This window comes from Cohaesibacter intestini (assembly GCF_003324485.1).
Classification (GTDB): Bacteria; Pseudomonadota; Alphaproteobacteria; order Rhizobiales; family Cohaesibacteraceae; genus Cohaesibacter; species Cohaesibacter intestini.
This window is the reverse complement of record NZ_QODK01000002.1, coordinates 1,031,967-1,119,155: the sequence shown is the minus strand read 5'-3', so window position 1 is coordinate 1,119,155 and position 87,189 is coordinate 1,031,967. Positions and strand designations below refer to the sequence as shown.

At 56.2% G+C, this 87,189-nt stretch carries 91 protein-coding genes and 1 tRNA gene (1 of these 92 cut by a window edge); 44 read left to right on the top strand and 48 right to left on the bottom strand.

The features are described from left to right. Window positions 1-117: 117 nt before the first annotated feature. The 8 genes from DSD30_RS10765 to DSD30_RS10730 all read left to right on the top strand — a co-directional run bounded on the left by DSD30_RS10765 (window position 118) and on the right by DSD30_RS10730 (window position 7,255). Window positions 118-369 carry a DUF4376 domain-containing protein gene (locus DSD30_RS10765; RefSeq protein ID WP_157967652.1) on the top strand — a complete coding sequence of 84 codons (252 nt, stop codon included), beginning with the start codon at window positions 118-120 and terminating at the stop codon, window positions 367-369. Between the two features lie 131 nt (window positions 370-500). Further along, on the top strand, window positions 501-1,775 hold the full coding sequence (locus tag DSD30_RS10760) for a phage tail sheath protein (RefSeq protein ID WP_114009603.1): 1,275 nt from the start codon (window positions 501-503) through the stop codon (window positions 1,773-1,775). Between the two features lie 12 nt (window positions 1,776-1,787). Beyond that, window positions 1,788-2,306, top strand: coding sequence for a phage major tail tube protein (locus DSD30_RS10755; RefSeq protein WP_114009602.1), 519 nt, complete (start codon window positions 1,788-1,790; stop codon window positions 2,304-2,306). Window positions 2,307-2,414: 108 nt separating this feature from the next. Further along, window positions 2,415-2,654, top strand: coding sequence for a phage tail assembly protein (locus tag DSD30_RS10750; RefSeq protein ID WP_114009601.1), 240 nt, complete (start codon window positions 2,415-2,417; stop codon window positions 2,652-2,654). Window positions 2,655-2,851: 197 nt separating this feature from the next. Then, window positions 2,852-5,476 (top strand): phage tail tape measure protein, encoded by a 2,625-nt coding sequence (locus DSD30_RS10745; protein WP_114009600.1) that lies wholly within the window; start codon window positions 2,852-2,854, stop codon window positions 5,474-5,476. Next, window positions 5,476-5,916: a phage tail protein gene (locus DSD30_RS10740; protein ID WP_114009599.1), complete on the top strand. Its 441-nt coding sequence runs from the start codon at window positions 5,476-5,478 to the stop codon at window positions 5,914-5,916. Before DSD30_RS10745 ends, DSD30_RS10740 begins: the two co-directional genes overlap by 1 nt. Further along, on the top strand, window positions 5,916-6,143 hold the full coding sequence (locus tag DSD30_RS10735) for a tail protein X (protein WP_114009598.1): 228 nt from the start codon (window positions 5,916-5,918) through the stop codon (window positions 6,141-6,143). The genes DSD30_RS10740 and DSD30_RS10735 overlap by 1 nt, the downstream gene beginning before the upstream one ends. Beyond that, window positions 6,143-7,255: a phage late control D family protein gene (locus DSD30_RS10730; protein WP_114009597.1), complete on the top strand. Its 1,113-nt coding sequence runs from the start codon at window positions 6,143-6,145 to the stop codon at window positions 7,253-7,255. Before DSD30_RS10735 ends, DSD30_RS10730 begins: the two co-directional genes overlap by 1 nt. 196 nt (window positions 7,256-7,451) lie before the next feature. On the opposite strand, the gene DSD30_RS21530 is transcribed toward DSD30_RS10730, so the two are convergent. After that, window positions 7,452-7,622 carry a hypothetical protein gene (locus DSD30_RS21530; protein WP_157967651.1) on the bottom strand — a complete coding sequence of 57 codons (171 nt, stop codon included), beginning with the start codon at window positions 7,620-7,622 and terminating at the stop codon, window positions 7,452-7,454. A gap of 226 nt (window positions 7,623-7,848) precedes the next feature. Between DSD30_RS21530 and DSD30_RS10725 the strand changes: the two genes are divergently transcribed. Genes DSD30_RS10725 through DSD30_RS10710 form a run of 4 tightly spaced genes read left to right on the top strand, consistent with a single transcriptional unit; the run spans window position 7,849 to window position 9,422 of the window. Next, a complete protein-coding gene (locus DSD30_RS10725) occupies window positions 7,849-8,556 on the top strand; it encodes an NlpC/P60 family protein (protein ID WP_157967650.1) in 708 nt (235 codons plus the stop codon). Continuing rightward, window positions 8,553-8,873 carry a hypothetical protein gene (locus tag DSD30_RS10720; RefSeq protein WP_114009595.1) on the top strand — a complete coding sequence of 107 codons (321 nt, stop codon included), beginning with the start codon at window positions 8,553-8,555 and terminating at the stop codon, window positions 8,871-8,873. The genes DSD30_RS10725 and DSD30_RS10720 overlap by 4 nt, the downstream gene beginning before the upstream one ends. Window positions 8,874-8,875: 2 nt before the next feature. Beyond that, window positions 8,876-9,220, top strand: coding sequence for a hypothetical protein (locus DSD30_RS10715; RefSeq protein ID WP_114009594.1), 345 nt, complete (start codon window positions 8,876-8,878; stop codon window positions 9,218-9,220). Next, window positions 9,168-9,422, top strand: coding sequence for an Rz1-like lysis system protein LysC (locus DSD30_RS10710; protein WP_157967649.1), 255 nt, complete (start codon window positions 9,168-9,170; stop codon window positions 9,420-9,422). Before DSD30_RS10715 ends, DSD30_RS10710 begins: the two co-directional genes overlap by 53 nt. 98 nt (window positions 9,423-9,520) lie before the next feature. Here DSD30_RS10710 and DSD30_RS21525 read toward each other — a convergent pair whose 3' ends face one another. The 3 genes from DSD30_RS21525 to DSD30_RS10695 form a co-directional block, all read right to left on the bottom strand. After that, a complete protein-coding gene (locus DSD30_RS21525) occupies window positions 9,521-9,715 on the bottom strand; it encodes a hypothetical protein (RefSeq protein WP_157967648.1) in 195 nt (64 codons plus the stop codon). Between the two features lie 143 nt (window positions 9,716-9,858). Beyond that, a complete protein-coding gene (locus DSD30_RS10700) occupies window positions 9,859-10,137 on the bottom strand; it encodes a hypothetical protein (protein WP_114009591.1) in 279 nt (92 codons plus the stop codon). A gap of 546 nt (window positions 10,138-10,683) precedes the next feature. Continuing rightward, window positions 10,684-10,760 (bottom strand) — tRNA-Met (locus tag DSD30_RS10695). Between the two features lie 253 nt (window positions 10,761-11,013). On the opposite strand from DSD30_RS10695, the gene DSD30_RS10690 reads away from it, so the two are divergent. The 3 genes from DSD30_RS10690 to DSD30_RS10680 all read left to right on the top strand — a co-directional run bounded on the left by DSD30_RS10690 (window position 11,014) and on the right by DSD30_RS10680 (window position 13,346). Then, window positions 11,014-11,607, top strand: coding sequence for a TetR/AcrR family transcriptional regulator (locus DSD30_RS10690; RefSeq protein WP_114009590.1), 594 nt, complete (start codon window positions 11,014-11,016; stop codon window positions 11,605-11,607). 127 nt (window positions 11,608-11,734) lie between these two features. After that, window positions 11,735-12,526, top strand: a complete 792-nt coding sequence (locus DSD30_RS10685; RefSeq protein ID WP_114009589.1) for an alpha/beta fold hydrolase — start codon at window positions 11,735-11,737, stop codon at window positions 12,524-12,526. A gap of 232 nt (window positions 12,527-12,758) precedes the next feature. Further along, complete coding sequence (locus DSD30_RS10680; RefSeq protein WP_114009588.1) at window positions 12,759-13,346, top strand: hypothetical protein; 588 nt, start codon at window positions 12,759-12,761, stop codon at window positions 13,344-13,346. A gap of 90 nt (window positions 13,347-13,436) precedes the next feature. Here DSD30_RS10680 and DSD30_RS10675 read toward each other — a convergent pair whose 3' ends face one another. Beyond that, entirely contained in the window at window positions 13,437-14,357 is a 921-nt protein-coding gene (locus DSD30_RS10675) for a metallophosphoesterase family protein (protein WP_114009587.1), read from the bottom strand. Between the two features lie 730 nt (window positions 14,358-15,087). Here DSD30_RS10675 and DSD30_RS10670 point away from each other — a divergent pair. The 6 genes from DSD30_RS10670 (at window position 15,088) to DSD30_RS10645 (ending at window position 19,341) form a co-directional block, all read left to right on the top strand. Next, entirely contained in the window at window positions 15,088-15,453 is a 366-nt protein-coding gene (locus DSD30_RS10670; protein ID WP_245418425.1) for an NUDIX domain-containing protein, read from the top strand. A 312-nt stretch (window positions 15,454-15,765) separates the two neighbouring features. Further along, window positions 15,766-16,269, top strand: coding sequence for a GNAT family N-acetyltransferase (locus DSD30_RS10665; protein ID WP_114009585.1), 504 nt, complete (start codon window positions 15,766-15,768; stop codon window positions 16,267-16,269). A gap of 270 nt (window positions 16,270-16,539) precedes the next feature. After that, on the top strand, window positions 16,540-17,208 hold the full coding sequence (locus DSD30_RS10660) for a DUF1285 domain-containing protein (protein WP_198662894.1): 669 nt from the start codon (window positions 16,540-16,542) through the stop codon (window positions 17,206-17,208). Further along, window positions 17,205-17,834 (top strand): CoA pyrophosphatase, encoded by a 630-nt coding sequence (locus tag DSD30_RS10655; RefSeq protein ID WP_114009584.1) that lies wholly within the window; start codon window positions 17,205-17,207, stop codon window positions 17,832-17,834. Before DSD30_RS10660 ends, DSD30_RS10655 begins: the two co-directional genes overlap by 4 nt. Further along, complete coding sequence (locus DSD30_RS10650; protein ID WP_114009583.1) at window positions 17,831-18,097, top strand: DUF6111 family protein; 267 nt, start codon at window positions 17,831-17,833, stop codon at window positions 18,095-18,097. The genes DSD30_RS10655 and DSD30_RS10650 overlap by 4 nt, the downstream gene beginning before the upstream one ends. Then, window positions 18,094-19,341, top strand: a complete 1,248-nt coding sequence (locus tag DSD30_RS10645; protein ID WP_114009582.1) for a CCA tRNA nucleotidyltransferase — start codon at window positions 18,094-18,096, stop codon at window positions 19,339-19,341. The genes DSD30_RS10650 and DSD30_RS10645 overlap by 4 nt, the downstream gene beginning before the upstream one ends. A gap of 121 nt (window positions 19,342-19,462) precedes the next feature. On the opposite strand, the gene hemF is transcribed toward DSD30_RS10645, so the two are convergent. Continuing rightward, on the bottom strand, window positions 19,463-20,380 hold the full coding sequence (gene hemF, locus DSD30_RS10640; protein ID WP_114009581.1) for an oxygen-dependent coproporphyrinogen oxidase: 918 nt from the start codon (window positions 20,378-20,380) through the stop codon (window positions 19,463-19,465). Further along, a complete protein-coding gene (locus DSD30_RS10635) occupies window positions 20,377-20,844 on the bottom strand; it encodes a tRNA (cytidine(34)-2'-O)-methyltransferase (RefSeq protein WP_114009580.1) in 468 nt (155 codons plus the stop codon). The genes hemF and DSD30_RS10635 overlap by 4 nt, the downstream gene beginning before the upstream one ends. A 374-nt stretch (window positions 20,845-21,218) precedes the next feature. Between DSD30_RS10635 and DSD30_RS10625 the strand changes: the two genes are divergently transcribed. The 7 genes from DSD30_RS10625 to DSD30_RS10595 all read left to right on the top strand — a co-directional run bounded on the left by DSD30_RS10625 (window position 21,219) and on the right by DSD30_RS10595 (window position 28,293). After that, window positions 21,219-23,042: an ABC transporter ATP-binding protein gene (locus DSD30_RS10625; protein WP_114009578.1), complete on the top strand. Its 1,824-nt coding sequence runs from the start codon at window positions 21,219-21,221 to the stop codon at window positions 23,040-23,042. Window positions 23,043-23,471: 429 nt separating this feature from the next. Continuing rightward, window positions 23,472-23,996 carry a ubiquinol-cytochrome c reductase iron-sulfur subunit gene (gene petA, locus DSD30_RS10620; RefSeq protein ID WP_114009577.1) on the top strand — a complete coding sequence of 175 codons (525 nt, stop codon included), beginning with the start codon at window positions 23,472-23,474 and terminating at the stop codon, window positions 23,994-23,996. Between the two features lie 30 nt (window positions 23,997-24,026). Then, window positions 24,027-25,280, top strand: coding sequence for a cytochrome b (locus DSD30_RS10615; protein WP_114009576.1), 1,254 nt, complete (start codon window positions 24,027-24,029; stop codon window positions 25,278-25,280). 22 nt (window positions 25,281-25,302) lie between these two features. Beyond that, on the top strand, window positions 25,303-26,184 hold the full coding sequence (locus DSD30_RS10610) for a cytochrome c1 (protein WP_114009721.1): 882 nt from the start codon (window positions 25,303-25,305) through the stop codon (window positions 26,182-26,184). Window positions 26,185-26,355: 171 nt separating this feature from the next. Then, a complete protein-coding gene (locus DSD30_RS10605) occupies window positions 26,356-27,231 on the top strand; it encodes an S-methyl-5'-thioadenosine phosphorylase (protein ID WP_114009575.1) in 876 nt (291 codons plus the stop codon). A gap of 15 nt (window positions 27,232-27,246) precedes the next feature. Beyond that, window positions 27,247-27,792 carry an adenine phosphoribosyltransferase gene (locus tag DSD30_RS10600; protein WP_114009574.1) on the top strand — a complete coding sequence of 182 codons (546 nt, stop codon included), beginning with the start codon at window positions 27,247-27,249 and terminating at the stop codon, window positions 27,790-27,792. Window positions 27,793-28,101: 309 nt separating this feature from the next. Next, window positions 28,102-28,293: a YgaP family membrane protein gene (locus tag DSD30_RS10595; RefSeq protein WP_114009573.1), complete on the top strand. Its 192-nt coding sequence runs from the start codon at window positions 28,102-28,104 to the stop codon at window positions 28,291-28,293. A 111-nt stretch (window positions 28,294-28,404) separates the two neighbouring features. Here the strand turns inward: DSD30_RS10595 and DSD30_RS10590 are convergent, their stop codons facing one another. Beyond that, window positions 28,405-29,313, bottom strand: coding sequence for a LysR family transcriptional regulator (locus DSD30_RS10590; protein ID WP_114009572.1), 909 nt, complete (start codon window positions 29,311-29,313; stop codon window positions 28,405-28,407). Between the two features lie 154 nt (window positions 29,314-29,467). Here DSD30_RS10590 and DSD30_RS10585 point away from each other — a divergent pair, with 154 nt between their 5' ends. Next, window positions 29,468-30,007, top strand: coding sequence for a cytochrome b (locus DSD30_RS10585; RefSeq protein ID WP_114009720.1), 540 nt, complete (start codon window positions 29,468-29,470; stop codon window positions 30,005-30,007). 61 nt (window positions 30,008-30,068) lie between these two features. Further along, complete coding sequence (locus DSD30_RS10580) at window positions 30,069-30,647, top strand: YceI family protein (protein WP_114009571.1); 579 nt, start codon at window positions 30,069-30,071, stop codon at window positions 30,645-30,647. 76 nt (window positions 30,648-30,723) lie between these two features. Here the strand turns inward: DSD30_RS10580 and ychF are convergent, their stop codons facing one another. From ychF to DSD30_RS10560, 4 genes are all read right to left on the bottom strand, one after another. Then, complete coding sequence (gene ychF, locus DSD30_RS10575) at window positions 30,724-31,824, bottom strand: redox-regulated ATPase YchF (protein ID WP_114009570.1); 1,101 nt, start codon at window positions 31,822-31,824, stop codon at window positions 30,724-30,726. Window position 31,825: 1 nt separating this feature from the next. Then, window positions 31,826-32,581 (bottom strand): aminoacyl-tRNA hydrolase, encoded by a 756-nt coding sequence (gene pth, locus DSD30_RS10570; protein ID WP_114009569.1) that lies wholly within the window; start codon window positions 32,579-32,581, stop codon window positions 31,826-31,828. Between the two features lie 51 nt (window positions 32,582-32,632). Next, window positions 32,633-33,247 carry a 50S ribosomal protein L25/general stress protein Ctc gene (locus DSD30_RS10565; protein WP_114009568.1) on the bottom strand — a complete coding sequence of 205 codons (615 nt, stop codon included), beginning with the start codon at window positions 33,245-33,247 and terminating at the stop codon, window positions 32,633-32,635. 201 nt (window positions 33,248-33,448) lie between these two features. Then, window positions 33,449-34,108 carry a MarC family protein gene (locus DSD30_RS10560; RefSeq protein WP_198662893.1) on the bottom strand — a complete coding sequence of 220 codons (660 nt, stop codon included), beginning with the start codon at window positions 34,106-34,108 and terminating at the stop codon, window positions 33,449-33,451. A 156-nt stretch (window positions 34,109-34,264) separates the two neighbouring features. Between DSD30_RS10560 and DSD30_RS10555 the strand changes: the two genes are divergently transcribed. Continuing rightward, the gene (locus DSD30_RS10555) at window positions 34,265-34,903 is read left to right on the top strand and encodes a LysE family translocator (RefSeq protein ID WP_114009566.1); all 639 of its coding nucleotides are present in this window, start codon (window positions 34,265-34,267) and stop codon (window positions 34,901-34,903) included. A 205-nt stretch (window positions 34,904-35,108) separates the two neighbouring features. On the opposite strand, the gene DSD30_RS10550 is transcribed toward DSD30_RS10555, so the two are convergent. The 6 genes from DSD30_RS10550 to lgt all read right to left on the bottom strand — a co-directional run bounded on the left by DSD30_RS10550 (window position 35,109) and on the right by lgt (window position 41,488). After that, window positions 35,109-36,041, bottom strand: coding sequence for a ribose-phosphate pyrophosphokinase (locus tag DSD30_RS10550; protein WP_114009565.1), 933 nt, complete (start codon window positions 36,039-36,041; stop codon window positions 35,109-35,111). A 379-nt stretch (window positions 36,042-36,420) separates the two neighbouring features. Further along, window positions 36,421-37,059, bottom strand: coding sequence for a hypothetical protein (locus DSD30_RS10545; protein ID WP_114009564.1), 639 nt, complete (start codon window positions 37,057-37,059; stop codon window positions 36,421-36,423). Between the two features lie 351 nt (window positions 37,060-37,410). Then, a complete protein-coding gene (locus DSD30_RS10540) occupies window positions 37,411-38,568 on the bottom strand; it encodes a M24 family metallopeptidase (protein WP_114009719.1) in 1,158 nt (385 codons plus the stop codon). 155 nt (window positions 38,569-38,723) lie between these two features. Then, window positions 38,724-39,494: a peptidoglycan editing factor PgeF gene (gene pgeF, locus DSD30_RS10535; RefSeq protein ID WP_114009563.1), complete on the bottom strand. Its 771-nt coding sequence runs from the start codon at window positions 39,492-39,494 to the stop codon at window positions 38,724-38,726. Between the two features lie 84 nt (window positions 39,495-39,578). After that, window positions 39,579-40,682, bottom strand: a complete 1,104-nt coding sequence (locus DSD30_RS10530; RefSeq protein ID WP_114009562.1) for a class I SAM-dependent methyltransferase — start codon at window positions 40,680-40,682, stop codon at window positions 39,579-39,581. 8 nt (window positions 40,683-40,690) lie between these two features. After that, the gene (gene lgt, locus DSD30_RS10525; RefSeq protein ID WP_114009718.1) at window positions 40,691-41,488 is read right to left on the bottom strand and encodes a prolipoprotein diacylglyceryl transferase; all 798 of its coding nucleotides are present in this window, start codon (window positions 41,486-41,488) and stop codon (window positions 40,691-40,693) included. A gap of 219 nt (window positions 41,489-41,707) precedes the next feature. On the opposite strand from lgt, the gene DSD30_RS10520 reads away from it, so the two are divergent. From DSD30_RS10520 to DSD30_RS10505, 4 genes are all read left to right on the top strand, one after another. Beyond that, window positions 41,708-41,989, top strand: coding sequence for an accessory factor UbiK family protein (locus tag DSD30_RS10520; RefSeq protein ID WP_114009561.1), 282 nt, complete (start codon window positions 41,708-41,710; stop codon window positions 41,987-41,989). Window positions 41,990-42,175: 186 nt separating this feature from the next. Continuing rightward, entirely contained in the window at window positions 42,176-42,997 is an 822-nt protein-coding gene (gene proC / locus DSD30_RS10515) for a pyrroline-5-carboxylate reductase (protein WP_114009560.1), read from the top strand. A 176-nt stretch (window positions 42,998-43,173) separates the two neighbouring features. After that, the gene (locus tag DSD30_RS10510; RefSeq protein ID WP_114009559.1) at window positions 43,174-43,905 is read left to right on the top strand and encodes a hypothetical protein; all 732 of its coding nucleotides are present in this window, start codon (window positions 43,174-43,176) and stop codon (window positions 43,903-43,905) included. A gap of 57 nt (window positions 43,906-43,962) precedes the next feature. After that, on the top strand, window positions 43,963-44,313 hold the full coding sequence (locus DSD30_RS10505; RefSeq protein ID WP_114009558.1) for a tRNA-binding protein: 351 nt from the start codon (window positions 43,963-43,965) through the stop codon (window positions 44,311-44,313). Between the two features lie 19 nt (window positions 44,314-44,332). On the opposite strand, the gene DSD30_RS10500 is transcribed toward DSD30_RS10505, so the two are convergent. The 3 genes from DSD30_RS10500 to DSD30_RS10490 form a co-directional block, all read right to left on the bottom strand. Then, window positions 44,333-45,718, bottom strand: a complete 1,386-nt coding sequence (locus DSD30_RS10500; protein WP_425359459.1) for an ATP-binding protein — start codon at window positions 45,716-45,718, stop codon at window positions 44,333-44,335. A gap of 130 nt (window positions 45,719-45,848) precedes the next feature. Continuing rightward, window positions 45,849-46,550: a response regulator gene (locus tag DSD30_RS10495; protein ID WP_114009557.1), complete on the bottom strand. Its 702-nt coding sequence runs from the start codon at window positions 46,548-46,550 to the stop codon at window positions 45,849-45,851. Between the two features lie 11 nt (window positions 46,551-46,561). Continuing rightward, window positions 46,562-47,077, bottom strand: coding sequence for a MarR family winged helix-turn-helix transcriptional regulator (locus DSD30_RS10490; RefSeq protein ID WP_245418423.1), 516 nt, complete (start codon window positions 47,075-47,077; stop codon window positions 46,562-46,564). Between the two features lie 410 nt (window positions 47,078-47,487). Here DSD30_RS10490 and DSD30_RS10485 point away from each other — a divergent pair, with 410 nt between their 5' ends. After that, complete coding sequence (locus DSD30_RS10485; RefSeq protein ID WP_114009555.1) at window positions 47,488-48,378, top strand: branched-chain amino acid aminotransferase; 891 nt, start codon at window positions 47,488-47,490, stop codon at window positions 48,376-48,378. Window positions 48,379-48,462: 84 nt separating this feature from the next. Here the strand turns inward: DSD30_RS10485 and DSD30_RS10480 are convergent, their stop codons facing one another. The 10 genes from DSD30_RS10480 to DSD30_RS10435 form a co-directional block, all read right to left on the bottom strand. Beyond that, on the bottom strand, window positions 48,463-48,924 hold the full coding sequence (locus DSD30_RS10480) for a molybdenum cofactor biosynthesis protein MoaE (RefSeq protein ID WP_114009554.1): 462 nt from the start codon (window positions 48,922-48,924) through the stop codon (window positions 48,463-48,465). A gap of 9 nt (window positions 48,925-48,933) precedes the next feature. Beyond that, window positions 48,934-49,185, bottom strand: coding sequence for a molybdopterin converting factor subunit 1 (gene moaD, locus DSD30_RS10475; protein WP_114009553.1), 252 nt, complete (start codon window positions 49,183-49,185; stop codon window positions 48,934-48,936). A gap of 77 nt (window positions 49,186-49,262) precedes the next feature. Beyond that, window positions 49,263-49,838: a CDP-diacylglycerol--glycerol-3-phosphate 3-phosphatidyltransferase gene (gene pgsA, locus DSD30_RS10470; RefSeq protein ID WP_114009716.1), complete on the bottom strand. Its 576-nt coding sequence runs from the start codon at window positions 49,836-49,838 to the stop codon at window positions 49,263-49,265. Between the two features lie 207 nt (window positions 49,839-50,045). Continuing rightward, the gene (uvrC, locus tag DSD30_RS10465; RefSeq protein WP_114009552.1) at window positions 50,046-52,010 is read right to left on the bottom strand and encodes an excinuclease ABC subunit UvrC; all 1,965 of its coding nucleotides are present in this window, start codon (window positions 52,008-52,010) and stop codon (window positions 50,046-50,048) included. Window positions 52,011-52,103: 93 nt separating this feature from the next. Beyond that, window positions 52,104-53,087 carry a calcium/sodium antiporter gene (locus DSD30_RS10460; protein WP_114009551.1) on the bottom strand — a complete coding sequence of 328 codons (984 nt, stop codon included), beginning with the start codon at window positions 53,085-53,087 and terminating at the stop codon, window positions 52,104-52,106. A gap of 244 nt (window positions 53,088-53,331) precedes the next feature. Next, complete coding sequence (locus DSD30_RS10455; RefSeq protein ID WP_114009550.1) at window positions 53,332-53,736, bottom strand: hypothetical protein; 405 nt, start codon at window positions 53,734-53,736, stop codon at window positions 53,332-53,334. A gap of 178 nt (window positions 53,737-53,914) precedes the next feature. Next, window positions 53,915-54,577: a ribonuclease T2 family protein gene (locus tag DSD30_RS10450; protein WP_157967646.1), complete on the bottom strand. Its 663-nt coding sequence runs from the start codon at window positions 54,575-54,577 to the stop codon at window positions 53,915-53,917. An 81-nt stretch (window positions 54,578-54,658) separates the two neighbouring features. Further along, window positions 54,659-55,516: a 23S rRNA (adenine(2030)-N(6))-methyltransferase RlmJ gene (locus tag DSD30_RS10445; RefSeq protein WP_114009548.1), complete on the bottom strand. Its 858-nt coding sequence runs from the start codon at window positions 55,514-55,516 to the stop codon at window positions 54,659-54,661. A 102-nt stretch (window positions 55,517-55,618) separates the two neighbouring features. After that, window positions 55,619-56,338, bottom strand: a complete 720-nt coding sequence (locus tag DSD30_RS10440; RefSeq protein ID WP_114009547.1) for a hypothetical protein — start codon at window positions 56,336-56,338, stop codon at window positions 55,619-55,621. Window positions 56,339-56,452: 114 nt separating this feature from the next. Further along, a complete protein-coding gene (locus DSD30_RS10435; RefSeq protein WP_138147241.1) occupies window positions 56,453-56,644 on the bottom strand; it encodes a hypothetical protein in 192 nt (63 codons plus the stop codon). A 39-nt stretch (window positions 56,645-56,683) separates the two neighbouring features. On the opposite strand from DSD30_RS10435, the gene DSD30_RS10430 reads away from it, so the two are divergent. Both DSD30_RS10430 and DSD30_RS10425 read left to right on the top strand, forming a co-directional pair. Then, window positions 56,684-57,319: an MBL fold metallo-hydrolase gene (locus DSD30_RS10430; RefSeq protein ID WP_114009545.1), complete on the top strand. Its 636-nt coding sequence runs from the start codon at window positions 56,684-56,686 to the stop codon at window positions 57,317-57,319. A gap of 24 nt (window positions 57,320-57,343) precedes the next feature. Next, the gene (locus tag DSD30_RS10425; protein ID WP_114009544.1) at window positions 57,344-57,595 is read left to right on the top strand and encodes a DUF2164 domain-containing protein; all 252 of its coding nucleotides are present in this window, start codon (window positions 57,344-57,346) and stop codon (window positions 57,593-57,595) included. A gap of 18 nt (window positions 57,596-57,613) precedes the next feature. Here the strand turns inward: DSD30_RS10425 and DSD30_RS10420 are convergent, their stop codons facing one another. The 3 genes from DSD30_RS10420 to DSD30_RS10410 form a co-directional block, all read right to left on the bottom strand. Further along, window positions 57,614-58,081 (bottom strand): septal ring lytic transglycosylase RlpA family protein, encoded by a 468-nt coding sequence (locus DSD30_RS10420; RefSeq protein ID WP_114009543.1) that lies wholly within the window; start codon window positions 58,079-58,081, stop codon window positions 57,614-57,616. Window positions 58,082-58,351: 270 nt separating this feature from the next. Continuing rightward, window positions 58,352-58,741, bottom strand: a complete 390-nt coding sequence (locus DSD30_RS10415) for a thioredoxin family protein (protein ID WP_114009542.1) — start codon at window positions 58,739-58,741, stop codon at window positions 58,352-58,354. Between the two features lie 71 nt (window positions 58,742-58,812). Continuing rightward, window positions 58,813-59,526, bottom strand: coding sequence for a cytochrome c biogenesis CcdA family protein (locus tag DSD30_RS10410; protein ID WP_114009541.1), 714 nt, complete (start codon window positions 59,524-59,526; stop codon window positions 58,813-58,815). Window positions 59,527-59,684: 158 nt separating this feature from the next. Here DSD30_RS10410 and DSD30_RS10405 point away from each other — a divergent pair, with 158 nt between their 5' ends. After that, complete coding sequence (locus DSD30_RS10405) at window positions 59,685-60,137, top strand: hypothetical protein (RefSeq protein ID WP_157967645.1); 453 nt, start codon at window positions 59,685-59,687, stop codon at window positions 60,135-60,137. Window positions 60,138-60,211: 74 nt separating this feature from the next. On the opposite strand, the gene uvrB is transcribed toward DSD30_RS10405, so the two are convergent. The 5 genes from uvrB to DSD30_RS10380 all read right to left on the bottom strand — a co-directional run bounded on the left by uvrB (window position 60,212) and on the right by DSD30_RS10380 (window position 68,426). Next, window positions 60,212-62,779 carry an excinuclease ABC subunit UvrB gene (gene uvrB / locus DSD30_RS10400; RefSeq protein WP_425359458.1) on the bottom strand — a complete coding sequence of 856 codons (2,568 nt, stop codon included), beginning with the start codon at window positions 62,777-62,779 and terminating at the stop codon, window positions 60,212-60,214. Between the two features lie 196 nt (window positions 62,780-62,975). Further along, window positions 62,976-63,890, bottom strand: coding sequence for a DMT family transporter (locus DSD30_RS10395; RefSeq protein ID WP_114009538.1), 915 nt, complete (start codon window positions 63,888-63,890; stop codon window positions 62,976-62,978). Between the two features lie 156 nt (window positions 63,891-64,046). Beyond that, window positions 64,047-65,282, bottom strand: a complete 1,236-nt coding sequence (locus tag DSD30_RS10390; RefSeq protein ID WP_245418422.1) for a PQQ-dependent sugar dehydrogenase — start codon at window positions 65,280-65,282, stop codon at window positions 64,047-64,049. A gap of 67 nt (window positions 65,283-65,349) precedes the next feature. Continuing rightward, window positions 65,350-65,961 carry a class GN sortase gene (locus DSD30_RS10385; protein ID WP_157967644.1) on the bottom strand — a complete coding sequence of 204 codons (612 nt, stop codon included), beginning with the start codon at window positions 65,959-65,961 and terminating at the stop codon, window positions 65,350-65,352. Next, the gene (locus tag DSD30_RS10380; protein ID WP_157967643.1) at window positions 65,958-68,426 is read right to left on the bottom strand and encodes a marine proteobacterial sortase target protein; all 2,469 of its coding nucleotides are present in this window, start codon (window positions 68,424-68,426) and stop codon (window positions 65,958-65,960) included. Before DSD30_RS10380 ends, DSD30_RS10385 begins: the two co-directional genes overlap by 4 nt. A 302-nt stretch (window positions 68,427-68,728) precedes the next feature. Between DSD30_RS10380 and DSD30_RS10375 the strand changes: the two genes are divergently transcribed. Continuing rightward, complete coding sequence (locus DSD30_RS10375; protein ID WP_114009535.1) at window positions 68,729-68,932, top strand: YgaP family membrane protein; 204 nt, start codon at window positions 68,729-68,731, stop codon at window positions 68,930-68,932. An 85-nt stretch (window positions 68,933-69,017) separates the two neighbouring features. Here DSD30_RS10375 and DSD30_RS10370 read toward each other — a convergent pair whose 3' ends face one another. Together DSD30_RS10370 and DSD30_RS10365 are read right to left on the bottom strand one after the other, a co-directional pair. Next, window positions 69,018-69,758, bottom strand: coding sequence for a cytochrome b/b6 domain-containing protein (locus tag DSD30_RS10370; protein ID WP_114009534.1), 741 nt, complete (start codon window positions 69,756-69,758; stop codon window positions 69,018-69,020). Window positions 69,759-69,770: 12 nt separating this feature from the next. Next, on the bottom strand, window positions 69,771-71,492 hold the full coding sequence (locus DSD30_RS10365) for a tetrathionate reductase family octaheme c-type cytochrome (RefSeq protein ID WP_198662892.1): 1,722 nt from the start codon (window positions 71,490-71,492) through the stop codon (window positions 69,771-69,773). 512 nt (window positions 71,493-72,004) lie between these two features. Between DSD30_RS10365 and DSD30_RS10360 the strand changes: the two genes are divergently transcribed. Further along, window positions 72,005-73,207, top strand: a complete 1,203-nt coding sequence (locus DSD30_RS10360; protein WP_114009532.1) for a pyridoxal phosphate-dependent aminotransferase — start codon at window positions 72,005-72,007, stop codon at window positions 73,205-73,207. 378 nt (window positions 73,208-73,585) lie between these two features. After that, window positions 73,586-75,643, top strand: a complete 2,058-nt coding sequence (locus tag DSD30_RS10355) for an elongation factor G (RefSeq protein ID WP_114009714.1) — start codon at window positions 73,586-73,588, stop codon at window positions 75,641-75,643. Between the two features lie 81 nt (window positions 75,644-75,724). Here the strand turns inward: DSD30_RS10355 and DSD30_RS10350 are convergent, their stop codons facing one another. Then, window positions 75,725-77,110, bottom strand: a complete 1,386-nt coding sequence (locus tag DSD30_RS10350; protein WP_245418421.1) for an HD-GYP domain-containing protein — start codon at window positions 77,108-77,110, stop codon at window positions 75,725-75,727. Between the two features lie 208 nt (window positions 77,111-77,318). Between DSD30_RS10350 and msrP the strand changes: the two genes are divergently transcribed. Then, a complete protein-coding gene (gene msrP, locus DSD30_RS10345; protein WP_114009531.1) occupies window positions 77,319-78,329 on the top strand; it encodes a protein-methionine-sulfoxide reductase catalytic subunit MsrP in 1,011 nt (336 codons plus the stop codon). 497 nt (window positions 78,330-78,826) lie between these two features. Here msrP and DSD30_RS10340 read toward each other — a convergent pair whose 3' ends face one another. The 3 genes from DSD30_RS10340 to DSD30_RS10330 all read right to left on the bottom strand — a co-directional run bounded on the left by DSD30_RS10340 (window position 78,827) and on the right by DSD30_RS10330 (window position 81,867). Next, entirely contained in the window at window positions 78,827-79,717 is an 891-nt protein-coding gene (locus tag DSD30_RS10340) for a LysR family transcriptional regulator (protein ID WP_114009530.1), read from the bottom strand. A 190-nt stretch (window positions 79,718-79,907) separates the two neighbouring features. Continuing rightward, complete coding sequence (gene trxB / locus DSD30_RS10335; RefSeq protein ID WP_138147255.1) at window positions 79,908-80,852, bottom strand: thioredoxin-disulfide reductase; 945 nt, start codon at window positions 80,850-80,852, stop codon at window positions 79,908-79,910. A 55-nt stretch (window positions 80,853-80,907) separates the two neighbouring features. After that, the gene (locus DSD30_RS10330; RefSeq protein ID WP_114009528.1) at window positions 80,908-81,867 is read right to left on the bottom strand and encodes a mitochondrial fission ELM1 family protein; all 960 of its coding nucleotides are present in this window, start codon (window positions 81,865-81,867) and stop codon (window positions 80,908-80,910) included. A 200-nt stretch (window positions 81,868-82,067) separates the two neighbouring features. Between DSD30_RS10330 and DSD30_RS10325 the strand changes: the two genes are divergently transcribed. Beyond that, complete coding sequence (locus DSD30_RS10325; protein ID WP_114009527.1) at window positions 82,068-82,544, top strand: Lrp/AsnC family transcriptional regulator; 477 nt, start codon at window positions 82,068-82,070, stop codon at window positions 82,542-82,544. 131 nt (window positions 82,545-82,675) lie between these two features. Here the strand turns inward: DSD30_RS10325 and greA are convergent, their stop codons facing one another. From greA to DSD30_RS21875, 3 genes are all read right to left on the bottom strand, one after another. Next, window positions 82,676-83,149 carry a transcription elongation factor GreA gene (gene greA, locus DSD30_RS10320; RefSeq protein ID WP_114009526.1) on the bottom strand — a complete coding sequence of 158 codons (474 nt, stop codon included), beginning with the start codon at window positions 83,147-83,149 and terminating at the stop codon, window positions 82,676-82,678. A 133-nt stretch (window positions 83,150-83,282) separates the two neighbouring features. Then, on the bottom strand, window positions 83,283-86,591 hold the full coding sequence (carB, locus tag DSD30_RS10315) for a carbamoyl-phosphate synthase large subunit (protein ID WP_114009525.1): 3,309 nt from the start codon (window positions 86,589-86,591) through the stop codon (window positions 83,283-83,285). Window positions 86,592-87,020: 429 nt separating this feature from the next. Beyond that, window positions 87,021-87,189: the final stretch of a helix-turn-helix domain-containing protein gene (locus DSD30_RS21875; RefSeq protein ID WP_245418420.1), read on the bottom strand. It continues 254 nt past the right edge of the window; the window shows 169 of its 423 coding nt (coding positions 255-423); its start codon lies beyond the right edge, outside the window; its stop codon occupies window positions 87,021-87,023.

Sequence of the window (87,189 nt, the reverse complement as noted above, 5' to 3'; positions counted from 1 at the left end):
TGAACCCGTAATTGTCACCTCCAACCCATTCCAAAAATAAAGGCATTCTTCGCGCACTTCATGCGCAACGATGAACTGCGGCCAAAATCACAGGCAGAAAATGGGGCAACCTCATGAATGAGATGGGCTAACTTGCTTGGCCTCGTGACGCTGGCTCAAATGCGTGCACAGGCCAACGACACCACCCCGACGACATTCCGCGACCGGGCCAATGTTGACCACTCTTTGACCCCGGACGAAGTGATCGAGCTTTGGACGCGGGGCGTTGCCTATTTTGAGCTTGTGATGCAGGCCGCTTGGGCCTTGAAAGACCTTGATCCGATCCCTACTGATTTTGCAGATGACGTGCATTGGCCAAATGCCAGCTAGCCCAATTCGAAGCCCTATGGCGCGAGGCTGAAAGTCGCCTCGTCTGAGCCTCACCAAACGCAAACCTCTCACCACCCGCCTGACGCGCGTCAGAGCGGGTTTTTTCTTGTCTCTCTGAATGGAGAAAATCAATGTCAGATGTTGCTGTCGGTCTGTCGGGCCGTTGGAACCTGTCCAATCAGGCCCGACCGATCAAACAGGCTGATTTCGGTGTGCCGAGCGTGACCGGTATTTGCCAGAATTTGCCAGCAGGCACCGAGCAAAACCGGTGCTATACGGTCGCCACCAAAGACCCCGATTTGGTCGCTCGCTTTGGTGAGGGCGATCTGGTCGATCAGATCCGCGCCATCGGTCGCGGCCTGCCAAGCGGCAAACAGGCGCTCAATGTGACGGTGGTCCCGGTCAAGGATAGCACCGAGACCGACCCGACCGCTAAACGGGATGCCAATATCGCGGCCTTGCGCGGCTTGGATGATCAGAAAACCGGGGTCTATGCTCTCAAGCATGCGGTCGCACAAGGGGCGCTCATGCCGCGCCTCAATACGATTGCGGGCGGGTATGATGCATTCATCCAAGACAATACCGCAAACCCCATTGTCACGGCGCTGACGGCGGTCAATGCCTCGACCTTTGGTCATGCCTTTATCAATGGGCCAAACAGCACCGAGGTCGAGGCTAAGGCGGTGCGCTCGCTCTATTCTGATGCCAGTCTCACGATGATTGAGACCGGCGTGCAGATCGCCGATGAGAGCAACAATCTGGAGACGGTCGGGGCGTCTGGCTTTGTTGCCGGTTTGCAAGCGGCTGTTGATGCCGAGCATGATGGCGTGCCGTCTCATGTGGCGGGCAATCGGGCTTTGCGCATTGCCGCGCCGGGCCGTGAGATGACCTTTGATTGGATGGATCCATCGACGGAAGGTCAGCGGCTCCTCAATGCGCAATGTGACATTATCGTGCGCGGTCGCGTCGGTGATGACTTTGCGGCGGGCGAGGGCGGTATGATCCTTGTGACCTGTCACACTTTGTCCAGCGATCCGCTGGAGATGTATTACAACGTTGTGAGGATGCAAAATTACATCCTGCTGACGCTGTTGCGCTCCTACAAGGTGTTCCTGCTCAAATACAATATGAACCCCAAGCGGGCGATCAAGGCGGTCATCAAACAGACCAACAATTGGCTGGTGGGGATGGCTCAGCGGGAAATCATCTATTCCGCTCCTAAAGTCCTGTTCGTGCCAGATGCTGAAACACCAAGTGATTGGCGCAAAGGCAAGCTGACCTTTACGGGCCGGGCCGAGCCGCGTGCGCCTCTCACCCGGATTGATCTGACCATGGAGCGCGACGATGCCGGCATTGAGCTGGAGATCGCCGAGCTCGAAACTTTTGCCAAAAACTTGAGCCTGTAAGGAGCTGAAACCATGGCGCAAAAATTCAAGGTAATGAAGCGGGTTTCTGCAACTTGCTCCGAGCTGCCTGATCAGGTCTTTGCCGAGCTGATTGAGGAGTTGGGCTTCCCTGCTTTGGTGGATGGCTATGAAGATTTTGATGGGGCTGGAGCATCCGGCCCGACCATTGAGATCAGCACCGGCCAAATGGAAAAACTGACCATGACCCTCAAAATGCTGGGCAACCATTCGGATCTTTATGCGGTGTTCCGTAAAAAGGCCGTCTGGACCTTCACCGGCGTTGTTGAGGATGAGGTGACCGGCGAGAAAGTGCCGCATGAGGTCACTGCGACCTGTCGCCTTGGCGGGATCACGCCTGAGGCCAAAAATCGCACCGGCCTGCACAAGCATGACTATGAGCTCAAGAGCATCATGGCGGCGGATATTGTCGAGGATGGCAAAGAGCTGTTTGGCTGGGCGTGGGGCGAAAGTCCGCGCTTTGCCGGTGTCAATATCGAGGCCGAGGATGATGCGATCCTTGGGCTTGTCTAAGGCTCTTATTTCTTCCCTCTCCTGAGGCGGGCCGTTGGTCCGCCTTTTCTCATCCACTCTCATCCACTCTCATCCACTCTCATCCACTCTCATCCAAAGGAAAGACCAATGACCGAGAGCAAAAAGAAACTCACCTTTTCCGACCTCACGTTTAAGGATCCGACCGGTGGCGATATTATTGATTTTTATGCTGAGCTTGACGAAAAAGAGCCGGTCCTCGTGAGCTATTGCAAGGCGGCGGCGCTCATGGCCGGTGTGACCCTTGATGATATTCGCACAATGGATCCGGAATCTTTCTGGTCGGCTGCGGCGCGCGGTAAAGCTGCTTTTTTTCCCGATCTGATCTAGTTGCCGACTTTACCAAAGCCAATCCGATCAAGGTGGATCTTTATCGGGTCTGCTTTGAGATCGCGTCTGCGACCGGCTGGTCGCTGTCTGAGCTGATGGCCCTGCCTCTTGGTGAGCTGGGCTTTCTTCATTCCCTAATCCCTGACAGGTCGTCAGCCGAGTGATCGGCTGACGGCTTTTCTTTTTGGAGGCTTGCCATGTCAACGCGGGAAATTGAAACAAAACTCACGGTGCGGGGCGTTGATAAGCTGACCGGGCCGCTTGGCAAGATGTCGGGTGCTGCGGGCAAATTTGGTGCCAAGGCAAAGCGTGAATTGGGTCAGCTCCAAAAGCTGCGCGGGCCGGTCAAGCTGATCGAAGATTTTCGCAAGGCCGAAAGCCAGCTCGGCAAGTCGGCAACCAAAATGCGGACTGCGCAACAGCGGGCGAAAGAGCTTGGTCAGGCCTTTAAGAATGCTACTCGACCAACTGCAAAAATGCGGGTTGAACTGGAGCGGGCGCAAAGTGCTGCGAGAAAGGCCTCCTCAGAATTCAAGGCCAACCGTGCGGCATTAAGAGGCAACCGTGAGGCTCTCAAAACCGCCGGGATTAGCGTCAAGAATTTGACAGACAAGGAGCGTGAACTCGCCTCTGCGGTCGGTAAGGTCAATTCCCGTCTCGATGCCAACTATTCAAAATTCAAAAAGGTTACGGCTCAACAGAAAAAATGGGCCGAGGCAAAGCGCAAGCTTGATGAGAGCCTGAACCGGGCGACCGGTCTGACGGCAACGGGTTATACCGGGATCCATACAGGTCGCCGGGTCTTGGCCGGTGTTAAAAACCCGATTGATGAGGCCAAGAATTTTGAGCAAGAAATGGTCGCGGTTGGTGCCGTGACCCGCACGATCCGCGACAAGGAAAAATTCGGCCTCCTGCGAGATCAGGCGCTCCGGCTGGGGGAAACGACAAGTTTCACTAATGTCAATGCAGCCAGTGCTCAGCGTTTTCTTGGCATGGCTGGCATGTCGGTGTCTGACATTCTGAGCTCGATGCCCTCGGTCCTCAACTTGTCCAAAGCGGGCCGCACCGATCTCGCTGGAACGGCTGATATTGCCTCCAATATTATGTCGGGTTACGGCATGACCGGCAAGGATATGGGGCGGATTTCTGATGTGCTGGTCGGCACCTTCACCCGGTCCAACGTCAATGTAAAACAGATTGGCGAAACGCTCAAATATGTCGGACCAAAAGCCAAGGCGGCAGGCATGTCGCTGGAATATGTCGCGGCTGCGACTGGCAAGCTTGGTGATGCCGGGATCCAAGGCTCGATGGCAGGCACGGCGCTGCGGGCTGTGATCTCGCGTCTTGCCGGGCCTCCGAAGATGGCACAAAAGGCGCTGGCGCGTCTCAAGGTCGAGACCAAGGACCTCAACGGCAATCTGAGGCCGTTTGAGGATATTCTCGACGACATTGCCGATAAGATGAAAGACCTTGGCAGTGCCGAGCAAATCGAGCTGACCAAGAAGATTGCAGGCGAGGAGGGCTCTAGTGCTTTCACGGTCCTGCTTGAGCAAAGAGCGCAAATCAAAAAGCTCCGCGATGAGCTCAGGGCGGCAAAGGGCGAGGCCAAAGAGATCTCTGAGGCCATGTCTGACAATGCTGTCGGTGATGAGCAGATTTTGGGCTCGGCATGGTCAGCGCTCAAAACGGAAATTGGCACGCAATTGTTGCCTGACTATCGGGAGCTTTTGCAAACCACCACCGAGTTGATCAATGCCGGTCGGGAATGGGCCAAGGCCAACCCGGAATTGACCAAGACCATTGCCCTGTTGGCCGGATCCGTTGGCACCTTATTGGTGGTCGGCGGTGGCGCTGCCTTTGCTTTGGCCGGGGTTGTTGGATCTGTTGCCTTGCTCAAGGCAACTTTCCGGGCGGGCAGTCTCGTGCGGGCCTTTGGCACCTTTGGCAGTGCGCTCGATGATTATTCCGCCAAGGCGGATCGGGCGGCTAAGAAAACCCGCTCGCTCGGCTCGGCCTCTCGCAAGCTGATGGGCAAGGCCGCAATGGGTGGGGTGCTTGGGGCGCTGGCCCTGATGGATGATCCCGGCATTAAAAAGGTCGAGGATGTCACGGCTGAGGATCGCAAGCGGATTGATGCAAAGCATGCGTCTCAAGAGCAATGGGCGCGTGACCTGCCGATCATCGGTGACCTCTATAAATGGGGGCAAAGCGCGCGGTCTAGTCTGGGCTTGGGTCAATCGCCCGGCGCGGGCTTGCCGATCCGGGATGATCTGGCCTCCAAGCAGCAACGCCTGCAGGCGGTCAATGCGCAAATTTCGTCAGGTGGCGGCTCGGCGAGCCTTGAGGCTGAGCGATCGCAATTGTCTGGTGAGATTGATGGCCTGACCGCGCGGATCCGTCAGGCCGAGATTGACAAGGTCTTGCAGGCTCAAGCCATGGGCGTGCGCTCTGCGCCTCTTGCTCAGGCCTTGGCGGAAAAGGCGGCTCAGATCCGGTCTGTCAATGTGTCAGGCGGGGCCGTGTCCAAGCCGGTCGATGGTCAAAGGGCCTTGGGTGGTCCGGGTTATGCCGGGGCCTCCTACGAGGTCAATGAGGATGGCACCGAGATCGCCACCTTTGCCAAAAATGGCCGCGTCCTATCTCGCAAGGATAGCATGGCGGCGGTGGCTGGCCGTGGGGGTGGTGAAGTCTTTGCCCCTCAGATCACAATCAGCGGCGGCGGGATGGACCCGGCGGCGATTGCTCAGGCGGTGCGGGCCGAGATCGAACGGCTTTGGCGTGACCAAAAGATGAGCAGCTTTCACAATTCGGAATTTGCGTGATGTCTGATCTATTTGTCATTGATGGGGTGGTGATCAAGGGGCAGGTCTTTGGCGGCTTGAGGGCCTCCCAATCGACCACCGCGCGGGTCGCTCGCAAGGGCGTCTTGGGCGGTCGCCAGACCCATGAGAAAATTGGCAAGGGTGACAAGAAATTCACCCTTGAGGGCAAGATCGCGCCTTTCGAGCTTGGTGGCTTTCCTGAGGTCACCGGGCTTGAGGAGGCGTGTGATAATGCGGTGCCGGTCTTTGTGGCGCGTGGGGATGGGTCGGTGATGGGCTGGTACACAATCGCCTCGTGTGAGATGTCTGACCGGCATTTGAGCGGTCGGGGGATCGGGCGGGTGATTGATGTCAGCCTTGAGCTGGAATTGACGCTCAAACCGGATCGGGCCGCTGCCATGACCCGGCTCAAAAACCTGATGGAAAGGCTCGGCTTGTGATGTCTGATTATGATGTGATCAAGGTCAGGGCGACCGGCCTGAAACTGTCCGGCCTGCTCTGGTCTCACTATCGGCGGCGGATCGTTGGTGCGGTCGAGGCGGTCTTGGTGTCAAATCCTGGCTTGTCCGCTTTTGTCGAGCTGCCGCTCGGCGCTGAGATCAAGGTGCCGGTCGCCTCCAGCTTCGCGGCGGCTGAGCAGATCACTGCAGTGAGGATTTTTGACTGATGGGTGCAAGTTATTATGCAGTGTCAATCGCTGGTCAATTGCGTTTGTCCAGTGAGGACGATCCGGCGCGGGTGATCAGCCTGACAATCAATGACCCTGATGAGGCGGCGGCGACTGCCTCGCTGACGCTCGATGACAAGGATGGGGCGATTTATCTGCCACAAAAGAATGACCCGGTGTCGATCATCTTGGGCCGTTCGAAACATGGCGCTCAAGAAACATTCCGGGGCAAGGTGAGCAATGTCACCTCAAGCGGGGGCAGTGGTGGCCGCACGCTTGCGGTCTCGGCTGATGCGGCGGATCTGACCGGCAAGGCCAAGCAACCCCTGCAAAAGAGCTGGCAAAATAAGACGGTGAAAGAGATCCTCACCGATGCGGCAAAAGAGGCCGGTCTCCAGCCGCCTCGCATTGATGAGGCAATCGGCAAGATCATGCGGGTCAGCGAGGTGGCGGATGGCGAGAGCTATCTGGAATTTGCCAAGCGGATCGCGCGTGAGGTCGGCGGCAAGTCGAGCCTGTTTGATGACCTGCCGGTGATGATCGAGGCCAATGGTGGCAAGTCGGCGAGTGGGCGCTCGCTTGTGCCGGTCGATATCGTTTGGTCCGATCAATCGCCAAACCTGACCGGCTGGTCGATCTCGCCCAAGCAAAGCAGGCCTGCGCATTCGGCTTTTGCTTCGCGCTATTTCGATTTTGAAAAGGGCGAGGTGATCGAGGTCGAGGCCGAGGGCGAGAAAGAGGCTAAGGCCAAGGCCCGCTCCAGCGCCTCGCTCAAGGCCACGAAAGAGGAGGCCGAGGCTGCAGCCAAGTCGGACAAAGAAGGCGCTGAGCGGGCCGCTGGGAGCGGCACAATCACCTGTGACGGCAATCCCTCGCTCTTTGCCGGTGGCCTGATCAATCTGAAAGGCGCGCGGGCGGGGGTGGATGGCCAATATCGGGTCAAGAGCTGCACCCATACGCTCAACGCCTCAGGCTATCTTTGCAACCTGTCCATAGAGCTGCCAAAGGGCGGGGCCGGGAAAGATACACGTAAGAAACAGACCTCACCCCAGTCGAGCGCGACCCAATCCAGTCAGCTGAGCGGATACGGCGTGACCTTTGGCGGGGTATGAACGAAAACCCCGCACCGGGTGGGAAGGTTTCGGAAAACTGATTAAGAAAGAAGTCTAGTGACGTTTCAGGTTGTGTTTCTTATGATTGCCTTTTGTTCTTCTTATGGTCTTGCATCTGCACTGGTATGCACAGCTTTATAACAACCAGTGATCGGCAATCAGGCACCAAGTTGACCAACTTCAGCCAAACTCAAAATCAATGAAATGTGTGGTCTTTGTGGCTCTGGACACAGCGCTCCAGTGCCTCGACGCGTGCATCTGTTAGCAAGGCGCGCAGGTGATCGGTGTCGGCCTCATTTTCGGTGAGCAAGATGGCTCGGTTTATGAGTGAGACGATTTTGGGCCATGGGGCGGGATTGTCGGACATTCTTTTCTCTTCATCACACTGAGACAGATTGGATCATAAAGGGGATCCAATGATTCCGCTTGTATTAAATCAGGGCAATGGGGTGTGTTTTGATCACCTCGTGCGCTTGTGGATCGATGCCGTAGCGGATCCAAGATTTGGCTGCTGAGTGGCCACAATAAACACCTCACCAAAGTGACTTGAGATAGCTGCCCTTGAGGCGGCTTTTTTTATGAGGACAATGAAAATGAGAAACCTCTCAACTGAGCAGCTCCGGCGCGTGCAAGCACGGCTCAAGGCATTGGGTTTTGATCCGGGGCCTATTGATGGCGTGCCGGGGCCGATGACCTCGGCGGCGATCATCGCCTTTAAAAAGTCGGTCAATCTCAACCCGCGTGATAAGGTCGGGCCGATCACTCTGCGGATGCTGTTTGAGGTCAAGACCAAGGCCAAAGGGGTGGTGCTGGACATTCCGCCTCTCGCTCGCCCGCTCATCCAGCGCCTTGGCTGGCATGAGGGGCGCAATACGTTCGATCTCATGAATTGGTTTCGCTCTTTTGGCAAAGTGCTGGGCAATCCTAAACAATTGCCTTGGTGCGGCGAGGGGGCGGAAAATGCCGCGTTGGAAATGTTTCCATCTGTGCCGGTGCCGTCCAATCCGTTCTTTGCGCAAGACTGGCGCTTTTATGGCGTTGATGCCGGCGGACCGCTGGTCGGCTCTTTTGGGATCATCCGTTGGAGCAAAGATGCTGGTCATATTGGGGTCGTAGCCAACTATGACCGTAAGACCGGCATGGTCACGCTGCTGGGCTGCAATCAGAAAAATCAGATCCGCTATGACAGTTTCCACATTCGTCATTTCATTGCGTTTCGCGTGCCGCCTTCCGAGGCTGGCAAGATCTATGCGCCTTTTGCAGGGACGAGGCCATCCTCTGGATATGGGGCAACACGATGAGCGAGACAGTGCCAAAAACAAAGGGCTATTTGTTGGCCGATCCGGCCTATGCTCATGCATGGCGGGTGCGGCGGCTTTGGCGCCCTCTCTTTGCCTTGGTCTTCATTGCCTTCTTTGCGGCCTTGGCGCTGACGGTGCTGCTATTGCTGGCCGTGGGTCAGGCTCAGCTCGGTGATGCGTCCAGCCTGCTGATTGCCATGGTTGGCACCGGCGGCGTGGTCACCGGGGCTCATACGGTTGGCCGGTCGTGGGAAAAGCGTCACGGCGCTGACGGTTTCTTTCCATCGGATCCGGGGCGAATGGAGGCGGGTGATTGATCATGTTGCTTAAGCTTTTAACAGATCGGCGCTTGTGGTTTGCCGGGGCTGCCCTCCTAGTCGTGGGCGGTGCCTATGGCAAGGGGCGGCTGGACCAATCCCGCATTGCCGAGATCAAGGCTCAGCAAGTGCAGCTCGATCTCAAGGATAACAAGATCGAAAGCCTGACCCAATCCATCAAAAGTAATGCCGAGGCCTTGGAAAGTGCTGTTATTCGCGCGCAAGACCGTGAGGCCGAACAATCAAACCTTGAGCAGAAGGTAAAAGACTATGAGGCGCAATTGGGTCAAGCTGATGCTTGCATCCTCACTGATGATGACGTTAGCCGGTTGCAAATCATCCGGTGAGCTGGTGGCTGCGGCTCAATTGCCGCCCATGCCTGCCGATCTGCAACGTCAGTGCGCGGATCCGGGCGTCCAGACCGGTCGAGATGCGCGGGCGGTGATCGCCCGCCATCGTCAATCCTTGGCAGAGTGCCGCAATCGTCACCGCGACACAGTGCAATTCTATAAGCAGGTGCGTGGTGTGCGTGTGAGGGCTGGCCAATGATCTCTCAGTCGGAAACCAAAGTAGCTGCCGCATTGGGGGTCAATGGAATGGCATATTATTGGGATCAATATTTCAATCCCATTTTGCAGGGTGTCCTGCTAATCTTCACTATCGTTGCCATGTTCATGCTGATCCTGAATAGATGGGAAGATTGGCGGATTAAGCGCAATCAGCTCCGAGAGGCTGAGGCCGCTGCCAAATAAAACAAAAGCCCGCCGGTTAATCCCGGCGGGCTTTTTTTGTTCTTTGCTAACATTCGTGCCTGCCGCAACAAAGGTCGGTTCAGAGCCCAAGGTGTACCATCCCAAGGCTTGTGGTTTTCCCGCAGCCACTAAGATGAGATTAAAAAAATTTCTTCAATGCAGTTGTCGAACGGGATTGAAAAAGGCCGCATCGCTGCGACCAGTGTTGGCTCTACTCGTTTTCCCTCGACCTATTACTTGGTGCCTACCAAATCTGTGAACGCTGCTTTTCCGCTGCCGCTGCCTTTGACCAATTTGGGAGATTTGTTGAGTTTAAAACCGTTCTTGACTTTTGCCGCGGCCCCTATGTGGCACCCAGGAGAACCGTCCATGTGAACACCAGGAGTTCCACCTCTTGATCGGCAGTCCTTCTTGTATGCCTCCCATTCTGAATGGGACATCGCGCTTGCTGCTGTTACTGCAAACGGGACAATAAACGAAGCGATGAGAAGGGAGCGGTGAATGGTTTTCATAATCAAATCCTATTTCTTTAATGTCACAACCAATCGTATGACGCAGCGTAGCAAAGATCGGTTCAAAAGATACGTGATTTTTCTTACAAAGCCTCCCTTGATCGTTTAAAAGCCAGAATGGCCTCTCAAGATAGGAGCCTATGCTTGTTTCATTTCGAGCGGACTGTCACTGCAGATGAGCTGATCACGCAACCAAGCTAATTTTTCAAAGCCCGCTTTGTCCGCACTCATGCCAATCGTACGTGCAGATTTGGGTGGCACCTTGTGCAGCGTTATACGTTCCGCAATAAACGTGTTTTATGGGGTTAAAGCTGTTCTGCAAACACGTGCAATGCAGATTCAGAGAAACCTAGAGCGGTCTCCCTAAGGGAGAAGGTTGCGCAAAGAGAAGTGTCAGTCAGAGCGAAGTGGAAAATCGCGGCGAAATGCCTAAACTGGGAGGGCGAATGAAGAACAAAAATGTAAAACTTTTCAAAGAAAAGTGTAAAACCAAAAGTACTAGGAGTTTTTGAAATTAAGTATCTATTTGATTTGTTTGGGAAATTTTGGTAGCGGAGGAGGGACTTGAACCCCCGACACGCGGATTATGATTCCGCTGCTCTAACCAACTGAGCTACTCCGCCAAACCAACAAAAAGCCTCATTGGATGAGACGTGAGCGGGTTATAGGCATCGTGTTTGGAGCTGTCAAGCTGGCATTGGCACAAGTGGACAGAAATTGCGAATTTGTGCATAACGGCGCAGGAAGCGTCGTGATGTCGCCTCCATAAGTGAATGTGAAGGGCCTGCATTTTGCCGGTCCGGCTGGCACGATGACGGGGCAGGCATATTGGTCCCTGATCCGCGAAAGCTGACCCAGAGAAACAGAAGATATCCCATGGCTCGCATCCCAGGCTCCAATGGCGAAAAGACTCTCAAGGCGATCTATGAGGCGGCAACCGACCTGATTTATCAGAATGGCTATGAGGCAGTGTCCCTGCGACAGCTGGCAAGTGCGGTGGGCATTCAGGCTGGGTCTCTGTATAACCATATCGCCTCGAAGCAGGACCTGCTTTACAAGCTGACATCGACCATCATGGTGGAACTGAACGGTGCGCTTGATGAAGAGTTGCGCGGCATCGAAGATCCGGTTGAGCAGCTCAAGACCTATGTTCGTTTTCACATCACCTATTATGCTGCACGCAAGAAGCAGGTCTTTATCGGCAATTTCGAACTGCGCAGCCTTCAGGGCGAAAATTATCGTAAGATTGTTGTTCTGCGCGACCAGTATGAAAAGAAGCTGGTGGACATTCTCGAGCGCGGTGCAGAAGAAGGTTGCTGGGCTGCCGCCGACATGCGGATGACCGCCAAAGCGCTTATTCCGATGCTGACCGGGGTTTGTGTCTGGTATGACCCGCGTGGCGGCTATTCGATTGCAGATCTGGTCGAGAAATACTCCTCTCTGATCTTCCATGGAATCAGCAACAGCTGATCTTCGGGCCTGAATCCGGAGCCAATTTGCTCTGCGGTCTACGCGACTATCGCAGGGCTGGCCTCGCTGGTCCGGTTGTGCAGGAATGCGTCCTACTTTCAGACCAAGCACAGCCGGAGACCTATCCATGTCCAATGCCAAGCTCAATCATACCATCATGGGACCGGATCAGGAGGGTTATGAGGGGGCTGTGGTGGTGTTCCTGCATGGCTTTGCCGGAGATCTGAATGGGTGGGCCAACTTGCAGATCGGGTTGTCATCCTCTGTCCGCAGCATCGCGTTTGATCTGCCCGGTCACGGCAAATCTCTTGATTATCCTGATCCGTGCAATGCCGTTGTGGCTGCCAAGGCCGTAATGGCCGATATGAAGGCGTTGGGGCTGTCCAGAGTGCATCTTGTGGGTCACTCAATGGGGGGCGCTGTTGCGGCGCTGATCGCGCTCCGAGAGCCTTCTTTGGTGGCGTCCCTGACATTGATTGCGCCGGGGGGCTTTGGCTATGAGATCAACCAATCCCTGTTGCGCAATTATGCCAAGGCAGCCGATGTCGATACCATCCATATGCTGCTTGAGCAGTTTTTCGGCTGGGAGTTTGAGGTGCCTCGGGCCCTGGCCGAACATGAGGCCAGACATCGGACCTGTGCAGGGGCGCTCGAGGCCTTGCAGGCGACCGCAGAGGCGATCATCGATGGCAAGGTGCAGAAGGTGCTGCCGCTTGAGGAACTGGGCAAGCTGTCCATGCCAATCAAGGTGATTTGGGGGACGCAGGATCGTGTTTTGCCAACCCGTCACAGTCATAAGCTGCCGCCGATGATTGCTGTGCATGTTTTTGATCGGGTCGGTCACATGCCGCATCTGGAAGTGGGGCGTGGCGTGTTGGCATTGATCCGGCAAAATATTACAGCCGGGCGCACTGCCTGAAGCGGACTGGGGTGTTTTAACGGGGCGCGCCTTTTGCGGGTGAATCCATGTTGCGCACATGTCTTCATATTTGATTAACCTTCCTTAACCGCTTATAGTGTCTTACGAAAAAATGCCCATTGGCAAGGGGCCTGCGATTCTAGCAAATGGGGCCCTGTTGGCCGCAAGGGAATCACTCCCGGTCAGATGATCAATCGGCGCGCATGAACGCATTTGTGAGATGGTACGAGACATGGATGAGCAGCAAAAATCTGAACCGGTTCGCAGTCTTGGTCGCGCCATTCGCGATGTGAGGATTGCCGATGTTGAGCAGAATAGCGTCATTGTCGAGCTGGGCGATACAGAGCGGGCGCGGCTTGAACTGCTGGGCGAGGCGCTGGTTGATGTCGAAAAGGAATTGCCCGACGACATGGATATGCTGACCTTCCAGATTGTTCCGGGCCGCAAGCCCCGCTTCTGGGTGGATATCACTTCCTTTGTCGAGATGGCACGCGACAAGCGGACTTATCGCTTCTTGAAAGATACGCGGCTTGGCCGGGTCGTTCTGTCGGAGAGCACCGATGTGGAAGACACTGCTGATGCAGTGACCCATTATCTGGCAGAGCGGATCATCGAGCGCGAAAAAGCGATGGAATCCGACTATCTGTTGGAGAAACTGGGCAAGAGTGCCGTCGATGAAACAGCGGTCGAGGGCGCCAAGCGCGCCAAGACTGCCAAGGAAGGCAGTGGCTTTGGCGGCGTGTGGTGGTTCCTGCTGGGCATTTTGGCCGGGGCCATCGGCCTTGTGCTCTATGCCTGGTTTCTGCCTACCAATTTCTGATCGGGGGTTGCCTGATCTTGCCAATTGAATGCAAAGAGCCGCCTTACGAACTGTAAGGCGGCTCTTTGCATTTGGTGCTGGTACCGTTCGTTACGCGTCGGAAAAGGGCAGTATCTGGCTGTTGATTTCGATGACGGGCGGTACGGTCGCGGAAGGCTCTCCTTGCGGGTAGCCACGCTCGATGAGCCGGCAGGACCACTGACCGGGTTCTCCTGAAATTTCGAACAGATTGTAGCGGGCTGGTGGCTTGTGACTGCCAAGGCCCTGTGAGGCGCTGGGGACACAAACGACCGGTACGGCAGCGTCAGGACCGGGCAGGACATTTTTGGTTGCCAGATGGGTGTGCCCATGGAGCACGAGCTCGGCTCCGTGTGACTTGATCACGGCGCGAAAACGCGAGGCGCCAATCAGACGCTTGTGCCAGTGGGTGGCGTTGCGACAGGGGGGATGATGGATCATCACCACCCGGAAAAGCCCGTTTGCCTTGCAATGGTCAAGGATCTGTCCCAGCTGTCTGGCCTGTTTGGAGCGGAAATAGCCGGTTGCCATCAGAGGCAGGGTGGCCCGAGCGGAATTGACGCCAATCAGGGCCACATTGTTGCGGACCCGCAGATAAGGGAAGGCGTGCTCTTCGGATACCGGTTCGTCGCCCGTCAGATAGTGGGTCCAGGATTTTTCCGCGATCCGGCGCGCATAGGGAACATAGGCATCATGGTTGCCCTGCACGATGGAGACGTCATGCGGTGTTCCCAGCGTCTCGAGCCAATCGCGGGCATTGTCGATCTCGTTGGGCAGGGCCAGATTGACCAGATCGCCTGTGACCGCCAGATGATCAGGTGCCTGTGCCTGCAGGTCATCGATCAGGCCATCGAGAATGGCAGTGGTCAGCACGCCCTTGCGATTGCGCCGCCAATTGACATAGCCAAAGATGCGCTTGTTGGCCAGTTGGCGCAGGGTTGGGCTTGGCAAGGGGCCGAGATGCGGATCGGAAATATGGGCGAGACGAAACATAGAGCTTGAGCCTGTCAGTCGAAGGGGCAGGCTTGGTCTGGCCGCTTTGGTCCGTCGAAGCCGTATGATGTCATTCAAGTGCTTGGGCCATCGCGCTTGCTTGGGCCATCGCTCTGGCACTTGCGACAGCGATTAGTCTCTTTTTGCAGTCAGGTCCAGCCGCTTTCTTGCAAATTCCGGTTCGGTTTGGGTAAAAATGGGCCAAAATAACAAAGCGGCGAGACTTCATCGAAGTCTCGCCGCTTTGTTCAGAGTGTCTTATCTGTCTGCTGGCCACCATTCGGAGCCTGGCAGTTGATGATTAGACCAGTGGGTTGATCAGGGTGTTGACAACCTTGCGGTCAGTCATGTCGACTGCCGGACGCCAATGATAAGCAGGCGCCTTTTTGGACTTTTTCAGAAACTTCATCATGATCAGGCTCCTGTTGATCAATTTTTGTGCATCGTGTGCTGAAATTTACAGCAAAACTCTTAATTGCGCGCTGATATGCCTCAAACAGGCGGCTTTCAGTAGCGATAATTGTGCATAACAGCTTTGCATTCCGTGAATAGGCTAAGGAAAATGAACGTTCTCAATATGTTATCAAAAGCGAAAATTTCTCTCCATTTGCCAAAATGGTTGATAAGTTTATTTGTCCTCTTCCAGTCGGGGTTTCGAGGGGTTTCGCTTGGTGTGCGGGTGGTCATTTTGGATGCAGAAGGTGCTGTCTATTTGGTCAGGCACAGTTATATGAAGGGGTGGTACCTCCCCGGCGGTGGTGTTGAGCGGGGGGAAACCGCGCTGGAAGCGGCAAAAAGGGAGGTCGCCGAGGAAGCGGGCATTCAGGTGACCGGAATGCCTGAGTTGCACGGGGTGTTTCTTTATGATGGCTATGCAGTGCCTGATCACATTTGCTGTTTTATCGTGCGGGATGGGCAGTGGATCCCAATGGACGGTGCCAGTTCCAATGGCGCGTCTGGAGATGGGGAGATTGTCGAAGGTGCGTTTTTCGCGCCTGAAGCCTTGCCAGACGGGGCCACGGCCGCAACACGCGCGCGCATCAAGGAAATTGTCGGAGATGGGCCGGTCGATGACCGGTGGCTGCGGCGGGCTTGAAGTTGTTTGATCAAATGCTGTTTTGCTGTTAATTTCGGCATATTGTGCGGCAAAATTTGTCTTTATATCATAAAATATCATGTAGACAGGATTTCGATGCCATGCTAGGGGAGGCAGACAAACAGAATTGGACCACTGAAATGATGCGACGACGATGACAAATGCAAGGCACCGTTCCTCATGCAGGCCACAGGCCGTATGAGCGGTGTTGAATGATCTCGTCAAGGGGGATAACAGGAAAGCTGTTTCACCTTCAAAGCTTCACTAGAGTGTGTGATTGCCCATCCTGGGCAATGGAAATGGAACTCCGACATGTGCCGGTCTGACTTTAATCTGGAGCGCGAATTGCCGCTCCATGTGGATGCGATTGAACAATTGCACAGGGACGCCTTTGGCCCCGGACGGTTTGCCCGTACGGCTTTTCGTGTGCGCGAGGCGGTGGAACCCGAACCATCCCTGAGCTATGTCGCCCTGTGTCATGGGCATATGGCCGGATCCGTGCGTCTGTCGCCCATTACGATTGGTACATGCCGGGCCTTGTTGCTGGGACCTTTGGCGGTGCATCCGAACTTCAAGAAGAAGGGTGCAGGCGCCTTGTTGATGGAAAAGGCGATCGAGGAAGCCAAGGCGCTTGATTATTGTTCCATTCTGCTGGTCGGTGACTATGACTATTATTGCCGCTTCGGGTTCCAGCGGGTGCCGGTTGGCAAAATCGCCTTACCCGGCCCGGTGGATCCGATGCGTGTGCTTCTGCTGCCTTTTGACAAGGCCGAAGCGCATGCTTGCGAAGGGGTTGTGCAGGCTGGCGTCAATTGATTTCCGCCGGCCCTTTGCTCGCTCTTTCCTGACCCTGAGCGGGATGCGATGCCCAGCCTTGCTTTGCATTCAGTCAGGACTTGCCACGTTCCCATTGGAATAACCCTTGTCTTTGGGTCGTTGTGAACCCATTCTAATGTCATGCGCGATTCACGATGGACTGGAAGCCGCATCCGAAATGAGCATTCGGGTGGGGTGGTCCTTGTGCGTGATCGTCAGGGCATTGAGGCAAGGGAACTGAGTAAGGAATCGGGGCAAGGAAATTGGGGAATGTCTGACGGATACATGCATGATGACAAGCAGGCTGACGATGGTAAGGATGCGGGCGATGTTGCTCTGGCGTCGATGCCAGCCAGCCTTGCGGCCTTGATCCGTCGGTCGGATGGTCCTGCGGGCCGCCCGCTGCCGCCGGTCGATCAATGGAGTCCGGAATTTTGCGGTGATCTCGACATGCGGATTGCGGCAGACGGGACGTGGTTCTATCTTGGCACACCGATCGGGCGGTTGCCGTTGGTCAAGCTGTTTGCGTCGGTTCTGCGCAAGGATGCCGATGGCAAGACCTATCTGGTGACACCGGTCGAGAAAATCGGCATCTCAGTAGAGGATGCGCATTTTCAGGCTGTTGAAATGGCAAGCGACGGCAACTCGGAGACGGGCGGGCGGTTGACGTTCCGGACACAATTGGGGGATCTCGTCCAGCTCGATCAGGATCATCCCATGCGGTTCGAGCTCGAGGCAGAGACAGGCGGCCTGAAGGCCTATATCCGCGTTCGCGGTCGTCTTGAAGCGCGCCTGACGCGCGCCTTGATGTATGACCTGATCGCTTTGGCCGATGCTGGCAAGGAGCCCCATGCGGATCAGTATGGGATCGCCAGCGGTGGTGCTTTCTTTCCGATTTGCTCGTTGGCAGAGCTTGAGGCTTTCGAGGTGCATGCATGAGCGACTTTTCTGCCCCGTCATTTCGGGATCGTGTGCTGGGCATTCTGCAACAGTGCGAAGAACAACAACGGGCGCCAGAAGACCGCACGCCGATCAAGGATCTGGCTTGGCATGAAGGCGAAGTGTTGCAGCTCAAGGATGCGGCGGTGCTGATCCCCATCGTCGATCGGGGAGACGAAGCGTCGGTGATCCTGACCCAGCGTACCCACCATCTGGCGTCCCATGCGGGGCAAATCGCCTTTCCCGGCGGCAAGGTGGATGCGGAGGATCTGTCGGCAGAGATGGCCGCCTTGCGTGAAGCGGATGAGGAAATCGGTCTGAAGGCCGAGTTTGTCGATATTTTCGGTCAGATGCGTCCCTATATTTCCTCGACCGGCTATCGGATTTTTCCAGTCTTGTCGACCGTTCGGCAGGGCTTTGATCTGGTGCCCAATCCGGGGGAAGTGTCTGATGTATTTGAGGTGCCGCTGCGTTTTTTGATGGATGCAGCCAACCATCAGAGAAAAAGCGCGGAGTGGCGCGGAAAAACCCGCCATTATTTTGCAATGCCTTATGGAGAACACTATATCTGGGGTGTTACTGCTGGCATTTTACGCAACCTTTATGAGACGGTGTATTCTTCATGATCCGCGTTTTGATCACTCAGGTCATCCTGTTCCTGCTGCCCTTCCTTTTGTATGCGGGTTATTTGTTCCTGACCCAGAAACTGAACCGTCAGGCGTGGATCGATGCGCCGCGCTATTGGTTGATTGTCACCGGGCTGGTTTTCACCCTGGCTGGCTTTCTGATCATGTCGCAAATTAACAACAACTCGCCCGGTGGGACCTATGTTCCTGCGCATTTTGACAATGGGGTGGTTGTGCCCGGGGAATTCAAGAGAGCGGAATGAGTGCGAACGAACGGTTTTTTCTCGTAACGGATGATTGTGCCTTTGATTGGCTCAATCGGCCGGATTTGCAGGCGCTCTTCACCTTGCTCAATCGCGACGGACACGAGGTTCGGGTTGTTGGCGGGGCTGTCCGGAACGCTCTGCTCGGGGAACCTGTCGGGGACATTGACTGCGCCACCACGGCGCCACCTTCGCTGGTGATGGATTGGGCGCGGGCCGAAGACATTCGGGTGCTGCCAACGGGGCTGGACCATGGCACCGTGACATTGTTGATCGATGACACGCCTTTTGAGGTCACCACCCTGCGTTCAGATGTCGAAACGGACGGGCGGCACGCCAAGGTGGCTTTTGGCAGCGACTGGGCGGAGGATGCCCGGCGTCGAGACTTCACGATGAATGCCCTGTATCTGGACCATGAGGGGCGCCTTTATGATCCGACCGGGCTGGGCATTGCGGATGCGCGCATTCGCTGTGTGCGGTTCATTGGTGATGCTTCAGAGCGGATTGCCGAGGATTATCTCCGGGTGCTGCGCTTCTTCCGGTTTTATGCCCATTATGGCAAGCATTTCAGCGACCAGGACTATCACGCCTGCATCGAGGCGCAGAGCAATCTGTCCTCCCTGTCTGCCGAGCGGGTGGGGGCGGAAATGACCAAGCTGTTGCGCGGAGCCTATGCGTCCGAAGCTCTTCAAGTGATGCATGAAGGTGGTATGCTGGGCGATATCTTGCGCTGCGTGCCGCGCTTGGGACGGTTTGACCGTCTGGTGTCGATGTCGCGCGAAATGCATCTGAAACCGACCGTGCCTTTGTTGCTGACGGTTTTGTGCGTCAAGGTCGAGGAAGATGCTTTGCGGCTGGCGCGGACCCTGCGGTTGCCAAACCGTATGCGGGACCACATGGTCCGGTTGGTCAATGGGGTTGGCCCCATTGATGATATGTCTGAGGAAAGATTGCAGCAGCTTGCCTATTGGCATGGCAAGGATGTGGCACAGGATCTGGCCATGCTGGCCCTTGTCTACCATCAAATCGCGCCTGACCTCACCTCCCTGTCGATGATGATGCGCAATCTTGATCTTTGGGACGCTCCGCGTTTTCCGATCAATGGGCGGGATCTGATTGCCTTTGGCATCAAGCCCGGCCCAAAGATGGGCGAATGGCTGCATGATCTGGAGACGCTCTGGGTGGAAAGCGGTTTCGCGATGGGCAAGGCTTCTTTGCTGGCCCGCAAGCGTATGCGTCGCTGACTGGGTCGTGTGTTAGCCGTTCCGGACCCGATTGCCATCATACAGAATGATTTGAAAAAGCGACCCACAGAGGACTGAGGGTCGCTTTGATTGTTTCATGGGCTGAAAGGCTGGTCAGCTTTCAGGGCCATTTGACCTCTGGCGGCATGGAGGACAGGATCGAGGCGACATTGCCGCCGGTCTTCAGGCCAAAGATCGTGCCGCGATCATAAAGCAGGTTGAATTCCACATAGCGGCCGCGCCGGATGAGCTGTTCTTCGCGGTCTTCCGGCGTCCATGGATCTTCCATGTTGCGGCGGACGAGCTTGGGATAGATGTCGAGGAAGGCAAGGCCGACATCCTTGGTGAAGTCGAAATCCGCCTGCCAGTCGCCCTTGTTGTGGCGATCATAGAAAATGCCGCCAATGCCGCGCGACTCATCCCGATGGGGCAGATAAAAGTAGCGATCACACCAGGCTTTATAGGCGTCATAGTCGGCCACAGCATGCGCGTCACAGGCACGTTTCATGGCGGCGTGGAAATCTTGGCTGTCCGGATCGTCCTGCACCCGGCGGCGATCCAATACCGGGGTCAGGTCAGCCCCGCCGCCAAACCACTGCTTGGTGGTGACGATCATCCGGGTATTCATGTGAACCGCCGGGACATTGGGATTGTGCAAGTGGGCGATTAGTGAAATGCCAGCCGCCCAGAAGCGCGGGTCGTCCGATGCACCAGGGATCTGGTCGCGGAACTGTGGGGCGAACTCCCCGTGAACGGTGGAAACATGCACGCCGACTTTCTCGAACACCCGGCCCTTCATGATCGCCATGGTGCCGCCGCCGCCCTTGGTCCCGGTATGGTCGGTGCGCTCCCATGGGGTGCGTTCGAACCGGCCCGGCTTCATCTCCGCATTCGGTCCTTTGATGTCATCCTCAATGGCCTCAAAGCTTGCGCAGATCTGGTCGCGCAGCTCGGCGAACCATTGGGCGGCCAATTGCTTCTTGTCTTCGATGTCGTGGGGGAGGCCGTCCGGCAAGGTCGAATTGATGGTCTCGGTCATCTCGGAAAGGCTTTCAATTGACGCATGGCTTCGGTCGCGACCATGGCAGTGGAAATGGCAAGATTGAGGGAACGCTCGCCTTGCTTCATCGGAATCGTCATGCGGATGTCGGCTCTGGCATGCACATCGTCTGGCACGCCGACGGATTCGCGACCAAAGAGCAGAATGTCGCCGTCGGCATAGGGTATGTCGAGGAAGCTCTGGTTGGCCTTGGTGGTGGCCAACACGAGGCGTTTGTGTTCATCGCGCACCCAGTCCGAAAAGTGATCCCACGACAGGTGCTTGGTGTATCGAGAGCGTTCGAGATAGTCCATGCCCGCCCGTTTCAAGGTGCGATCGCTGAGTGCGAACCCGCAAGGCTCGATGATATGGACATGCAGGTCAAGACAGGCGGCCATCCGCAAGATGGTGCCGGTATTTTGCGGGATGTCGGGCTGGTAAAGGGCAATGGATAAGTCAGTCATACATCTGGTTTCGCGCAAGTGACCGGCAATGGCAATGGTCTTTGTCGAACTTTTGCGTCTTGGTGCGGTGATTTCCCCGCGCTTTGCTTGCCATCTGCTTTGCTCGAGGGCGCAGGGAGCCACGGTGCGGCCCTATTGGCTGGTCGGATGCAGCAAGGATAAACCGGATGGTTTGACGGGAAATCGTGGGAATAATGTCACAGATTTGCCGCAACTGCGGGAAATGGCTGATTTGTTCACCTTTTCTTCCCTGATATGATAGGGTCCGGCTCTCTTCGCTGGATGGGCCCCAAGCTGGTATCGCGTCTGTCGCCTGTTCGAACATCCATTCAACCAAACCAATCCTTTTCACGCAGTTCTTTTGGAGCCATGCGATGTTTTCGCGTTTTGAAAAACTGGTTGATCCGTTCAAGCTGGATGCATTGGAACAGCCGCCCACGTCCTTCTGGGGCTTCTGCTGGCACTATACCAAGCCGATTGCGCCCTATCTGCTGCTCGTTTCGCTGATGAGTGCCACCATCGCGGTCATTGAAGTGGCGCTCTATGGCTTTGTCGGGGATCTGGTCAACTGGTTCTCAACCTCGACACCAGAGACCTTTTTTGACGATCATGGCGACGAATTGCTGTGGATCGGTATTCTGGTCCTGTTGGTCATGCCGGTGATCGAGTTTGTCTGGCAGTTCCTGTTTCATCAGACAATCATGGGCAACTATCCCATGTCGATCCGGTGGCGGGTTCACCGCTATCTTTTGCGCCAGTCGATGTCCTTTTATCAGGACGAGTTTGCCGGGCGTGTCGCCCAAAAGCTGATGCAAACGGCGCTCGCGGTGCGTGAGGTCATCACCCGGATGGCCGATGTGTTCGTGTTCGTCACGGTCTATTTCATGTCGGCGCTGTTTCTTCTGTCTCAGGCGAAATGGCAGATGGCCATGCCGATGGCGATGTGGATCGTCGGCTATATCGGCGTGTTGGTGATCTTTGTGCCGCGCCTGCGGGAGATTTCCCGCAAGCAGGCGGATGCGCGCTCTGACATGACCGGCAAGATTGTCGATGCCTATTCGAACATCTCGGTCGTCAAGCTGTTCTCCCATGCGGCGCGGGAAGACAATTATGCCAAAGGCTCAATGGTCGGCTTCATGGATGCAGTCTATCGGCAGATGCGTCTGGTGACCGTGCTCGAGATCGCGCTCAAGACGATCAACCAGTTGCTGTTGCTGGGCACTGTGGTGGTCGCCATCTATTACTGGCATCAGGGTGTGGTCACACCCGGTGACGTGGCACTTGCAACGGGTCTGGTGCTGCGGTTGCGTGGTATGTCGGAATGGATCCTTTGGGAAGTGGGCGGTGTGTTTGAGAATGTCGGGACGATTCAGGACGGGATCGGCACGATTTCCCAACCCCAGATCGTGCTCGACAAAGCATCCGCTGTTCCTCTTGCGGTTCCTCACGGAAAAATCGAGTTCGACAAGGTCTCGTTCGATTATGGCAAGGAAGATCCGGTGATCGATCAACTCGATCTGGTCATTCGACCGGGCGAAAAGATCGGTCTGGTTGGCCGCTCCGGAGCGGGCAAGTCAACGCTGATCAATCTGCTGCTGCGCTTCTATGATCTCAAGTCCGGAGCGATCCGGATCGACGGGCAAAGCGTCTGCGAAGTGCAGCAGGACAGCTTGCGCGCCCAGATCGGGGTGGTGACACAGGATACCTCGCTGTTGCATCGGACGGTGCTGGAAAACATCGTCTATGGCCGGGAAGGGGCGTCTGAAGCTGAAGCCATTGCTGCGGCAGAAAAGGCACAAGCCTTGGACTTCATTCATGGGCTTGAGGACAATTCCGGTGGCAAAGGGCTTCATGCGCAGGTTGGAGAGCGGGGCGTCAAGTTGTCCGGCGGCCAGCGGCAGCGGATCGCCATCGCACGGGTTCTCCTCAAGAACGCGCCGATCCTTGTGCTGGATGAGGCAACTTCGGCGCTGGACTCCGAGGTCGAGGCGGCCATTCAGGACAGCCTCAATCTGTTGATGCAAGACAAAACGGTGTTGGCGATCGCGCACCGGCTGTCGACCATTGCCTCGATGGACCGGCTGATCGTCATGGATGCTGGCCGGATCATCGAGATGGGCAGTCACGAGGAGCTGCTTACCAAGGGTGGTCTCTATGCCAGCCTGTGGGAACGGCAATCGGGTGGTTTCATCGCTTGATGGCGTCGGATTCGGGGCGTCGCCCCGACATTTGATGTGTAAAACAGGCGGCATGGTTGTGATGGTGAGAATCAGTGCAGCCTTCCCCAAAATCGCAGCCCGCCGGGCTCCTTGATGGAGGTCGGCGGGTTTTTGCGTGTCTTTTCCACCCGGAAAGGATGGTCTGAGACATATTGTCCCAACGTAGAGCTGCATAAGACGAATGTGTGATGCACATATAGCCACAAATCGCACTAGATTGGTTTGCCGCTCTGGACAAGGCGGTGTTTCAATGCAAAAAGATATCCGCAGATGTCCGCCTTTAGGACGTCTTTTATTGAATTGGCTCGTCTGACGTCGTGGGACCGAAACATCCAGCAGTAAGGATGTCTGACTAAGGTTTGGAGAGGGCGAGCTTGAGTTGGACACTGGTTAGAAGAGGACCTAGCCTTGGCTACCAGCGATAAGGCAGAACATACCCGCCGCGATTTTCTTTACATCGCAACTGGCGCGTTTGGGGCCGTTGGCGCAGCTGCGCTTGCTTGGCCATTTATTGACCAGATGAATCCCGATGCTTCCGCACTGGCACTTGCTTCGATCGAAGTGGATGTTTCTTCTCTCGAAGAAGGCCAGGGCATTGTCGCCAAATGGCGCGGAAAGCCGATTTTCATCCGGTATCGTACACAGGCAGAGATTGATGCGGCCAAGGCCGTTGATGTCGCGAGCTTGCGAGATCCACAGACCGATGTAGAGCGTACCAAGCCAGGAAAAGAACAATGGCTGGTGCAAATCGGTATCTGTACGCATCTTGGCTGCGTGCCACTGGGTGAGTCCGGCGACTATGAGGGCTGGTTCTGCCCATGCCACGGTTCGCACTATGACACCGCAGGGCGTATCCGTAAGGGGCCAGCTCCGCTGAACCTGGAAATCCCGCCTTACGAATTCCTGTCCGATACTGTTATCAAGATCGGCTGACGCACGGCATTTGTCTTAAGGAGACCAGTTATGAGCGGACATTCGACTTTCGAGCCGCAGAACGGGTTGGTTAAATGGATGGAGCGCCGCCTGCCGATCATCAGTTTCGCGCACGGCTCCTTCGTTGCATACCCTGTTCCGAAGAATCTCAATTACTTCTGGACCTTTGGTGCCATCCTCGCGATGTGCCTTGTCGTCCAGATCATCACCGGCATTGTGCTGGTCATGCATTATACGCCCAATACCGCGATGGCTTTCTCTTCCGTCGAGCATATTATGCGCGACGTGAACTGGGGCTGGTTCATGCGTTACATGCATGCCAACGGCGCGTCGATGTTCTTCATCGCCGTTTATATCCATATTTTCCGCGGCCTTTACTATGGTTCCTACAAAGAGCCTCGTGAGGTTGTCTGGATTCTTGGTGTGGTCATCTTCCTTCTGATGATGGCAACCGGCTTCATGGGCTATGTTCTGCCTTGGGGTCAGATGTCCTTCTGGGGTGCGACCGTTATCACCAACCTCTTCTCGGCCTTCCCGGTTGTCGGTGGTCCGATTGTTGAGTGGCTGTGGGGTGGCTTTGCCGTTGATAACGCAACGCTGAACCGCTTCTTCTCGCTGCACTATCTGCTGCCATTCATGCTGGCTGGCGTTGTCGGCCTGCATATCTGGGCCTTCCACGAAGTGGGCAACAACAACCCGACCGGCGTTGAAGTCAAGGACAGCAAAGACACCGTCGCATTCACGCCATACTACACGGTGAAAGACCTGTATGCGATCATCGTCTTCTTCATCTTCTTTGCGTGGATGATGTTCATGGTGCCGAACTTCATGGGCCATCCGGATAACTATATCCCGGCTGATCCGCTTGTCACGCCTCCGCACATCGTGCCGGAATGGTACTTCCTGCCATTCTATGCGATCCTGCGTGCTGTGCCTGATAAACTGGGCGGCGTGTTGCTGATGTTTGGTGCGATTGCGGTTCTGTTCGTTCTGCCTTGGCTGGATACTTCCAAGGTGCGTTCGATGAACTATCGCCCAATCGGTCGTATTGCTTTCTGGATCTTCGCTGTAACCTGTCTGGCCCTTGGCTATCTGGGTGCGAAGCCGGCGGAAGGCAATTATGTGATTGCGTCGCAGATCTTCACCGCGCTGTATTTCGCATATTTCATCATTGTTCTGCCTGTGCTCGGCTTTATCGAAAAGCCGAAGGAGCTGCCTGCTTCAATCAGTGAAGCGGTCTTGGCGAAACATGGCGGATCTGCTGCTGCAGAACCTGCAGAATAACGGGCGAGGAAAGGGTAAAACCATGATTACGCTGACCAAAAACACGGTTCGCGCGCTCGTTGTAGCTGGTGCCATGGCGGTGTCATCCGCCGCAGCACTGGCCGCAGGTGGTGGCGTGCATGTCGAAAAGCAGGACTGGAGCTTCTCTGGCCCGTTCGGCAAGTTTGACAAGGCACAATTGCAGCGTGGCTTCCAGATCTACAAGGAAGTCTGTTCCAGCTGTCACTCGTTGGAGTATATTGCCTTCCGTAACCTCGGCGAAGAGGGTGCGCTTGGCTATAACGAAGAGCAGATCAAGGCTCTGGCTGCCGAATATGAAGTCGAAGATGGCCCGAACAGCGATGGCGAGATGTTCACCCGTCCCGCCAAACCGTTCGATCGCTTCCCGTCTCCATTTGCCAATCCGGAGGAAGCCAAGGCTGCCAACGGTGGGGCCTATCCTCCTGATCTGTCGCTGATCACCAAGGCACGCGCTGCCAATGTTGGTCCGGACCTGCACAATCAGTTGCTCACCGATCTGGTGCGCATGATCTGGCATCCGATCACCACCTATCAGGAATATGGCGCCGACTATGTCTATAGCCTGCTGACCGGTTACAAGGATGAAGTGCCTGCCGAACTGGCTGAGAAAGTCGGTGACAAGCATTACAACCCATTCTTCGCCAATGGTGTTGCTATCGGCATGGCGCCGCCATTGTCTGATGAGCTGGTGGAATATACCGATGGTACGCCGATGACGCTTGAGCAATATGCCAAGGACGTCACCGCATTCCTGATGTGGACGGCAGAACCGAAGCTGGAAGAACGCAAGCGCGTTGGTATCAACGCCCTGATCTTCCTGATCGTCTTTGCCGGTCTGCTGTTCTTCACCAAGCGCAAGCTGTGGTCCAACGTCGATCACTAGGGCCTGCCGGGTGACAAGATTGGAAAGGGGCTTTTCGGAGCCCCTTTTTTTGTGTGCAAATGGCTTTTTCCTTTCGGTTGCCATCAGGCTTTGGCAAACTGCCCGGCGAGGCGTTTCGACCCGAAGCGATGGGCGAGAGGCTGGATGCAGGCAGACAATGGAGTGGGGACGATGACAGAAGCGGTGTTGGGCATTATCGGAGGATCAGGGCTTTATGATCTGCCCGGATTTGAAAATGGCGAGTGGGTGACCATCGACAGTCCCTGGGGCGCGCCTTCGGATGCCGTGCGGATTGGTGAGTTGCATGGCCGCAAAACTGTTTTCCTGCCCCGCCATGGGCGCGGTCATGTGCATAGTCCCAGTGAGATCAATTATCGCGCCAACATCGATGTGATGAAACGGGCCGGGGTGACCGATCTGGTGTCTGTCTCCGCCTGCGGCTCCTTGAAGGAAGCCTATGCACCGGGCAGTTTTGTGCTGGTGGATCAGTTTATCGATCGCACCTTTGCCCGCGAGAAAAGCTTTTTCGGCTCGGGCTGTGTGGCCCATGTTTCGCTTGCTGACCCTATCAGTCCGGCGCTGATGGATATGGTTGAGGATGCCGCCAAGCAAGAGAGGCTCGACTATGCCAAGGGAGGCACCTATCTGGCGATGGAGGGGCCGCAATTTTCCTCGCTTGCCGAGAGCCAGCTTTATCGCAGCTGGGGCTGCGACGTGATCGGCATGACCAACATGCCAGAAGCCAAGCTGGCCCGTGAGGCAGAGATTTGCTATGCGACGGTGGCGATGGTGACCGATTATGATTGTTGGCACCCGGACCATGGCAGTGTTGATATCAAGGATATCATTCGCGTGCTGCAGGAAAATTCCGAAAAAGCGCAGCGGTTGGTGGCCCGTTTGGCCCAGATCATGCCAAAGGACCATGTCGAGTGCCCGATTGGGTCGGACAGGGCGCTTGAATATGCATTGGTGACCGCTTATGACCAACGTGATCCGAAGTTGATGGCCAAGCTGGACGCTGTGGCCGGGCGCATTCTGAAGAAATGACAAGTGGAGCAACCCATGCAAACCAGTGAAGCACTCGACCTCAAAAGCCTGATCCGGTCGATTCCGGATTATCCCAAAGCCGGGATTATCTTCCGCGATATCACCAGCCTGATCGCGCATGGCGAGGGATTTCGTCAGTCGGTGCGCGAACTGGCGGCACCTTATCAGGGCAAGGGCATTTCCAAAGTGGCAGGCATCGAGGCCCGTGGCTTCATTTTTGGTGGGGCGATTGCCGATCTGCTGGGCGTCGGTTTTGTGCCGATCCGCAAGCAGGGCAAGCTGCCCGGCGAGGTGGTCGGTCAGGACTATGCGCTCGAATATGGCACCGACCGGATTGAGCTGCATGCAGATGCGATCGCTCCGGGGGAGAAAATCCTGCTGATTGATGACCTGATTGCCACTGGCGGAACGGCTGTGGCGGCCTTTGATCTGCTCGACCGGGTTGGTGGCGAGATTGTCGCTGCTTCTTTCGTGATCGATTTGCCTGATTTGGGCGGTGCAGCCTTGCTGCGCGAGAAAGGCATCGAAGTGCATACTTTGATGGCTTTTGAAGGTCTTTGAGATTGTAAATCGGGCGACTTACGCGCGATCCGTTTGATGCCATCTGTGGAAGCCACCCTGCTATGCAAAAATGGGGTGGCTTTTTTTGTTCTCCACTGTTTTATTCATAGCTTTACAAAAGGCGGAGGCGAAAGCAATGTTTATTAATTTCAAACACTTACAATGAAGTTGCGACCAACTTCTCCGTGTTGTGTCTACCTTTATCGACTTTTGGATCTGTGACCGATGCGCACATATACGGGCGTACCAACCGAAATTGCGTAGTTTTGCGGTACAATCTCCCTTGTATGACAATAAGGGAGAAGGCTCATGAGAGAAAATGTTGGCTCTACCGATCGCACGTTTCGGATCATTATTGGGTTCGTGCTGCTCGGAATGATTTTCTTCGAACCAGTTGGCTGGTGGGGATTGCTTGGACTTGCTCCTTACATTTCCGGTATTTTCCGCGTCTGCCCACTCTATAATCTTGTTGGCTTAAATACCGTTGCTGCAGTGCGGTAAGCCGTGGGGATGCCGCAGCATGGAGACCGGACAATTGATCCCTGGCGGATCGTCAATAGCCGAGCTTGGTTCAAGCCCGGCTTTTTTGTTGCCTGACAGCTGCTGCTCTGATTACCGCGACGAAAGGGCGGGATTGCCATCGGCAAAATAGTGCGCGAGGAAATCGACACAAAGGCGCACCTTGCTGGCCACGTGGCGGCTGTGAGGGTAAAGCGCATACAGATTATGCTCAGCATGGGTGAGATCCGTCAGCAGGGGGACCAAATGCCCGTTCCTGATGTCATCTTCAACCACGAAGGAGGGCGCGCAGCCTATGCCAAGGCCACAAAGGGCCATCATGCGGCAGGAATCGGCGCTGTCAGTGAGATACTGTCCTTTGACACTGATCATCCGTGTGCCCTCATCCGTCTCAAACTGCCAATTGTTGCGGCCTCGATGATTCATGTCGACGATGCATTGATGGGCGAGCAGGTCTTCGGGGTGTTGCGGGGTGCCATGGGCAGCGAGATAAGTTGGCGCGGCAAAGAAGCTGATAGAAATTGGCAGCAATTTGCGGGCAATGAGGCTTGAATCCTCAAGTTTGCCGATACGGATTGCCATGTCATAGCCTTCGTTGACGATATTGACGAAGCGATCGGTCAGCTTGGTTTCAATGGAAATGCCCGGATGCTGTCGCAAGAAGGCAGCAAGAGCCTCCGTCAGGCGGTCCTGACCAAAGGAGACCGGGGCGGAGATCCGCAAATGGCCCACCGGTGTGGCCTGTCGATCCCGCGTGACCGTCTCCAGCATGTCAAAATCGGCAATCAGCTGGGCACATTCATCAAAATAGGCCTGCCCCGCTTCCGTCAGGGCCATGGAGCGGGTGGTGCGATTCAGCAACCGCACGCCAAGGCGCTCCTCCAACTGACCGACATATTTGCTGGCCAAGGCGGCTGACATGTCAAGGCTTTCGGCACCCTTGATGAAGGAGCCTTCATTGACCACGGCGCAGAAGGTGCGCATCCCCAAAAGTGTATCCATGGGATTATCAATACATCATTGATTATGAATTGCCAATTCTGGTGTTTAAGTCTCAGCATTGGCACTCCATTTTATCAGCCATCGGCACTGTTATGTATATGAAGGCATGAAACAGTGCGTAGCAATGAGTTGTAGATCATGAATGGACCCGCACATGACCATCAAGAACAGTGATAGTACCTATGGATGGCTTTCCCGTCTGTTGCATTGGGGTATGGCCTTGGCGATATTCATAATGTTTGGGCTGGGAATATGGATGCGCGGGCTCGACTATTACAGCCCATATTATCGATCTGCGCCGGATTTGCATAAATCGGTTGGCTTGCTTCTGCTGGCTTTGCTGCTGCTCCGCTTTGTTTGGCGTCAGGTGAACAAAGTACCGTCCGATAATCATCTGGGCCGCTGGGAGCGACTTGGCTCGCACGTGGCGCATCTGGCCTTTTATGGTCTGCTTCTGGTCATCATGGTGTCCGGCTATTTCATTTCCACCGCTGATGGCCGCGGCATCGCCGTGTTCGGTCTGTTCGAAGTGCCCTCGCTCATCGAGCAACGCGGCTTGGAAGATGTCGCCGGTCTTGTCCATGAATGGCTCGCATGGGGCGTGATTGGCTTGGCCGGATTTCACGCGCTGGCAGCTCTCAAACATCATTTTCTCGATAAGGACGTTACCCTGAAGCGCATGCTTCGCGGCTAGGGCGACCTTGCTTCAAACTGGATCTTAAACGTAACATCTCCCACTCAAAAGGAATCTTCCCATGTTCATCAAAAATCTTCGCGCTTTCGCCGTTGTTGGCGGCCTCGGTCTCGCTGCTGCAGTTGCCAGCCCTGCACTGGCTGCTGACTATGTGATTGACACCCAAGGGGCGCACGCTTCCATCGCTTTTTCTGCGTCTCACCTTGGTATTTCTTACACCACCGGTCGCTTCAACACCTTTAGTGGTGACTTCTCCTACGACAAGGATGCTCCGGCAGCCTCCAAAGTGGCGGTCGAAATCGAAACAGACAGCGTTGATACCAATCATGCCGAGCGTGACAAGCATTTGCGCACCGCCGATTTCCTGGAAGTCAGCAAATATCCAACTGCGTCCTTCGTATCCACCGGCATTGAGCTGACCGGCGACAAAACCGCCAAAATCACGGGCGACTTCACCTTGCGCGGTGTAACCAAGCCAGTGGTGATCGATGCAGAATTCGTTGGTGAAGGCAAAGACCCTTGGGGTGGCTATCGTGCAGGCTTCAAAGGCACCACTTCGATTGCGTTGAAAGATTATGGTTTCAAAATGGATTTCGGAACCATCGATCTGACCTTGAATGTTGAAGGTGTCCGCAAGTAAGACTTGCCGCTCAGACAACAAAAAACCGGTCTGGAGCAATCCAGACCGGTTTTTTTATGTGTGGTTGTTGGCGTGATCAAGTGTTGAACTTGAAGAGCATGACGTCGCCGTCCTGCACCACATATTCCTTGCCTTCGTCGCGCGCCTTGCCCGCTTCCTTGGCCGCGGTCTCGCCACCCAGAGAGACATAATCATCATAAGCGATGGTCTGGGCGCGAATGAAGCCACGCTCGAAATCGGTATGAATGACGCCAGCAGCTTGCGGGGCACGGGAGCCTTTGGTCACGGTCCATGCGCGGGTTTCTTTCGGACCTGCGGTGAAATAGGTGATCAGGTGCAACAGGTCATAGCCAGCGCGGATCATCCGGTCGAGGCCCGGTTCTTCCAGCCCGAGGGTTTCGAGGAATTCTTCCTGTTCCTCTGCGTCCAGCTGAGAAATTTCGGCTTCAATGGCGGCCGAAATGACCACGGCGCCGTTGCCCTGCGCGGCGGCCATTTCCTCGACCGCTTTGGAGAAGCTGTTGCCTGTGGCTGTGCTTTCTTCGTCGACGTTGCAGACATAAAGCACTGGTTTGGTGGTCAGCAGGTTGAGGGCCTTGACGGCCTTGCGTTCTTCTTCGTCCGCCGTGTCGAGCATGCGGGCAGGTTTGCCGTCATGCAGCAGCTCGAGAATGCGGTCCATCAGGGCGACCTGAAGCTTGGCTTCCTTGTCGCCGGTCTGGCCGCGCTTGCGCAGGTTGGCGACGCGGCGCTCAAGGCTCTCCATATCAGAGATCATCAGCTCGGTTTCCACCGTGTCGGCATCGACCACCGGATCGATCTTGCCTTCGACATGGGTGATGTCTTCGTCTTCAAAGCAGCGCAAGACATGGACAATGGCGTCCACTTCGCGGATGTTGGCAAGGAACTGGTTGCCGAGGCCTTCACCCTTGGAGGCACCACGCACCAGACCGGCAATGTCAACGAAGGTGAGGCGGGTCGGGATGATTTCCTTGGACCCAGCAACCTTGGCGATGGCATCCATGCGGGAATCCGGCACGGCCACGTCACCGGTATTTGGTTCAATGGTGCAGAAGGGATAGTTGGCGGCCTGAGCGGCTGCCGTTTTGGTCAGTGCGTTGAACAGGGTGGATTTGCCGACGTTGGGCAGGCCGACAATGCCGCATTTGAAACCCATACTAGTTATCCTTCTTGACCGACATCAGCTTCTTGAGAGCTTCGGCCATTGCGTTTTTCGGGGCCGCGTCCGACGTGCTTGTTGGCGTCGCGCCCTTGTCTGATTTGACTGATTTGACTGATTTGTCTGAATTATCTGGTTGGTTCTGCTCGGCCTTGTTCTCCGGGCGCGCCTTTTTGTGGCCATTGACGGGAGGGTTCAGCGTGTGGCTGAAATCTGTCATGAAGCGGCCGAGATCTCCGGCCAAAAGGCTTGGTGCAGACTTGGCGAGCGCATCGATCAATGGCTCGAGCCAATCACGATCGGCCTTGGCAAAATCGCCCAGCACCCATTGAGTGACCCGGTCACGGCCCGGATGGCCGATCCCCAGACGGACGCGATGAAAATCGTTGCCGATATGGGCTCCGGTGGAGCGCAAGCCATTGTGTCCCGCGACACCGCCACCAAGCTTGGCCTTGACCTTGCCGGGGGCCAAATCAAGCTCGTCGTGATAGACGAAGACATCCTTCGGCTCAATCTTGTAGAAGCGACAGGCTTCCGCAACAGAGCGACCGGATTCATTCATATAGGTGGTAGGCTTGAGCAACAGGGCTTTGTGGCGACCGATCTGGCCTTCACAGACTTCACCCTGAAATTTGCGCCGCCAAGGGGAAAAATTGTGCTGGCGGGCGATCTCGTCCACTGCCATGAAGCCGATATTGTGGCGGTTGGACGCATATTTGGGTCCGGGGTTACCAAGTCCGACAAGCAGATACATGGAATATCCTCCCGAACCCTGATTTCGTCAGGTTCTGTTAGACAGGACCTATTATTCAGCTTCCGCTGCTTCGTCTTCTTCGCCTTCTTCTGCTTCATTGAAGCCGGCAGGAGCAGCGATGGTGACGATGGTGAAGTCGCGATCAGTGATGGTTGGGGTCACACCTTCCGGCAGAGCAACTGCGGAAATGTGGATGGAATCACCGAGGTCAGCGTCTTTCAGATCGATGACGATGGATTCTGGAATTTCAGTCGCTGGGCACAGGACTTCCACTTCACGGCGCACAATGTTCAAAGCACCACCACGCTTGAGGCCTGGGCAGGTCTCTTCGTTGAGGAACGTAACATGCACACCAACAGTGATTTTGGTGCTGCGGGAAACGCGCAGGAAATCAACATGGACAGGGAAGTCACGGACAACGTCGAGCTGGTAGTCACGTGGGATCACGCGGATTTTCTCGCCATCAATATCAACGGTGATGACGTGGGACAGAAAGCCGCCCTTCTGGATCTGCAATTCCGTTTCCTTGTAAGGGATGGAAATGGAGATGGGGTCTTTCTTGTCGCCATAGATTACGGCAGGTACGCGGCCAGCGCGACGCAATGCACGAGCGGCCCCCTTACCGGCCCGGTCACGGCGTTCTGCTTTGAATTCAAATTCAGCCATTTGAGAACTCCTAAAAAGATCAAAAAAGGGCCGATCCATCGGCCCATTTGCTGCAACTCCTCCAAGGGTGTAGAGGCAGCTGGAGGGCTTATAGGGCAAGATGGCGACGATGGCAAGCAGGCAAAGGGCGCAAAGGTGCGGTTTTTTGCTGTTTTGGGCGTCATTCTGATGGTCTGAATGCTGCCAATCGGCAAAGCCTGCTCAAAGGGCAGGGGGTCCAGTGTTAGCCACTTCCAATATGCCGACAGCATCCAGACCATTGAGGATGGCGTCAACGGCAATGGTGGCGAGGATCAGCCCCATCACGCGTGAGATGATGGAGGCACCAGTCTTGCCGATCAGTTTGAAGATGAAGGTCGCCGCCAGCAGCAATAGCAAAGTGAAGAGCAAGACGAGAAGCAATAGGCTTGCCGTGACAGTTTGCTCGGCGAGCGTGTTGCTGCGATTCTCGGTGAGAATGACAATGGCGAGCATGGCCCCGGGGGATGCGATGCTTGGGATGGCAAGGGGGAAGACGGCGCTCGATAAATGGTCCCGTTCCGCTTCGGCGATTTCCAGATTGGGCTTTGATTCACCGAAAATCATGCTCAGAGCAAACAGGAAAAGGACAAGGCCTCCGGCAATCTGAAAGGAGCCAAGGCGCAAGCCGATGGTTTCAAGAACGACTTGCCCGCCAATCAGGAAGGCCAGCAACACAAGGGTGGCAATCGCAACAGCGCGCACAGCAAAGCGTCGATGCAAATGGGCTGGCACCGATTGGACTGCAAACAGATAGACAGGAATGGAGCCGATCGGATCGATCACGACGAAAATCGTGATCAGCTCTCTGAACAGGTCGGTCCAATTGATAGCGCTATTCATCATGGCTCTTATATAGGCGGTTGTTGAGAGATCGCCTATGGGAAAATGCGGATTGGGGGCGCTTTCAACATTTGTTCGGCTTGGACTCGGTCGCGCGCTCATATTGTGTTTCTGAGGAAATGTGCGTAGCGTGGAACGCTCATTAGGGGGACTGCGATGACACTATCCGAGATTCTTACATTTGCATTTGTGGCCAGTTTGCTGGTTATCTCGCCCGGCCCCAATGGGGTGCTGATTGCCAGAACCGTTCCGACGTCCGGGCGCGCTGCGGGTTTCGCCAATGTGGCGGGGTTCGTCACAGGTTTCTATTTGCATGGTGCGATGGCGATTATGGGTATTTCCATTCTGCTTGTGAAATCGGCAACGGCTTTTGCGATCGTCAAATATGTCGGGGCTGCCTATTTGTGCTGGATCGGCATCAAGTCGCTGATTGCGGCTTACAAAGGTGGCTCTGCGGGTGCTTCTGTCCAGCCCGCCAAAAGAAAGCGACGCCTGATTGGCGCCTATTTTGAGGGCCTTCTGACTAATGCACTCAATCCGAAGGTTTCGATGTTTTATCTGGCAGCCTTTCCGCAATTCATAACCATCGGAGAAACATCGGTCGCAGCGTCCTTTACGTTGGTCTTCGTGCATTCTGTGATCAATGCGATCTGGTTCGGTGCGATGGTGCTTCTGCTGTCCAGACTGACGACGATGGCCCAAAATGGTGTCTTCCAGAGATGGCTGAAGGGTGTGACCGGTGTGGTTTTCCTCGGTTTTGGTGCCAAACTGGCGCTTTATCGACCGTCGGTGTGAGGCGAATGTCGATCAAAAGAGCCCGGTCGGTGACCGGGCTTTTTTTGTAAGGCTATCGGCGTTTTGCTTTGCAAAAGCGCCTGCCGCTGAGGGCTTAGAGTTCGTTGCGACATTGGTGCGTTTCGCTGTGCGAAACGCTGGGCTCTCGGCGTTTTGCTTTGCAAAAGCGCTTGCCGCTGGGGACGGGTTTGGCTGCGCCAAACCCTTAATCAAAGAGACTCGATACTGACTGTTCGTTGGCGGTGCGCGAAATGGCTTCGCCGAGCAGATTGGAGGCGCTCAAGACCCGGATATTATGGGCATTGATGATGGCCTCGGTTGGCTCGATGGAATCGGTGATCACCAGTTCGCGCAGCTTGGATGCGGTGATGCGGGCAACCGCGCCACCGGACAGGACGCCGTGGGTGATGTAAGCGGTGACCGATTCCGCGCCTTTGTTGATCAGGGCTTCAGCGGCGTTGCACAGGGTGCCGCCGGAATCGATGATGTCATCGACCAGAATGCAGTTGCGGCCGGAGACGTCACCGATGATGTTCATGACTTCGGATTCGCCCGCGCGCTCACGGCGTTTGTCAACGATCGCCAGAGGCGCTCCGATGCGCTTGGCCAATGCACGGGCACGAACCACGCCGCCCACGTCAGGGGAGACCACCATGACATTCTCGACTTCGTTGCGCTCCAGAATGTCACGGGACAAAACTGGTGCTGCATAAAGGTTGTCGGTTGGAATGTCGAAGAAGCCCTGAATCTGGGCTGCGTGCAAATCGAGGGTCAGGACGCGATCGGCCCCGGCATTGGAGATCAGATTGGCAACCAATTTGGCCGAAATCGGCGTGCGTGGGCCAGGTTTGCGATCCTGACGCGCATAGCCGAAATATGGAATGACGGCCGTGATGCGGCGCGCAGACGCTCGGCGCAATGCGTCAATGATGATGAGAAGTTCCATCAGGTGGTCATTGGCCGGGTAAGAAGTTGGCTGAACCACGAACACGTCCTCACCACGTACATTTTCATGCACTTCAACGAAGATTTCCTGATCCGCAAAGCGGCGGACGGAAACGTCGCTGATTTCGATGCCGAGATAGTCGGCAATGCGTTTGGTGAGGGTGAGATTGGAATTGCCGGAGAGAAGTTTCATGAATCCTGTGCCCTGTCGATTCGATGAGATGGGAGCCTTTGGATGCGGGGATGGCTCCGATACGCCCTGTGACAGGGGCGTTGTAAGCATGGAAGCTGGTGAATGTAAAGTTTCAGTGACAGCGTTGCGCCAATTTTACGCCTAAAAGCACACAGTCGGGTGCATCATTTGGGAGGTGTCGTTGAGAAAGGATGAAAAATGCGGCCAGTCTACTGGGGCTGCCGTCCTCTCGGCGGAATGAGGCGTCGGGTTGATACTTCTGATAACGGGAAGGCGAAAAACAGATTCGCTTCCGGTTCGATCCCATCGGATCGCGGTCTTCGGTCCGCGCTCTCCTGTCCCAGCGGTTCGCCCCAGATGCGCTTTCTAGATGTTGGTTCTAGATGCTGGCATGCCAGCTCTTCAGTTTCGCGGCGGTATCGACCGCGACTTTGTCCAGCACAGGGCCTTTGACGCTGTCCCAAGGGTCCGTAGACACCATGGGGGTCTTCTGAGAGCCTGTCACACGGTTGATCCGTTTGCCAGAGGCGTCGAAAATGTCCCAGACATAGGCGACCACACAGTCGTCACCGGACTGGTTGGCGGTGAAATAGCCCTTGATGCGATGGGTTGCCTTCTTGTCGCTGCGGGCAACAACCGGCAGGGAATGCTGCGCAACGCGCATGCCGAGGGCTGAGGACAATTCCCGTGCCACGGTTTTGGGCGCGCCAACCATCGGTTCAAAGGTCAGAATCGCGCTCGATGCGGGCGTTTGATAGCGGTTGGACTCGGCCGCGGACGGGATCTGGTTGGCAGGTGGTAGATTGGCCGTATCGTCATTGTTGGCCGCCATCTCTGGCTGCTGCTGATCCATCAGGGTGTCATCCGGAGGCATGGTCTCGGTGATGGAAGGTGGTGAGCTGTTGCCAATGGTGCCTGGAGGGGTTGGCGATCCATTGCTGGAACAGGCCGCCAGAGACACTGCCAGAAGGGCGGCAAGGCCAAGCTTGGTGATGAAACCGGACTGCACAGATTGCATATTGTCTATCTCCGCATCGACATTTACTCAAACACACGAAAACCCGGCCTTCCTCACGCACTGAGCATCAGAATGGCCGCGTTTGCTCTTTCACTATAATCGGCTTGGGTTTTCCAATTCTTAACCTTATCCGATTTTTCGTTTTGCACGGTTCCAATTGGGGCCAATTGGGTCTGGGTACACTGAGTGGTTAGGCTCTTATCGATCTGGAAGCCATGTCCCACCCGTCGGTTCACGGCCTAGCCGCAGGCTCTGCCCCTGACGCCACGGGCATCACGACGACGCTCCCAGACACAGTTTTCCATCTCAGCGCCTTGAAGGTCGGGGCCATGCTCGCCTGTCGAGAAGCCTTTAGCGGATCATCAGGTCCAGCGGCAGCTTGGAGAGAGGTTCCGGTGCCTCTTCGGTGGTCAAATAGGTGCGCCCCAGACACATGGCCGTGCTTGCTTCACTATCCACCAAAATCATATGGGCAAATAAGGTCATATTCGGGCAAATTTCATTGTCATTGCCACGATAGAAAAGCGGCCAGTCGGTCCAGCTTGGTGCAAACCGTGCGCCCACACTGTAACCGCAGGCATTAAGCCTGTGCTTGCTGGCCCCCATTTCGTCAATCACCCGGGCATGGGTGTCGAACACTTCGCCAAAGGTGGTGCCCGGACGCAGGATTTCCTCGACAGCAGCAAGTGCCTCTAAGGCGATCTCGAACAGCTCACGATGGCGGGCCGAGGGTTGGCCAATGACCAATGTGCGCATGGCGGGGGCGTGATAGTGGCGGAAGGCGCCGGACCATTCGAGCGTCAACTGATCGTTGTTGTCGAGCACCCGGCGATCGGCCTGATAGCGACAAAGAAGCGCGGCTTCCCCTGACCCGACCACGAAATGGTTGGCAGCAAAGTCACCACCATTTTCCAGAATGGTGCCTTGCAAGCGGGCAAGGATCCGGCCTTCGTCGGCGCCGGCCTGAATGATCGGCAGGGTTTCGGTCAGCGCCAGATCGGTCAGCTCGGCAGCCTTGCGCATGAAGGTGATTTCCGCACCGGACTTGATGGCGCGCAAGGGGGGAATCAAACGAGAGGCATCTTCAGTGTCGGCAAAGGAGCGTAAGGACTCATCCAGTGTCTTGCCGTCCTTGGCTGTCAGGCCGTGGCTGTCATATTCAATGCCGATCTTGGCACCCAGCAGGTCCAGCTCATCAAGCAATCCACGCAGCTGCATGGCCGGGGAGGCTTTCTTCTTCACCCGGTCTGACCAGACGTGAACGGTTTCGATGTTGGAGGTCTGTCGGGCCTGCCGTAAATCGACCGAGCGGGTCAAAAGGTCCGTTGCACCATTCTTGCGCAGCACCAGACACTGGAACAGGTGGAATCCCGTCGTGTCGTAGCCGGTCAGCCAATACATGCTTTCCTGTGAGAAAATCAGCAGGGCATCCAGTTTCCGATCCGCCATTTTCGCCAGAACGGACGCCTTGCGACGCTCATATTCATCAGGGGAAAAATGCAAAGCCATAAATCCAATCCTCTCGACCTGACCTTTTGTCGAGGCCATCATTGCAGATAAAACCGTCAGGATAAAGCGCGACGGCCCTGTTTCCACGCTCGCCTTGCTTGTATCGAGCGGCAGCTCCAAGGCCTTGCAGATAGGCCATTTACTCTGTCTTGCGGTCAATCACGCAAGGCGATTGCGGCGATTTGCCGTCCATAATCGGGTTCGTTGCGGTGGGTGGAACGGCGGTAACTGAAGAAATGGTCCGACTCGCCATAGGTGCAGCGATCCAGATTGATGGCAGACCCGACCCCTGCCATTTCAAGTCGGGCGAGGATAAAGGCGGGCAGATCAAACTGTTTGTGGCCATCGCGGTCTCCGGCCTCAAAGAACCGGCTCCAGTCCTTGTTGCGGGCGGTAAAACGGTCCATGAAACCATCATCCACTTCGTAGTTGGCCAGCGAAATGGTGGGGCCCAGTATGGCCGTCATGTTGGCCTTGCTGGCACCATTCTCCTCCATGGTTTTGATGGTTGCTTCAATAACGCCCTCAAAGGCTCCGCGCCAACCAGCATGGGCGGCAGCGACCACACCGGCCTTGTTGTCGGCAAAAAGGATCGGGCCGCAATCCGCTGTCAGGACCGCCACGGCAAGGCCCGGTTTGTTGGTGACCAACGCATCAACCTTGGGCAGGGCGTCGCGGTCGAGCGGTGCGTCGATGGCCAATGCAAGCGGCGAATGGACCTGATAGGCGGTCACCAGCCGGTTACGGGCCACGCCCAGACTGTCGGCGACAAGGCCACGATTCTCGGTCACCTGTGCGCGATCATCAGCCGATCCATAGCCGCAATTGAGGCTGTGATAGGTATCCTTGGAGGTGCCGCCCTTGCGGGTGAAAAAACCATGATCGATGGCAGGTAGGCAGGCGAGGGCAGGATGCTCGATGCGCATGGGGGCTCCGGTTGTGTCAAGTATCGGGGTGTCAATCCCTTGGCGAACGGGATCAAGCCACTGTTCCTTGTGGGTCTCTTTAAGTCAAGAGAGCGGAGGAATTGGGCAGAGGTGAGGCAGAATGGCGAGGCAATGGAATAGACTGCCCATCTGGTCGGGTGCGGCTAGGCGTTCGACGGCATCGCGGATGGCTTCCTGCTCTTGGGCGCTCTTGCCTGCACCCAAGCGTCCGGCGCGCTCGAGCAGCCCCATGGCGAGGAGGAAATTGCCCTGCTTGATTGCTGGAGAGACCGTGAGGCCATGCAGATTGGTTTGAATGGCGCTGCTTGCCGCGTGGGCAAGAGCGCTGAAATTGACATGGGCCGTCAGATCCTGCTCACCGGGTTTGGCCAAGGGGTTGGCATAGGCATGATTGCGCATGGCTTGTAGGGTGTCGCCATAGCCGGGTTTGGCATAGCCATAATCGATGAAAAGGCCCGCGCCCCCATGGCTGGCCAGTTTGTGGGCGAGGGTGGCCATGACGGCATCACTGGCCGGGGATTGTTCGAGGATTGCGCCATCTTCTGTCTCGGCATCTGGCGATGGGGCACTTAGCGCCCGGACCGGGCCAAGGCCGAAGGCGAGGTTGCCATTGTCATCAAGGCCGACCACGCGCTCATGCCAAGAGTCGCCCTTTCGGACCCATTGATGGATCGGGAGACAGTCGAAAAACTCGTTGGCGATGAGGAAGAGGGGCGCTTCGGGTAGGCTGTCGATCGTGTCATGCCACGTGATGGGACGTTTGATGCTTTCAAGGCGGTGGGCCTGCTGGTCGCGCAAGGTTGGGCTGATCTCAACCAGATGAATATGGAGGGCAGCAAAAGCATCCGGCTGGGACTGGATCGTGCGGGCCATGTCCTGCATCAGTGTGCCACGGCCAGGGCCAAGCTCGACCAGATGGAAAGGCGACGGGCATCCGCTCTGTTGCCAGACCGACAGCATCCAGATGCCGAGCAATTCGCCAAAGAGCTGGCTGATTTCCGGTGCCGTGGTGAAGTCACCGTCCGCACCAATCGGTGTGTGTCTGGTGTAATAGCCATGCTCCGGATCGCCAAGGCAGAGGCTCATATAGGTCGCCAGATCAATCGGGCCAGAGGCGGTAATCAGCCTTTTGAGGCGGCTTTCAAGTGGTGTTGCGGTGTCGCGCATGGGGCCTCTCACATTGCGGCTGGTTTGCGCAGGGCAAGGAGTACCAGCAGCAGACCCGCCAGAACCATCGGGGCGGAGAGCCACATGCCCATGGTGGTGCCATGGGAGAGATAGCCGATCTGGACATCTGGCACCCGGACCAGTTCGACCAGCGAACGGAAGAGGGCGTAAAGAATGACAAAGCAGCCTGCCACCAGACCGGGGCGTTTCAGGGCACCGAGGGAATGGCTGAGAATGCGCAGCAGGATCAGCATCAGCAGGCCTTCGAGCGCGGCTTCATAGAGCTGGCTGGGATGGCGTGGCTCCGGGCCGCCATTGGGAAAGACAACGCCCCATGGCAGGTCGGTGACCCGGCCCCAAAGTTCGGAATTGATGAAATTGGCGATGCGGCCAAACAACAGTCCGAAAGGGGCTGCAAGAGCAATCAGATCGAACATCGACAAAAGCGGGATCGACCGAACACGGGCGAAGAGCACCATCGCCAGCGTGACACCGAGAAAACCGCCATGAAAGGCCATTCCACCCTTCCAGACCGCAAAAATCTGGGTCGGGTCGGCAAGATAGGCGTCGAAATTGTAAAAGAGCACATAACCGAGCCGTCCCCCCAGAATGATCCCCACAGTGGCCCAGAGAACGAAATCATCCAGAGCGAGGCTGCTCATCGGACTTTTGGCATGGGGCCAGAGATGGGACTGTCGGGCAACACGCTTGGTATAGCTCCAGGCCAGCAGGATGCCCGCAATATAGGCGATGGCATACCAATGGATCTGAACGGGACCAAGAGACAGAAGAACGGGATCAATCATCGGGAAGGGAATGGCCAGAAAGGTCACGGGCTTTGCCTCTGCAATTCAATGAATGGGTCTAGAGGGTGTGTTGCCTTGATCGCAACAAGTCAAGGGAAAGCGCAAATATTCGTTGTGAAAATCGCTGGCGATACTATATCTCAGATAGTGACAGATTGAAGGCAAAGGCAGGCACGGTCCAATGCAAGACCGAGGCCGCCGCAGCGAGGAGCAAGTGCTATGACCCATACCAACAATCGGCTGTTTGACGAATTTGCCAAATTGATGACCGATGCCGCCGGTGTGGCCCAAGGGGTGCGCGACGAGGCGGAAACCGCAATTCGGGCGCAGTTGGAGCGCTTGATGGGTGACATGGATCTTGTTACCCGCGACGAGTTTGAAGCGGTGAAGGAAATGGCCGTAGCGGCGCGTGACGAAAATGATCGTCTGGCTGCACGGCTTGCTGTGCTGGAAGCCAAACTCGGCGGGTCTGAGGACACGGCAAGCGGGCCCGACGCCTGATTGGCTGTGGCGTTGAAAGAGGTGACGGGCACTAAGTGGCCTGAATGGAAAGCCTGTCAGTTTTGGTGGGCTTTTTGTTTGGCGCTTTGATTGCCTGATACTGGCCGTTGCAACTGATAAACAATAGGCGATGTGGCAGAAGTCGATAAAATACTCGGTTTCAGGCGCTTAGAAAGGCGAGGTAAAATGACGATTGGTGATATTTCTCTGGTGTTGGTTGGGGCTGGCAAAATGGGCGGTGCGATGCTGGCAGGCTGGCTCGATATGGGGCTGGATGCGTCCAAGACCGTGGTCATCGATCCAAGCCAGCCTGAGGAGATTGCCAAGGCGGCGACGGATAAGGGCTTCACGTTGGCATCATCGGCCGAAGGGGTTGATGCCCCCGACATGGTGGTGATCGCCATCAAGCCGCAAATGATGGACAAGGTTTTGCCCGGCCTGAAAGCAATGGTCGGGCCAAAGACCGTGGTCGTTTCTGTTGCCGCAGGAACGCCGGTTGCGACGTTCAAGGCTCATTTCGGTGCAGACGCGCTGGTTGTGCGTGCGATGCCCAACACACCGGCGCAGGTTGGCCGGGGGATGACCGCTGCCTTTGCCAGTGCGGGCGTGGATGCAGCCATGAAAGAGGTGACCGCCACCTTGCTTTCCTCGATGGGGGCTTTTGTCTGGGTTGGCGATGAAGGGCAGATGGATGCGGTGACGGCGATTTCCGGTTCTGGTCCCGCTTATGTCTTTCATATGGTCGAAGCCATGGCGAAAGCCGGGGAAGCTCTGGGATTGGCTCCTGACGTCGCGGCCTTGCTGGCCCGCCAGACGGTGGTCGGAGCAGGGGAATTGATGCATCAGTCTGATCTGGATGCCGCGACCTTGCGGACCAATGTCACCTCGCCGGGGGGCACCACTGCTGCGGCCTTGGCGGTTTTGATGGACGAGGGATCGGGGTTACCACCTCTGATGGCCAAGGCGACGGAAGCTGCGCGCGATCGCTCCATCGAACTGTCGATGTGATGCCTGTGTGAGGGGATTGATACCCAATCCTTTGAGCGGTTGTCCCTAAAGTGTGGTAGACTGTTTGTCTGCTTTTGCCACGGCTGAAGCGCTTTGGATGATCCATTGCTGCTCTACAGGCCGTAAAGATGGGACAAGCAACCCGACTTCGAACCATACTCGTGAAAGGGGATAAAATGCAGCAGAATCAGGATGTCCGTCAGACACTCTTCGACCAGTTTTCCCGCTCCGTGCTGGCTGATGGCTGGCGGAGCGTCTCGTGCGCCGAGATTGCGACGGCTGCCGGGGTCGACTTGCATATCGCCTTTGTCGAGTATCGGAACCGCTATGCCTATGTCACCGAACTGATCCGCCGGACCGATGCGGCGATGCTGGATGCCTATGATCGGGAGATGGTGGACGAACCGGCGCGTGAACGCTTGCTTGACGTGATGATGGCGCGGTTCGAGGCCATGCAGGGCAATCGGGCGTTGATCGTTGCCCTGAGCAAGGCGGCACGCCGGGATCCGATGCTGTCGCTGCATCTGGTGGCCCTGTCACGCCTGACCGCGGACTGGTTTCTCGATATCGCCCAGATTTCGCCTGCCGGGATCTCCGGCATCATCCGTAGCAAGGGCGCTTTGGCGACCTATGCACGGGTATTCCGGGTCTGGCTGGAGGATGACAGTGAAGACCTCACCAAGACAATGTCGGCGCTTGATAAGTATCTCAAGCAAGGGGAAAGTGCCTTGCGGCGGGCCGAGCGGATTGCCTGTCTGTTGCCAAAGGCAGGGCGGCGGTGCCGGAAAAGCGCTCGCAGAACTGGGCGTGATGAGGCGGCCTCAACCGACGGGCTGGCTCCATCTGACGGCAATGTGACCGACATGTCCGCTGTGGATGAGCCACCGGCTCAGCCAATGCCTTCTTGAACGGGACGGGCTGATCGGCAACCATTCGGGCTTTGACAATTTGCCAAGGAGCCCGCCATGACGGATATCACCCCCGAAATCCAGTTTGATGATTTTCTGAAAGTCGATATTCGTGTTGGGACGGTCGTAGAGGCGGTGGATTTTCCTCAGGCCCGTAAACCGGCCTATAAGCTGAAAATCGACTTTGGCGACGCCATTGGCGTGAAGAAAAGCTCGGCCCAGATCACGGTGCATTACAAACCGGAGGATCTGGTCGGGCGGCAGGTGATGGCGGTGGTCAATTTCCCGCCGCGCCAGATCGGACCGTTCATGTCCGAAGTGCTGACCCTTGGCTATGATGATGGCGAAGGCAACATTGTGTTGGCCAAGGTCGACAAGTCGGTACCGAACGGGTCACGTCTGCACTAGGGCGCACGTTGTCGCATCGTCAGGAAGGCAAACGGAGGGTGGCTTTGAGACCGCCCAGTTTGCTGCGGCCTAGTTTGATGTCGCCACCATGGCCGCGGGCAATGTCGCGGGCGATGGCAAGACCGAGTCCGGTGTTGGGTGTGTCCTGATTGCGGGCCGTATCAAGGCGATGGAAGGGGCGGAAGACGCTTTCCAGCTCGGCTTCCGGGATGCCGGGGCCATTGTCATCAATTTCAATCAGCCACCAGTTACCGAGCCGTTCGGAAGTCAGTTCGATCCGGTCGGCATAGCGTTCCGCGTTGCTCAGCAGATTGTGGAGGCAGCGCTTGATGGTGTTGGGCCTGACTTCAACACGGTTGCCACCCGTGTGCTGGATGGTCAGGGCCATCCCAGTGCGCTGGGCATCATGCTCTAGTTCTTCAAGCAATTCGGGGATCGAGATCATTTCCGCTGTCTCAGACGAGGACCCTCGGGCAAACGCCAGATAGTCTTCCAGCATCAATTGCATTTCGTCCACATCGCGCTGCATGTCGCGCACTTCCGGTTCGTCATCCAACAGGGCCAACTGCAGTTTGAAGCGGGTCAGAATGGTGCGTAAATCGTGGCTGACACCGGCCAGCATGGTGGTGCGCTGTTCAATCTGGCGCTCGATGCGGCGCTTCATTTCAAGGAAGGCATGGGCGGCGCGGCGCACTTCGCGGGCACCCGAGGGGCGGAAGTTACGGGCCTCCTGTCCTTTGCCGAAACGCTCGGCGGCGTCAGCCAAGCGCTGAATCGGGCGGATTTGGTTGCGCAGGAAGAGAATGGCGACCACCAGCAAGACCAGTGACGTGCCAATCATCCAGAGCAGAAAGATGTGAGAGTTGGAGGCATAGGCCTGTGACCGGCGGGCAAAGACCCTCAAGACCTTGTCGTCGAGCTTGATGCGGACTTCAACAATGTTGGAACGGCCGACCGTGTCGATCCAGAAGGGTTTGCCGATCAGATTGGTGATGCGTTTCGACAGGGCGTGATCAAGCAGGGTGAAGAAGGGCTTCGGGGCCGGGGGAGGCAAGGGGCCGTCGGGCAGGATCGAAATGTTGAGATCCAGCTTGTCCTTGGCCAGATTGATGATCCGGTCGTAATTCTCGTCCTGCGGATAGGTTTCCAGCACCGCGATGATGGCGGCAATATCCTGTGTCACGGCCGTCGATAGGCGGTTGGTGACGGTCTGCCAGTGGCGTTCCATAAAGACAAAGGCCAGAACCGATTGAAGAATGACCATCGGCGCGACAATGATGATGAGTGAGCGGGCATAAAGGCCCTTGGGCATCAATCTGGACAATTGCCGCGCAACCTTGCCATAGCCACGATAAAGCCAGCCAAGGGGACCAACCAGCCGCAACACGGCTTGCCGGGCGCTCAAGGCGCGGGACATATCCTCGTCTGCTGCTGCCTTCGAGCGCTCGGACGTCTTGTGCTGGTCGGGTTTCTGGTCGCTCATGCCTGTATGTCTCGGATCAGGTGACAGGGTTCGGAGTTGGCCCCTTCTGCCTCTAGTCGGTCAGCAAGCGATAGCCGATGCCGCGGATGGTTTGCAAGTAGATCGGATTGGACGGGTCCGGTTCAATCTTGCGGCGCAGGCGGTTGATCTGCACATCGACCGTGCGTTCGCCGGTGCCGTCTTCTCCGGCAAGGGCAGTGCGGGTGACGGTTGCGCCGGGTTGGGCCGCAAAGAGCGACAGCAATTCGCGCTCTCTGTCGGTCAGGCGGATGACATCCTCGCCGCAGAGCAGTTCCTGGCGTTCCAGCTTGTAGCAGAAGGGGCCGAAGGTCACCTGATCGATGGGGACTGCGGCACGCAGATTGTGGCGCTTGAGGATGTTGCGGATGCGCAGAAGCAACTCGCGCGGTTCGAAGGGCTTGGTGAGATAATCATCAACACCGATTTCAAGACCCTGAATGCGGCTCTCGCTCTCATCGCGAGCGGTCAGCATCAGGATGGGTACGTCGTCATCTTTGCGCAGGTCGCGGGCAAGCTCCATGCCGCTTTCGCCGGGCATCATCACATCGAGGATCAGGAGATCAAAGGCCAGTCCGGAAAACATCTTGCGGGCTTCCAGGGCATTTTGCGCTGTGGAGACCCGAAAGCCTTCCTTGACCAGAAAGCGTTGCAGAAGATTGCGAATGCGGCTGTCGTCGTCAATCACCAGCAGATGCTGGGCATTGTCGGGCAGAGCGTGATCTGCGCTGGGCATTGATGTGTCCTTTATTTCGAAATGCGGATGACGTCAGCATCGCTGTCCGCGTTATTCAAGGCGGCAAGACCCTTGTTGAGGTGGCGCACCATGGGGCGGTCTTGTGGCTCAATCATGGCATAGAGAAAGGCCTTGCTGGCCTGTCTGGTGCTTTCTGGCAGGGTTTGCAGGGCGTCCTCTATCCGGCGGGCCTGACAGCGGGAAATTTCCAGCGCCAGCGCGCGACCCTTCTCAGTGGGATAAAGCAGCCGTTGGCGGCGGTCCTGCTCGCCTGTCTGCTGGGTGATATAGCCGTCCTCTATCAACTGTTTCAAGACACGGGCAAGGCTCTGCTTGGTGATCTTGAGGATTTCGAGCAGGGTGGCAACGGGGATGCCCGGGGTGCGGTTGACAAAATGCAGCACCCGGTGATGGGCGCGGCCATAGGAATATTGAGCCAGCATCGAGTCTGGGTCGGCAACGAAATCGCGGTAGGCAAAGAAGAGAAGCTCGATCATTTCAAACGAGATTCCATCCTGTTCAGACATGGGGAGCGTCACGACTGATCCGGAGTCAGAGTTTTTTTCAACCATTTTTCTGTTTCGCTTTTTTGGTCTTCCTGCGAGATGTATACCGTTTTGGTAGCGTCATCTGGAAATATATTCTTACAATATTGTTCCATCCGGATGGAACCGTTTTCTCTTGCCTGTGTTGCTGCACAGGGAGAGATAAAAATTTAAGTCAGCATTGTTGACTTAATTTGTGTCATTTGTTACCTAGATAGCACGACAGGCGAAAGGAATGATCATTTTCATGCGAAAATTTGGAGATCTGTTCCTTCGCTGATTGGAATCATAAAGCTGCCCAGACCATAGCGACAGTCATCGGACAAAGCAAAAGTCTTTCGGGCAAGCAACCACAGCCGGACCGAACCGACTGTCTGTACAGGAGTGAAACGATGGCAGGACCTGCATTTGATCAACGCGAAGGCCATATCTGGTATAATGGTGACTATGTCGACTGGAAGGATGCCAAGATGCATGTCTTGTCCCACGGTCTGCATTACGCTTCCAGCGTGTTTGAAGGTGTTCGGGCCTATGGTGGCGAGATTTTCAAGCTGGAGCAGCATACCAACCGGCTCTTCGCCTCGGCAGACATGCTTGGTATGGAAATGCCTTACAGCCGGGAAGAACTGAACCGGATTCAGATCGAGATTCTTGAAAAAGAAGGCCTTCAGGACGCTTATCTGCGGCCGATTGTCTGGCGCGGTTCCGAAATGATGGGCATCTCTGCCCAGTCGAACCGGATCAATGTTGCTGTTGCCGCTTGGGAATGGCCATCCTATTTCAAACCGGAAGATCGCCTCAAAGGTCTGCGTCTGGCGACTGCTGAATGGCGTCGCCCGGATCCACGTACCATTCCTTGCCGTGCCAAGGCCGCTGGTCTTTACATGATTTGCACCCTGTCCAAGCACAAGGTTGAGCGTCAAGGCTTCAATGATGCGATGATGCTGGATTTCGAAGGCTATATCGCCGAGGCCACCGGAGCGAACATCTTCTTCACCAAGAATGGGGTTTTGCATACTCCGACCCCGGATTGCTTCCTGGATGGCATCACTCGCCAGACCACCATCGAGCTTGCCAAGCGGCGCGGCATTGAGGTTATCGAGCGCAAGATCCGCCCGGAAGAGCTGGGCGATTTCGAGGAATGCTTCCTGACCGGTACGGCGGTTGAGGTTACTCCGGTATCGGTCATCGACAATTATGGCTTCACGCCGGGCGACATCACCAAGCAGCTGATGGATGACTATACCAATGAAGTCACCCCGAAGGCCATCGCTGCCGAGTGATCCCCTTGGAGGATCAGTGCTGACAGAATAAGAAACGGCGCCAATGGGCGCCGTTTTCGTGTCTGGGTTTCAGTCTTTTGGGCTTCAGTCCTGATGCCAGCGCCGGGTGGCTTCGTCATCCTTGTCTTTTGCCTCGACCCATTGGGCGTTGCCGCTGGCGAGACGCTCTTTTTTCCAAAAAGGAGCGCGGGTTTTGAGGAAATCCATGATGAAATTGTTGGCGTCAAAGGCCGCCTGACGGTGGGACGACAGGGTGATCACCAAAACAATCCGGTCGCCCGGCGCCAAGGTGCCATAGCGGTGGATGATGGTGGTGCCTTCGAGCATTGGCCAACGCTGACGGGCCTCTGCCTCGATCCGTTCAAGCTCGGCCTGTGCCATGGCCGGGTAATGCTCCAGTTCCATGTCGAGAATGCGCTGGTCGCCGATCATGTCGCGCACCAGTCCGGTGAAGGTGACCGCAGCCCCGATGGAGGTGCGGCCCGCCACCAAGTGATCAATCTCTCGTCCAATGTCAAAATCGTCGCGCTGAAGCCTAACCGCCATGGGTCGCTCCTAACCACCGGTCATGGGCGGGAAAAAGGCAATTTCACCGGCAGCGCCGACGGGATCGGACGGGTCGGCATGAAACTGGTCAAGGGCGACGCGGATGGTGTCGATTTCACCAAAGGCGGCTTCATATTCTTCGCCGCGCTGCTTTTGCCAGACAAGCAAATCATGGACGGTGGTGACAGAAGGAGGCAGGGCGACTTCTTCTTCTTCCTTGCCGATGCGTTCCCGGATCCATGCAAAATAAATGAGCTTCATAACTGCTTCCACCTGATTCTTTCGTCTTTGTCAGACGGTAGCACGGCAAACGGGTAGACGTCACGACTTCGCGCCGCTTACTCGTTGATCAGATATTTCATCCCGGCGCGGAAATAGTCATAACCGGTATAAAGGGTGAGCAACGCCGATACCCAAAGCAGCGAGAGGCCAATTTCCGTGTTGTAGGGCAACACCTTGTCCCCTGCATGGCCTGCGAGCAAGAAGCCAAGGGCGATCAGCTGGGCCGTGGTTTTCCATTTGGCCAGCTTGGTGACCGGCACACTGACCTGCAGCTCCGCAAGGAATTCGCGCAGGCCCGAAACCAGAATTTCACGGCAAAGGATGATCACACCGGCCCAGATATGCCAGCCATAGAGCGTCTGGTCATGGGCCAGCATGACAATGCAGATGGAAACCAATAGCTTGTCGGCAATCGGATCGAGCATCCGGCCAAGAGCGGATTGCATTTTCCAGCGACGGGCAAGATAGCCGTCGAAAAAATCGGTGATGGCAGCGACAGAAAAGATGCCCAATGCAGTCCAGCGGGCCCAGTCCTTGTCTGGCCAGAGCAGGACGAACACCACCGCCGGGACCGCTAGAATGCGCCCGAATGTGAGGATGTTGGGAAGGCTGAAAGTCTTGGAGCCATTCATCTTGGTCGCGCCCTTCTTCAAGACAGAGGCATGTCCGTGCCTGATGCCTGAGTGGCAAACGGGCGCAAAGAATGCTCCATCTTGAGATCATGCTGGCCCAGCGCGGCTGATGTCGCTGAAAAACCAGCGGTCTTGCATAATCGTCTCGCCCCCTTCAAAGCATGGCAGAAGGGGCGGCGTCAATGCGGCTTTAATGCCTAGTGCCGTTCAGTGGCCATCTTCGTGGAAATAGGCGTGGATCACTTTGGCCATTTGTTCAGATATGCCATCGACGGCCAAGAGATCTGAAAGGGCGGCGTTGCGCACCGCCTTGGCGGTGCCGAAATGATGCAATAGGGCGCGTTTGCGGGATGGACCGATGCCCGGAATGTCATCAAGGCCGGTCTGGGAAATCTGCTTGCTGCGTTTGGCGCGATGGGTGCCGATGGCGAAGCGGTGGGCTTCGTCGCGCAGGCGCTGAATGAAATAGAGGACAGGGTCGCGCAGGGGCAACATGAAACTGTCGCGGTCGGGCATGAAAAACTGCTCGCGCCCCGCATCCCGATCCGGCCCTTTGGCGACGCCAACAATTGGCAGATCATGAATGCCGAGGTCGGCGAGGGTCTCGCAAACCGCATTCAACTGGCCCTTGCCGCCGTCGATCAGCAACAGATCCGGCCAGGCCGGGTCTGGCATGTTGACGCCTTCATTGTCGCCAGCTTCTTTTTCTGTCATCTCGGGGCGAGGGCCATTTTCCTTCAACAGACGGGAGAAACGGCGCTCCAGCACTTCGCGCATCATGCCGAAATCATCCCCCGGGGTGATCGTGTCGGACTTGATGTTGAATTTGCGATACTGGTTCTTCATGAAGCCATCTGACCCGGCAACGATCATGCCACCAACCGCATTGGTGCCCTGAATGTGGCTGTTGTCATAGACTTCAATCCGGTTCGGGCGGGCGGGCAGACCAAAAACCTCGGCGACACCATCAAGCAGTTTGGCCTGTGTCGAGGTTTCGGCCAGACGGCGGCCCAAAGCTTCGCGGGCGTTGGCATGGGCATGGTCGACCAGCGCGCGTTTTTCGCCCCTTTGCGGCATGGTGACCGCGACCTTGTGGTCGCTCTTGCTGGTCAGTGCCTCGGCGACAAGCTCCTGTTCCTCTATCTCATGGGACAATAGCACAAGACGCGGGCAGGGTTTGTTGTCATAAAACTGGGCGAGAAAGGCACCGAGCACTTCTGCCTCGGTCTGGCTCTTATCGGCCTTGGGGAAATAGGCGCGGTTGCCCCAGTTTTGTCCGGTGCGGAAAAAGAAGACCTGAATGCAGGTCTGGCCGCCATCCTGATAGCAGGCAAAGACGTCGGCTTCTTCGGTATTCTGCGGGTTGATGCCCTGATGGGACTGAATATGGCTAAGGCCTGCCAAGCGGTCGCGATAGATCGCCGCCGTCTCGAAATCGAGGGCCTCTGATGCTTGTTGCATCTTTTCCGCCATTTCCTTGCGCACAGTCTGGCTCTTGCCAGTCAGGAATTGATGGGCTTCCTTGACCAGCTCGCCATACTGTTCGATCGAGATTTCGCCGGTGCAGGGGGCGGCGCAGCGCTTGATTTGATAGAGCAGGCAAGGGCGGCTGCGGCTTTCATAGACCGAGTCCGTGCAGGTGCGCAAAAGGAAGGCTTTTTGCAGGGCATTGATGGTGTTGTTGACAGCACCTGCCGAGGCAAAGGGGCCGTAATATTTGGCTTTTCTCTTGCGCGCGCCGCGATGTTTGGTGATTTGCGGGGCGGCATGGTCTTCACCGATCAGAATATAGGGGAAGCTCTTATCGTCACGCAGCAGCACATTGAAGCGGGGGCGGAGGCGCTTGATCAGGTTCGCTTCCAGCAGCAGGGCTTCGGTCTCGGTGGCGGTGGTGACGAATTCCATCGAGCTGGTCAACTGGATCATCCGCAGGATGCGGTTGGTCTGGTTGCCGTGGCGGGCATAGTTGGAGACGCGCTTTTTCAGGTTGCGGGCTTTGCCGACATAGAGCACATCGCCGCCCGCATTGAGCATGCGATAGACGCCGGGACCATTGGGCAAGCGGCGCACGAAATCGGCGATGACATCAAAGCCGGTCGCCGGTTTGGCGGGGGTGGCATTGGTGTCGTCGGTAGGATGGGATGCGTCGGGATGGTTCGATTCGTCAATCATGGCTGCACTTTAGAGCAAATTGAATGAATGGTGAATCAAAAGGAGGGGCTGTAAACAGACCCCTCCCGAAGGCATTTGGCTTTGTGTGTCGGCTCAGAATTTGATGCCGAGGGAAATGTCGGGCAACTCGCCAACCTTGAAGACCACTGCAATATAGGTTGCATAGGCAATCAACATGGCGATGCCGCGCATCCGCGTGATGTTCATGCGCAGCAGGGCTACAGGCAACATCAGGGCAGACGAGGCGAGCATGATCCAGAGGTCAAAGTCGATCACTTCGCTGGGCACCCTGATCGGTATGATGGTTGCCGTCAGGCCCATGATGGCCAGAATGTTGAAAATGTTGGAGCCGACCACGTTGCCGATGGCAACCGCGCCCTGATTGCGAATGGCGGCAACCAGTGTTGTGACCAGTTCGGGCAGGGAGGTGCCAAGCGCAACGACGGTGAGACCAATTGTGGCCTCTGAAACACCCCATGTGCGGGCAATGGCGGTTGCTCCGTCGATGGTGAAATTGCCGCCAATGGGCAGGCCAATGATGCCGACGACAGTGAACAGAACGGCTAGGCCAAGGCTCGATGGCGCCTCGTCCAGCATATCGCCATCCATCAGATCACAGGGTTCGCCTTTTTGCTTGCGCGAGGTCCATACGGTCCAGGAAAGGAAAAAAGCCAACAGAGACAACAGGATAATGCCTGCTGTGATATCGAGAACCCCTTGCCAGCATAGGGCCGTGAAGACAATCGAGATGGTCATCATGAAAACGGTACTGGAGCGGACGCCATTTTCCGTGCATTGGGTCATGCGGATTAGAGCTGGCATGCCAAGGACGAGCAGGATGTTGGTGATGTTGGATCCAACCACGTTGCCGATGGCGATGCCGGCTGCCCCTTCAAAGGCGGCGCGTAGTGAGATGATCAATTCAGGTGCCGAGGTACCGAAGGAGACGATGGTCAGGCCGATGATCAGTGGCGGAATGCCCAGACGGGTAGCGAGCGCAATAGCGCCTCTTACCAGAAGATCCCCGGCAATCAAGAGCAACAGGAGACCTCCAACGAGGTGCAGATACATCATCATGGGTCGTTTGACGTCCGTTATTATTGTTGGTGCCGAGGGGCTTGTTCTGGCGCTGGCTTTGGGATTGTTGAAGCGTAAACCCCTATATAGGCGGGCGTCGGAGGGATTTAAAGGCCGTTCGACAAAGGAAATAGGGAGTGCTGGATTTGTGTCGGTCTGACGCGGTGCACGCTGCCAATCAAAATGAAAGCCTCCGGCCAGAAGCTGGCCAGAGGCTTGGAGCGTCGATCAGGCAAGAGCAGGTCTAGCGCAGGGACCTGCAATAGGCACCGTGGACCTTCCACGGATCGCGGCCAAGGATGCAAGCCTCGACGCCATAGGTGTAACCGGCAAAACCGCCACGGGCTTCAATCAAGTAATAGACCCTTTTTTTGCGACCATTTTCCGTGATACCGGTGGCGCGGCAATAGCGCTGTGCGAATGCGCGCGGCCCCTGATCCCTGAGCTTGGACTGGCGGATATAGTGCAGTTGGGCGACCGGGTCACCGGACCGGACAACATTGCTTTCTGCAATGGTCAGGGTGCGGTTGATTTTGGCCAGCACGCCAGCGGAATCGCATTCCGGCAGGATCGCTGCCTTGGCGGGCATGCTGAGGGTTGCTGCGATCAGCAGAGCGGCGCTGAAGGCGGCACGGATTGGAAATGACATTCTGTCTGCTCCCCGAATGTGATTTTCCAGCAGCTTTGCCTGTTCGTTTGCCTAGGTCAAGAAAGAAATCACACGTTCTGGGCGAAAGGTGGCAGAATTCTGCGGCTGGTGGCTGTCCGGGATGAGGGGTAGCGGATGCAGGTCACAATGGCGTGACAGGGCCCGGAAAAGTGCGACATTATCGCACAGCCAGAATGCGCAGCTTGCCCCGATCTCGGCAGGCCCCTTTGAATGCGGAGGGGCTGCAGGCGCGTGGGCTTCCCTGTTTGTCAAAGCAAATCCGCACCTCGCGCAGCTTGTTCCGCTTGCAGGTCACCAGCACGCTGTCGCGCGGCAGATCCGGGTTGGCGTTGAGAAAGGCGTCGCGGATTTGCTTGACTGTCATCAGCAGGGGACGCTCCAGACCCACCAACTGGCTTGGGCGCTTTAGCGATTTGTAGCTTTTGACGGCCTTGCGGAAATAGTCAAGGGGTGACAGCCCGGTGCAGCTGCCATGCTTCTTCCATTCATGATGGATCAGGCCGCGGCTTGGGGAATATTTCAGCATCTGGTCGACAAGTTTGTCGGAGGGCTTGCGGTGCGAGGAGCGACAAAATTCCGGGTAGCCGCTTTCATGTTGCGGCCAAAGACCATGAATGACAAAGCCATAGGGACGGCCCGAAAAGCACTGCAACTTGTCGCGTCCCTGTCGGCCATCATCGGCGCAATAGGAGGGGGACCATGACAGGGCGAGGAGGTAATAATCGAAGTCTCCAGCCCGGTCGGCCTGCGCTTTATCAAACGCCAGCGGAAAGAGCATAAGGGTCGTGAGCAATGCCACAAGCTTTGTGTGTATGGCCATATTGTTCCCCATGAAGGATGGGCCGCGCCCGGTTGTCCGCTCGGCTGACCATCCTTGCCTTTTGTGTCGCACGCTTTGCTTCTAGCGTGGCGGCGCGATCCATTCAAGATGGGACCGGCGCGCCGTCTCGCCAAGGCGCTCCGCAAGGAACGGCAGCAGGGCAGACAATTCGTCATGCAGCATGAAAGGAGGATTGATGATGAACATGCCGGTGCCGTTGAGGCGTTTGGCCGTGTCGAGCTTGTTGATCACCAACTCGGCGCGCAGGATATTGTCGATGCCTTCGGCCTTGAGCATGCCCGCGGCCTCGTCAACATCGCGGCGGGCCTTGATCGGGTACCAGAGGCAATAGATGCCATTGGCCCAGCGCTTGTAGCCTTGGGTGAAGTACCAGATCATGCGATTGAACTCGCCCTTTTCCTCAAAAGGCGGGTCAACCAGCACCATGCCACGGCGCTCCTGCGGCGGCAGGTCGCCTTTGATGGCGTTCCAACCGTCCTCCTGACGGATATGGAAGCGGCGGTCGCGGCGGATGGTCTGCTTCAGGGTCTCGGCATCGTCGGGATGCTTTTCGACAAAGAAGGCGCGGTCCTGCTGGCGGGCCATTTCGGCCATCAGAAGCGGTGATCCGGGATAGGTGGTGATCGGACCTTCGGGGTTCAACTTGCGAATGATCGCCAGATAAGGCTCGCACATCTGGGCAATGTTGGCGGGCAGCGGGGCTGCATCCGGGCCCATCAGGCGGGCGATGCCCTGTTGCCACTCTCCGGTCTTCTGAGCTTCCTCGCTCGACAGATCATAGGCACCGATACCGGCATGGCTGTCCAGACAGAAGCAGGGTTTGTCCTTCTTCTGCAAATAGGTCAGGATGCGCGTTAGCACGATATGTTTCAGGCAGTCAGCGAAATTGCCTGCATGGTAGATGTGGCGATAGTTCATGGCATGCTCGGGTTGCAACGGGTGGTGCCTGGGCCCAAGGGCGGGCCAAGACCGGATGCGCCCTAATGGACGAGCGGGCGGGGACTGTCAAATGATCTCGGCTCAGTTGGCCTTCTTTTCCGACTTTTCCGCTGAATCCGCATCCTTGTCGGTGGTTGCTTCCGTTTCGTCACCGGGTGCGGTTCCTGCAGCCTTGCCTTCTTCCACTTCGGCAACGAAGGGATATATGATCAGATCCTTGTCGGCATCTTCCTTTTCCTTGCAGTCACCGGCCAAGCCAATCTGGGCGATGAAAAAGCGGTCCTTCTGCCAGGAATAGATGCTGAACTGGCGGCAGGAACTGGCCGAGCCCTGTTTCGGAATTTCCGAGCGCAGCAGCTTTTTCTTTTCATCCCATGTGGGTTTTTGCAGCTGGCTGGTGGCATACCAGCCCAGCTTGGTGTCGAGTTGAGGAAACGAGATCAGGTTGGCCCATTCATCTCGCCCATCCTCGACCTGAAACAGCCGGTAGCTGTCGCCTGACAGGCTGGACGAGCAGATGAAACCATAAAGCTTCTGGACACCCAGATCGATGTAAATCGCCTTGTCTGAGAGTTCGTCATCGTCGATGTCTGCCAGCCAGCAGCCCATTGTGGCGCGGTGATTGTCGATCAGACGTTGTGGGATGGGAATGTTGGCGGCTTGCGCCAGAGAGGCGCAAAACACAAGAGCGAACAGGCATAAAAAACCAAATAGCCAGAAAATCGACTGGGATTGGGGCTGCCTTGCAGTGGCCGCGGGCGCTTGTCTTTCGTACCCTTTGATCGATTGCCTGAATTGCATCACCAACGCTCCTGAAGAATAGTGCTGGCCTGAAGAATAGTACTGGCCTGAAGAAACGACTGGACGCAAGGATAACTGACTCGTTTTGATTGTGCCACTTTCGCGCAGGCCTGTTCACCCAAAGATGATGGAGCAGGCGCATGCGGCAACAAACAGGCTCCGGCCAAGGCGATGACCATGACCGATGAGACCCTTCTCAAGGGTGGTGATCCCAAGGAAGGTCGGATTGGATTTTGTCACGAAACAGGCTAAGCATGGGGCAAAGCGCTTCGCATCGGTTTTGCCGCCGCGAACCATATTACTCATCCGCGCAGCCAACGATGGTGCGCAAGACAGGACAGCATCATGAAAGTAGCGATTGTTCCCGTGACGCCATTTCAGCAGAATTGCACGCTGATTTGGGACGAAGAAACCGGCAAGGGGGTCGTGATTGATCCGGGCGGGGATGTGCCTCAGATCCTCAAGGTGCTGGAGCATGAAAAGATCGAGGTGGAACGCATCCTGATCACCCACGGGCATATTGATCATGTGGGGGGAGCGGCCGAGCTGCGCGACGCGCTGGATGTCGAGGTGGAAGGCCCGCATGAAGCGGACCGGATGCTGATGGAGCGGGTGGCCGATCAGGCGATCCAGTTCGGACTGCCAGAAGCCAAACCATGCGAGCCGGATCGCTGGCTGGTTGAAGGGGATCAGGTGGATATTGCCGGCATGGCCTTTGATGTATTGCATTGCCCCGGTCATGCGCCGGGCCATGTGGTTTTCTATAATGAAGATGCGCAGTTTGCCATCATGGGGGATGTCTTGTTCAATGGCTCAATTGGCCGGACCGATTTGCCCGGCGGCGACTATGACACCCTGATGGCTTCGATCCGCGACAAGATCCTGCCGTTGGGCGATGATGTGGCCTTCATTTGTGGCCATGGCAATCATTCCAATATCGGCGAAGAGCGACGGAACAATCCGTTCCTGCAAAATCTTTGACGTATCATCTCTGAGGATTGTGGGATGACCGAGGTCACGTTAACACCCGGAGAAAAGGCGCATCTGGTTGAACTGCTCAGCGCGTATGTCGCCGAGGAGCTAGACTTCGAGCTGGGGCGCTTTGAGGCGGAGTTTCTGCTCGATCATCTGGCCCGTTACATGGCACCGGTCTTCTACAATCGCGGATTGCTGGATGCGCGGGCTTTGCTTGAGAAGAAGATGGACGATTATACCGAAGCGCTCTATGCGCTGGAGCAAAAGCCCGGCCCGCGTTGAGGGCGTTGAGGGCGTGATTCAGAGTGACTTCTCAGGTGCCGTTTGAGGTTTGCTTTTCGGCAGGCTTTTGGGTGGGGTGTGTGGCCGGGCCTTTGGTGCGTTGTTGACCGCATGCTCTTTTGTCACGACGCGATAGCAGACCTTGGTGGTCCCTGCATTCTTGAAGCCAAGCTTGATGGCAGCTGCGCGGGTCACATCGATAATACGGCCCTTGATGAAGGGCCCGCGGTCATTGATCCGGACAATGACCGTTTTGTTGTTACGCATGTTGCGCACTTCTACATGGGTGCCAAATTTCAGCTTGCGGTGGGCTGCAGTCATCTTGTCCGGGTTGGCATATTCGCCGGACGCGGTGCGCGTCGTGAGCTGATACCACGAAGCCTTGCCGCAATTGTTCCATTCCGTCGCGCGACTGACATCCATCAGCACAGCCAAAAAGAGCAGGCTGGCGCTCGCCACAAGCGCATATAGGCTAACATGCTTCATCAACCGGAACTCCCTGTCGGTGCATTGGGTGACCGCAAGGCTATCCCAGATGCGGCAGGGGCACTGTTTGATCGATCAAAATGGCAAGAGTATGGTGCGTTGCAATGAAGATGCAGCCATGAAGAAGCAGCCATGAAGAAGCCATGGCTGGGGATGTCAGGAAAGAGGCTTGCAGTTCGGGCTTGATCCGGCTCCAATCCATGTCTGCCAATAAAGCAGCGCATGGAACGAGCAAAGGGAGCCAAGTGGCTCCCTTCTTTGTGGGTATGGTCAGAGGCCCTTGTCGAGCAGGGCCTTGATTTCCTTGGTCGAGGTGCCTGCAACGATGCGACCGAGTTCCTGATCGCCTTTAAGCACCAGCAGGGTGGAACGGCGGGGAATGTTGCGCGAGGTGGTGACCTCGTGGTCGCGATAATTGTCCCAGTCAACGGCGACAAAGGTTAGCGCCTTGTCATAGACATCATTTTCGGACCGCAAGCGCTCGATCACCCGCTCCTGCGCGGCGCAGGTGGTGCACCAGCTGGCTTTGTAATCGACAAAGACGGTCTTGCCCTCTTTCAGCAAGGACTGAATGAGGCCGGGTTTGTAGTCCATGACGTCAGAGGCGGATGCAACGCTGGTCATGACGAGGAAGCTCAGAAGGGCGAAAAATCGGATCATGGTTGTGTCTCCCTGAAAGATGCATTTGGCATTTCTACGGTTGATGTGGCCTTGGTGATCATTTTGGGCAGCTAGAGCGCGACAGAAAGGTCTTGCAGCCAGTAGGGCAGATGCTCGACGGCCCATGCTTCGAACCAGTGATGGACGCCGAGCAGGATCATCAGGCCGACGGCGATGAAGAGCAGACCCATCAGTGGCTTGGATTTTTCAGCTACGGCGCGCAGGGCCTGCGCCCGGCTGCGGATGGCATTCTTTGCCCCAAGGCCAAGGCCCAGAATGAGGGTCGAGACACCGGCGGCAAAGGCAATCATGATGGCGGTGGCCCAAAGGAGATTTTCTCCCTGACTGGCCAGCGCAATGGCTCCGCCAAGGGTTGGACCAATGCAAGGGGACCAGACGGCTCCGAGCAACAGACCGGCAAAGAACTGGCCCTTGAACCCTGTCAGATTGGATTGATAAAGTTGACTGTCGGCTTTGGCGGCAAAGCCTGCGGTAGCTGTCTCAAAGCGGCTGGCAAAGGCGGGCACAAGGAGGATCAGGCCGAACGCCAACATCAGGCTCGCGCCAATTTGTCCCAAAATGCGTTCATCCAGCCCGATAGCATGCCCCGCTGAGGCAACCAACAGGCCGAAGCTGACAAAGGAGATCGACATGCCAAGCGCCAAGGCTACCGGACCGCGGCGGTCTTCCGACAGGGCAGAGGCCAGTACAATCGGCAAAACCGGCAGGACACAGGGATTGATCAGGGTCAGCAGACCGGCGCCGTAAGCAAAGACAAGTTCCATGCGATGCTACACTCTCTTGGGTTCCGTCAAGGACTAACCCTTCTATAGCGGCTGCTGGAATCAACTGGGAATCACAATTCCGTTGGGTGTTGTATTGGTTCTCAGGTGCGCCTTATAGTGGTGCTTTGGCGCTGTTTGTTGGAAGGCTGGACCCGGTTTTGACCTGTGACGCTGTCATCAAAGAATCTGAACTGATCTATCTCACCTATGAGAGTTTCAATCAGCATGCATTGGCCTTGAAAGGTTGGTCGGTGACCATCGGGCTGGCGACCATTCTTGCGGTCTATGCAAGGCCGCGTACACGGGCAGGGGCGATGACGATGTTGTTTGCGGCTTTGTCTGCTCTGCCTTTCTGGATCACCGATGCGGTCTGGAAGAGCTATCAAAATGCCTATGTTCCGCGGATCAAGGCGCTCGAAGAGAACATTGCTTGCGCAGTGGATGGGGAAATAGACTTCAATATTTATTCTTCGTGGCGACCAAATTGGGGTGAGTTTGACTGGCTCGGCCTCATCTTCAAAGCCAATGTCATGATGCCGCATGTCTTTGTGCTGGCGCTTGGATGCATGGCGTTCTGGCTCTATTGCGTTGATCTCAAACGAAGCCAATAGATATATCAAGCAGCTCTTGTCTCTCATGCATAGATGGCGTGCCGTTTAAAAAGGGAGGCTTGCGCCTCCCCCCTTTATCTTTTCTTCCTTCTCCGTCCCTTGCTCTCGGCCGCGCCTTTGGGGCGGGTGCGGTCTGATCCGGGGCCCATATCATCGAGATCGGGTTGTTGAATGCGGGACGTTTTGGGCAGGTTGGCGGACGCGCCATATTTGCGCTCGCCGCGATACCCACCGGTTTTCTCGTCAACACTTGCCTGACGGGCCAATGGATCATCGGCAATGGCCAGTTCGGTCTCGCGCAGGCGTTTGACCTCGTCGCGCAGGCGGGCGGCTTCCTCGAATTCGAGGTTGGCAGCGGCGTCCTTCATGCGGCTTTCCAGATCCGCGATATGGGCTTCGAGATTGTGGCCGATGGATGCCGGGCCTTCTTCGGCCATCCCCTTGTCGACGGTGACATGGTCACTTTCATAGACCGAGCCGAGAATATCGCCGATATTCTTCTTCACGGTCTGCGGCGTGATGCCATGTTCTTCATTATAGGCAATCTGCTTCTCGCGGCGGCGGTTGGTCTCGGAGATGGCTCGATCCATCGAGCCGGTCATCCGGTCAGCATAAAGAATGACCTTGCCGTCGGCATTCCGGGCGGCGCGACCAATGGTCTGGATCAGGGAGGTTTCCGAGCGCAGGAAGCCTTCCTTGTCGGCGTCGAGAATGGCGACCAGCGCACATTCGGGAATGTCGAGCCCCTCACGCAACAGGTTGATGCCGACCAGCACATCGAAGGCCCCAAGGCGCAGATCGCGAATGATCTCAATTCGCTCGATGGTGTCGACGTCGGAATGCATATAGCGGACGCGAACGCCCTGCTCGTGGAGATATTCGGTCAAGTCTTCGGCCATGCGCTTGGTCAGGGTGGTGACCAATGTCCGATAGCCTTGTTTGGCCTTTTCCTTCACCTCTCCCAGCAAATCATCGACCTGTGTCTTGGCCGAGCGGATTTCGATGATCGGGTCGGTCAGGCCGGTGGGGCGAATGACCTGTTCGGCAAAGACGCCGCCCGCTTCTTCCATCTCCCAGCCACCGGGGGTGGCGGATACGGCAACGGTCTGGGGGCGCATGGCGTCCCATTCCTCAAAGCGCAAGGGGCGGTTGTCCATGCAACTTGGCAGGCGGAAGCCATATTCGGCCAAAGTTGCTTTACGGCGAAAGTCGCCGCGATACATTGCACCGAGCTGGCCGATGGTCACATGGCTTTCATCAACGAAGATCAGGGCATTGTCGGGCAGATATTCAAACAGGGTCGGTGGTGGCTCACCGGGCAGGCGGCCCGTCAGATAGCGCGAATAGTTCTCGATGCCCTGACAGACACCGGTGGCCTCAAGCATTTCAAGGTCAAAGCGGCAACGCTGTTCCAGCCGCTGGGCTTCAAGCAGGCGGCCATGGGCCTCCAACTCGGCGAGGCGCTCGGTTAGTTCCTTCTTGATGCTCTTGATTGCCTGATTGAGGGTTGGGCGCGGGGTGACATAGTGGGAGTTGGCATAAAGCTTGACCATCTCCAACTCGTCCATCTTCTGGCCGGTCAGAGGGTCAAATTCCTTGATTTCCTCGATCTCGTCCCCGAAGAAGGAAATGCGCCAGGCGCGGTCTTCATAGTGGGCCGGGAAAACCTCGACACTGTCACCACTGACCCGGAAGGACCCACGCTGGAAGGCCATGTCGTTGCGCTTATATTGCAGGGCGACCAGATCGGCCATCAATTGGCCCTGATCGATTTCGTCGCCAACCTCGATCTTGAAGCTCATCTCGGTATAGGTTTCGACGGAACCGATACCATAGATACAGGAGACCGAGGCGATGATGATCACGTCGTCGCGTTCCAGCAATGAGCGGGTGGCCGAGTGGCGCATCCGGTCAATCTGTTCGTTGACCGTGCTTTCCTTCTCAATGAAGGTGTCGGTGCGCGGCACATAGGCTTCCGGCTGGTAATAGTCGTAATAGGAGACGAAATATTCAACCGCATTGTTGGGGAAGAAGCTTTTGAACTCGCCATAGAGCTGGGCGGCCAAGGTTTTGTTTGGCGCAAGGATCAGGGCTGGCCGCTGGGTTCTGGCGATCAATTGGGCCATGGTGAAGGTTTTGCCCGAGCCGGTAACACCGAGCAACACCTGTGTGGCTTCGCCATTCTTGATGCCTTCTTGCAGATCGGCAATGGCGGTGGGCTGGTCGCCTGCGGGGTCGAACTCGGTGACCAGATCAAAGGAGACACCGCCTTCGGATTTCTCTGGCCGGTCCGGGCGATGAGGACGCCATGGCTCGGTATCCATGAATTCCGGGCGACCATGCTCGATGAGCGATTCAAGTGCACGCACGGTTTCCGTGACACCGGAGCGATCGTCGCTCTTGCCTTTTTTCTTCTGGGCCTTCTTGCGTTCCTTGGTGACGCGTTCCAGCTCTTCGGCCTTTTCAAGCGAAATATCGAGACCAGCAATCGGGTTCAGACCACCGGCTGCGCGTTCGCGGGCAGAGGCTTTCTCTTCCGGCTTTTTGCGGCTGCGCTTGGGTTTGTCGGATTTGTCAGTCTGTTTGGTCGCGGCAGGTTTTTCCTCGGTGCTGCGGGTGATTTCCTCGGCCCAGTCAGCGATGGAATCAGACAGGGGCATGCCTTCCAGCTGGGCTTGCGGCGCTTCGCCCAGACCGGATGCGGTGCTGCCTTTGCCCTTGCGATTGTCAGATGCCATGGAGAAAGCCCCTCAATTGTATCCGTGCGCGTCGAAGACTCAATATAAGGGAACAAATCAGGAATATGAAGGGTGTCGGACGGAAAAATTCGCCCGCTTGTCAGGCGGGCTGTTTTGCCTGTGGCTTGTCACCGGAGCGGCGCAGTTTGCGGCTGATCAGAGGCAGCAATTCGACCAGAAGAATGCAGGAAAAGATCATCGCACATCCGACCACTTGACTGCCCGTGAGTCGTTCATGGAGCAACAAAGCGCCGAAAATCGCAGCGAACAGGCTTTCGCTCGACAGCAGAATGGCAGCATCGGCTGGTGGCGTGTAGCGCTGGCCGATGGCTTGCAAGGTGAAGGACAGGCCACCTGAAAAGACGCCAGTATAGATGATTTCAAACCAGGCACCGGTCAGATTGTGCAGCGCCAGACCTTCAATCGGCAGGCCGAACAGCATGCCCAATAGACCGGCTGTGAGGAACTGGAGGCAGGCAATGGTGATCGGATTGCCATATTGGAGGACAAGCCGACCGATCAGAATGATTTGCAAGGCCCAGAACAGGCCGCTCAAGACATTCAGCAGATCACCGACGGCCATGCTTTCCAGTCTACCGGCCAACAGATAGGCTCCGATCAAGGCAATCGCCACGATGGGCCAGATATAGGCATTGGGCCAGGTGCGCAGGATCACGATCCCCATGATCGGGGTGAAGACCACATAGAGCGCAGTCAGGAAACCGGCATTGGTGACAGAGGTGGTGAAAAAGCCATATTGCTGCAAGGTGATGGCAATGAAGAAGATTGCGCCGACAAAGGCACTTTGCAACATGCCCCTGAGGGGAATGCGTTTTTCGCTTTTGCGCCACTCGAAATAGGCAAAGGGGGCGACCGAGATGGCGGCCAGAAGGAAGCGGACGCCTGTGAAGCTGAGCGGACCGATGGAGTCCATGGCGGTGGATTGGGCCACGAAGGCAGCGCCCCAGACCATGGCGGCGATCAACAACAGGCTATTGGCAGTCAAACGGGACATGGCATCACTTCCGGACACATTTTTTGAGGCGGGTCTGTCATAAAGTCATCAAGGGCCGACAAGGGAGGCTTGTCGGCCCGGTCAAACGGAATTACGCCATTTTCTGCGATCAATCAATTGAATAGTTTCGATGGATTGCGCAGGGAAATTGATGGATCATCGGGCGGGGGTGATCCGTAGCAAGGCACCACGCGAGGAGTCGGTCAACAACCAAAGGGCACCGTCGGGGCCGGAGCGCACATCGCGGATGCGACCATAAAGCCGCTCAAGCAGAATTTCCTCATGGGTGACCCGGTTTCCCTCAAGGGTCAGGCGGACCAGTTTCTGGTCCTTCAAGGCACCAACAAACAGGTTGCCTTTCCAGTCGGGGAACAGATCGCCATCATAAAAGGCCAAACCGGACGGTGCTATGGATGGGTCCCAATAGTGGATCGGCTGCTCCATGCCGGCCTTCTGAGTGCCTTCGCCGATGCGGCCTCCGGAATAGTGACGGCCATAGGAAATGGTTGGCCAGCCATAATTTTTGCCTGCTTCCGGACGATTGATTTCATCACCGCCCCGGGCGCCATGTTCAACGGTCCAGAGTTGACCGGTTTCGGGATGGATGGCGGCACCTTGCGGATTGCGATGGCCAATCGACCATAGTCCCTCTTTGGCATTGGCACCGAAGGACGGATTGTCAGCGGGGATCGATCCGTCGTCTGTCAGGCGGATAACCGAGCCAGAGGCGTTGGTGACATCCTGCGCTCTTGGGCGTACCCCATGGTCGCCGAAGGTGACATAGAGGTTGCCATCCGCGGCAAAAGCGATGCGGGAGCCATAATGGTAGGTTCCGGCGCTGGGCAGGACTTCATACAGGGTTTGCTGATCCGACAGGGTTGGTGAACCCGTTCCGAGACCTGACAATTTGGCCCGCACCAGAGTGGTTCCCGTGCCCCCTTCGGACTGGCGTGCGAGGGTGAAATAGGCCCAGTTGGTCTGGCTGAAATCCGGGTGGAGGGCGACATCCAGCAGCCCGCCCTGACCGGCGACATGGGCTGAGGGCGGGTTTTTAACCGCCGTCTTTTCTCCTGATGCAGTGTCAAACAGCCATAGACCACCGGTTCGTTCGGTCACCAGCAACTGTGTTCTTGACAAAAAGGCCATGCCCCAGGGACGATCGAATGTGGCTATTTGTTCGATTTCGATCGGGCCGGTCTGGGTTTCAAGACTGGGAGTCTGTTGGGCATTTGCCTTCGACAGACTGGTGGCCAGGAAGAAGGCCGTGGCAAGGGCCAGCATGGCCCACATCAGATTTGTTCCTGCGATATTTGAGCGAGGATCTCGCATATCAACCGCCTTGAATGAGGGCATCTTGCGGGCTGCGATATCAGGGGGTGTATGTGCAGTCATGAAGCATCTCCGTCCGGTCAGAAGAAAGGCGTCTTGCTTTCTTCTACGTAGGGATGCGTAGGGTTGATCACAATGGGGCTGCCTGCGTTGAGGGGAGGGACTGGAGCAGACGAGCCTCGGCAATGAAACGCAACGGGCCGGGAGTGACATCTTCAAAGGGCCAACAGGAGGTGAGTGCAAGGGTTGGCTCAAAGCTGTCCTTGCTGAGGCCGGAGCGGTCCCAAGGGGCAATGCGCATTTGTTCGACCTGATAGGTGAGTGTCAGACCCTTGAGAGGCTCAATGTGGATTTTCATGCCCGGCTTCAGTTGGGCCAGTGGTTTGAAATGGGTGTCGCGGTGGGCGGAAATCACCGACAGGCCATCCTCGCCCAAGGATGCTGACTGGTTGAGCAGAACAGGCCCGAAGGCAAGACCCTCGCCACCCGCCTCGCGCAGGATAATCGCTTCAAAGGCAATGGCCGGAATGGACAATTTGGCGACGGGCCATGTGTCGGCCCAGCCCCATGCCTTGACCGGGGTGCCTGTGGTCTGGCTTTCCATCCAGGCGCGCTGGAGGAGAAATTGTGCCAGCTTGGCCTTGGCAGGAATCCAACCTGCCCAGAGGATCAAGGCAAAACCCGCCATGCCGATCAGCATGGCGGGGAGTTTAAGCCAGTGTCGTTGTCGCGCCGGGGTCATTTCTTGGCCACGCGGCGCCATTGCAGCCAGGCAAGCAATCCGCCTGAGAGCAACAGTAATAAGGTACCAGTCAGCAGAATCAGGTCTGCCTTGGTTGCGGTTTTCGGCAGCATGATCTGACCCTGATTGGTTTGCACCGCAGCCAATTTCATCGGTTGCCCGCTGGCCCCCACCATCGGGGCAGCCTGAGGGGCAATCAGGGCAGAGGTCCGCATACTGCTGTCACGCATTTGCATCGACATGCGTTTCTTGCTCGTGCCGGTCATGGCCTTGGCTGGGGCTGCCATCACTGGCTGAGCCATTTCGGCCTGCTCACCAAAGACCTTGTCCATTTCCCAGCCATCGGGCAGGTTCAATGGCACTTTCTTGCTTTCAAGTCCCTCTTCGCTTGGACGGGACGGTGTGACATCGACGGCGACGAGGCTGGTCAGGCGGGTGACCAGATGATGGTCAAGGCCGAGCGTCTCGATCCGCTTGTCAATTGCCTTTGAGTCATTGGACAGAAGGCGGTCACTTTCGAGCTGACGGATCTTGCCACGGGCCCAGATCTTGTTGACAGCCGTTGACGGGGCGGCTTTGGTCAGATCGACGGACAAGGTCCATGGCTGATTGTCAAAGCGGCCTTTCAGGGTCAGCGTGTCGCCAAGTTTGTTTGCCTTGAGGGCAAGGATCACCGGTTCGCCAAGATAAAGATCGGGCAGGGCATCGGGGGACGCTTCGATCCCTTCGCTGCCCGCAAGGGTGACGGTGAGGTCGGTGGCGACCGGACTGCTCAACTGCTTGAACAAGGTCTCCATCTGGCTCTGTACTTCGGTGATATCACCGATATGGGTGAAGGTGCCGCGTCCCACTTCTGCCGCACGGGACATGAAGAAGCTGTTGGGGGCGGAGCCGATGCCAACAGTGAAGATGCGCGAGCGACCTTTCTGGGATTTGACCGCCTCAAACAATTGCTTTTCATTGCCGATGGCTCCATCGGTGAGGAAGATGACCTGACGCAGGGTCGGGGCATTGGGGGCGCTGTCGGCCAAGGCTTCCAGCATGGCTGGCAGCATTTCTGTGCCGCCTTCGGCCTTGATGCGATTGACCCAGCGCTTGGCCTTGGCGACCGTCTCGCTATCGGCCTTTTGCGGCGCACCGAACAGCTGGTTCATTTCATTGTTGAAGCGGATGATCTGGAAGCTGTCTTCAGGCTTGAGTTGATCAAGGGCTTCGATCAGGCTGGCGCGCGCCTGACGGATCGAAGGGCCTGCCATGGAGCCGGACTGATCGATGACGAAGATCACTTCACGCGGTGGCACTTTCAGGCTCTCGGTCAGCTTGTAGGGCGGCGTGATATAGGCCAGCAGATAATCTTGCGTCGTTTCATTCTTGCCGGTCAGTTTCTGGGTGAAGAGGCCGAGATTGGGAGTCTTGCCCTTCTTGCCGGTCCAGGTGAGGAGGAAATCCTTATCCGCTGGCACAGCCCCTTCTTTGAGGGTCAGCGTGACCTTGTCGTCGCCTGCGGGCTTGATGTCGACGTCATGATAGTGGCTGACGACCTTGTCGAGCGGGAAGCCGGAATTGAGGGTAACCGAAAGGGTGACCGGATTGCTCTTGTCCTCTTTGTTCGGATCGATCACCGGGGCGGTGATGGTGTCACGGTCCGGCACCGGATCGGTGGAGCCCCAGCCGCTGGTGCCAGCGGTCTGTTTGGCTTCCATGTCAATGACGGGCTGCAACGGTTTGTTGAGCGGATTGTAGCGTGGGGCGACCACCAGAGGCACGCGCAGGGAGAAGTCTTCGCCTTTGCGCGGGATGGTTTCCTGATATTCGATCTGGACGGTGATGCTCTCGCCCGGGCCGATATTGGCGACTGCATTGGTGAAGAGGTTGGGACGCTGCTGTTCGAGCAGGCTGGCTTTCTTGCCTTCGCGTTTGGCGGCCTCGTAGATTTCACGGGCTTCCTGCTTTGGCTTGATCTTGCCTTCGATCAGGCGATCGCCAACCTTCATTTTCAACTGGTCGACGGCGGCATTGTCCGGCAGAGGAAAGACATAGATGCCCTCGACCCAGACGTCGCTGGGATTGAGAAATGTTTGCGTGACGGTGGCGCGGGCAACCGGGCCGGTGACGTCGAGCTTGATGTCGGTGGCGACTTTGGGTGCTTCGACATATTTGCCCGGCTCTTTGGCTTTGAACAGCAGACCGCCGGATTGCATGTCATTGGGGCCGACCAGGCGCAGGTCGCTGGACGCTCTGGCCTGTGGGGCCTGTTCCGCGGCGGTGATCTCAGGCGTGGTCACCGGAGCCGAACGGGCAGGATGTGCAGCAACCGTGAAGCCGATGCCAATGGCCAGCGCGTAGGCGCCGATCCAGATTTTGAAGGCCTTGGAAATGGATTTTTCTGATCCTCGTTTCAGGTCGAGGTCAATGGAATGGCGGCGGCGCTTTTTGCGCTGACTATCAGGTGATGAAAGGGGCATTGGTGATCGTCTCTCAATCGGATGTATGACCATGAAGGCATGTCTTGATCCTAGGATCACACCCGAATGCGGCCCGGTTTTGAGGGAAAAAGGGCAGAAGCGGACAAATATTGTGACCATTTTGCGGCTGGCCAGTTAAAAGCCGGAAAGGGCAATCACGTGCCGGTGAAGGCGATCCCCGAGTGACTCGGTTTTTCACCTGCGGTCGCATGTCGCATATAAAGGCGTATTTACGATGAAAGATTTATTTGATATGAATATTCGCAAATACTAATTTAATTGAGCATGCAAAGGATAGCTCCATGTGCCTTGACCGTACCATCTTCGCCTTCGCTGGCGTCATGATCCTGATCTCCGTCGCCCTGACCCAGTTTGTCAGCCCGCTCTTCATGTGGTTGACCGTGTTTATCGGCGCCAACCTGCTGCAATCTGCCTTCACCGGCTTTTGTCCGGCAGCAATGATCTTCAAGATGCTGGGCGTAAAGCCCGGCAGTGCTTTCAAATAAGTCTCTGAGACTTTTTCCTCTCTGACTGGTCCAACAAAAAAGGCCGCAGCGGATGCTGCGGCCTTTTTGGTGTGTGTTGCGAGCTTTATTTGATGCGATCTGGTTCGTGGGTCTCCAGATAGGTCACTTCGGCGTCGGTTAGCTCCATATCCTCGTAGCCCGAGATCATGGCGCGGGTATAGTGAAAGATCGTCTTGCCTGTCGTGACCATATAGATGTGTCCGATGACAAAGGCGACCATCAGGAAAGCGCCAATGAGGTGGAGCAGAACAACGAGGTTGAAGATGTCGTGATTGCCCGAGTTGCCCGCCCAGAAACTGTAGAACATATAGGCCAGCCCGGAGAGCCAGAGCAGCGGCCCGACCAAGGTCATGATCGCGAAATAGGCGGCGGACTGGAGTGGATTCTGTTTCCGGCTCAGGGTGCGCTTGTAGGGATGGGGCTGGCCCACCATCATGCCGATCAGATAATGGCGGATGACGGCCCAAAGGCCCGCATTGGTCGGCACGAAATGTCGCCATTGACCGGTGGTGATCGTCCAGAAGGCTGTAAACAGCCACAGGAAGATCAGGGCAAAGGCGGCGATATCATGCATCATCACCGCCTTTTCGAACGGGATGAAGCGGATCGTGCCATGGACAGTGAAGCCGGAGAAGGCCAGCAGGAAAATCAGCAACGCCTGAGACCAGTGCCAGAAGCGCTCATAGCGAGAGTAATTCTTCACCTTGCGATGCTGAAGGGGCGGTTTGCTGTCTTTGGTGCCAGTTTCAGGGCCAGTTTCAGGGCCAGTTTTGGGGCCAAGGGGAGTTGATGCAATGTCTGTCATGATACGCACTCCTCAAGATTGGCGTTTGCTGCGGGTGACAATCCGGAAAGCGGTGTGGATGCCAACGCCGATGATGGTCAGGATGATGAGGCCATAGCCAAGCCAATCCAGAATGCCGAAGCTGTCGCGTCCCGGAATGTAGACCCCGGTGATGCCTTCGAGGCGGCCATTCTTGGTATGGCATTCGCCACATTGAACGGCCTGCTCGGTCGGTGCGACCATATGCGTGATCGGCCAGAACATCTGGGTTTTCGCCCAGTCATATTTGCCGGAATAAGGCTTGCTCATATAGTCCATGCCGGCCTGAAGAGCCTTGCCCCAGTCATAGGTCTTCCAATAGGCATTGTCGTCCTTGCCGAACAGATGCATATAAGCGAGCTTCTTGCTTTCGGCATCGATCGGCTGAACGGTGTTCATCAGCTTGAAAGGCCAGATGCGTGCGGTCTTGTCGCTGGCATCCCCATGCAACTGATTGAGGACCACTGGCGAGGCCGTGTCGAGCGGGTCATCATCGGTCTTGTAGGTGATCGTGCCGTTGAACCAGGCATAGACTGGCGTGACATTCTCTTTGTAGACGAAGGTCCCTTTCTTGGAATTGTAGGTCGGGTTGCCGTTATCGTCTTTTTCGACATATGGTTTGCCGTCTTTCTTCTTGCCGGCCGTTGACCAGTCCCAGAGCATTTTGGTGGCGATGCCGCCTCTGGCAAATTCCGGGATATGGCACGTCTGGCAAGCGACGGTGTCGGTATGGTTGTTGAGCTTGACCGCTTCCAGCGTTGCGCCTTGATGCGGTGCGTCGGAATGGCAGCTCTCGCATGATGCTGTCTTGTTGGAACGACGGATCTGATAGGACGGAATGGATTTTCCGTCCGCGTCGCGGGTCACCGGCTTGGCATCCATCTCAAAGCGGGAGCCCGGCCATTTGTGCCCGGAGCCCGAGTGACAGGCGGAGCAGGCCATGTTGCCGCCATCGGTGGCCATATGGACGTCGAGATCGCGTGGCGGATTGGTCAGCGAACTGTCGATGTCGCCATGCTTGACCGCGTCGCCACCGCCGCCAAAGAAGTGGCAAGCGCCGCAATTTTCACGTTGGGCGAGATTGACCGACTGGGCGGCCTTGGTCAGGTCGGAGACGGGGAAGTCCTTGCCATTGAACTTTTTCGGTTCGGTGATTGGCAGACCCGCCATGGTCGGGAACTTGCGATAATATTTCTTGGGTGCATGGCAGACGAGGCAATCGACCGCACTTTCCTCCTTGGGCGGCGGTTGGCGCATGTCTTTCCAGCCATACCCTGCGTGACAAGATGTGCAGCGGGCTTCGTTCGAGGCGACATTGCCACAGAAATTGTTGATCACATTGCGCTTGCCAAGGGTCTGGCCGGTGGTCTTGTTGGCGAAGACCCATTGGTAATGAATGCTGTCCTGCACCTGATGGGCGGCTTCGGTGTGGCAGGAGAGGCAAGCCTTGGTGACCTCTGGTCCGCTTTTGAAGTCCTGTTGCAGGATTTCGAATTTGGTGTGGTCGGCGGTCTCTCCGGGTTCCTTGCCGGTTACCTGTCGGCTGGCATCACTTGGTGTCGATGCATTTGCTTCAGTGGCCTGTGCCGGGGAGGCCTTCACCTCCATATCGGCGATAAACGATCCGGAAAACGTTACAAAAATGGCGACCATCAGGCTTGAGGTCAGGGTACAACATACCCGCCGCAAACCACGTCGTCTTGAACTGTCCGTCATTGGTTCCTCCTAACGGATGCTCGATAGACCGGACAGAACAAAGGCCAGCTTCGCACTGCCCGGTTTGAGTCTGTCTGCGTGTGATGACGCAGTCTGGATTTGGAGGCGCCAGACTCGCCCGGTCCAAAAATTAGTATATTATGAAATTCGAAAATTACAGAATAGTAATGTTGGACAGAATGTCGCAGATGTGGCTAAGCTGCGCCAAATTTGATATATCGCAAAAAGGGTTAGGTCTGAGGCCTGCTTTATCGTGACTTATCCGACTATGGGCGCATCTGGTTTATGTAGAAGCCCGCATTCCGAAACGAATGTAGGTTGCTGCTTGTTGGTTGGGTACATTTGTGCGCAAGAATTGCGACACCAAAAGGCTAGGAACGGACGATTCTTACCTGGCCCTGCTTGAATTGCCTATGGGGCTGCACTAGTGTTCCGGTGCGGTCGCGTTGGGAAGCCTTCTCAACGACAGGGTCCGCTTGACTTTATTTTTCGCTTTATATTTGGAGGGCTCAATGAGCTTTATCGCCGAGCAGCTTTCGCGTGTTCAACCATCTGCAACGATTGCAGTGACCAACAAAGCGCGAGAACTCAAGGCCGCTGGTCGTGACGTCATCGGTCTGGGGGCTGGAGAACCAGACTTCGATACACCTGACAACATCAAAAAGGCCGCTATCGATGCGATCACTCGTGGCGAAACCAAATATACAGCTGTTGATGGGATCCCTGAACTGAAGAAGGCGATTGCCGACAAGTTCAAGCGTGAAAATGGCATCGATTACGATCCTGGCCAGTGCTTTGTTGCACCGGGTGGCAAGCCGATCATCTATAATGCCATGATGGCGACGATCAATCCGGGCGATGAGGTTATCATCCCTGCGCCATATTGGGTGTCCTATCCTGATATCGTTCTGCTGGCTGGTGGCATTCCCGTCGCCGTGGAAGCGACCATCGAGCATAATTTCAAACTGCAGCCCGAGCAGTTGGAAGCGGCGATCACCGAGAAGACCAAATGGATCATCTTCAACTCGCCATCCAACCCGACCGGTGCGGCCTATACCCATGACGAGCTGAAGGCTTTGACCGACGTGCTGGTCAAGCATCCGCATGTCTGGATTCTGACCGACGATATGTATGAGCATCTGGTCTATGACGACTTCAAGTTTGTCACCCCGGTTCAGGTCGAGCCATCGCTCAAAGATCGCACCCTGACGATGAATGGTGTGTCGAAAGCCTATGCGATGACCGGCTGGCGTATCGGTTATGCGGCAGGTCCATTGGAGCTGATCGGCGCAATGCGCAAGATCCAGTCCCAGTCCACTTCCAACCCGACTTCCATTTCACAGTGGGCGTCTTTGGAAGCTTTGGAAGGGCCACAGGATTTCATCCCTGAACGCGCGAAAGTGTTCAAGGAGCGTCGCGACATGGTGGTTGCCCTGCTCAATGAGTGCGAGGGTCTGGAATGCCCGACCCCGGAAGGTGCTTTCTATGTCTATCCGTCCTGTGCGGGTTGCATTGGCAAGACCGCGCCATCGGGCAAGGTGATCGAGAATGACAGTGACTTCGTCACCGAGCTGCTCGAAACCGAAGGTGTGGCTGTGGTGCAGGGTGTGGCCTTTGGCCTTGAGCCTTATTTCCGTGTTTCCTATGCGACCTCTACCGAGGCCCTGACAGAAGCCTGTGCACGCATCAAGCGCTTCTGTGCCGCGCTGAAATAGGCTTTTGCCAACAATAGATAGTCAAAGGTCCGCCCTCACCGGGGCGGGCCTTTTTTGGTTTCGGCTGTATGAAAATGCCTTCTAATACTAAGGTTTTAGGCGATGTGGTATCATGGGAAGGGGCTGTCATGGAAATGTCAAATAGCGGTGACTCTTCGCTGCAATCGACGGTGTGGTTTGCGTTTGATCAATTGCAGCGGGCGGATCTCAGTTAAGCTTTGAGATGTTCTGTCCGACATTTGGCAGTTTATGGATGGTCTGAACGGGAGGTTTGTTCAACAGACGGAAATTTCCAAGCAAGAGCTGATGATTGTTCATCTGAGCGATCTTTGGATCTTATGCCGGACGTCATGCTCAAAAATGAAAGGAGGATCTGCCATGGGACAAGTTGGCAGAAGAGTCGAGGGTCCACGTTGCGTAGCCATCGTAGGACCCTTTGGAGGCGGTAAAACAACTCTCCTTGAAGCCATTTTGGCGCGAACCGGAGCCATTAACAAATTTTCATCGGTAGATAGCGGAAGCTCGGTCGGGGATGGATCGGAGGAAGCCAGATCCCACCATATGTCAGTGGAAGCCAATATCGCCGAAACCGAATTTATGGGTGACACTTACACCTTCATTGATTGTCCCGGATCTGTCGAATTCCAGTTTGAAAGTCAGCCTGCTCTCTCCGCTGTTGATCTCGCGGTCGTGGTTTGCGAACCAGACGAGAAGAAGATCCCCGCGCTGCAAGTGATCCTGAAAAGCCTTGAAGAGCGCAACATTCCCCGGATTCTTTTCCTGAACAAAATGGACAAATGCACCGCCCATGTGCGCGCGGTTGTCGAGGAGCTGCAAAAAGCCAGCGCCACACCTTTGCTGTTGCGTCAGATTCCTATCTGGAAGAGTGAAACGGCCATTGGCTATATCGATCTCGCTCTTGAACGTGCGTTCCTTTATCACGAGCATGCCCCGAGCGAGCTGGTTGGCATGAGCGAGACGGATCAGGAGCGCGAGTGGGAAGCCCGTTATTCGATGCTCGAAACCCTGTCCGACCATGACGAAGTGCTGATGGAGCAGCTGCTTGAAGAAATGGAACCGGATGCCGAGCGGGTGTTTGGGGACTTGGTCGAGGAAATGCGCCAAGGGCAGGTGATGCCGGTGCTGATCGGGGCGGCCGAACAAGAGAATGGCATTTTGCGCTTGCTGAAGGTGCTGCGTCATGAAGGCCCGGGCATTGAAACCACAGCCAAGCGCCTTGGTTGTCCGGATCCTGCGGAAGGCGATGCCATTTTACAAGTGATGAAGTCGATCCATACTTCCCATGGCGGCAAACTGTCCATTTCCCGTGTGCTCAAGGGTGCCGTGAAGGATGGGGATGTCTTCTATGGGGCGGACGGCGACGAAATTGGTCGTTCTTCTGGTCTGTTCCATGTGCAGGGACAAAAAACGGTCAAGGACAATCGGGCGACCGAAGGACAGGTCATCGCTCTTGGCAAGCTTGATGTCGCCCATACCGGTACGACCCTGACGACAGCCAAGGCCGGGGTTGATCCTCTTGATTTGTTGGCCATTCCGGCCCCGGTCTTCGGCATGGCTGTGAAGCCAACCGAGCATCGCGATGAAGTCAAGCTGCATGCAACCTTGCAGAAGCTGACGGAGGAAGATCCGTCTCTGGTGGTGGAGCAAAACCAGGATAGTGGTGAAACCATCCTGCGCGGTCAGGGCGAGATGCATTTGCGGGTGGCTGTTGAACGGCTGCAGGGCAAATATGGCATCAATATCGAGCATTACACACCTGTGGTTCCTTACAAGGAAACCATCCGCAAAGGCGTCACTGTGCGCGGTCGCCACAAGAAGCAGTCTGGCGGTCATGGGCAGTTTGGTGATGTGGTCATTGATATCAAGCCAATGGGCCGTGGTGAAGGATTTGTCTTCAGCGAAAGCATCACTGGTGGTGTCGTGCCAAAGCAGTATTTTGGCTCGGTCGAGAATGGGGTGAAGGATGCACTGGTCAAGGGGCCGTTGGGCTTCGAGGTGGTGGATCTGACGGTCAATCTGTCCGATGGCTCCTACCATACGGTGGACAGCTCCGATCAGGCTTTCCGGTCTGCAGGCACTTTGGCTATGCGCGAAGGCTTGCCGGATTGCAGTCCGGTGCTGTTGGAGCCGATCATGAATGTGAAGATCGCCGTGCCGAATGATGTGACCGCCAAGGTCAACACCATCGTTGCGGGTCGCCGTGGGCAGTTGATGGGTTATGATGCCCGTCCGGGCTGGGATGGCTGGGATGTGGTTGAATCCCTGATGCCGCAGTCGGAAATCGGAGACCTGATCATCGAGTTGCGCTCGATCTCCGCCGGAGTGGCGTCGTTTGAGGCCAGCTTTGATCACATGCAGGAGCTGACCGGTCGCAATGCGGATTTGGTTCTGCAAGCCGCTCAGGCAGCGGAATAAGCCTGATTACCGTGGGGCCGAGAGAAGGGAACGGGGCGTAAAGCCCCGTTTTCTGTTGCGGTCATGGTGGTTGGCTGCCAGTCAGGCCGCTTCGGGCTTTTTCATTTTCGCAAGTGCCATTTTGAGAGCGGCGACGCACCTGCCGTCAAAGGCGGTGCCTGTATCCTTGTCGAGGATGGAAAGCGCCTTTTCGATCGGCATGGCGGCGCGATAGGGGCGGTCGGCAGTCAGAGCGTCAAAGACGTCGGCAACGCTGAGAATGCGGCTCTCCAAACAAATTTCCTCGCCTTTCAAGCCTCTGGGATAGCCTTTGCCATCCAACTTTTCATGGTGGCTGCCAGCAAGAGGGGCAATGTCCCGGAAAGCTTCGATCCGCGTAAGAATGGCTTCGCCATGGACAGGGTGGCTCTGAATGGCTTGCCATTCCTGTGGATCCAGTTTGCCATTTTTGTCGAGGATCTGGTTGCTGATGGCCAGTTTGCCGATGTCATGGAGCAGGGCGGCGCGGCGCAACCAGCGGCGATGAGCGGTGTCGAGCCCCAGCTCGGCGGCAATGATGTCGGTGTAAATCGCGACGCGGCTGCTATGCTCGGCGGTGAAGGGGCTTTTGGCATCAACCACATCGGCGAAGGCTGCGGCGATTTCATCAAGATGGTCTTCATCAATCTGCTGATGGTGGCTGGCAGCGTCCATGGCAAACAGCGTTTGATCAATGTTGCTGGAAGCCAGTGTTTCCCAAAAGCCCGGCCTTGCCTGGACGGCGAGGAAGGTCTCGACGAGCGCCGGATCAAACCAGCTGCCGCTGCGGTGTTTGATTTCTTCAATCGCTGCTTGTTGCGAGTGTGATTGGGTGAAGACGTCCACCACTTGTGCCAGAAGGGCGATGTTGGCATTGAGTGGGATATCTTGGGCCTTGATCCCGTTGGGTTTGCCTGAACCATTCCAATGTTCATCAAGGCTATGGATGCCGTCTTGCACGGCCTTGGAGAAACGCATTTTGGCGGCAATGTCAGCACCGCGCTGACAGCGCGTTTCGATTAATTCTCGTGCGATGGTGCCGCCATTTTGCAGGATATGAACCACGGCGCGAATCCGCTCGCTGAAGCCGCTTTCAAGGCCGGTCTTGGACAGCACGAACCGCAGGGCGGCGGCGAGACTGCCGTCGATGGTTTTGAAGTCGCGCTTGAAGCTGATGTCGTCGGCCAGATAGAGCGCACAAATGCGCGCCGCATTGCTGGAGCAGCCCAGATCCTTGAGCAGCAGGGTATAATAGAGATCTTCAAGGGCTGTGTCGTCCAGTCCCAGATGCATGCCGATGTTGGTGCCGATCCAGCAGCAACGGACGCAATGACCCACCGGCTGCCCCTCTGTCAGGTCAAGCGCGTAACTGAGGGAGCCGAGTAGCTCCGACAAGCGGACGGTCTTCATTGCGGCTTGGGCCAGGTCATGATTGTATAGCTGGAACATCACGGGACCTCTCTGTTTCCTTCCATTTCTAACCATAGAGAATGAATATTTGGATAAGTATGGATCCTTAGGCGCGTGTTATGATGTCTCACTTTGCACCACACGGATTGGTGATTTGTTCCAATCGGGCAGAGACCGTAGGCTTTGAGATCGGACCCCTGGGCAGAGGGGGCAACAATGCCAATTGATAATCGAGGGTGAGGACGCAATGTTTATCAAACGCAATCGCAGTTGGTCCCTGAAGGAGCATCAGGCAACGGACGAGCAGGTCTATCTCAATCGGCGCAGCTTTCTGCGTGGCTCATCCTTGCTGATTGGCGGGGCAAGTCTCAGCCTTGCAGGATGCAATATGGACAGTGCCGCATCCGATAGCGCGATCACGCAAAGCGCCTCGACCTCCGACTTCAAGGATCCGACCCTTGATCTCTACCCAGCCAAGCGCAACCCGACCTACATTATCAAGCGGGATATCACGCCTGAGGAAGTCAATGCGGCTTACAACAATTTCTATGAGTTCGGCTCGCACAAGCAGATTGCCAAGGCCGCTCAAAGCCTCAAGACGCGCCCCTGGACTGTCAAGATTGACGGCCTGGTCGAGGAGGAGATGGAACTGGACATCGACACGCTGATCCGCTCGATGGTGCTGGAAGAGCGCCTCTATCGCCATCGCTGTGTCGAGGCATGGTCAATGACTATCCCCTGGACCGGTTTTGCCTTTGCTGATCTGGTCAAGAAGGCCAAGCCACTCTCGAAGGCCAAATATATCCGGATGGAAACCTTCCATGATCCAAGCGTTGCCAGCGGTCAGAAACAAAGCTGGTATCCGTGGCCCTATGTTGAAGGGGTGTCGATCGAAGAGGCGATGAACGAGTTGGCGTTTCTGGTTACGGGTGCGTATGGCAAACCGGCGGCCAAGCAGTTTGGTGCGCCGCTGCGATTGGCATTGCCGTGGAAATATGGGTTCAAGTCAATCAAGTCGATCACCCGCTTCACTTTCACGGACAAGCGACCGGTCAGCTTCTGGGAGCAACTCGCCCCGGGGGAATATGGTTTCTGGGCCAATGTGAACCCGGAGGTGCGGCATCCGCGCTGGAGTCAGGCGACCGAACAGGTGCTCGGCACCAATGAGCGCATCCCGACACAATTCTTCAATGGCTATGGTGAGCAGGTCGCTCATCTCTACAAGGAATTGGGTAAGCGCGAAATTTTATACCGCTGATTTTAGCGGGATGTTTCACGCTGGATTGCAGTTATGCAAATATGGACAATCGAACTGCTGCTCTATGCGTGCGGCGCAGCATAAACGGGTGTCTCACCCTCGTCCTATGCATTATTGAACCAACTGATTTTGATAGATTATTGTGCAAACTTATTTTTGATTAAAAAATAGGCACTGATGGCCTGTGTGCGCAGCAACTGGCTTAGGCGAAAAAAAAGCCGGACCAAGGTCCGGCTTTGAAGTAAAATCCGCATAAATATGCGGAGCAATCACCTTCCAGAGGGGAACAGCTGGCTACAAACATCGCCACGGGGAGGAGTGTGTGACGATTATTGCCTTCAGCTAAGGCTGTATATGCCTATTAATTAGCCTACTTACAATCCATACAGACGCATTGCTGCTATGCGGAAAGGGCATGGCAGTTGTTCCGTTGCACTGTAGGTGTTATGCGATGTCCAGTGAGCAAGCTTTGGTCGTGAAACGTGGCTCTGACGCAATTAATAATGCCAGCTTGCCGCTTTTGACAGCAGAAAATCCCTGATGGCGTTGATGCGCATGGAATTGCGCAATTCTGCGGCATAAACAAAATATGTCTCGAAGCTTGGCATTTCCACACTTGGCAACAACTGTATGAGGTTGTCGCGCGGATGGACAACGTAATCGGGTAGAATCGCAATGCCTGCACCGCGCATCACAGCGCTACGCAGGCCAAGGATGTTGTTGACCTTCAGCGCCATCTGGCGCTTGCGCCCCGGGGGCATCTGGGCGGTTTCAAGCCAGTTGATGTCCTTGAGATAGGCCGGGTGATTGTTGCCAAAGCAAATCAGGCGATGATGGTCCAGATCATCCATCGATTGTGGCTGGCTGTATTTCTTCAAATAGTCCGGTGCGGCATACATGTGGAAATGGACGGTGAAGAGCTTGCGCTGAATGAGATCCGGCTGGGTCGGTTGATGCAGGCGAATGGCGACGTCGGCCTCACGCATCCCCAGATCGAGATCCTCATTCTCCAGCAGCAGATTGATCGCGATGCCGGGATAGAGTTCCAGAAATTCCGGTAGATGCTGGGTCAGCCATGCAGAGCCAAGACCAACGGTGGTGGTCAGTCGCAACTCTCCGGTTGGTTTTTCCTTGGAGTCCGTCAGGTGAGTGCGGACCGTTTCCAGCTTCATCAGCACATCATGAGCGGTGCGATAGAGCAACTCACCCTGTTCTGTCAGGATGAGGCCACGGGCATGGCGATGAAAAAGCGTGACGCCGAGGTCGGCCTCAAGGGCGCTGACCTGACGGGAGATGGCGGATTGGCTCATGTGGAGCTTGTCACCGGCATGGGTGAAGCTCCCGGCATCTGCAGCCGCATGAAAGATGCGAAGTTTGTCCCAATCCATATTGTCCTCCACCAAGAGCAGCTGATGGCCCCTCTCGGTTCTATACTGAAAATCCAGACCTTTGTTTTGCTATGCGTATTGGTTACGTCTGGCATGCAAAAACCAAGGTAACCGATAGTCTAATAACTTTGCAGCGCAAAACAAAGTGTCTGTCTGCGGTCTGGGAGGATTTCTTGGGCAAAACCCGTTATTATTCAGCGTCTTCCTGCTCAGCTAGGAAGCGTTCTGCCTCCAAAGCTGCCATACAGCCCTGTCCGGCGGCTGTGACGGCCTGACGATACTTGTCATCGGTCACGTCGCCAGCAGCAAAAACGCCGGGAATGGAGGTGACTGTCGAATCAGGTGCCGACCAGATGTAGCCGTGATCGGTCATCTTGATCTGGTCTTTGAACAGCTCGACAGCCGGGGCATGGCCAATAGCGACAAAGATGCCGTCGGCGGTGATGTCAGTGGTCTCGCCTGTTTTGACATTGCGCAGCTTGGCACCGGTGACGCTTGGTGGGAAGCCTTCCTTGCCGGTGAATTCTTCGATCACGCTGTCCCAGATCACTTCGATCTTGGGATGCTTGAACAGGCGGTTCTGAAGGATCTTCTCGGCGCGGAACTCATCGCGGCGATGGATGACGGTAACCTTGTCCGCATGGTGGGTCAGATACAGCGCCTCTTCAACAGCGGTGTTGCCGCCGCCAATCACCAGCACTTCCTTGCCGCGATAGAAGAAACCGTCACAGGTGGCACAAGCGGAGATGCCGAAGCCCTTGAACTTCTCTTCGGTTTCCATGCCGAGCCAGCGGGCCTGTGCGCCGGTGGCGATGATCAGGCTATCGGCGGTATATTCGGTGCCGGAATCGCCCTTGGCCTTGAAGGGGCGGGACGACAGGTCAACTTCGGTGATGATGTCAGAGACCAGTTTGGTGCCGACATTGGCTGCCTGCGCCTTCATCTGTTCCATCAACCACGGGCCCTGAATTTCTTCGGCAAAGCCAGGATAGTTTTCGATTTCGGTGGTGATGGTCAGCTGACCACCTTCTTGCATGCCGGCAACAAGGGTTGGCTCAAGCATGGCGCGGGCGGCATAAATGGCAGCGGTATATCCGGCCGGGCCAGAGCCAATGATCAAGACTTTGCTATGCATCAGAGTTTCTTTCTTCAAAGGGACTGCCATCTGCTGGGTGGCAGTCGGCACGCTATCAGGATTGGTTCAGCAGGTCGAGAATCTCGTCCGCTATCAGTTCCGTTGAATCTATGGTCGGGCGGGTTCCTGTTTCAAGTGGTCCCACAAGAAGTTGAACAGAAGGCTGTTGAATGAGCTGGTCGATGGTGCTTTTGAGCTTCTTTGGATAGGCATCGGGCTCGAAAATATAGACAGGAACAGGGGCGGCAAGCACTTCTGATAGCATGGAATGAGAATCAGCCGTGACGATGATCGCGTCGGCCAGCGTCAGCATTGTGAAGTAGGGATTGTCACCTTCGCCATCCCAGATCCAGTGAGGGCGCGCGCGCAAGGCTTGCTGGATAGTCTTGAGCAGGTGGTCCGGCGTGCGTCGGGACGGGGTGACCATCACCCCCATATGGGGCGGCAACTCGTGGGCAATATAGTGAGCGAGGCGTTGGGCTGCGGCCTTGCCGAACTTTTCCTTGGCGGTGTCTCCACCCAGAATGAGCGCGATGCGGGGTGCTGGCAGGTGGTGCAGCGCTGCGGGACCTTTGCTTGCGGCCTGCTTGAGGGCCTCATGCGTGATGCGATGCGGGCCGGTCAGGGTGACCAGCACATTCTTGCCGCGTCGTTTGTCATGGAACGGCACCCAGATCAGGTCGGCCTGCACATTGTCAGTGCGCGGGTCCTTTAAGAAGACGGTCACGGTGTGCGGGCTGATCTGCTTGAGTTTGCGCAGATAGGCGGCTGCGCGGCGGCCGGATGCGATGGCAATGTCCGGCGGTGTGCCATGGAGTGGTGAGGCGGGGTTTGCCGGATTGTCGGCGGGAGGAACGGGTCCCCAGGGCATCAGCCAGACCCATGGCGCGGCGGGAGCGACCGTGCGCGTTTCAATGCGGCCATTGAGCCGCTCGGCGACGCCCAGACACTGGTTCAGGTCACCTGCCTTGCCGTCCGTCAGAACCCAAATCACTCTATCAGGGGTGGAAGTCACGCAAGCGCTCCTATTCCTAAAATTTCCGAATCATTCACAGAACAGTCACTCTGTGTCGGAAATGCGCACAAAAAAATGTCAAAACTTTCCAAATCGGTGTTTTTGTGACTATGATATGGAAGGCTTGAGCGTTATACCGGTTGGCATTGGTTCGGGCGATATCTCTCCCCTTACTCAACAAAAATAAGAGACCTGTTGCATTGAAAGCAAGACTAGATCCCATCGACTGGAAGATCCTGAAAGAACTACAGGATGACGGTCGTATCACCAATGTGGAGCTCGCGCGCCGCGTCGGTATTTCCGCCCCTCCTTGCCTGCGTCGTGTCCGTGCGCTCGAAGAAGCCGGCATCATCAAAGGTTATCGTGCCATTGTCGACGAGAAGCAAATCGGGTTCGATGTGACCGCGATTGCCATGGTCGGTCTGCACAGTCAGGCTGAAGCCGATCTGGTTGCGTTCGAAAGCCTCGTGCGCTCATGGCCACAGGTGCGCGAATGCTACATGCTGTCGGGCGATATCGACTTTGTCCTGCGCTGTGTGGCCCCCGATCTTCAGGCTTTCCAGTCATTCGTGATCAACGAACTGACCTCGGCACCCAATGTAGATAGCGTGCGCACGTCGCTTACCATTCGACAGAGCAAAAACTATCCGAATGTTCCGATCGATCTGGGTGATTGATCGGGCTTTATGAAGAGGGATCGGGCAGTTTGTGTCCGGTTCGGGGACGGGCGAGGCAGTTTGTCAGCCCGAGAGCAGAGCCAAAATCTGCAAGGGAGCTGCGCCGGTTTGGAGACCGGCGCTTGAGGCCCCTAGACGTATTTCACTTTCAGAATCTCGTAGGATTTCGAGCCACCGGGCGCAGAGACCTCGACCGAATCCTCGACCTGTTTGCCGATCAGGGCACGGGCGATCGGGGAGGACAGGGAAATGCGACCCTTGTTCAGGTCTGCTTCCATGTCGCCTACGATCTGGTAGGTCTTTTCCTCGTCGGTGTCTTCGTCGACAATGGTGACGGTTGCACCGAACTTGATCGTGTCGCCACTCATCTTGGACACGTCGATCACTTCGGCGCGGGACAGTTTGTCTTCCAGTTCGGCAATGCGCCCTTCATTGAGACTCTGCTGTTCTTTGGCAGCGTGATATTCGGCATTTTCCGAAAGGTCACCGTGCGCGCGCGCTTCTGAAATGGCGGCAATGATACGCGGGCGCTCTTCGCTGCTGCGTTTTTTTAGTTCTTCTTCCAGAGCCTGATATCCTGCAGGCGTCATTGGGATTTTTTCCATAGCCTTCGGAAAGCCTCCTGATCCGTTCCGGGGCAGTGGCCCCTATAAAAAAGTTTAGCGCTCCGAGGGCAAAAGCCTTCGGAACGCGCATGAATCTGTCTCTATTCAACAGGCCAATCTTGGCCGTTGTTTGTTAGGAAAAATAGTCCTGCAGTGGCCGAACTTCAATGTTTCCTGTTTTGTAGGCTTCAATTCCCTGTGCTGCAGCAAGGGCTCCCGCCACCGTCGTGTAGTAGGGTACTTTATGCAAAAGTGCAGCGCGGCGCAAATCCCGACTGTCGGAAAGTGCTTTTGCACCTTCAGTGGTGTTGAAGACCAGATGCACTTCGCCGTTTTTGATGGCGTCAACAATGTGCGGACGGCCTTCCAGCATCTTGTTGATTTTCTCGCATTCAATGCCATTCTCTGCCAAATAGCGTTGGGTGCCGCCTGTCGCAATGATGCGGAAGCCTGCGTCTTTGAGGCGCTGGACCGCTGACAGGACCCGTGGCTTGTCATCTTTCTTGACCGAGATGAAGGCGGTGCCTTCCACCGGCACCTTGGTGCCGCCGCCCAGCTGGGACTTGGCAAAGGCGATTGGGAAGTCTTTGTCGAGACCCATAACCTCACCGGTCGAGCGCATTTCCGGGCCGAGCAACGTGTCGACGCCCTGGAAACGGGCAAATGGGAAGACGGCTTCCTTTACGGCGACATGATCGATCTTTTCGAGCTTCACGTCGAAGGTGGAAAGTTTTTCGCCGGTCATGACGCGGGAAGCGATCTTGGCAATCGGCTTGCCGACGGTCTTGGCAACGAATGGCACGGTCCGGGATGCGCGCGGATTGACTTCGATGACATAGATGTCGCCGTCTTTGACCGCATATTGCACATTCATCAGGCCGCCAACATTCAGCGCCAATGCCATCTCTTTGGTTTGACGGATCAATTCTTGCTGAATTTCTTCTGACAGCGAGTGGGGCGGCAAGGAGCAGGCGGAGTCGCCCGAATGGATGCCCGCTTCTTCGATATGCTCCATGATGCCGCAGACGACCACGTCTTCGCCGTCGCACAGGCAGTCCACATCCACCTCAATCGCGCCGGACAGATAGCTGTCAAACAGCAGGGCGTTTTGCGCCAGTACAGCGTTGATCTGGCCGGTCTTGTCGTTTGGATATTTGAGACGGATATCCGGTGGTACCAGCTCGGCCAGCGTCATCTGGATATATTTCTCGAAAGCGTCGGCGGTGCGGACAATTTCCATGGCGCGGCCACCCAGCACATAGGATGGACGGACCACGATCGGGAAGCCGATCTGATCGGCAACGATGCGGGCCTGCTCGATGGAATAGGCAATGCCGTTGCGTGGCTGCATCAGATCCAGCTTGTGCAGCAGCTTCTGGAAGCGGTCGCGGTCTTCGGCCAAATCAATGGCATCTGGCGAAGTACCGAGGATCGGAATGTCTGCATCCTCAAGGGCATTGGCCAGTTTCAGCGGGGTCTGGCCACCAAACTGCACGATCACGCCAACCAGTTCACCATTTTCCTGCTCTTTGCGCAGGATTTCGATCACGTCTTCTTCGGTCAGTGGCTCGAAATAGAGGCGGTCGGAGGTGTCATAGTCGGTGGAGACAGTTTCCGGGTTGCAGTTGATCATGATGGTTTCATAGCCAACTTCGCTCATGGCGTAGCAGGCATGACAGCAGCAATAATCAAACTCGATGCCCTGACCGATGCGGTTCGGGCCACCACCCAAAATGGCGACTTTCTTGCGATCCGACGGCATGGCTTCGCAGACGGTCGCGCCATCGAATGGCAGCTCGTAGCTGGAATACATGTAAGCGGTCGGGGAGGCGAATTCGGCCGCACAGGTGTCGATGCGCTTATAGACCGGGCGCACGTCAAGGGCATGACGCAGCTCAAACACTTTCTTGGCGCTGGTATCAGCCAGCTCGGCCAGACGGGCGTCAGAAAAGCCCATGCTTTTCAGCTTGCGTAGATTTTTCGCATCCTGCGGCAGACCATGGGCGCGGACACGCTCTTCCATATCGATGATGCCTTGAACCTGTTCAAGGAACCATGGATCGAACTTGGAGATTTCATGGATCTGGTCGTGCGGCACGCCAAGACGCATGGCCTGGGCTGCCTTGAGGATCCGGTCCGGAGTGGCTTTGGCAAGGGCCGCGCGGATGGCGTTCTTGTCATCGCCTTGGCCGAGACCTTCAATTTCCACTTCGTTGACACCGGTCAGGCCGGTTTCAAGACCACGTAAGGCTTTCTGCAGGGATTCCTGGAAGGTACGGCCAATGGCCATCACTTCCCCAACCGACTTCATGGCGGTGGAGAGGACTGGCTCGGCGCCGGGGAACTTCTCGAAGGCAAAACGAGGGATCTTGGTGACCACATAGTCGATGGATGGCTCAAACGAGGCAGGCGTTGCGCCGCCGGTAATGTCGTTGGCCAATTCATCCAAAGTGTAGCCGACGGCCAGCTTGGCGGCGACCTTGGCAATCGGGAAGCCGGTTGCCTTGGAAGCGAGCGCCGAGGAGCGCGACACGCGAGGATTCATTTCGATGACGATCAGACGGCCATTTTCCGGATTGACCGAGAATTGGACGTTGGAGCCACCGGTCTCAACACCGATCTCGCGCAGAACGGCCAGAGAGGCGTCGCGCATGACCTGATATTCTTTATCGGTCAGGGTCAGGGCCGGGGCGATGGTGATCGAGTCGCCGGTATGAACGCCCATCGGGTCGAGGTTTTCGATTGAACAGATGATGATGCAGTTGTCATTCTTATCGCGAACGACCTCCATCTCATATTCTTTCCAGCCGATGATGCTTTCCTCAACCAGCACTTCTGTGGTTGGGGAGGCGTCGAGGCCGCGCTCGATGATTTCGAGATACTCTTCGCGGTTATAGGCTACGCCGCCACCGGTGCCGCCCATGGTGAAGGACGGACGGATAATGGCTGGCAGGCCGACCACATCAAGTGCCTCAAGCGCTTCGGGGATATTGTGCGCCAAGCGCGATACCGGCGTATCAAGGCCAATCTTGTCCATCGCTTCGCGGAACAGCTCGCGATCCTCGGCCTTGTCGATCGCTTCGGCGGTCGCACCGATCATTTCGACATTATATTTTTCCAGCACGCCCATTTTGCGCAGGGACAGGGCGCAGTTCAGCGCCGTCTGGCCACCCATGGTCGGCAGCAGAGCGTCTGGTCGTTCCTTCTCAATGATCTTGGCGACGATTTCTGGTGTGATCGGCTCAATATAGGTCGCGTCCGCCATGTCAGGATCAGTCATGATCGTGGCTGGGTTGGAGTTGACGAGGATGACCCGATATCCTTCCTCTTTCAGAGCCTTACAGGCCTGAGTTCCGGAATAATCGAATTCGCAGGCCTGCCCAATGATGATTGGGCCGGCGCCGATGATCAGGATGGATTGAATGTCGTTCCGCTTTGGCATCTTGTTTCGCGCTCATGTCAAGGCACCGCGCTCCCGCGCATGATGGGAGCCCAGGCCGTTGCAGGTCGGGGTTTTTCAGATGAGATTTGTGTCGCTATAGCGAAATATGGTCGTCAAGGCCATAGGGCGGGGCACTTTTTTGATAGAAATCAGCACTTATCCGGTCGATTGTTCGGTTTGTTGATCTCGTTTGGTTGATAATGTTCCCGGCCTGCGTTCGTTTGGTGGATATCGAAGCCTTGTTGTTGATGACTGCGATTGATTTGACAGGCCTTGCCCAACTGAAGGGGGATTGACCCTTGAACGCACGATTTTCCGAGAAAAAACACGGTTTGTTGATATCTGTGGTTTTCCTGATGAATTGAATCGAAAAAGGGTGTTTTCGGGCTGGCTGGCTATCGGCATGCCGAGGCTTTTGGGAGCGGTGTTTCAGCTCTCGTCCTGCTGAAACTGGCTCAGGTCCAGATTATACGGTTTGTTGCCATCATAATCCCCCACGCCGATGGAGAGCGCATAGCAGGCCAGACGCACAGACTTCGGAATTGTAACGGTTTTTCCGTCTCGTCGCCCTTTCTCGTAATATTGGATCATCCGCTTT

What these genes read in the sequence shown, in the direction of transcription:
- DSD30_RS10765 (WP_157967652.1), top strand. Translation starts at nt 118, where the DNA reads ATGAGATGGGCTAACTTGCTTGGCCTCGTGACGCTGGCTCAAATGCGT.
- DSD30_RS10760 (WP_114009603.1), top strand. Translation starts at nt 501, where the DNA reads ATGTCAGATGTTGCTGTCGGTCTGTCGGGCCGTTGGAACCTGTCCAAT.
- DSD30_RS10755 (WP_114009602.1), top strand. Translation starts at nt 1,788, where the DNA reads ATGGCGCAAAAATTCAAGGTAATGAAGCGGGTTTCTGCAACTTGCTCC.
- DSD30_RS10750 (WP_114009601.1), top strand. Translation starts at nt 2,415, where the DNA reads ATGACCGAGAGCAAAAAGAAACTCACCTTTTCCGACCTCACGTTTAAG.
- DSD30_RS10745 (WP_114009600.1), top strand. Translation starts at nt 2,852, where the DNA reads ATGTCAACGCGGGAAATTGAAACAAAACTCACGGTGCGGGGCGTTGAT.
- DSD30_RS10740 (WP_114009599.1), top strand. Translation starts at nt 5,476, where the DNA reads ATGTCTGATCTATTTGTCATTGATGGGGTGGTGATCAAGGGGCAGGTC.
- DSD30_RS10735 (WP_114009598.1), top strand. Translation starts at nt 5,916, where the DNA reads ATGTCTGATTATGATGTGATCAAGGTCAGGGCGACCGGCCTGAAACTG.
- DSD30_RS10730 (WP_114009597.1), top strand. Translation starts at nt 6,143, where the DNA reads ATGGGTGCAAGTTATTATGCAGTGTCAATCGCTGGTCAATTGCGTTTG.
- DSD30_RS21530 (WP_157967651.1), bottom strand. Translation starts at nt 7,622, where the DNA reads ATGTCCGACAATCCCGCCCCATGGCCCAAAATCGTCTCACTCATAAAC.
- DSD30_RS10725 (WP_157967650.1), top strand. Translation starts at nt 7,849, where the DNA reads ATGAGAAACCTCTCAACTGAGCAGCTCCGGCGCGTGCAAGCACGGCTC.
- DSD30_RS10720 (WP_114009595.1), top strand. Translation starts at nt 8,553, where the DNA reads ATGAGCGAGACAGTGCCAAAAACAAAGGGCTATTTGTTGGCCGATCCG.
- DSD30_RS10715 (WP_114009594.1), top strand. Translation starts at nt 8,876, where the DNA reads ATGTTGCTTAAGCTTTTAACAGATCGGCGCTTGTGGTTTGCCGGGGCT.
- DSD30_RS10710 (WP_157967649.1), top strand. Translation starts at nt 9,168, where the DNA reads ATGCTTGCATCCTCACTGATGATGACGTTAGCCGGTTGCAAATCATCC.
- DSD30_RS10700 (WP_114009591.1), bottom strand. Translation starts at nt 10,137, where the DNA reads ATGAAAACCATTCACCGCTCCCTTCTCATCGCTTCGTTTATTGTCCCG.
- DSD30_RS10690 (WP_114009590.1), top strand. Translation starts at nt 11,014, where the DNA reads ATGGCTCGCATCCCAGGCTCCAATGGCGAAAAGACTCTCAAGGCGATC.
- DSD30_RS10685 (WP_114009589.1), top strand. Translation starts at nt 11,735, where the DNA reads ATGTCCAATGCCAAGCTCAATCATACCATCATGGGACCGGATCAGGAG.
- DSD30_RS10680 (WP_114009588.1), top strand. Translation starts at nt 12,759, where the DNA reads ATGGATGAGCAGCAAAAATCTGAACCGGTTCGCAGTCTTGGTCGCGCC.
- DSD30_RS10675 (WP_114009587.1), bottom strand. Translation starts at nt 14,357, where the DNA reads ATGTTTCGTCTCGCCCATATTTCCGATCCGCATCTCGGCCCCTTGCCA.
- DSD30_RS10670 (WP_245418425.1), top strand. Translation starts at nt 15,088, where the DNA reads ATGAAGGGGTGGTACCTCCCCGGCGGTGGTGTTGAGCGGGGGGAAACC.
- DSD30_RS10665 (WP_114009585.1), top strand. Translation starts at nt 15,766, where the DNA reads ATGTGCCGGTCTGACTTTAATCTGGAGCGCGAATTGCCGCTCCATGTG.
- DSD30_RS10660 (WP_198662894.1), top strand. Translation starts at nt 16,540, where the DNA reads ATGTCTGACGGATACATGCATGATGACAAGCAGGCTGACGATGGTAAG.
- DSD30_RS10655 (WP_114009584.1), top strand. Translation starts at nt 17,205, where the DNA reads ATGAGCGACTTTTCTGCCCCGTCATTTCGGGATCGTGTGCTGGGCATT.
- DSD30_RS10650 (WP_114009583.1), top strand. Translation starts at nt 17,831, where the DNA reads ATGATCCGCGTTTTGATCACTCAGGTCATCCTGTTCCTGCTGCCCTTC.
- DSD30_RS10645 (WP_114009582.1), top strand. Translation starts at nt 18,094, where the DNA reads ATGAGTGCGAACGAACGGTTTTTTCTCGTAACGGATGATTGTGCCTTT.
- hemF (WP_114009581.1), bottom strand. Translation starts at nt 20,380, where the DNA reads ATGACCGAGACCATCAATTCGACCTTGCCGGACGGCCTCCCCCACGAC.
- DSD30_RS10635 (WP_114009580.1), bottom strand. Translation starts at nt 20,844, where the DNA reads ATGACTGACTTATCCATTGCCCTTTACCAGCCCGACATCCCGCAAAAT.
- DSD30_RS10625 (WP_114009578.1), top strand. Translation starts at nt 21,219, where the DNA reads ATGTTTTCGCGTTTTGAAAAACTGGTTGATCCGTTCAAGCTGGATGCA.
- DSD30_RS10615 (WP_114009576.1), top strand. Translation starts at nt 24,027, where the DNA reads ATGAGCGGACATTCGACTTTCGAGCCGCAGAACGGGTTGGTTAAATGG.
- DSD30_RS10610 (WP_114009721.1), top strand. Translation starts at nt 25,303, where the DNA reads ATGATTACGCTGACCAAAAACACGGTTCGCGCGCTCGTTGTAGCTGGT.
- DSD30_RS10605 (WP_114009575.1), top strand. Translation starts at nt 26,356, where the DNA reads ATGACAGAAGCGGTGTTGGGCATTATCGGAGGATCAGGGCTTTATGAT.
- DSD30_RS10600 (WP_114009574.1), top strand. Translation starts at nt 27,247, where the DNA reads ATGCAAACCAGTGAAGCACTCGACCTCAAAAGCCTGATCCGGTCGATT.
- DSD30_RS10595 (WP_114009573.1), top strand. Translation starts at nt 28,102, where the DNA reads ATGAGAGAAAATGTTGGCTCTACCGATCGCACGTTTCGGATCATTATT.
- DSD30_RS10590 (WP_114009572.1), bottom strand. Translation starts at nt 29,313, where the DNA reads ATGGATACACTTTTGGGGATGCGCACCTTCTGCGCCGTGGTCAATGAA.
- DSD30_RS10585 (WP_114009720.1), top strand. Translation starts at nt 29,468, where the DNA reads ATGACCATCAAGAACAGTGATAGTACCTATGGATGGCTTTCCCGTCTG.
- DSD30_RS10580 (WP_114009571.1), top strand. Translation starts at nt 30,069, where the DNA reads ATGTTCATCAAAAATCTTCGCGCTTTCGCCGTTGTTGGCGGCCTCGGT.
- ychF (WP_114009570.1), bottom strand. Translation starts at nt 31,824, where the DNA reads ATGGGTTTCAAATGCGGCATTGTCGGCCTGCCCAACGTCGGCAAATCC.
- pth (WP_114009569.1), bottom strand. Translation starts at nt 32,581, where the DNA reads ATGTATCTGCTTGTCGGACTTGGTAACCCCGGACCCAAATATGCGTCC.
- DSD30_RS10565 (WP_114009568.1), bottom strand. Translation starts at nt 33,247, where the DNA reads ATGGCTGAATTTGAATTCAAAGCAGAACGCCGTGACCGGGCCGGTAAG.
- DSD30_RS10560 (WP_198662893.1), bottom strand. Translation starts at nt 34,108, where the DNA reads ATGAATAGCGCTATCAATTGGACCGACCTGTTCAGAGAGCTGATCACG.
- DSD30_RS10555 (WP_114009566.1), top strand. Translation starts at nt 34,265, where the DNA reads ATGACACTATCCGAGATTCTTACATTTGCATTTGTGGCCAGTTTGCTG.
- DSD30_RS10550 (WP_114009565.1), bottom strand. Translation starts at nt 36,041, where the DNA reads ATGAAACTTCTCTCCGGCAATTCCAATCTCACCCTCACCAAACGCATT.
- DSD30_RS10545 (WP_114009564.1), bottom strand. Translation starts at nt 37,059, where the DNA reads ATGCAATCTGTGCAGTCCGGTTTCATCACCAAGCTTGGCCTTGCCGCC.
- DSD30_RS10540 (WP_114009719.1), bottom strand. Translation starts at nt 38,568, where the DNA reads ATGGCTTTGCATTTTTCCCCTGATGAATATGAGCGTCGCAAGGCGTCC.
- pgeF (WP_114009563.1), bottom strand. Translation starts at nt 39,494, where the DNA reads ATGCGCATCGAGCATCCTGCCCTCGCCTGCCTACCTGCCATCGATCAT.
- DSD30_RS10530 (WP_114009562.1), bottom strand. Translation starts at nt 40,682, where the DNA reads ATGCGCGACACCGCAACACCACTTGAAAGCCGCCTCAAAAGGCTGATT.
- lgt (WP_114009718.1), bottom strand. Translation starts at nt 41,488, where the DNA reads ATGATTGATCCCGTTCTTCTGTCTCTTGGTCCCGTTCAGATCCATTGG.
- DSD30_RS10520 (WP_114009561.1), top strand. Translation starts at nt 41,708, where the DNA reads ATGACCCATACCAACAATCGGCTGTTTGACGAATTTGCCAAATTGATG.
- proC (WP_114009560.1), top strand. Translation starts at nt 42,176, where the DNA reads ATGACGATTGGTGATATTTCTCTGGTGTTGGTTGGGGCTGGCAAAATG.
- DSD30_RS10510 (WP_114009559.1), top strand. Translation starts at nt 43,174, where the DNA reads ATGCAGCAGAATCAGGATGTCCGTCAGACACTCTTCGACCAGTTTTCC.
- DSD30_RS10505 (WP_114009558.1), top strand. Translation starts at nt 43,963, where the DNA reads ATGACGGATATCACCCCCGAAATCCAGTTTGATGATTTTCTGAAAGTC.
- DSD30_RS10495 (WP_114009557.1), bottom strand. Translation starts at nt 46,550, where the DNA reads ATGCCCAGCGCAGATCACGCTCTGCCCGACAATGCCCAGCATCTGCTG.
- DSD30_RS10490 (WP_245418423.1), bottom strand. Translation starts at nt 47,077, where the DNA reads ATGTCTGAACAGGATGGAATCTCGTTTGAAATGATCGAGCTTCTCTTC.
- DSD30_RS10485 (WP_114009555.1), top strand. Translation starts at nt 47,488, where the DNA reads ATGGCAGGACCTGCATTTGATCAACGCGAAGGCCATATCTGGTATAAT.
- DSD30_RS10480 (WP_114009554.1), bottom strand. Translation starts at nt 48,924, where the DNA reads ATGGCGGTTAGGCTTCAGCGCGACGATTTTGACATTGGACGAGAGATT.
- moaD (WP_114009553.1), bottom strand. Translation starts at nt 49,185, where the DNA reads ATGAAGCTCATTTATTTTGCATGGATCCGGGAACGCATCGGCAAGGAA.
- pgsA (WP_114009716.1), bottom strand. Translation starts at nt 49,838, where the DNA reads ATGAATGGCTCCAAGACTTTCAGCCTTCCCAACATCCTCACATTCGGG.
- uvrC (WP_114009552.1), bottom strand. Translation starts at nt 52,010, where the DNA reads ATGATTGACGAATCGAACCATCCCGACGCATCCCATCCTACCGACGAC.
- DSD30_RS10460 (WP_114009551.1), bottom strand. Translation starts at nt 53,087, where the DNA reads ATGATGATGTATCTGCACCTCGTTGGAGGTCTCCTGTTGCTCTTGATT.
- DSD30_RS10455 (WP_114009550.1), bottom strand. Translation starts at nt 53,736, where the DNA reads ATGTCATTTCCAATCCGTGCCGCCTTCAGCGCCGCTCTGCTGATCGCA.
- DSD30_RS10450 (WP_157967646.1), bottom strand. Translation starts at nt 54,577, where the DNA reads ATGGCCATACACACAAAGCTTGTGGCATTGCTCACGACCCTTATGCTC.
- DSD30_RS10445 (WP_114009548.1), bottom strand. Translation starts at nt 55,516, where the DNA reads ATGAACTATCGCCACATCTACCATGCAGGCAATTTCGCTGACTGCCTG.
- DSD30_RS10440 (WP_114009547.1), bottom strand. Translation starts at nt 56,338, where the DNA reads ATGCAATTCAGGCAATCGATCAAAGGGTACGAAAGACAAGCGCCCGCG.
- DSD30_RS10435 (WP_138147241.1), bottom strand. Translation starts at nt 56,644, where the DNA reads ATGAGTAATATGGTTCGCGGCGGCAAAACCGATGCGAAGCGCTTTGCC.
- DSD30_RS10430 (WP_114009545.1), top strand. Translation starts at nt 56,684, where the DNA reads ATGAAAGTAGCGATTGTTCCCGTGACGCCATTTCAGCAGAATTGCACG.
- DSD30_RS10425 (WP_114009544.1), top strand. Translation starts at nt 57,344, where the DNA reads ATGACCGAGGTCACGTTAACACCCGGAGAAAAGGCGCATCTGGTTGAA.
- DSD30_RS10420 (WP_114009543.1), bottom strand. Translation starts at nt 58,081, where the DNA reads ATGAAGCATGTTAGCCTATATGCGCTTGTGGCGAGCGCCAGCCTGCTC.
- DSD30_RS10415 (WP_114009542.1), bottom strand. Translation starts at nt 58,741, where the DNA reads ATGATCCGATTTTTCGCCCTTCTGAGCTTCCTCGTCATGACCAGCGTT.
- DSD30_RS10410 (WP_114009541.1), bottom strand. Translation starts at nt 59,526, where the DNA reads ATGGAACTTGTCTTTGCTTACGGCGCCGGTCTGCTGACCCTGATCAAT.
- DSD30_RS10395 (WP_114009538.1), bottom strand. Translation starts at nt 63,890, where the DNA reads ATGTCCCGTTTGACTGCCAATAGCCTGTTGTTGATCGCCGCCATGGTC.
- DSD30_RS10390 (WP_245418422.1), bottom strand. Translation starts at nt 65,282, where the DNA reads ATGACTGCACATACACCCCCTGATATCGCAGCCCGCAAGATGCCCTCA.
- DSD30_RS10385 (WP_157967644.1), bottom strand. Translation starts at nt 65,961, where the DNA reads ATGACCCCGGCGCGACAACGACACTGGCTTAAACTCCCCGCCATGCTG.
- DSD30_RS10380 (WP_157967643.1), bottom strand. Translation starts at nt 68,426, where the DNA reads ATGCCCCTTTCATCACCTGATAGTCAGCGCAAAAAGCGCCGCCGCCAT.
- DSD30_RS10375 (WP_114009535.1), top strand. Translation starts at nt 68,729, where the DNA reads ATGTGCCTTGACCGTACCATCTTCGCCTTCGCTGGCGTCATGATCCTG.
- DSD30_RS10370 (WP_114009534.1), bottom strand. Translation starts at nt 69,758, where the DNA reads ATGACAGACATTGCATCAACTCCCCTTGGCCCCAAAACTGGCCCTGAA.
- DSD30_RS10365 (WP_198662892.1), bottom strand. Translation starts at nt 71,492, where the DNA reads ATGACGGACAGTTCAAGACGACGTGGTTTGCGGCGGGTATGTTGTACC.
- DSD30_RS10360 (WP_114009532.1), top strand. Translation starts at nt 72,005, where the DNA reads ATGAGCTTTATCGCCGAGCAGCTTTCGCGTGTTCAACCATCTGCAACG.
- DSD30_RS10355 (WP_114009714.1), top strand. Translation starts at nt 73,586, where the DNA reads ATGGGACAAGTTGGCAGAAGAGTCGAGGGTCCACGTTGCGTAGCCATC.
- DSD30_RS10350 (WP_245418421.1), bottom strand. Translation starts at nt 77,110, where the DNA reads ATGTTCCAGCTATACAATCATGACCTGGCCCAAGCCGCAATGAAGACC.
- msrP (WP_114009531.1), top strand. Translation starts at nt 77,319, where the DNA reads ATGTTTATCAAACGCAATCGCAGTTGGTCCCTGAAGGAGCATCAGGCA.
- DSD30_RS10340 (WP_114009530.1), bottom strand. Translation starts at nt 79,717, where the DNA reads ATGGATTGGGACAAACTTCGCATCTTTCATGCGGCTGCAGATGCCGGG.
- trxB (WP_138147255.1), bottom strand. Translation starts at nt 80,852, where the DNA reads ATGCATAGCAAAGTCTTGATCATTGGCTCTGGCCCGGCCGGATATACC.
- greA (WP_114009526.1), bottom strand. Translation starts at nt 83,149, where the DNA reads ATGGAAAAAATCCCAATGACGCCTGCAGGATATCAGGCTCTGGAAGAA.
- carB (WP_114009525.1), bottom strand. Translation starts at nt 86,591, where the DNA reads ATGCCAAAGCGGAACGACATTCAATCCATCCTGATCATCGGCGCCGGC.